The following is a 115,343-nucleotide window of genomic DNA, read 5'->3' on the forward strand; positions in this document are numbered from 1 at the left end:
CTAAATTTACTTTCGGTTTAAAATTTATAAGGAATTGCTTTATTTTTGCGCGATGCTTTCAATAGAAAAATACCAAAAGGAATTTATAGGATTCCTAGAAAATTACGCCACTGCTAAAGAGCCCAGAAACCTTTATGAACCGATTACTTATATTCTTGGGTTAGGCGGTAAGCGGCTTCGTCCTGTTTTAACTTTAATGACGGCAGATATCTTTAATGCAAGTTATAAAACAGCCATGGATGCTGCCTTAAGTGTTGAGGTTTTTCATAATTTTTCGTTAGTACACGATGATATTATGGACGATGCACCTTTAAGAAGAGGACAAGCTACGGTTCATGAAAAATGGGATGTTAATACGGGTATTCTCTCTGGCGATGCCATGTTAATTATGGCTTATCAGCTTTTTGAAAATTATGATGCACTCATCTTTCAAGAGTTGGCAAAGTTATTCAGTAAAACAGCGCTTGAAGTTTGTGAAGGCCAACAATATGACGTTGATTTTGAAACCAGGAATGATGTAACCATTTCTGAGTATTTAAAAATGATTGAATATAAAACAGCGGTTTTAGTTGGAGCAGCCATGAAAATGGGTGCTATTGTGGCTCGGGCTTCAGAACAAGACCAGAATAACATATATGAATTTGGTAAAAATTTAGGAATCGCATTTCAATTACAAGATGATTACCTAGATGCCTTTGGAGATCCCAAAACATTTGGTAAACAAGTGGGGGGAGATATAATTGAAAACAAGAAAACCTTCTTATACCTGAAAGCATTGGAGTTTTTAAACGAAACCGATAAGACCAAGTTAACTAATTTGTTTTCTACCAATCTAGATGATAATAGTGCTAAAATTGAACAGGTCAAAATATATTTTGAGCAATCAGGTTCTGCTTTGGCTACAAAAGAAGCCATTCAACAATATACCAACAAGGCGTTCTCTGTTTTGGAAACTTTGAATGTTTCTGAAGATAAAAAAGAGTTGTTAAAAGCTTTTGGCCTTAGTTTAATGAATAGAACGGTTTAATGAAATTACCTAAAACGTTTAAAGGTTTAATAGAGCAAGCCAATCAACTAGATCTTTACCAGAAACTTATTGAACAATTAAACAAGGATTTTAAGCTCGCGAATTTGGATTTAGAGTTTCATGAAGATGTGTTACCAGCGAGCTTAAAAGTACTGCTTCATGAAACCCTGTATATACTTATTCAAGAAAAATTTACAGAGTATTTGAACTTACTGTATATAATTGACGTTCCAGAAAATCAGGTAAAGTCTCTTAATGGGGACGCTATATTAAAATTATCTGAAGAGGTATCATTTCTTATTTTACTCAGAGAATGGCAAAAAGTTTGGTTTAAGAATAAATACGCTTAAACCAAACTATTTGAAATTAAGAGTTTTTGGCCACACTATTTTCTAAAGCAATAGCTTTAGGATGCAAAATGTTATTTTCTAGATGCACATGCTGGTGCAGATCTTGTTCAAACTCTTCTAATTTTGCGTATAGGGCTCTAAAGGTATTACAGGCTCCTTCTGGCGGTGTATAATTATTTGATAATTGAGCAATGGTCTTAAATATATCTCCGGCAGATTCATGCTCTGTTTCCATCATATGAATGGGGTTATTTACGGTTTCAAATGGAGGTGTTTCAAGTTTAGTTCCTGATTTTTGAAGCGCTAAAAGCTTTTTTACATAAGGAAATAAAATGAGTTCTTCTTTTTTAAGGTGGGCCGCCAGTTCATTTGCTACCTCGGTAAACAAACTATTTATTTTAACCACTTCGCTGTAATGATGACCATGAACCTTGGCAACTTTATTTGAGTATTGAAGGATTAGCGGAATAGATTCTTCTACATAGGTATGGTGAATGTTTACTATATGATCTAACAAGAAATCTAAACTCCAAGAGTTATAGTCATAGGCTTTTGGAGCATCGTCTACTTGTAGTAGTTCCGCTTTTAGTTGCTCGTAATTTTGGTTGTTCTTTTCGCATGCTTTTTCAATGGTTATACCACCACCACAACAAAAGTCGATGCCATATTTTTTAAAAACATGAGCTGTTTTAATATTGTTTGCCACGACCTGAGCAACTGTTTTATTTTCTAAAGTGTCCATAATATAATTTAAGATAATTTTGTCTTTTATTGTTGTTTAACAAAAGTATAGTCCACCTGTTTTAAAAAATATGACATTTGTTAGGATTTAGTTTTAGCTAAAAATTACGATTCTCTTAAAGAAATTTAATAGATGTATTGATGTAGAAGTTTCTACCTTGTCTAGGAATATTATTCCAATCAGCAAAAGTGGAATAATTCGTGTCTAAAATATTTTCAATCCCATATTTAAAAATAACGTTGGTCGTTTTAAAATAGACGATATTACCAAAATTTACGTTTAATATGGCATAAGCCGGTGTTTCGTTTTCTCCATAAAACGGACTGTATTTACTTTGATTGCCATTGCCCTCAAGCTGAAGCGCCGCATTAAATTTTGGTTTGTTGTAATTAACTTCTGCTAAATAAGAAAAAGGTTTTATAAGAGGTAGGTTTTTTTTATTGCTACCACTACCATGATTATAACCAATAGAACTATTAAAACCTATAGTTTTAGTAAGTGCAATATTCGAGTTTAAATATATATTAAAAATATTGGCATAGTTTAAAGCGTCGTAAACTCGAACCCCATTCGCTCCAATGGTCATAGGGCTTATGGAAGGATTGATTTCCCCAATTATATAGTCTGAAATATGGAAAAAGGAAGTTTCAAGTCCTAAACTGAAAGTGTTAAATTTATGGTTGGTTCTGGCATTAAATTCTAAAGCTTTTTCGTTTTTTAGATTGGGGTTTCCTATATAATCATATCTATCAAAACTATTAAATAAGAAAAACCCATAGCCCTCACTAACAGAAGGAGCCCGCTCTCCATAACCCAATCCAATTGAGGCGTCAATATTTTGGTTTTTAAATCCATAATCTGCAGATACACTCTTTAAAAACCGAGTTTGAGTATCTTGTAAATCTGGATAGAAAATTCTCAAACTGTTTAAACCAACCTCGTTGGCAATTCTATTTTTATGGTAGCCAAATCTTATGTTTGCTGATACGGTTTCACGCTCACTAATAGCAATACGATCTTTCACATAAATACCTGAGTAAAGTGTCCTAACATCGGGCCAGGTATACATAAACATATCAGGTTCGTTGGGGTTATTCGAAAACATGGTCATTTCAGCTAAAGAGCGGTTATAGTAACCATTTAAATTCGCCGAAATGTTATGGTTGTTTGCTTTTACTCTTGCTTTAGTATAAAAACCATAGGTGTCACTCCAACCCGGCATATCCATTCTTATAGGGACATCAGGTCGTTTACTATCGTCCATAATATGGGTTATAGTGTTCAAGTATAATTTGGTTTCTAAAGACTTTATAAATGTTGATTCGTTCTTGTAACGGTGGGACGCCGAGGCAATAAAAGCTTCTGCCAAAGACACATCCATTGGTAAAGCAGGGTAACCAACATCTGTTGCTTTATCATAAATAATATTGGTTTCTAGAGTGTGGTTGTTTGAAAGTTTATAACCGCCCTGCAAGGAGATGTTATACTTTTGAAATTGAGAGTATCTAACCTCTTCATTACCCCCAGCTATATAGTTATCTGATTTTCTAAAAATACCATCTGTTGCTATGTAGAATTTGCTGCCAGAGTATTCAAAATCTAAACCTGCTATTCTATAATTACCATTTGTTTCATAACCTAAATCGGCATTTGTTTTTAATCCAGAACCATTAAATTTTGACTGAGAAATTTGTAAATCGATACCGCCACCAATACAATGTCCGTTTTCGGTGCCTTCTTGTCCTGAGTTTATAGTTGCCTGTTCTAAGTTCGATACATCAACGTATGAAGTTATGGGATCCATTTTATCTGTGCAGGCTCCAAATATTTGCATGCCATCAATAGTTACATTTAATCTATCGCTGGTCATATTGTTCATGGCAGGCTCCCAAGCGTAGTTTCCACGTTTTATCATGGTAACCTTATTAGATTTTTCTAAAAACACATCAATACTTGACAGTGTTTTTTCTTGCCTGTAATTACTCAGTTTCCGCTCAGCCACAACTATAATCCTTTCCAGGTTAGTCGTGTCGCGTGCTACAAAAAGACTGTCTTGCTGTGCAAAAAGTACTTGCCCACCAATCAAATAGAAACTAAAAATTATGAGATGCTTCATAAGAACCTGATTCTTAGCGATGATATTTTGATAATAGGTTGACTGAAAGGTGTTTGCAAAACGTCATTACGAGAAACTTCAATTTCGAAGTAATCTCATAACTTAGTAAAACGATTTTAAAGATTCCTTCACGTTGTTCGGAATGACAACCTTTCAGTCAGCCTTTTCATAAGTTTAAGGGAATGCTAAAATTCCAATTCTAAATACAATGAGCTTTTTTCGTTTTGCTCAGTAATATCCTCTCCTTTTAAAAGTTCGTCTGCAGCGTTCATTAGTTTTAAGTTCAACACCCAATAGCCAGTCATGGTTAAGGACAAATCTGCATGATACATAGTGTCTATGGCATTAAAGCTTAAATCGGTGTTATTCGGCGAACTATGATTCCCCATGCCTGGCATTCTTGGATCTAGTGCAATTTTAAAATTCTCAACAACCGGGAATGACATCATGTTTTCCATTTTGTAAAGCCCAACCATCATATCATTTATTCCAATGCTTGGTTTTATAGGTTCAATAAGTGCAACGATATAGCGTGTTTCGTCGGACCCCATGAAGCTTGTAACATTTTGCTTTTCAGATTGCGTAACACTAATAGTGTCTTTAGCCGAGTACTCCTCACTGCCTATTGAATAATTAAAAGTCAAAGACCAACCAGAACCATCTGTATTGGTCATTTGGTAAATTACAGAAGCTGTATATAAAGTTTTCTTGTTAGAAACTTTTGAGATGGTAGAGTGGGGACAAGAGTGTTGCATAGACGGCATCTGCATCATAGGCATCCAATTAATATTGGCGTTTTCAATGTAGCTGTCATCGCTATTATTTTTAATCCGAATGGTTACATTGTTGTATCCTGTTTTAAATGCGCCAGCTTCATTGTATAATTCAATGGTATGATTATCGTTGGCAATGGTTTTAATATTTACAAGGCCTTCAACTTCATTTATTTCTTCTGGAGTTTCAACGTCTTCAGTCGAACAAGATATTGTGAATAATGTAATACACAGTAATGTGAAAATATATTTTAGTTTCATTTTAATATTTTTTGTTAAATAGTATGTAGGGATGCTTCGGGATACATTTCAAATGAGTCCGTAGCGGTATAGAAATCACATGATGATTTCGTTATTCTGACAATAAAAATTTAACTAAAAAGAGGGGGGAGGTGTTTCAACCTCAAGTAAGGTTTTTGTAATCCGATTGGATGTATGTATAAGAATTTTTTTGGAGGAAATAATGTCATCTAGATTCTTGTTAATTACATCGTTTTTAACAAGGTAAAAAGTATCTAAGTAGGTTCGTTTGTTTTCTGGAGAAGGACTTTCTGTATTCGTGTCTGTGTTATTCTTTGCTAATTGCTTTTTTAAGTGGCATTTACCGTTACAGCCTTGTTGGTCCTCTTTTTGAATACAAAGCGTTTTAGCTATAAAATCTTGATTGATAACGAAGTCGCCAACAATAGCGAGTGTATTAATATTGTTAGCTAGCAAGATGCTAACCAATAGTAAAGAAGTGATTTTATATGCAATCCCCTTAATCATGCCGCGAAGATAGTCTTTTTATGTTTTTTAAAAAATGATACATGTCATTCTATTTAGTTTTAGAAATCTTTCTTCTTGGCTTTAAATATGATACGGGTAACAGGTAAAACCACCCATATGATGAGTGTTACAAACGAAATAATTAGACCAAAATTAGTACCAAAAAACTTTTTGAATATGGCTCCAGTATACCCCAGAAGTGCAGAAATGTCTAGTTTTAAAAGTATTAATGTTCTTGACAAATCAATGGGATTAAGCAAAGTACCCACCAACGATAGCTTATCTAACGGATATTCTTCAAATAGAATTAAGGACATTAAAAACAAGCCGTCGTAAATAATGGCTAAAAATAGCCATAATAGGATGGCAAAGCCAAAACCTTTTATTTTGTTTACTTGCGAAAGAGCAATATTAAATGCCAGCGCTGTAAAAATAAAGGTTAAGAACGATTCTGTAATTAGAAGTAGTGAAAAGTCCCAAATTGCATTCGATTTAAACAAGCCATAGAAAACAAATGGAATACCTAAACCTAAAATTAAGCTTAACGATAATGATATGGCAACGCCCAAATACTGGCCTAAAAATATAGATGAGCGTTTTAAAGGTTGCGCCAATAATAATTCTGTAAATTCTTTTGAATTATAATAATACATTACTCCGAATATGGTACCTATTAGCGGAACCAAAACAATGATTACATTCATTAATGTAATTACTGCTTTTGATAAATTGTTATTTAAAAACAACAATACAATTCCCAAGAGTAAATAAAACGCGAAATACACATAGCTCCAGCGGCTGCGCATTAAATCGTAAAAACTATATTTTAATATTTTAAGCATAATTTTCTTGTAAAATGGAAGCAATGGCATGCTCAAAATCTGGTTGATTGGTTTTAGATTTTAAGTTGCTTATGCTGCCTTTAAAATATATTTGACCTTCCAACAGAAACACAATTTCATCAGATACTTCTTCAACGAAACTCATGATGTGTGATGTAATTAGTATGGTTTTGCCTTTAATTTTTTCGGCTTGAATCAAGTCTTTTAGCCTTATAAGTGAAATTGGGTCGAGGCCTGTTGTAGGTTCGTCTAAAATAATAATTGGGCTATCAAACATAAAGGTTAAAACAATATTGACTTTTTGTTTGGTTCCACCCGACAAGTTTCCGAGTTTTTTATCTAAAAAAGGTTCTAGTTTAAAAAGTGCAATTAAGGATTGGTCTAAATCTGTTTTGCCCCTTAAATCCTTAATCATTTTGATGAGTTCCTTAACTTTTAAGTTGTTTGGGAAATTGGCAATTTGCGGTAAATAATCAATTTGATATTTGTATTCTGAACTTTTATTTATGTTCTTTCCCAGAACTTCAATAGTCCCTTTGTTAGGAATTACCATTCCTAATATAGATTTTATTAAAGTGGTTTTGCCTGACCCGTTTGGACCAAGTACTGCAAAAATACCGCCGTTGACAATGCTTAGATCAACACCTTTTAAAACGTGGTTTTTTCCGAATTTTTTATGTAAATCTTGAATGTTTACCATACGATTTGTTTTGTGAGCGGATTATGGTCCAACAGGTTATCTGGAGTAAAAACAGGTGATACTTTTTCAGAAAAATCAATAATGTCAATAAACAGGCTACGAAGCAAAATGATGGTTTCTGGTGTTCTGTTAACGATGTAAGAAAACAGTTTTACTGGTCTGTAAGGTACATCGCCAATACCATCTTTGTTTAAGTCGTAGCCTGTGTAATTACTCCAATAGTTTTTGTCGAACTTATTATCGTTTACCTTGCTGTTGTATGAAATATCAAAGGAATTATAAAGGAAATTATTTTCTAAAAAATGGTTGCCATAACAAGCGCCTCTTACTTTAATGGCCCAACCATTATTTGTGAAATTGTTGTTTTTGTATTCTATTCGGTTTGAACCTTCAATGTTGATGCCAATGGTGTTTTCTTTAAAGGTATTGCCCCTAATTTCTGCGTCATTAATTTCCTTTAAAAGCATACCGTAAGAGGCCGTTCCCCAATTTTTTTGAAAGGTGTTATTTAGCATTTTTATTTTCTTGGAAAACATAACAGCAACACCAGCACCGTTGTTCTCAAAAACATTGTCTTGATACACATCATCATTTGAGAACATAAAATGCAGTCCGTAGCGGAGGTTCTCGGCGCTTACATTATTCTTAATGATACAATTATTAGAAAATTCTAAATAAATGCCATCTCGAACATGCTCAACATAATTGTGTTCAATATCTATATAGTTGCTATACCACAGCTGAATGCCGTTGCCGGAGTTGTATTCTTCGACGGCATCACCAATAACTTTGTTATGAAAAATGCGCCCGTAGTTTGATTTTTCAATATAGATTCCGAAAAACATCTTTTCTAAAACTACATTCTGAATGGTAAAATGTTTGCTTTTTCTTACGCGTATAGCTGCATAATCTTCAGTGTAACTACTTCCAACGTTGATTATAAATAAGCCATCAACCCTAACGTTGTCGGATGTAATTGTAATAATCTCGCCTTTTAATTCGCCGTCAATGACAGGGTAATCTTGACCAATTATGGCTAGGGGTTTGTCAATGTTAATATTGTACTCTTTATAGGTTCCTTTTTTTACATAAATGGTGTCAAAATCTTTGGCATGCGCTATGGCCTCCTTTAAAGACGTCCATGTACAGGTTTGGCATACCTCAGTGTTTTGAGCATAACTTACGTAGGCCAATAGAATGGCCGTTAAAAAAAGGATAGTTTGTTTCATGCGTTACTTGCTAAAATGAGCTAAAAGTGTTTTCCATGAATATATTTTTCCATCTTTTTGTTCTTGCATGTTTTGGGCTTCTTCTGGGGTTTTAAAAGCCGATAAAAATGCACCCATGGGACTAGGTATGTTCTTACTTATTAAAAAGGTTGCTTTAGTAGCGTCAATGAAGGCTTCAGGTTCTAGGAAATTGTTTGATAAATACAGCTGAATTTGTTTGGTATCAAATTCATCCATGAAATGTATCATGCATTCGGTAGCATCAAATTTATAAACTTTGCCTTTTTTTGTGACTATTTCTGCGGCGTGAACTTTATCAACAATAGTCATTTTACAAAAATGGCAGCTGTCATTACCATAATCAATGGGTTTTGGCGAAACATTGCAGCCTACACTGACTAAAAGTAATGCAAGAATAGAATAGTGTTTTAGTGTTTGCATGTTTTAGTGTTTTAAATTGAAAAGGTGTTTTTACATACTTATGCAGTTTGTTTGTTATTTTTTTTGCCAATGAGAAAGGCAACAAAAGAAGCAGCAATACCCAAACCTAAAAATATGGCCCCTAATTGCGGGTACGAATGTGCTTTAAAATTAAGAATGTCTTTGCTACCAAATAAGGGTGGTTGAAAGCCCATGACAGAACCATCTGGATTTGTAAATTTCATGATGGCTTTAGGGTCAAGATCATGGCCATAATCATGTTCCCATAAATAGAAATCATATAATCCGGCAGCGCCCATAACAATCATTAAAATGAACCAAGCCAAAAACCACTTGTAATTTCCTTTAAACCCAATTAATAGGCCTAAGATGGTTGTAATAACAATGGCTATTGGAAATATTTTGAATTCAGGAATAGACTCTGGGATGTATTTCATGCCTACGTAATGATTCATAAGATTGATGTTTTTGATGTCATGCGGATGCACATCAGAAAAGTCATTAATATGAATATACATACCCAACGGAATTGGATATTGAGGCGCTTCAAGGGTTATTTTCCAAAGCGGAAAAAGAAATAATCCTAAAGGTAATATTGATGCGATAAGCATTACGATGTTTGACCTTTTCATAATTTCAAGAAGTCTAAAGTTCAATTCCTAGCGTTTTAAAAGAAAGGCGAGAGCGAAAAATGCTCTCGCCTTATGTAAGAGAATAAACACTAAAACAAAATTCTCTTATGTTGTTTTATTCAATATCTTCTCCTAACGACCATCTTAATGGTGTGCTTGAATTTGTTGGAGACACACGAACATATCCCTGCATTTCTTGGTGCAATGCAGAACAGAAATCAGTACAGTAGAAAGGCCATACGCCAACTTCTTTAGGTTCCCAAAGGAATGTTTCGGTTTGTCCTGGCATAATTAAAAGTTCTGATGTGTTTGCGCCAATTATACTAACGCCATGAGGCACATCGTAATCTTGCTCAAGGTTGGTAATATGGAAATATACTTTATCTCCCACTTGTATACCTTCAATGTTGTCTGGAGAAAAGTGAGATCGAATAGTGGTCATGTAAATATGAACTGTTTTACCGTCTCTAACCACCTTAGTGTCTGCTTCACTCTTGGTCGCATAAGGGTGGTTGTTTTCTTCTAGTTTGAATAGTTTTTTAGAACGTGGTTTAATTAAGTCGGCAGGGCATCCAGCGGCATAATGGGGCTCGCCAACCGTTGGAAAATCCAATAAGAGTTCCATTTTATCTCCCGAAATATCATATAATTGGGCAGATTGGGTAACCTCGGGACCCGTTGGTAAATAGCGGTCTTTTGTGATTTTGTTCATCGCAACAACATATTTCCCAAAAGGTTTTTGCGAGTTACCCCCAGGAATCATTAAGTGTCCTACAGAGTAGAAACATGGTTGTCTGTCAATAACTTCCCAAGTTCCTAATTTCCATTTTACAACTTCCGAAGAAATAAAGAACGTAGTGTATGCGTTTCCTTTACCATCAAACTCTGTGTGTAAGGGTCCTAAGCCTGGTTGTTCAACAACACCGGCTAAAGATGCTTCAAAGTCAATGATTGGAATACCGTACGCATCACCTGCAAAACTTTGGTTTTCAATGGCAGCAAGCATTTTTGTAAAAGAATGAACCGTTAAGTTTGCAGAAAGTTTTCCGCTACCAACAATATATTCTCCACTAGGATCTACATCACAACCATGAGGCGATTTTGGTGTTGGCATTAAGTAAACAGCCCCAGGAACGTCAAGCGGGTTTACAGTGAGTACTTCAGTTTTCATTGTTGAAGTCGCCGAATGAGTAGACTCATCATAAACATTGTGTGCATACTTGGTAGGCATCATTTTTCCACCACCGTTATTTACATAGTCTTCAATTTTTTTCCAGTTAACAGCGGCAATAAAATCTTTATCATTTTGAGACGCGTTTACTTCCATTAATGTACTAGCTTCCTCAGTATTGTAAGTACTAAAGAAGAACCAGCCATGCGATTTTCCGCGTCCAGGGTGTGATAAATCATAATCAAATCCTGGCATGATTAATTGGAATTTAATATCCATATGTCCGTGTTCTGGATCTACAGAAATAAACGAAAGCGCCCCTTTAAAGTTGCCTTTGTAATCTTTAATTGGCATGTCTTTTTGTGGAATTGGCACTGAGAAACGCGTACCAGCCACAACATACTCCGTGTTTTCTGTAACAAATGACGAACTATGGTTACCTGCACTATTAGGCACTTCTATAATTTCGGTAGTTTCAAAAGTTGACAAATCAATTTTGGCAATACGTGGGGTATTATTACCATTTATAAATACCCAACGCCCATCAATGACACCGTTTGTTTGAGAAATATCAGGGTGGTGAGAATCATCCCAAGGCACAAAACCGTGAGAGGTGTTTAACATAGGTTTGGTTTCTTCATTATAACCATAAGCTTTTTCTGCATCTTGAGAGAATACAGGAATTACTTTAAATAAGCGTCCAGATGGAAGTCCGTAAACAGATAATTGCCCACTGAAACCACCAGAAATGAAGGCGTAAAATTCATCATGCTCTCCTGGAGCCACATATACCTTTTCAGCCACGTTTCCTGCTAGAGCTCCAGATTTATTGCCCGATTGGTCTGAATTGTTACAACTTGTAAATGCTACAAGAAGACTTAACAGTGCAACGGCAGATTTAATAAGATTTTTCATTGTATTTTGAGTTATTTAGAGTTAGTGATTATTCAGATGGGGGTAAAAGCACTTTATCAATGACATGTACGATGCCATTACCAGCTCTTACACTTGCAATGATATTAGCGCCACCAATAACAGCTTTGCCATCCACAACTTCAACCTGAACATATTGATTATTGGCCTGTCCTAGTTTTTTAAGCTTAGTTAAAATGGCTGGGCTTAAATTGCCAGGTGTTACATGGTACTTTAAAATATTAGCCAATGTTGCTTTATTTTCTGGTTTAACCAGATTTTCAACGGTACCTTCTGGCAGGGCAGCGAAGGCTGCATCGGTTGGAGCAAAAACAGTAAGTGGTCCCACATTAACTAGGGCATTCTCAACTTGAGCAGCTTGAACAGCAGCAACTAACGTTTTATGGTCTGGCGATCCTATAGCTATTTGTAGGCAGTTAGGCATACCTTCATCATCTTGAATAAAGGCCTGTCCAGTTTTGGAGTTTGGTGCTTCAGCTTCGTTAGCTGTAGAGGTCTGAGGGGCATCTTTGTTACTGTTTTTACAGGAGTAGATAAAAGCTACTAATGCAAAAACCATAAATACTTGTTTAATGGTTTTCATATTTAGTTGGGTATTATAGTGTTCTAAAGTATTCTAGTACAGCTCTGGCATCTTCCTCAGAAAGGTTTTGATTTGCCATTGGCGAACCGTTAAACTCAATTAATAGCGCTCTGGCAAGCGGGTCTTTCTGAGTCATTTCGTCTGGGTTAAGAATCATATTCATAACCCATTCGGGTGTTCTTCTTTTTAGAATGTCTTTTGGAGCAGGGCCAATAAACTTTTTATCAGCTCTATGGCAGGCCGTACACATTTTTTTGAAAACATCTTCGCCTTTGGCCGCCATTTCTTTGTTTATTTCCGCATTTAGAGCTAGCGATGTAATAGGACCAATACCTTTGTTGCTTAAATCTATGGTTTTCGAAGCGGGTACTTTTTCGGCTTTTGTTGTTGTGGTAGCCTCTGTTGTCGTTTTTTTGTCATAAGAAAAACTTTCTTTTTTCTTTTTCTCTTTTCCGCCGCAACTTAGCAGAAATACAATAAGTAATGTAGATAGGATTTTTATTGTTGTTTTCATAAAAGTGTAGTTTATATTACAAAGCTATTTGGTTACGACAAGAAATAATATGATAAAAATCATATTTAGGATATCATTATCTTTTTTATTTTTGTTGTTAAATTGCTATATAATGTTTTCAAATTCATCAAAGTATGCCATAAAGGCGGTTCTCTATTTATCTTTGCATTCTAATTCTACCCGAAAAATCATGGCGAAGGACATTGCTCAGCCAATTAATGTGCCTCCGGCTTATATTGCTAAGTTATTACAGGAACTTGTGAGAACAGACTTGGTGTCGTCGGTTAGAGGACCTAAGGGTGGTTTTTTTATGAGTAAAGAGAATAACAACCAAAAAGTAATTGATGTTTTAAACGTTATTGATGGCGAGAAGAAGTTTACGGGGTGCCTTCTTAGTTTGGAAGCCTGCAATGAGGAAAAACCATGTCCGCTGCATAACATTCTGAGTACTTCAAGACAACATATGATAAAAGTACTTAATGAACATAGTATTGCCGATTTGGCGCTGGCTGTTAAAAATGGAAAAGCCTATTTACCTTTGTAGTTTAAAAATAGAATCTCACAAAAGGGGCCCATGGATCTGCATAAATGCTTCGATCATCATCGTATAATACATCATAACGTATCCCAACGGCAACATTGTTACTTCTATATCCCAGTCCAAGATATAATGCTGGAAGCCAATAGTTTTCATTTCTGATATTCAGGCTTGTATCGTAGTTTCTATCAACATTGAGTTGCTCAAATTCTGCCGATATTTGTAGTTGAGGTATCACATTATACAGACCGATAATACTGGCTCCTAAAACAGTAGAATTATATACGTTTTTTTGACTGTTGTATGTAAAATTTAACCCCAAACCTAAGGCAAATTGTTGGTCGAACTGGTAAATGGCGCTGGGGGCTAGGGTTCCGCTAAAAAAACCACTTCCAAAGTTTAGTCCAATGCCTCCTCCATACCGCATATGACTCCAGAAATCATGTTTCGTTTCTTGAGCTGAAGAGATTTTAGCAGATAGAAAAAATACGATCAGAATTAAACATGTTTTTTTACTAATAGAAATAAATAGGCGTAACATATTGAGATTTTGTTAAAAATTTAACAGCTTTTTAGGTATATGTGTTAAAAGGTGATTAGCAACCATAAATATAGTCAAAGAAACATCTAATTTTAGTAAAAGTTGTATTTTTGGGAAATATTTTGAAATACCTATTCGGAATTAAAACTTACAATGGATAAATTTTCATTTTTAAATGCAGCGCATACAGCATATTTTGCTGATTTATACGACCAATATTTACAAAACCCAGATGCCGTAGAACCAAGTTGGAGAGCCTTTTTTCAAGGGTATGATTTTGGTAGCGAAAATTATTGTGTAAATGGGGAAATTATAGAAGGCGTATCTACTCAAATACCTGAACACGTTCAAAAAGAATTTAATGTGGTTAGGTTAATTGATGGGTACAGAATGAGAGGGCATTTGTTTACAAAAACGAATCCTGTTCGAGAGCGTCGTACCTATACTCCGACTTTAGATATAAGTAATTTTGATTTATCTGAAAGCGATTTAGATACGGTGTTTAATGCCGGGGAAGTACTGGGTGTTGGAGCAAAAACACTGCGCGAAATTATTAGCCACCTTGAGCGTATTTACTGTAGTTCAATTGGGGTTGAATATATGTATCTAAGAAACCCTGAAGTGATTTCATGGTGGCAATCTCAATTAAATCAAAACGATAACCAGCCTAGTTACTCTGCAGATACCAAAAAGTACATTTTATCAAAGCTAAACCAAGCGGTTACCTTTGAAAACTTCTTGCAAACTAAGTACGTAGGGCAAAAGCGTTTTTCCCTTGAAGGAGGAGAATCTTTAATTCCTGCAATTAGTAATGTGCTTTTTTATGCGGTTGAAAAATATGGGGTTAAAGAGTGTGTGCTTGGAATGGCTCATAGAGGTCGTTTAAGTACTTTAGTTAATATCTTTAGAAAGCCCATGAACGAGCTATTTAGCGAGTTTGATGGTAAAGATTTTGAAGATGAAAATATTGATGGCGATGTTAAGTACCATTTGGGTTTAACTTTAGATAAAACCTATCAAAATGGGAAAAACATCAAAATGAATTTGGTGCCTAATCCGTCGCATTTAGAAACGGTTGCCCCAGTAGCCGAAGGTATTACTCGTGCTAAGATTGATGATGATTACAATGGAGATGACTCTAAAATTATTCCAATTATTGTGCACGGGGACGCTGCAATTGCAGGCCAGGGAGTTGCTTATGAAGTTGGGCAAATGAGCCAGCTAAATGGGTATAAAACAGGTGGGACCATCCATATCGTTGTGAACAATCAAATAGGATTTACGACGAACTATTTAGATGCTCGTTCAAGTACTTATTGTACCGATGTTGCAAAGGTTACTTTGTCTCCAGTGCTTCATGTAAATTCAGACGATGCTGAAGCCGTAGTTCACGCCGTGGAAATGGCATTAGAATATAGAATGCGCTATAAAAAAGATGTGTATATCGATTTGCTAGGGTATAGAAAATATGGTCACAACGAAGGTGATGAGCCAAGGTTTACGCAACCAAAACTTTATAAGAATATTTCAAAGCATAAAAACCCATTTAAGATTTATTCGGATAAGTTGATTGCAGAAAATGCAATTGACAAAAACTATTCAGAGCAGATTGTAAATGAGTTTAAGGGAACTTTAGAAAGAGAATATGCTATTTCAAAAGAAGCAGAATCTTCTAAAGTAAGAGAGTTTATGCAAGAACGTTGGAATGGTTTTGAACGTAAAGGAATCGATGCCATGTTAGATGGGGAAAACACCACGTATCCAAAAGATAAGCTTGAGAATATTTCTAGAGTGGTGTCCACTGTACCAGAAGGTGTTAAGTTTTTAAGAAAGGCAGAGCGAATTCTTCAAGGCAGAGCGAAAATGGTATTTGAAACAGATACACTAGATTGGGGTATGGCAGAAACATTAGCCTATGGTAGTTTAATGGAAGAAGGTTATAATGTGCGTATTTCTGGGCAAGATGTAGAACGCGGTACTTTTAGTCATCGACATGCTATCCTTCGTGATGAAATATCAGAAGAACGTATAAACCTGCTCAATACAAACCCAGATAATAAGGGTAAAATGGATATCTATAATTCATTTTTATCAGAATATGGTGTTTTAGGTTTCGATTATGGGTATGCTATGGCTAATCCGAATACACTAACTATCTGGGAAGCGCAGTTTGGCGATTTTAGTAATGGTGCTCAAATTATTTTTGATCAGTACTTATCTGCAGCAGAGGATAAATGGAAATCGCAAAACGGCATTGTTGTACTGCTGCCGCATGGATATGAAGGGCAAGGTTCTGAGCATTCATCGGCCAGAATGGAACGTTATTTACAACTTTGTGGTAATGATAATATGATTGTTGTCGATTGTACGACTCCAGCCAACTTTTTTCATTTACTGCGCCGACAAATGAAGCGAGATTTTAGAAAGCCTCTGGTTGTTTTGACACCTAAGAGTTTATTAAGGCACCCTAAGGCAGTATCTTCAATAGAGGAATTAGCGAGTGGAACATTCCAGGAAGTCATAGACGATACCATTGCACCCAATAATGTGAAGAAATTAGTGTTCTGTACGGGTAAGTTTTACTATGAATTACTAGCAGAACGTGAAGAGTTAAAAAGAGATGATATTGCTTTAGTAAGGGTAGAACAGCTATTCCCGTTGCATGAGGAGAAACTACAAGCAGTGATTGATAGATATCCAAATGTTGAAAGATATGTTTGGGCACAAGAAGAACCAAAAAACATGGGGGCATGGAGTTATATGCTTCAACGTATGAATTTGGTTAATCTTGAAGTATGCTCAAGACCGTATAATTCTGTTCCTGCTCCAGGATCGAGTACAAGAGATAAAGCTAGACAAAGACGCGTAATAAACGATGTCTTTGAAACAAAGAATTAATTAACTAGAATTTAGATACCAGTAAAATTATAAAGAATGATTTTAGAAATGAAAGTCCCTTCACCAGGGGAATCTATTACAGAAGTTGAAATAGCAACATGGTTAGTTGAAGACGGAGATTATGTTGAAAAGGACCAAGCTATTGCTGAGGTTGATAGTGATAAGGCTACGCTTGAATTACCTGCAGAGGTTAGCGGAACCATTACCCTAAAAGCAGAGGAAGGAGATGCCGTTGAAGTAGGGGCTGTGGTTTGTCTTATCGATACCAGTGCCGAGAAGCCAGAAGGGGGAGAAGCTCCTAAAGAGGAAAAGAAAGAAGAAAGTGTAAAGCAAGAAGTTGCAACTGCTCCTGTTACAGAAACAAAAACCTATGCAACAGGTAGTGCAAGTCCTGCTGCTAAAAAGATTTTGGCAGAAAAAGGGATAGATGCTGCTTCTATTGCTGGTACTGGGAAAGATGGAAGAGTAACTAAAGAAGACGCTGTAAAGGCTGTACCTTCGATGGGGACACCAACTGGAGGTAGTAGAGGAACCTCTCGAAGTAAAATGTCTATGTTAAGACGTAAGGTAGCTGAGAGGTTGGTAGAGGCCAAAAACACCACAGCGATGCTAACCACTTTTAATGAGGTGGATATGTCTCCAATTTTTGCGTTACGTTCTGAGTATAAAGAAACCTTTAAGGCAAAACATGGGGTGAGTTTAGGGTTTATGAGTTTCTTTACTTTGGCCGTGGTGAGAGCATTAAAAATGTATCCTGCGGTAAATTCTATGATTGATGGTAAAGAGATGCTATCGTATGATTTTTGCGACATTAGTATTGCTGTATCGGGACCAAAAGGTTTAATGGTTCCTGTTATTAGAAATGCAGAGAATTTAAGTTTTAGAGGTGTAGAATCGGAAGTTAAAAGATTAGCTATTCGAGCAAGAGATGGACAAATTACTGTTGATGAAATGACAGGAGGCACTTTTACCATTACTAATGGAGGGGTTTTTGGAAGCATGCTGTCTACGCCAATTATTAATCCACCACAAAGTGGTATTTTAGGGATGCATAACATTGTTGAAAGACCAGTGGCTGTTGATGGTAAAGTGGAAATAAGACCAATTATGTATGTGGCTCTTTCATACGATCATAGAATTATTGATGGCAAGGAAAGTGTTGGCTTTTTAGTGGCTGTAAAAGAAGCGCTAGAAAATCCAGTTGAAATTTTAATGGATAACAACGTTAAGAAAGCGTTGGAGCTCTAGGCTATTTTTTATTAAATAGACGAAAAGAAAGGGTGCTGTGGTTACAGCACCCTTTTTTGTAGGTTTTTTTGAGGTTAACTAACTAAATAAAGAGCATTAAAAGGTTTATGCATATTACTGCAACAACAATGATAACTAATCCCACAAAACAACATTTGTCAAGAATTATATTTCGTTTTTTCATGATAGATGTTTTCAACATAACATTTAATAAGTTTAGTTAAAAACACCCTGCACCATTACAGTGCAGAGTGAAATAAAAAAATTCTCTCTCAAAAGAATTAATAGCACTGTAAAAGTAAATCGTAAGACCTAAAAATAAAATACGCACTTCTACGTATTTTTAAAGTGGTTATATAAGTTTTATCAAAAAGAAAGCTCTAAATCATTACAATTTAGAGCTTTCCATAAATTCTCCCTAAGAACTATTAATAGCAATGTAAAGTTAAGCTGTTAATCCGTTATAAACAATACGCAGTACTACGTATATTTTACAAAAAAATTTTATTTGTGTTGGTCCAAAGGTATAGAGCCGTTGGTTTATTGTCAAGCCCCAGTTTGTTTACCATATTACTACGGTGCTTATCGACCGTCCTCACAGAAATAGATAACTCATCAGCAATTTCTTGGCTGGTTTTATTTTCAGAGATGAGTTTTGCTATTTTTAACTCAGATTTTGTTAAAGTATCCAAAATTTCAGGCCTTTGAGATCCATCGCTTGGATTCAGATAAGAGGCTATTTCTTCACTAAAATATGGATTGCCATTTACAACATGGGCAATGCAGGTTTCAATTTCTTCAATAGCAAATTCTTTAAAAATATAACCGTAAACATCGAAAGCTTTAGCTTTGTCATATAATTCCTCTTCTTTGTCGAATGTTATTAGAATAACTTTGGTAGGGAGTTTGTTTTTTTTGCAGGCTTCGGCTATCTCTAAACCAGTCCTGTTAGGCATTCTTATATCTAGAATTGCAATTTCAGGTTTGTGCTTTACTATAAGGTTATAAGCCGAATTGCCATCATTAGCACTTCCAACAATATTGAATCCTTTTGAGGTTAAAAAATCAGTAAGTCCACGTAGCATGAGTGGGTGATCATCAGCAATGACAATAGATGTATTCATTAAATCTAAGAGAGAGCTATTTAGTTATTGTAATTTTAAATATAAATATTTCTTTTCATAATCAATAACAGCTTTTGCTTTTTTTAAGATATCTGCCCCAATAATGCCATCGACAGGTTTAGAGTTATGGTTTGCCAAAGCCGTATTTACATGGGTTAAATTAAAAAGTACAAGAGCCACTTTGTTATTCGACCACTTCCCAATTTTCACTTTGTTTTTTTTTGCCATTTTAGTTTCCATGTCAATGGCACCAGCACCTGCAGCCTTAATAATGGAGTCTTCGGCATTTAGTTTAAAGGTTTCAATGCCTTCAAAACCTACACATGAACTTGATGCCCCAGTATCCAAAATAAACAGACCCTTTTTTCCATTTATGGATGCCTTAATCTCAAAATGATTGGTCTTCGTAAGATGTAGTTTTACCTTACTATAACCTTTTTCTAACAGAAATTCTTGAAGTGACTGCATGTAATTGACTTTTAGCAAATATAATCATGCAAAAACAATTATTTTTACAAAAATGAATTAGGTTCAATTTAAGATTATAAGTATTGATAATTACAGATACGCATACACATTTGTATAGCGAAAGCTTTGATAATGATAGACAAAATATAATTGATCAAGCCATTAAAAACGGGGTTTCAAGATTTTTCATTCCTGCAATCGATTCGACTTATACAGAGGCAATGTTAACATTAGAAGCGAATTATCCAGATAATATGTTTTTAATGATGGGGTTGCACCCAACGCATGTTAAGGAAAATTACATTCAAGAATTAACCCATGTAGAGCAAATGCTGAAAAGACATAAATTTTATGCAGTAGGCGAAATAGGGATTGATTTGTATTGGGATCGCTCAACATTAGAGGTTCAAAAAAAAGCGTTTAAGCATCAGATACAATTAGCTAAAACACATGATTTGCCAATTGTTATTCATTGTAGAGAGGCATTTGATGAAATTTTTGAGGTTTTAGAAGAAGAGAAAGATGATAATTTGCATGGTATTTTTCATTGTTTCACAGGTAATTTAGAACAGGCACATCAAGCAATATCCTATAATATGAAATTGGGTATCGGAGGCGTTGTAACTTTTAAAAATGGAAAGATTGACCAATTTTTAGATCGAATCGATTTAAAGCATATTGTTTTGGAAACAGATGCGCCTTATTTAGCACCTGTGCCATATAGAGGTAAAAGGAATGAGAGTCTTTATATTTTAAAGGTTCTGGAGAAACTTGAAATATTGTATGGTTTGAATGCCGAGACCATTGCAAAAGTGACTACTCAAAATTCATTTGAAGTTTTTAAAGTGTAACCTATGTTTAAAGGAAAAGCAAATATCTTACTAATCTATACTGGAGGAACTATTGGAATGATAAAAGATTTTAAAACAGGCGCGCTAAAAGCCTTTGACTTTAAGACCTTGCTTGAAAAAATTCCAGAATTAAAGTTGATAGATTGTAATATTGCTACGGTATCGTTGGAACGGCCAATTGATTCTAGCAATATGAGTCCTGAATATTGGATCCAAATAGCCGAAATTATAGAAAGCAAATATGATGCATTTGATGGATTTGTAGTGTTACATGGAAGTGATACCATGAGTTATACAGCATCGGCTTTAAGTTTTATGCTTGAAAACTTGTCAAAACCTGTCATTTTTACTGGGTCTCAGTTGCCAATAGGAGACTTAAGAACAGACGCTAAGGAAAACTTAATAACCTCTATACAAGTGGCCTCATTGCAACAGGATGGTCTGCCAATGGTTAAGGAGGTTTGTTTATACTTTGAGTATAAATTATATCGAGCCAATAGGACCACAAAGTTAAATGCAGAGCATTTTCAGGCGTTTGCATCCTTTAATTATCCAGAACTTGCTGAATCCGGGGTTCATTTAAAAATTAATCAAAGTCACTTATTGCAGCCAGATCGAGATAAGACCTTGAGTGTTTTTAAGAACTTAGATGCTAATATTACTATCATTAAGTTATTTCCTGGGATTACAGAAACTGTAATTCGTAGTGTTCTAGGAACAAAAAATATAAAAGCTGTAATTTTAGAAACTTATGGCTCGGGAAATTGCACTACAGAAAGTTGGTTTTTAGATATTCTAAAAACATATATTAATAAAGGTGTATTTATAATAAACATAACGCAGTGCTTAGGAGGAAGAGTAATGATGGGTCAATATGAAACTAGCAGTGCATTAGAAAAATTGGGCATTATATCTGGAAAAGATATGACTACCGAGGCTGCAGTTGGTAAGCTAATGTATCTTTTAGGTAAAAATATATCAACAAATTCTTTTCTCCGTGAATACGAAAGACCATTAAGAGGAGAATTATCTTGAAATTGAAAGATTTAGATGAGGTGCTTTAATTCCAAATCCACCATTCTGCCTTAACTCCAAAATAAGTGCCCCAAGTTTTAGGACCAGTAAATTCCAAGTAAGGCGAGTATAAAGACTCTTTTGCATAGTCGTTATAGCGAGCTATACTACATACAAACCTGAGATGTGGTCGTGCCCAAACATTATTTTTACCAGTAGGGACATAAATAGGGACTATGCTAAGCTTGGTAACATTGGCGGTCGGGTTGGTTCCATCTTTTCGTTGAGAGTAGTGCAGTTCTGTTGCCAAATGAAAAAAATCAGAAAAATAAATTTCATCACGAGCACCAATGGTAATATCTAATTTCCTGTTAAACACCTCTCTCCCAAAGTAAGTCTCTGCTATATGATTAGTGTTTGCAGCTCCCTTACTTGAAGTGAGCACTAAATATGGGTTTAGTGTATTTTTACTTGATAAGTTTAAAACAGCGTGATTAACTATAGCCAAAGAATAGGCTTTTTTAAAACTAAGACTCTCTAGGTTGGGAGCGCCGTATGTTAACCATGTTCTGGAGAGTCCTCCGTCCCCACCATTTGCAATGCCACTTCCATAACGGATAGTTAAATCGTTAAAAGAGCCTTTCTTCATTTTTTTAAGACTTTTGTGCCATCTAGCACCAATTACAAAACCTTTGTCAGAAGGAAAGTTTACACGTTGCTCAATACTGTCAATTTCAACGTCAAAATCTCCATCAGGCATATTATGGTACTCACCAAGTAACGTTATTCTGTTAGAGTCATCAATATCAATGTCATGTTCTAAAATATAAACCATACGTTGTCTAAGCGCTGTGCTTGGAGTCCCTGTTTTTATGTTGAGGTAAAAATAGGGAGGTACTGTAGCAGTTGTGTCTGTTGATGATACGAAAAGCTGAGTGTATCGGGTCTTTTTATACTCAATACCAAAACCCTGTCCAGAGTGGTCGTTAAAATAAAAATGATCTATTAAATGCGCGTCGGGACCTCTATACAATCGTGCACCAATCCAAATATTCAAATCTTTTCCAGCAATATTTCTCGCTTGAACAAACATTTCTGGTATGGCTAAGGTTAAGCCTCCTAAGCTAGATGTTGAGCTATTGGCAAAAGTTGTCAAGCTATTTGAGAAAAGAGAAAAACGTACTTGAGCATTTATTTTAGTTTCGTCCCCTTCTTTAGGTGTAAAATGAAAAGACGGCGCAATTTCTAAATAATCCTGTTCTTCCATGCGGCCTCCAATGCTTCCCATGTTATTTAGATTTAATCGCCTACCAATTGTTCTGCCGTTATCAAAAGACCAGTCTACACCAACTCTACCATACGAACCAACAGACACCTTTTTATTTGAGATGTGGTCATAGGCAATTTGCCCCTGAATTTTAGAAAAGGAGCATAATATCAGGACAATGATAATTTTTTTCATAAAAGTAGATTACTTGTTTTTTGCATTCATTGAATGGCCAGTTTCAATAAAAACATCTTGAAAATACGATAACGCCAATAAAGTTAGTAAAAACATATCTAGCATCGATACATTATGGTGATACGTACAAAATTATTTCTGCGATAGGCGGATTGAAAACCAAAATCCTGTTTCTATATTAATACACAAGTAGTTACTAGATGATTTATTTGAAGTGTTGTAGTTTTAACTTAAGAGAAGTATTTGATGGCGCATGTTTCAAAAGAATATTCTAATAAAATTAACCCATAAAATTTTAGCGTTCAAACTTTTTTTTGTTATTTGACCCCAGTAAATTTAAGTTGTCAACTATAAATAGAGAGGTGGCCGAGTGGTCGAAGGCGCACGCCTGGAAAGTGTGTATACCTCAAAAGGGTATCGAGGGTTCGAATCCCTTCCTCTCTGCTGTTATTTTTTACAATTTAATTGCTTTTTTTTTTTATCTTTAACGCTTTAACTAATAAAATTAAGATCTAGAACATGAAAAGATTATTTTCTATCCTTGCCATTACAGGAATGATGGTATTTGGAACTGCTAATGCAACTACAATTGCAAACACGACTACAGCGGTAACTACTGTAGCAAGTATGACTCAAGATGATGCAGCACCAGCTGAAGAACTTGGATTTCATCAAGAATTAAAAAAGAGATTTATTGAAGGAGGCCCAGGCTTTATGGGAATTGTATTATTATGTTTAATTCTAGGGTTAGCAATTGCTATAGAAAGAATTATCTTTTTAAACCTTTCTACTACTAACACAAAGAAGTTGACTCAAGATGTTGAGGATGCTTTGGCTTCTGGAGGTGTTGAAGCGGCCAAAGAAGTTTGTAGAAATACAAAAGGACCTATTGCATCTATTTATTATCAAGGTTTAGATCGTACAGACGAAGGTCTTGATGCTGCTGAGAAAGCTGTTGTAGCTTACGGAGGTGTTCAAATGGGGCAATTGGAGAAAAATGTTTCTTGGATTTCATTATTTATCGCATTGGCACCAATGCTTGGTTTCATGGGAACGGTAATTGGTATGATTCAAGCTTTTGATAAAATTGAAGCTGCTGGTGATATGCAACCATCACTTGTTGCTGGTGGTATTAAAGTAGCACTTTTAACAACGGTTTTTGGTCTTGTGGTAGCTATTATTCTTCAAATTTTTTACAATTATATTATTGCTAAGATTGATAGTATTGTTAACAACATGGAAGACGCTTCTATAACGTTAATGGATCTATTAATCAGAAACAAAAAGTAATAATTTAAAACTAAAAAATTATGGGTTTACATAAAATATTAAAAATTGCAGCCTTTGCTCTGGCGATTATTGGTGCTATTTTCGCACTGATGATTATGACCGGAGATGAAGATACTGCACAAAGTATGAGCGGTAACATGCTTTACATTGCCTATATTGTTTTAGGTATTGTGTTATTACTCGTTGTGCTTTTCGTAATTAAAGGACTTTTTTCTGGAAACTTAAAGAAAACGTTAATGACTGTTGGGGCTTTTGTGCTTGTCATATTGATCTCATACGGAATGTCTTCTGGATCAGATTTAGATTTAAAGCCCTTTATAGATAAAGGCGTAGATATTGACGAAGGAACGTCGAAAACTGTAGGAGCTGGTTTGTATGCATTTTATATCCTTGCAATTTTAGCAATTGGATCGATGCTATATGGTGGCGCGAAAAAATTATTTAATAGATAAGTATTATGGCAAAAAGAGCAGCACCAGAAGTTAATGCGGGCTCCATGGCCGACATTGCGTTTCTACTTTTAATATTCTTCTTAGTAACTACAACTATTGAAACAGATTCGGGTATTAACCGTAAGCTTCCTCCCATGGAAGAATCTGATGAAGATGTAATTATCAAGCAAAAAAATATTTTCACTGTTTTATTAAATGGTAAAGATCAGTTGCTTGTTGAAGATGAGATTATGGAACTTAAAGATCTAAGAGCTGCCGCTAGGGAGTTTTTAGATAATGGCGGTGATGGGTCGTGCGATTACTGTAAAGGACGAAGAGATCCTGCATCATCTGATAATCCTGATAAGGCAATTATTTCTTTGAAGAACGAAAGAGAGACATCTTATAAAACGTATATAGCCGTTCAAAATGAGTTAGTGGCGGCATATAATGAATTGAGAGATGCTAGGGCACAGGCTCAATATGGCACTTCTTTTAAAGAGATGGAAGCCAATTATAAGGATGTTAACTGGCCAGGTAATAAAGAGAAGTTAAAGGAGAAAATTGATCAGATTAAGACCGATTACCCTCAAAAGCTTTCTGAAGTACAATAATTTAAAATTTAACACATTTATATATGGGTAAATTTAATAAGAAAAAAGACGGAGGCGTTCCCGCGGTAAACACGGCAGCTTTACCAGATATTGTATTCATGTTATTATTCTTTTTTATGGTGGCCACAGTAATGAGGCAAAACACTTTAATGATTGAAAATAATTTGCCATTTGCAGATCAGGTAGAAAAGTTAGATAAGAAGGATTTGGTCATGTATATTTATGCAGGAAAGCCAAGTTCAAATTATAAGCAATATGGTACAGAAGCAAAAATTCAGCTTAATGATAAGTTTGCCGATGTTAATGAGATTGCTGCTTTTATCGCTGCAGAACGGGCGTCTAAAAGAGAAGAATTAGTGCCATTTTTAACTACAGCTCTAAAGGTTGATAGTGACGCAAATATGGGGTTAATTGGAGATATTAAGCAAGAACTGCGTAAGGTTAATGCTCTTAAAATAAATTATACTACCAAAAAAGGTAGTGTGTTTGGAAGAGATTAATTTTACTTTCTTAATTTTATAAATAAGGCGTTTTGATTTTCAAAGCGCCTTTTTAGTTTCACAAAATTAGTACCCTATTCTGTTTAGGGTTTTGCAAATTGTTCTATTCAATGAAATATGTTTGTTTTGTTTGTTATTGTTTTCTATTAATTCCTTTATGTAACAGTCAAGAGCTAAGTGAGAAGGCTGGGGATTCGTTGTATCGAGAGGATCAGTTCTACATTGGGATTACCTATAATTTGCTGGGAAAAAAACCAGCAGGGGTAACACAAAGTGGTTTTTCTTTTGGTCTTCACTTGGGATTTATACGTGATATGCCAATTAATAAAAAGAGAAATAAAGCATTTGGTATTGGCTTAGGGTATTCAACCAATGGCTATAATCAAAACATATTAATGTCACGCGGGGCTGATGGCAAGTTTGATTACGAACTATTGGGAAGTTCTGGGACTTACTCCAGAAATAAATTTAACACACACGTTATTGAGTTACCTATTCAATATAGGTGGCGAACTTCAACACCTTCAGATTATGCTTTTTGGAGGGTTTATGCAGGTGTTAAATTGGGTTATATGGTTTCTAATATTTCTAGGTACAAGGGCGAATTAGGAAACTTAACTTTCTATAATAATCAGGATTTTAATGATTTTCAGTACGGGCTAACGCTCAGTGCCGGTTATAATACCTGGAATTTTCATGTCTATTACGGTCTAAACAATCTTTTAGATGGAAACGCAAAGCTAAATGGTGGTAGTATCGATATGAATGCTATTAAGTTGGGACTAATGTTTTATATACTTTAGAATCCAACACTACTACGGTATAAAACTATATCCAATAAGGGGTTAGGATTAATTGGGGAAGAGCTCCCAGAACAAGGCCTAAAATTAGCTCGGCAAAGCTGTGAGCTTTCATGTGTAATCTTGAGGTTGCAACAGCTCCTAATATAATGCTTGTTAAGGCAAGTGTTTTATTAATATTTATGCTAAAATGAATACTTAGGGCAATAAAAAACATAAATAGCCCGGAAACACCTATCATATGCATACTTGCTTTAACTTTTAGTAAGACTAGAATAAGACAACTTAAAGCAGAGAATAGAATCCCTAGAAAGAAGAAGTACAACTCAATAGCTTGTGTTGGCGTGAGTATTTTTCGAATCACTACAAATAGAACCAAACAGTTTAGAACAAGTGGAATAATACGCTCTTTAGTCGATTTTAAGTATATTGAATTAACTTTGCCTAAGATTTTTAGAAGGAAATAAAGTACAATAGGCAGAAGAACCGTTAGTATTAAAACAGAGATTAATTTAGCTTTTATAACTTCTGGTGCAATATATCGTGGTGATTTTGAAAAATAGAAAATGACACCGGCTAAAGGCATTACTATTGGATGGAAAATATAAGAAATACTTTTAAGTAGTTTTGCCATTATATTTTTTTGCGTAACCTCGCTACAGGAATGTCCAGTTGCTCCCTATATTTAGCAACTGTGCGCCTTGCAATTGGATATCCTTTTTCTTTTAAAATGGAGGCCAGGGTCTCATCAGTTAAAGGCTTTTTCTTGTCCTCTTCATCAATAACCGTTTCTAATATTTTTTTTATTTCACGCGTTGAAACATCCTCTCCTTGGTCATTTTTCATGGATTCAGAGAAGAACTCTTTAATTAGTTTTGTTCCGTAAGGGGTATCCACATATTTGCTATTGGCAACCCTGGAAACGGTTGAAACATCCATATTTATCTCGTCGGCTATATCTTTAAGAATCATGGGTTTCAAGTTGCGCTCATCTCCAGTTAAAAAATATTCTTTCTGATAATGCATTATGGCACTCATGGTAACAAATAAGGTTTGTTGCCGCTGTTTTATCGCTTCAATAAACCATTTTGCGGCATCAAGCTTCTGCTTAATAAAAACAATAGCGTCTTTTTGCGATTTAGACTTCTCTTTTGAGTCTTTGTAACCCTTTAGCATATTATTGTATTCTCTGGAAACATGAAGGGCTGGTGCATTTCTGCCGTTAAGGGTTAGTTCTAGTTCGCCGTCAACTATTTTAATGGCAAAATCAGGAACCACATGTTCAGCTATTCTATTATTTCCAGCATAAGAACCCCCAGGTTTTGGGTTTAAATGCTCAATTTCTGAAATTGCACCTTTTAGTTGGCTTTCAGAAATATCAAACTTTTGAAGTAGCTTTTTGTAGTGCTTTTTGGTAAATTGATCAAAGGCTCTGTCAATAATAGCTATGGCTAGTTCAGTATTTTCATTTTGTTGTTTTCTATGCAGCTGAATGCTTAAACATTCTTGTAAATCTCTGGCTCCTACCCCTGCCGGGTCTAATTGATGTACAATTTTTAAAACCTTTTCAATGTGTTCTTCGGTAGTATAAACATTTTGAGTAAATGCCAGATCGTCCATAATATCACATAATTCTCTTCTTATGTATCCACTTTCATCAACACTTCCAACAAGAAATTCAGCAATATCACGTTCTTCTTCAGATAGTCTGTAGGTGTTTAATTGATTGATTAAATGTTGCGTGAACGAAGTGCCTGCTGCATAGGGCATGCTTTTTTCATCATCGTCAGTACTATAATTATTCGCTTGCGTTCTATAATCAGGTATTTCATCATCACTTAAGTACTCATCAACATTTATGTCGTCTGCATCGATGGATTCATTATCATTTAAATCATCGGAAGAATTATCCAAGTCTTTATCTAAATCGTTTACATTGTCTTCTTTTCCACCTTCTAGAGCTGGATTCTCTTCCAGTTCTTGTTTTAAACGTTGTTCAAAAGCTTGTGTGGGCAACTGGATCAATTTCATTAATTGAATTTGCTGCGGAGACAGTTTTTGGGATAATTTAAATTGTAAATGTTGTTTCAGCATATTTTTGGATTGCTTAATATCAAAAATAAATAAATTACATTAAATACAACCATTACTTTTTGAGCTTTTACCCAATATAATAACGTCCTAAAATTTTAGTTAGAAATTGGCCTTAAAGTAACTGCTGTGTAGTGAAAGTCGAGATGAATTATACCTGTTTTCGGTTCGTTGGAGTTATAATTTTCTTTGTCGATCTGGGCATCCTTACCCATATATTTCAGTGGAATTCTAATACGCTCTATTTCGAATGCTACATCAATATTCTTCGGGAGTACGTCCGAATTTTTGTGGTAAAAAAGGTTTACCGTATACATACCATCTTTTTTAGTGCTTATTTCATATTGCGAAATCCTTTTTTGTACGGTATCTATAGAAACTGTGGCAATGGAAAAATCAGCCTTTTTATTAGTAGGAATAATGTTAACTACTTTATAATTGCTTTTAGGATCAGTCCCCCTATCTACTGTTATAAAAGGATTCTCAAATAATTGATTTAAGGATACATCTAACCCTTTTTTGGGTATCAATACAAAATCTTCAGAAAAGACTCTAGTATTTTGTCCAACTTGATATTCAATTCTAGCGCGTTTCTCAGGAATATTAACAAAACTGATATCCACATTTAGTTTTACTTCAGCAGAAAAAGACTGAATGGAATCAAGTCGGTTTTGAATATATAAAATATCTGTATCAATACTTTGCGCATTAAGTAAGCTAGTGGTAAGGATGTAAATGATTGATAAATAACGCATTAGGCAACGTCTTTTTTGGTGAAAATGATTGTTCCTATAAATATGGTAACAAGGGTATATAGAATAAGAATTGAGGTGTTCATATAAACTTGGTTCCAGGGAATATTATAATAGAATAGATATTGCCACGTATCGTTGAGTTTTACGTACAGCCAAGTATCTAAAAAATAATTTCCAAAATCTACTTTTAATAGCAAATTAGACAGTATTAAGAAAAAAGCACTGACAATCCATGTTGTGGTTGCTTCTTCAAAAATTATAGCAAAAGTCAAGCTAATCACTGAAAAGAATACCATGGAAATAGCTCCGGTGGCAAAAGCCCATTTTAAACGGCTAAAAGCCTCGGAAGATTCAAAAAAGTTCAAAGTATCCAAATAAACAATAAGGTCTCCTTTTCCAAAAATGCTATACGAAAGCATAAAGGTAGTAACAGCCAAAAACAAAACAATCAGTATTGTAAATACGATAGCAACCACGTATTTAGTCAGAATAAACTTTGTTTTTGAAACTGGCTGAAGCATAATGCTCAGGATGGTTCTTTCCTTATATTCTGAGGTTAGTGTACCAGATATGATAATAATTAGGATTAATGGTAAATGAAACCATAGGGTGTTTAATATAAGATAGCTAAGTAGGTTTCCATTGAGTAAATTACCTTCAAAATGAAATGATTGCTGAAGGTTGTCTAATAAAATGTCTAGCACATTTTGACCTTGAGAGAACGCACTAAACAGAATAATAATTTCAATCAAAAAAATGGCCGCTAAGGCATAGTATGTTTTTTTCTGTTTAAATAGTTTAAACGTCTCAGTAAGCATTAAATGTCTCATCCGGTTTTAATTTTCAAACAATTTGTCCATACTAATCTCTGGAGTAAATGCACTTATTTTAATATTTTCTTGCTGCAGTTTTTCAAAGACTTCCCATATGTGGTCTGGGCTAAGAGTAACGATGGCCTGATTACCATTTATTTTTGCATTAAAGGTTTTTAAAACATTTGAAGACGATATATTAGAAGCCATTATCTGGTATGCAACTGTACTCTGTCTTAAAATATCTTCTGTGGTACCTGATTTAATTACGACGCCATTCTTTAAAACCACAAGTTTATCGCAAATTTTACTAAGCTCATTAATAATATGAGATGACATAAGAACAGCAAGTTTCTTTTCTTTAGCAAGTGTTACAATTAACTTTTTAAGAGACGTTATACCCATTGGGTCCAACCCAGAAAATGGTTCATCTAATATAAGACATTCGGGGTTATTAAGTAAAGCAATTGCGATACCCAATCGTTGTTTCATACCCATAGAAAAGTTTTTAACAGGGTCTTTTCTGTCTATGGAAAGTCCAACTTCGTTAAGCTTGTTATTTATAAACGTGGAATTAGCTTTTAAACCTTGTATTTTGGCAAAAACTTTCAAGTTTTCGGAAGCATTTAAATATTCGTATAAGGCTGGTTTTTCAATAATACCTCCAATGGGTTTAACTCGGTTAGAGCTAATTGTAACTTCACCAGTGTCAGGTGTTAATACATTAAGAAGAATTTTAAATAAAGTTGACTTCCCGGATCCATTAGCTCCAAGGATTCCAAGTATTTCACCTGCATTGCAAGCAATAGATACCTTATCTAGCGCTTTTAAAGACTTAAACGATTTTGATAGGTTATGTCCAGTAAGTATCATAAACCTGTTTGCTGCTGCAGCTTTCTGAAATCGAATTTAGCTTCATAACCTTTTTCTAGAAACGTTCTTTTCCAGAAATACTTTTTAAACAAAAACAAAGGGTCTTTTATCATAAAATAAGGAATATAATGATACCATTTAATACCTTTAGAGATGTAGTAGTTACTCACTTGTTCTTCAAGGCCAAGCTCTTTGGCAGCTACTAAGGCAGCATTTCGCTGACATTTAGAGCCTATATAAAGGTTGCATATTCTTTTTGTAACTCCATAAATGTAAAATTGATCTTTAGCTCTTTTATAGTTCTGATAACGAGACCAGCCATCCATGATAACAAGGAAAATATGAACGAATGAAAATAAAAAACAAACAAGCCAAAAACCAATTACCCATTTTGACGACTCAAAAAAAGCAGCTTTTAAACGGATCCAGTAAAACCAAGATTCTAAGATAAACAGAAACAGAGAGTAGTATAGAAGTCTTCCTACTTCTAGGTAAGACCAAAAAGGCGAAGGTTGGTGGGGAAGCTCTTTTTTTCTTATGCTATTTAAGGCTATGGACTGCAACTCTAATTTTTAAGTTAAAGTAGTATAATTTTTATGCAGAAACAAACCTTGGCTATTATTAAATGTTATAAACCTTAGAATTCGGCATTTAGGGGAGTTCTTGGATAAGGAATAACATCTCTAATATTGCTCATGCCGGTTGCAAACATAACTAAGCGTTCGAAACCTAAACCAAATCCAGAATGTATGGCGGTTCCATATTTGCGCAAATCTAGATACCACCATAGCTCTTCCTCGGGAATATTAATAGCGGCCATTTTTTGTTTAAGTACCTCTAGGCGTTCTTCACGTTGCGCTCCTCCAACAATTTCCCCAATTCCAGGGAATAAAATATCCATAGCTCGAACTGTTTTACCATCGTCATTAAGGCGCATATAAAAAGCTTTAATATTGGCAGGGTAATCAAATAGAATGACAGGACACTTAAAGTGTTTTTCAACAAGGTAGCGTTCGTGTTCACTTTGTAAATCTGTACCCCATTGGTCTATTAGGTATTTAAACTTCTTTTTCTTGTTGGGCTTGCAATTTCTAAGAATATCAATTGCTTCCGTATAGCTTACGCGTTTAAAATGATTATCCGTAACAAAGTTCAATTTTTCAATTAAAGTCATGTCGTTACGCTCATTCTGGGGTTTTCTCTTATCTTCATCCTGCAGGCGCTTGTCCAGAAACTCTAAGTCTTCACGGTTATTGGTAAGTATATGTTTAATGACCGATTTCATGAAATCTTCGGCTAAGTCCATATTACCAGCTAAATCCATAAAAGCAACTTCTGGTTCAATCATCCAAAATTCTGCAAGGTGACGTGACGTATTAGAGTTTTCTGCTCGGAATGTAGGGCCAAACGTGTAAACTTTTCCTAATGACATAGCGTAGGTTTCAGCTTCTAACTGACCAGAAACCGTTAAATTAGTTTCTTTACCAAAAAAATCTTTTGAATAGTCAACTTCTCCCTCCTCTGTTAAAGGGGTGTTTTTGGGGTCTAGGTTACTTACTTTAAACATCTCGCCAGCACCTTCTGCATCACTTCCAGTTATAATAGGCGTATGCATGTAGTAAAATCCATTGTCATTAAAGTATTTGTGAATCGCAAAAGAAAGAGACGAACGTAAACGCATTACGGCGCTAAAAGTATTTGTTCGTGTTCTTAAATGTGCATGCTCCCTAAGAAACTCAAAAGAATGTTTCTTCGGTTGGATTGGATAGGTTTCAGGGTCTGAATCTCCTAATATTTCTAATTCTTTAACTTGTATTTCAACATGTTGTCCTTTTCCTTCACTTTCTGTTAGGTCACCTTTTACAGAGATAGCCGCTCCAGTTGTGATGCGTTTTAGAGTTTCCTCATCAAAACTTTCAAAATCAACAACACATTGTATATTTTTTATAGTAGAGCCATCATTTAGTGCAATAAATCTGTTTGCCCGAAATGTTCTTACCCATCCTTTAATTTCTACTTCTTGTTCAGTTAGATCTTGAGCTAATAATTCTGAAACTGTTTTATTGAGCATAAATACTAGTTTTGAAATGTAAATATAAAGGATTCAATGATTAAAATTATAAATATAAAATCAAAAAATAAGCGGAAATTTAACGAATTGAGCATAATTATCTAAAAATATGTAATTTCTATTCATTATACGTAATCTCATCGCCCTCTTCGTCAGGTATGATATCAATGGGGGGTTTTCTTAACACTTCTTTATTTGCAATATTTCTTTCTAATGATAATAATAGAGAGGGTAATAATAGTAGGTTTGATAGCATTGCAAATAGTAACGTTGCCGAAACAAGTGCTCCCAACGCTACCGTACCACCAAAACTAGAAATAGTAAATACTGAAAAACCAAAAAATAGCACTATTGAGGTATAGAACATACTTACACCGGTTTCTCTTAATGCACCATAAACAGATACTTTTATTTTCCAGTTATTGGCTTGTAACTCCTGTCGGTATTTTGCCAAAAAGTGTATCGTATCGTCTACAGAAATTCCAAAGGCAATACTAAAAACTAAGATTGTAGATGGTTTTATAGGAACTCCCAAATAGCCCATTAAACCAGCAGTAACTAAAAGTGGTAATAAATTAGGAATAAGCGAGATTATAATCATTCTGGCCGACCGAAATAAATAGGCCATAAAAAAGGCAATTAGTATAATGGCTAGGGACAGGGAAATGGCTAAATTCTTCACTAAATACTTGGTTCCTTTTTGAAATACGAAAGCCTTACCGGTCATGGTGACATTGAATTTTTCACTTGGAAAAACTTTATCAATTTCGCTTTGTAAGTTCTCTTCAATACGCTCCATTTTATCGGTGCCTATGTCTTTCATAAAGGTGGTTATCCTAGCATATTGTCCTGTACTATCAACAAAATTTTTAAGCAAATCGACGTTCGAAGACGAATTTTTGGCGTATGATAAAATAAAGCTATTCTCTTGGGAAGTAGGGAGTTGATAATACTTGGTTTTACCATTGTAATAAGCTTGCTTAGAGTATTTTACTAACCCTACAACAGAAATAGGTTTTGATAGTTCGGGAGTTTCAATAATCTTATCCTCTAAGGCATCCATGCGCTTAAGAGTAGACAGTTTCATAACACCTTTCTTACGTTTGGTATCAACCATAATCTCTAGTGGCATAATACCATTAAATTCGTCTTCAAAAAAACGAATATCTTTAACAAACTCGGAGTTTTGTGGCATGTCTTCAATTAAGCTACCAGAAATTTTTATTTGGTAAATTCCAATAATGCTAACTATTAATAAAATAACAGCTGTAGCATATATTGTAATACGCCTGTGTTTTACCATGCGTTCCATCCAATCAACAAAACCACCAATCCAACGTCTATTAAGGTGTTCTAAATGGCGATCTTTAGGATAAGGTAAAAAAGTGTATACAATAGGTATAATAAGTAGACATAAAATAAAAATAGCTAGTATGCTTAGAGAAGCTACAACACCAAATTCTTTTAAGAGCTTACTTTCAGTTAAAATAAAGGTGGCAAATCCAGAGGCTGTCGTAACATTTGTCATCAAGGTGGCATTACCTACTTTGGTAATAACACGTTGTAATGATTTAACTTTATTACCATGCAGTTTAACTTCATGCTGATATTTATTGATTAAAAATATACAGTTTGGTATACCTATAACAATAATTAAAGGAGGAATAAGTGCTGTAAGAACTGTAATTTCGTAATTTAAAGCGCCAATAATGCCCAATGTCCACATAACACCGATACAAACTACAATTAAAGAAATTAAAGTGGCTCTAAAAGACCTAAAAAAGAAAAAGAAAATTAGCGATGTCACTAATAAAGCGGCAAATACAAATAATCCAATCTCATCGACAATATTTTGAGAGTTTAATGTTCTTATATAAGGCATCCCAGATACTCTTACATTGAGATTGTTGTCGTTTTCAAAGGATTCAATTAAAGGTAAGAGTGTATTGGTTACGAAGTCTTTCCTAATCGGTGTATTTACAATATCCTTTTCCAGATAAATAGCTATTCTAATAGTTTTTGTTTCCTTATTGAACAAGAAATTATCATAAAAGGGATATTGTTGAAATAATTCTTTCTGAAGTAAACTAATTTGCTCTAGGGAACTAATAGAATCTTTTATAAAGGGTTCGAGTGCAAAGCGCTCATTTTGGGTGTCTTTAATAAGCTTCTGAAGATCTTTAATTGAAATGACTGTTTCGACAGCATCAAATTGTTTAAACGTTTCTGAAAGCTTATTCCAAGCATTTAATTTTTCAACAGAAAAAACGGTACTGTCTTTAATGCCTAAAACAATAAGGTTCCCTTCTTCTCCAAAGGTTTTTAAAAACTCATTATAGGCAATATTTACTTCATGATCGTCGGGTAGGAGGTTAGCCTCGTTATTGGTAAGACGCATGTTTTCCCATTTCAAGCTCAATAGAAATGTGGCAATGGCTATGGCAATAAGAATAATGATTTTATTCCTTAAAATTATTCTTGCTGTAACGTCCCAAAAATCTTTGGTTAAAAGTTTAATCATGCTCTAAAATAAAGATTCGCAAAGGTAGAAAAAAGAGGCATAATACCTCATTATGAGGCGTTAAATAAATGGGTGCGGACTAATTTAAAACTGGAATAACTTAAAATGCTTCAGTTTTCGCAGGCTTTAGGTAGTAAGAAATAAAAACCATAAAAAAAGGAGCGATATTTAATATCGCTCCTTTTTTTTACACGGTCATGATTTCATTTTCCTTATGTTCAAAGAGCTGATCTGCGTTTTTCACATATTTGTCTGTTAGCTCTTGAATATCGATTTCGGCATTTTTTTTCAAGTCTTCCGATATATCATCGTTTTTTTTCACGTCGTTCATAGCGTCTTTTCTTGCCGTTCTAATACTAACTTTGGCGTCTTCAGCTTCAGATTTCGCTTGCTTTGCAAGATCTTTACGACGTTCTTCGGTTAAAGGAGGGACATTAATAATAATTGTTTCTCCATTATTCATTGGGTTAAACCCCAGGTTTGCATAGGCAATACCTCGTTCTATTTCCTGAAGCATACTCTTTTCCCATGGTTGAACCGTTATGGTGCGTCCATCCGGAGTGTTTACATTAGCTACTTGGCTTAAAGGCGTTTGCGTACCATAATAATCAACCATAACACTTCCTAACATGGAAGGACTTGCTTTACCTGCTCTAATGTTTAGAAATTGTTTTTTAAGATGTGCAATAGCATTATCCATTGCTTCTTTTGTGGTATCTAATATAAATTGTATGTCTTCGTTCATTGTCTTATACGTTTTTAAGTTACAAAGGCTTGTTCAAAAACTACGCCAAGTATTATACATTTACTACCGTTCCAATATTTTCGCCAGAAACAACCTTTAGTAAGTTGCCTTTCTTGTTCATATCAAAAACAATAATGGGCAATTCATTTTCTTGACTTAAGGTAAATGCCGTAGTATCCATAACTTTTAATCCTTTTCTTAATACGTCGTCAAATGAAATACTTTTAAATTTCACAGCGTTATTGTCTTTTTCAGGATCGGCATTGTAAATACCATCAACTCTGGTTCCTTTTAAAATAACATCGGCTTCAATTTCAATAGCTCTAAGCACAGCTGCCGAATCTGTAGTAAAATAAGGATTTCCTGTTCCACCGCCAAAAATTACAACACGCCCTTTTTCAAGATGTCTCATAGCCTTTCTTCTTATAAAAGGTTCGGCTACTTCATTAATCTTTATAGCTGTTTGAAGTCTAGTTGGTATATTTGCATCTTCCAAAGCACCTTGAAGTGCCAAACCATTAATAACCGTGGCCAACATACCCATGTGATCACCTTGAACACGATCCATGCCTTTACTAGCACCAGCTAAACCTCTAAAGATATTACCACCACCAATAACGATAGCTACTTCAATGCCTTTATCTGTAATAGTTTTAATGTCTTGAGCATATTCTGCTAACCTTTCTGGATCAATACCATATTGGCGTGTTCCCATTAAGGCTTCACCTGATAGTTTGAGGAGTATTCTTTTATATTTCAAAATAAGTGTTTTGATTTGTGACGTTTTCGCAAGTGCAAAAACTAGAGTTGTGCAAAACTACACATTTTTTTTTTCTTTTGAATTTTTATAAACCTTATATTTTAAGATAAAAAAGCCACTATTCATAATTGAATAGTGGCTTTGTATAATGGTTTTCGCTTAGGCGAAATGAGATAAATTATCCTACTGAAGCACGTTTAAAACCTGAAATTTCAACCTCACCGAAAGTAGATACATATTCAGCAACGGTTTTCTTTTCGTCTTTAATAAACTTTTGATCTAATAAACATTGTTCTTGATCTAAAGTCGTGTTATCAGAGATGAAACGATCCATTTTACCTGGTAAAATTCTATCCCAGATTTTTTCTGGTTTACCTTCAGCTGCTAATTCTGCTTTAGCGTCAGCTTCAGCTTTTGCCAAAACTTCAGGAGTTAACTGTTGCATTGAAATGTATTGAGGTACATTTTTAAGTGTTTTACCTAAACGACCTAATTCAATATTGTCTTTTTCAATAACTGCAATTCTTGCTTCTGTTTCTGAAGCTACATATGCAGGATCAAAATCTTTGTAAGATAATGAAGTTGCTCCCATTGAAGCGACTTGCATAGCAACATCTTTAACTAAAACTTCGGCGTTATCTACTTTAGCGGTTAAACCAACCAAAGCAGCAATTTTGTTAATGTGAACATAAGAACCAACAAAAGGAGCTTCTAATTTTTCAAAAGCTTTGATGTCTAGTTTTTCACCTATAACTCCAGTTTGCTCAACTAGTTTTTCTGCAACGGTCATTCCTCCAAAATCGGCTGCTAAAAAGGCGTCTTTAGAATCGTACTTTAAGGCTACTTCAGCTAATTCGTTAGCTAAAGCTAAAAAGTTTTCATTCTTACCAACAAAGTCAGTTTCACATCCTAAAACAATAGCAACGCCAGCAGTTTGGTTTGCATTAATTTTAGAAACAGCAGCACCTTCAGAAGAATCTCTATCGGCTCTTTTTTCAGCTACTTTTTGACCTTTTTTACGTAATACTTCTATGGCTTTGTCAAAGTCTCCTTCAGCTTCAACTAAAGCTTTTTTGCAGTCCATCATTCCTGCACCAGTTGCTTGTCTTAATTTATTAACTTCAGCAGCTGTAACTTTTACTGTAGTACTCATTGTAATTATAATTTAAAAAAGTCGTTCAATTTATTTCTGCGAAGAAAAGAACTAAACGACTTATTTGTGTTGTATTAATGTTATTCTATTCTTCTTCTTCAGCAACAGCTTTAGGAGCTGGAGCCGCTTTTGCTTTAGGAGCTTGTTCTTTCTCTTTAGCTGCTGCACTAGCTTCTTTCTCAGCTTTACGCTCTGCTAAACCTTGAGATATTGCAGATGTTACGTGAGTTAAAATTTTATCAATTGATTTAGAAGCGTCATCATTTGCAGGGATAACATAATCAACCTGACGTGGGTCTGAGTTGGTATCAACCATAGCAAAAATTGGAATGTTTAATTTTTGAGCTTCTTTAATCGCGATGTGCTCACGCTTAATATCTACAACAAATAAAGCGCCTGGTAAACGTGTCATATCGCTAATAGACCCTAAGTTTTTCTCTAACTTAGCTCTTAAACGATCAACTTGTAAACGCTCCTTTTTAGATAATGTGTTAAACGTACCGTCTTTCTTCATTCTATCAATAGAAGCCATTTTTTTAACAGCTTTTCTAATAGTAACAAAGTTTGTTAACATACCACCTGGCCATCTTTCAGTGATGTAAGGCATGTTAATTTCTCCAGCTTTTTCAGCAACAATATCTTTTGCTTGTTTTTTTGTTGCAACAAATAAAATTTTACGACCTGAAGCAGCAATTTTTGCTAATGCTGCACCAGCTTCATCAATTTTAGCTGCTGTTTTGTAAAGGTTTATAATATGGATACCGTTACGTTCCATATAAACGTAAGGAGCCATGTTTGGGTCCCACTTACGTGTAAGGTGTCCGAAGTGTACACCTGCTTCAAGTAATTCTTTTACTTCTACTGCCATTTTGTAATAGTTTACGTTCTGTTGAATTAGCAATGTTCCATTTGGCTTTTCGCTCTTGGCTTCATTTAGATGCTAAACTAATTCCTGTCTTTTGTTAAAAGTTCAGGACAACAATAACTGTTTTAAATATTTAAGCTGAAATTTTTTCAGCTTCTTTTATTAATATGATTGAATATGTTTGGAGTAACTGATAAACAGATACTGAAACAAGTTCAGCATGTATATTAACGCTTTGAGAATTGGAATTTCTTACGAGCTTTCTTCTGACCGAATTTTTTACGCTCTACCATTCTTGGATCTCTTGTTAATAAGCCTTCTGGTTTTAAGATAGATCTGTTCTCAGCATCAACTTCGCACATTGCACGAGAAATTGCCAAACGAACAGCTTCTGCTTGTCCAGTAATACCACCTCCATATACATTTACTGTAATATCAAAGTTGGCGTCATTGTTAGTCAAAGCTAATGGTTGTTTTACTTTGTACTGTAAAGTAGCTGTAGTAAAATAATTAGCTAAGTCTTTTTTATTAATTGTAATGTTACCTTTTCCTGGGGCAACATAAGCGCGCGCAACAGCCGTTTTTCTACGGCCAATTTTGTGAATTACATCCATTATTTGAATTCGTTTAAGTTAATTGTTTTTGGCTTTTGAGCGTCGTGTTTATGCTCTGAACCAACAACAACTGTTAGGTTACGGAATAAATCTGCTCCTAATTTGTTTTTAGGTAACATTCCTTTAACTGATTTTTCTACTACTCTTGCAGGGTTTTTTCCGTACAATTCTGTAGCAGTTAAACTTCTTTGACCTCCTGGGTAACCTGTGTGACGAATGTATGATTTCTCAGTCCATTTGTTTCCAGATAACGTGATTTTTTCAGCATTGATAATAATTACATTATCTCCGCAATCAACATGAGGTGTGAAGTTTGGCTTGTGTTTACCTCTTAAAAGTTTTGCAACTTTAGAAGCTAAACGACCAAGCGCCTGACCTTCAGCATCAACCAAAACCCACTCCTTATTTACAGTAGCTTTGTTTGCTGAAATCGTTTTGTAGCTTAATGTGTCCACACTAATGATTTTTTTAATTATTAAACATTCCTCTCTCAAAAAGAGTTTGCAAATTTACGATAAACTATTGGATTACCAAACCTAGTTAAGGTTTTTTTAAGCTTGAAAATCAGACGTCTGTAACATAAAAAGACTAACTCCTGAAAGTTGCCCGTTTTAATCTGTCATTAATGGATTTTCCCAGACCATAATCAGGAAATTGTTCTGCAATAATAAGGTCCAGTTCTTGACGATCCAAATCATGCATAGCATCATAAAGTTTTGATGCTGCCTCGCTTAGGTCACCTTCCTTAGAAAGTATAATTTGAGAGGTAACCGAAGCATCATTTACTTCTGTTTTAAAAACAAGAATACCAATACGTTTACCACCATGTATTCTTATGACTTCTGAAATATTATCTGTTAAAAATGTTTGTGTAGTAGGCGCATAATGGCGATCTAGCATCCCGGGTGCATCAGGGCTTATTTCTTTTTTGTTTCTAATAGCTACTTTGCCAACCACGGCCTCTATATCCTCGATGGCTAAAGCTCCCAATCTATAAATAACAGGTTCATTCCCTTCAAAACCTATTATTGTTGACTCTATGCCATTAGCACAAGGGCCTCCATCAAGAACTTGGCCAATAGTATCCTTAAAATAGCGTTCTACATGTTCTGGTTTCGTTGGACTGATGCTTCCAAAAGGGTTCGCGCTTGGTGCGGCTAATGGGAATGATAAGGCTTTTAAAAGTTCTAAGGTTATCGGGTGTTTTGGCACTCTAACCGCGACAGTGTTTTTTCCAGCTGTGATTAAATCTGGAATACATGTTTGTTTTTTAAGGACCATTGTCATAGATCCGGGCCAAAAGGCATCTGCTAACAGACGTGCTTTTTCGGGAATATGGCTTACTATACTTTCTAAAGCATCAATTGATGGTATATGAACAATGAGTGGGTTAAAAAACGGACGTTTTTTTGTTTCAAAAATAAGCTTAACAGCCTTTTCGCTGTAGATATTTCCTGCCAAACCATACACCGTTTCCGTAGGGATGGCCACCAGTTGGTCATTACTTAAAAGCTTAGCGGCTTGCTGTATGTCTTTTGAAATTATACTCATTGATAAAAAAATAGATTGCAAAACTAGTTAAAATTGATGTAATTATAATTTCTTCCTTTTAAGGAATGAAAATTTAAGCTTTATCAATGTAGTAAGGTCCTAAATATATGGGCATAGCAAGTAAGCCGCTAATTTTGCCTATTTTTGCAACGCTATGAAGGAGTTGAAATTATCAAATTGGTTGCCCACCACTAATAAAGAGGTAAAAATTCGCGGATGGGATGCGCTTGATGTTATTCTATTTAGTGGGGATGCTTATGTAGATCATCCGTCGTTTGGACCTGCGGTTATCGGGCGTATTTTAGAAAGTTATGGGCTTCGTGTTGCTATTGTACCCCAGCCCAATGTGAATGATAATCTTCAAGACTTTGTTAAATTAGGAGCTCCTAAATTATTTTTTGGTGTTACAGGTGGTTGTATGGATCCCATGATTAGTAACTATAACGCCAACAAAAAGAGACGCGATAAGGATGCCTATACCCCAAATGGCGATATTGGATTTAGACCAGATTATGCCACAACAGTCTATTCTAAAATTTTAAAAGAAAAATGGCCCGATATTCCTGTTTTAATAGGGGGGATTGAGGCTTCTTTACGCAGGGTGACTCATTACGATTATTGGAGCGATAAGTTATTGCCAACTATTTTGGAAAGCTCTAAAGCCGATATGTTGGTGTATGGTATGGGTGAGCAACCGTTAAGGGAGGTGGTACGTTTGTTGCAGAAAGGGGTACCTTTTAGTAGTATCACTACGATAAAACAAACAGCTGTTTTATTGAATAAGGATGCTAAAATCCCAAAGAATAGTAATTGGGAGGATGTTGAGATTGTCTCACATGAAACGTGCTTGAAAGATAAAAAGGCTTATGCAGCCAATTTTAAGATTATCGAGCAAGAGAGTAATAAGTTGGCTGCACGACGTATTTTTCAAAAGGTGGGGGACAGAACCTTGATGATTAATCCTCCGTATCCAACTATGACAGAAGCTGAGATTGATGCTTCTTTTGATTTACCTTACACACGTTTACCGCATCCAAAATATAACAAGCGTGGGCCTATCCCTGCTTTTGAAATGATTAAATTCTCCATTAATATCCATCGAGGGTGTTTTGGGGGGTGTAGTTTTTGTACGATTTCTGCACATCAAGGAAAGTTTATAGCATCACGTAGTCAAGAATCTGTGCTACGAGAAGTCGATATGGTGGCCAATATGCCGGATTTTAAAGGGTATTTATCTGATATAGGCGGACCAAGTGCCAATATGTACAAAATGAAAGGTAAAGTACAAGAGATTTGCGATAAGTGCGTTGCTCCTTCTTGTATTTCACCTGTAATTTGTAGTAATTTAGACACCTCTCATAAACCACTAACCGAATTATATCAGGCAGTTGATAGGCATCCCAAAGTGAAGAAATCATTTATAGGTAGTGGAATTAGGCATGATATGTTAGTGCCAGAGTTTAATAAAAATGCCGATGCCAAGGAATTGGATGATTACACAGAGGAGGTTATGACCAAACATGTGTCTGGGAGACTAAAAGTAGCACCAGAGCATACCAGTGATCCCGTTTTAAAGTTGATGCGTAAACCATCATTCGCCTATTTTCATAAGTTTAAGGAACGTTTTGATAAAATCAACATCAAACATAAGCTAAAGCTACAGCTTATTCCCTATTTCATATCGAATCATCCTGCTTGCGAGGCCGAAGACATGGCGAATTTAGCAGCAGAAACTAAGGATATGGGTTTTCAGCTAGAACAGGTACAAGGCTTTACACCAACCCCCATGACAGTAGCTACGGTTATATACTATAGTGGTTATCATCCATATACGCTCAAAAAAGTAAAAACGCCAAAAACGAGAAAGGAAAAAGATGAACAACATCGGTTTTTCTTTTGGTATAAAGATGAAAATAAGACTTGGATAAAAAACACGTTAAATAAGCTAGGGCGCCAGGACTTATTGGATGTTTTGTTGCCTAAAAAAGAAGAAAAATGGCGAAAAAACAAGCCAGGAAAGCCTAAGCATACGTTCGACGATGCCGTGCCTTTTAATCAACGAAAGAAAAAGGTGAAATATCAGAAAAAGAGGGGGCGTCGATAGGCATTGCAAAATTAGGACTTAATAATACCATTTTCTATAAAACTAATCTTGTTGTTTACGGTGTCTTCTAAAAGCTTGTCTCCGATGACTACACTTCCCTTGGGAGCTTCGTTATGAAATAAGTGAAACTGAATAGCAGCATGTTTTACTCTTTTCGCAAACACCCCTTTATTTATAAGTCGTTGAGCGAATTCATAGTCTTCATAACCCCACCCTTTAAAACCTTCATTATAACCGTTAATAGCCATGGCATCTTTCCTCCAATAGGATAAATTACAGCCTCTCAGTTTACCTGAGTTTTTATTTTGTGGTTTGCTAAATTTGCTAAAAAAGGGAAGCCTTATAAGGCGGTTTCTTTTTTTAATATCTTTTGAAAAGTAGGAGATTTGGTATTTTCCTTTATTAAGAAAGCTCTCAGTAATACAAGCATTTAGCGTTACTCGTGTTCCAAATAAAAAAGTATTGTGCTGCGCATTTGCTCTATGATCTTTGATAAAATGTTTATGAAGTATAACATCGCCATCCACCTGAATAATATAGTCACTTTGCGCCTCTGCAATAGCTCTGTTTAGAATTATACTTTTTCTAAAACCATCATCTTCTTGCCATAAATGAGTTATTGGAAAACTTAATTTGCTACGAAACGAATTAATAAGTTGTTTTGTTTTGTCCCGAGAGCCGTCATCAGCAATAATTAATTCATTTGGAAACTCGCTTTGTCTTGCCAGACTTTTTAAAACTAAATTAAGAGCTTTGGGCCAGTTGTAAGTGGATACAATAATTGCTATGCTTGGCTTCATAATTAAAGTTTAAAGACAGTATCTACCCAATTTGAAACATGGTAATTTTGTAAAATGACTGAATCTATAGGCTTTGACTCGGATGTAAAAAAAGAGTCTGGAATTTGAATATTATTGATATCTTCCACTATGAAAATTTGATCGGGAGAATAAAAAGCATAAGTCGCAATATCCTTATTTAAGGTTATGAGCTTTTTTCCGTAAGCCAAGGCCTCAAAAACTCTAAAGGAAAGTCCTTGCTGTTTGGGGCGCTGTAAGTCTAGAACTACTTTACATTTTTTTAAAAACTCAAGCATTTCAACAATTGAATAAGGCTTATGTATGATGTCAATGCTTTTATCATTAAAAACATCTGTTGGTTTGGGACTGTAAAGAATTATCTTAAACGAGATGTTCCTTGAATTAAAGTATTCAGAAAATAATGAAACGCTCTTTTTTCTTTTATCCAGCGAGCTAATATTAAAAACATTGTAAGAGATGTTTGTATTTAAATTGGTTTCGATGGCTGTGTATATAAAGTTGTTTATTTTTTTAAAACCATATTGCTTGCAGTCTCTGTTTTCAAAAGAATAGACTTCTTCAAAAAGGTCGATATTCTTTTTCATCTTTGGGCATCTGGACAAGCTATCGTTTAAAAAAGTAATCATTTTATGAGAGTTCTTTTTTAATTCAACTAAAATATTCTTGTTAAGAAAATCGGACTTGATTACTAAAATTTGGTCTTGTTTTGGAAGCGCTTTTATTTTATTTCGCAGCTGCGTTTCCAAGTGCAACTGTTTTAGGTTGTATTTAGTTAAGGTTTTCAAGAAAAAATTATAAACTCTATGAAAAACGGTTGGGTATTGATAGGTTAAATCATCAAAATTAATGGATGTCGTTTCAACACCTTTACTTTTAAGCGTTTCAACAATATAATTATTAAACCCCCAGTTGTCTAAACTTACTACAGCAATCCTCATATTTACTTTAGTTTATTAAATTGTCTTAAGATATAATGTGTAAGGGCCAAGTCTTTCTTTTTAGTTATTAAAAATAGCTCATGCTTGTATTTAAAAAAGAGAGATAACTTCTTTATTTTGGTTTTTAGATTAATGTTTTGGTAAACCTCATTTAGTTCAAAAAGAATTGGTTTAGCTCCATTATTATCAGGGCATTTTTTGTAAAACGCGTCTATTCGTAATTGCCTTTTGGTAATTTTATTTTCTTTAGACTTTCGGTTCTTGTTTAAAGCTAACGAGTTGCTATCATGAATACGGTATTTAATTAATGCGTCGTTAAAATAAACAATACCTCCATTGAAAGATGCAACAAAGGCAATCCACCAATCATGAGGGACAAGCTTAGGAAAAGGAAATAATTGCGCGGTTAATTCTTTTTTAAACATCATAGCATGACCAGAAACAGAGTTCGCTAAGCAAAGGTTTAAGGGGTTAGTTGTACTAATCATATTTTTTGAGCTCGACATCTTTTTTTCAGTAGATTCTAAATTGGAATTCACAAACAACGAATCACAATAAATAAGCGCATGGTCTTCAATGTTATTGTAAAGCTTTTCAATTTTAGTTAGATCCCATATATCATCTTGATCTGATAAAAGAATATAATTTCCGTTGGCCAAAGAAATCCCTTTTTCAAAGTTTTTAACATAACCTAAGTTACTTTCGTTAATGTGCCACTTAATTCTTGAATCCTTATCTGCGTAGGTTTTTAGTATTTTAATTGTTGAATCAGTTGATCTGTCATCAGAAATAATCAATTCAAAATCTTTAAACGATTGGTTTAAGATACTGTCTATTTGCTCAGAAATATATTTCTCACCATTATACGAACATAAAACTATTGAAACTTTTGGCATAAAGGGGTGTTGAGACTGCTTTGCGATTACAATTTAATTATGCCAAAGGTATAGATTTTTTGAATAGTTTGTAAATTAATGCGCCTCCAACCAATTGTTACCAATACCTAACTCAACATCTAAAGGAACGTCAAGGATGTAAGCATTTTCCATTTGGGTTTTTACCAAAGTTTTAATGGTGTCTAGTTCTGGTTTGTACACATCAAACACTAATTCGTCGTGCACTTGTAATAGCATTTTAGTTTTATAATTACCTTCCTGAAGTTTGTTGAAAATATTTATCATTGCTATTTTTATAATATCTGCAGCACTACCTTGTATAGGGGCATTAACCGCATTTCGTTCTGCAGCACCACGAACTACAGCATTACGAGAATTAATATCCTTTAAATAGCGCCTTCGCCCTAAAACAGTTTGTACATAGCCATGGTCTCTCGCGAAATCTACTTGTTCACTCATATAGCTTCTCAATTTAGGGTAGGTAGCATAATAAGTATCAATTAATTCTTTAGATTCTGCTCTTGAAAGATTGGTTTGATTACTCAACCCAAAGGCTGATACGCCATAAATAATCCCGAAGTTTACTGTTTTGGCATTGCTACGTTGTTCGCGAGTTACCGCTTCAATAGGAACATTAAACACTTTTGAGGCTGTTGAGGCGTGAATATCTTCACCATTTTGAAAAGCCGAAATCATCGTTTCTTCTTTGCTAAGAGCAGCTATAATACGTAATTCTATCTGTGAGTAATCAGCAGCTAATAGTATGTAGTTTTCATTTCTAGGGATAAAGGCCTTTCGTACTTGTCGGCCACGTTCTGTTCGAATCGGGATATTTTGTAAATTAGGATTATTACTACTTAAGCGTCCAGTGGCTGCAACGGTTTGCATATAATCGGTATGTACATGGTTTGTAGTCTCATCTACTTGAGTGGGTAACGCGTCTACGTAGGTGCTCTTTAACTTGGAAAGCCCTCTAAAATCAAGAATATTTTGAATTATCTCATGGTCTTTTGCTAAATAACTCAGCACATCTTCAGCCGTAGAATATTGTCCAGATTTCGTTTTTTTAGGCTTATCCACTAACTTCATTTTTTCAAATAGAATAATACCTAATTGTTTCGGTGAAGCAATGTTGAATTCTTCGCCCGCTTCTGCATATATTTTCCTTTCTAAAGCTTCGATGTCTTTGTTCAATTGCTCAGACAAGCCATTCAAAAAGTTTTTATCTAGGTTAATACCTTCTAATTCCATGTTAGCTAAAACACGTAATAAGGGAATTTCAATATCATCAAATAGCTTTTGGGTATTGGCTTCACCTAATTCATTCTGAAAATGTTCTTTTAATTGAAGCGTAATATCGGCATCTTCAACCGCATATTCTGTTTGCTTGTCTAAAGGCACATCTCTCATGGATAATTGATTTTTGCCTTTTTTGCCAATCAATGTTTCAATAGAAATAGGGGTGTAGTTTAAATAAGTTTCTGCTAATACATCCATATTATGACGCATATCTGGATTAATCAGGTAATGCGCTAGCATGGTGTCAAAGAGTTTGCCTTTAACCTCAACATTATATTTGGCTAATACTTTAATATCATACTTTAAATTCTGACCGATTTTTTCAATGGTTTCACTTTCAAAAAACGGACGCAATTGTTCTATTAGTTCTTGGCCTTTGTCCTTGTCTTCTGGAAATGGTAGGTAAAACCCCTTACCAGTTTCCCACGAAAACGCAATGCCAACCAATTGGGCAGTTAAAGGATTTAATCCCGTAGTTTCAGTATCAAAACACACCGACTTTTGATTCATTAAGTTTTTAAGGAACAGTTTTGTGGCCATTCCAGAAGCAATACTCTGGTAAAAATGCGAAGTGGTTTCGGCAGTCTTTCTTTCTAATACCGAGCTTGTTTCGGTATCTGATTCATTAGATGGGTCTGCTCCAAACAATGAAAACTGGCCTGATCCAGCAGATTTTGTTTCTTTAGGTGTTAGTCTGTTTTCGGTTTTGTTAGCCAATGTTTCTTTGGTTTGAGGTATTTCTGAAGCTTCAGTTGCAAAGGTTTTTAAGAAATTATCAGTAAGACGTCTAAACTCTAAATTCTGAAAAATTTCTTTTACTTTTTCTATGTCCGGGTGGTCCAACTCAAAGTCTTTAGCATCAAATTTCACAGGAACATCTAGCATGATAGTTGCTAGCTTTTTAGAGAGTAATCCTAACTCGCCGTTGGCTTCTACTTTTTCTTTCATTTTACCTTTTAACTGATCGGTATTTGCCAACAAGCCTTCCATACTGCCAAATTGTGCAATGAATTTTTTTGCGGTTTTTTCACCAACACCAGGTAGCCCAGGGATATTATCACTGCTATCTCCCATCATCCCCAAAAAGTCTATCACTTGCATAGGGCTTTCTACTTCAAACTTTTTTTGTACTTCAGGAATGCCCCAAGTTTCGTAACCTCCGCCAAAAACTGGACGATACATAAAAATGTTCTCTGTAACTAATTGTGCAAAATCCTTATCTGGTGTTACCATGTATGTTTTATAGCCTTCTTTTTCAGCTTGACGAGATAGTGTTCCAATCACGTCGTCGGCTTCATAACCCTCCTTTACCATTATAGGAATGTGCATCGCCTTCAAAATCTCATAAATGTATGGAACAGCAGTTTTTATACCTTCAGGGGTTTCATCTCTGTTGGCCTTATAATCCTCAAACATTTCAACTCGGTCGGCACTACCGCCTTTATCAAAACAAACAGCTAAATGGTCTGGTCGCTCGCGCTTAATCACATCTAATAAAGAGTTCATAAACCCCATAATAGCTGAGGTGTCTTCTCCTTTTGAGTTGATTCTTGGGTTCTTTATAAAGGCATAGTACCCCCGAAAAATTAAGGCATAGGCATCTACTAAAAAAAGGCGTTTTTGGTCCGACATTTTGTTTGTTTTTGATAGAAAACCAAATGTACATGAAATTTTTCATTTAAAAATTTGCAGGAAATTAAATGAACGCTTTTTATGGGTAATCGCAGTTATTGCTCGGGTATAATAGGTTTAATGCTTTTTTGAAACAATGTTTTCTTTTATAGAAGAGAGATATAAAAAGCACCTAGTAAAAGAACAGAATAACTATTAAAGGATTTGAAAAATAAGGTTTAGTAATTCTTAACAATTAGTTAAATTAAAACGACATGCTCAGGAAAGACTAATAATACCTTTATATTTGGGTAAAAAAGTATGCTGCGCTGGGCTCTTATTATCCTTGTTTTTATAGTTGTTGATGTTTATGCTTTTCAGGCATTTAGAACCATTTCTAAAAACCTCTGGTTAACGATACTTTATTGGGTTATAACACTGTTGGTGTTGGGGAATTTCATATTTCGATTTTATGGTTTAAATAGAAGTGAGTTTGGAAACCCCCAAGCCTATGCTTTTGCATTTGTTCTTGCGTTATTGGTACCGAAAATGATTGTTTTAGCTATTTTATTTGCTGAGGATGTTTTTAGAGTGCCTCAAGCCTTGTTTAGGTATTTCACCGAAGGCTCCAACGCCGGTATCAAATACTTGCCATCAAGAAGAGCTTTTATTTCAAAAATAGCATTAGGTATTGCAGCCATTCCGTTTGGTTCGATTCTTTACGGTATTTATAAGGGCAAGTATAACTTTAAAGTTTTAAAGTATACCTTGAGTTTTGAGGATTTACCGGAAGCTTTTGATGGTTATAAACTTACTCAAATTAGCGATATTCATTCAGGGAGTTTTGATAGGCCAGATATGGTAAGCTATGCGGTAGATTTGATCAATCAACAAGAAAGTGATGTCATTCTATTTACTGGAGATATGGTAAATAATAAAGCAACAGAGATGAAACCTTATCTAGAAACTTTTGGAAAGTTAAAAGCAAAGAACGGTTTGTATTCTGTTTTAGGGAATCATGATTATGGTGATTATGTAAGGTGGGAATCTGAAGATGCCAAAAAGCAAAACCTAAGAGATCTAAAAGCTATTCAGAAACAAATAGGTTTTAATCTGTTACTCAATGAAAGCATTTATCTTGAGAGAGACCACCAAAGAATTGCGCTTTTAGGTGTTGAAAACTGGGGAGCAGGTGGTTTTAAAAAGGCAGGAGATTTAAAGAAGGCCGCTGCACAGGTTAATGAAAACGACTTTAAGATATTATTGAGTCACGATCCTTCTCATTGGGAAAAACAAGTAATTGATGATGACTATCATTACCACTTAACTTTAAGTGGGCATACGCATGGTATGCAGTTCGGTATAGAAATACCAGGGTGGTTTAAGTGGAGTCCCGTAAAATGGCGCTATAAGTACTGGGCAGGAATTTATAAAGAAGCAGGTCAGTATATTAATGTTAATCGTGGTTTTGGCTATTTAGGATTCCCAGGAAGAGTTGGTATATGGCCTGAAATAACTGTTATTGAGTTAAAAAGGAAGGGTGTAAATACATAATTGATAATGTGCTTGTTGGTGTAAATAAATTGATTATTTTTATAGGAATAAGAGAAGCGCTTGTTTTGTATCGTATCGCAATTATTAGTAATATTAAAAAAATACGTAGGTTTGTAATACTTGTACTTGACTAATAAACAATAAAGTATGTCAAAATTTGGGGAACTTATAGATGTTGAAATTCCGGTTTTGTTAGATTTTTATACAGAATGGAATGATGAGTCAGAGTCTATGCATCTTGTTTTAAGAGATGTTGCTGCCGCTTTAGGAGATAAGGCTAAAGTTATTAAAATTGATGTAGATAAAAATAAGGAGCTAGCGGAAGCGTTACGAGTTAAGAGCTTGCCAACCTTAATTATTTACAAGGATGGCGAGATGAAATGGAGGCAAAGCGGAGAACAAGACGCCAATACGCTAATCGGAATTATTCAGGATTATTTCTAGGATCTAGCTAAAATTATTTCACAATTCTTCAAGAGCTATACGATGCTTTTAAAACTATAGCCCTTGGTGCTAAAGTATTCTAACGTTTTTGGAAGCGCATACATCATTTTTTTCGAAGCTTTAACACTATCATGAAATACAATAATACTTCCAGAGTTTGCTTTTGAAATAATGTGTTTTAAACAGGTTTCAGGACTCGTTGCAGCATCCCAGTCAAAAGACAAGACATTCCACATGACTATTTTATAACCTAAATCTATTAGTTTCTTACCTTGTTTACGTTTTATCTGCCCATAAGGAGGTCTGAACAAACGACCAAATTTGTCTTTAGGGTTTGGAAGCAGGTTGTCCATAATTTCTTGAGACATGGCAATATTTTCTAAATATGGTTTGGTTTTAGTTTGCCATCCTTTAATGTGATTGTATGTATGATTACCAATTTTGTGACCACTGGCAAGGATGTTAGAGAAAATATCAGGGTGTTTTTCAATGTTTGCCCCAATGCAAAAAAAAGTAGCTTTGGCCTGATATTGCTTTAGAGTATTTAGCGTCCAATTAGTAATTTCGGGCGTCGGACCATCATCAAACGTTAGATAAATTGTTTTCTCTTTAGCAGGCATATTCCAAATATAATTTGGAAACATGGCCTTGATTAAAGGAGGTGTTTTTGCTGGAACAAAACGCATTTAACAAAAAAATTAAGGTGATGCCGAGCCGTTGTTTTCTAGCTGTAGACCACTATCTACAGGAATATCCGTATCAGTTCGTTCAACTGCTTCAGGCGGTTCATCACCATAAAAATGCCTAAATGCTCTTAAGTGGTTGTTAAATACATCTCCTTCTTTTTCTGCAAATTCAATATCATATTTAATGAGCACATCCACTAGGCCTTTATATCGTTGAATATCTGTGTAAATATCCTCAAATAAACGTTCTTGATTGTTTACTTTTAATTTACTGTAGTAAGTAAGGTTCTCTTGGTATTTCCTAGCGACATCTTTAAATAACTCTTGAGCCTTTTCTTTGTTTCCAGTTTCGTAGTAGGTACTAATAAAAGGCTCAAGTAAGGTGTAGTAACCAAAATATTCAACAGGCATATTAATCATGGCAATATCGGCTATCTCTTCTGCTTTATCTAGTTTGCCTTCATTAATCAGTTGTTCGGTTAAACGGGCTAAATTACCTCGATAGGTAATTGAATTTTTTCTAGTTTCTACATCATGATAAATGTCTGGGCTTCCACTATTACCCCAGTCCCATTTTTTTACCATGTTATACATAATATCACTGTCAACACGCCCCATATCAAAGGGGTTGGCTCTGTCAACAGGCGTTTCAATAGGCACTAATTTATAGCACATGCCATCCAGCTGTAAGTAGTCCTTCATCCAGATATAGTCGTCGTCTCCAAAACTACCTCCAGTAAAATATATAGGACGTTTCCAATCATTATTAGCAATAATGTCTAACATTAAAAGTCTGTTTTTGTAGAGTGCCCCTCCTGTAACTTCCAAATCAATATAAGGTACAATTTTATCAGCATCCTTTGCCTTTACAATACCAAACTGTAAGGCATTTTCTTTGTTTACAGGCAGTCGTAAATGTCTTGTTGGCATGTAAGTGGCATTAGCATCTTGGCTTCTTACCTTAGCCATATCGACGCCTTGTTTTTGTAAAACGTACTTGTATTTGGTTCTAGGGTTGCTACTGCCTACAAAATCAAGGAATTTTTTAACCTCTAGAGTGTCTTTAATTACGGGCTGAATAATAATATAATCGTTAGTGCCATATTTGTACAAGTCATGAGTTAACTGAGAAGGAATGGGGTCACTTTCGTAAGCCTTACGTTTCATTTGGTCGATATACCAGTCGGTTTGAAATAAACTGGTGTTTACTATCCTAACATCGGTTCTGTAGCCTTCTATCTCTTGAGCGTACCAAAGCGCGAACGTATCATTATCTCCAATGGTGAATAATATGGCGTTTTCGGCACAGGAATCTAGATATTTTTTGGCCATAGCTTGCGCTGTGTATTTGTTAGAACGGTCATGATCATCCCAATTGTTAGCTGCTAAAATTCCAGGAACTAAGGCTAAGCAAACGACAGTAATTATTGGAGCAGCCAATTTTTGAGGGACATATGTTTTAAGTGTGTCATAAATAGCATAAACCCCAAAACCTATCCATAGAGCAAATACATAAAAAGAACCCACTACAGAATAATCACGTTCTCTGGGTTCAAAAGGTCTCACATTTGTGTAAACTTGAATAGCAACTCCAGTAAACAAGAAAAATACGAGCATAACCCAAAATCTATTCTTATCTGTCTTTAATAAAAAGAAAAAACCAATAAGCCCTAATATAAGTGGAAGCATATAATAGGTGTTTCTGGCTTTGTTGTTTAAAACATCACTTGGTAAATTGTCTTGAGATAATCCCAAATGCCACTCGTCTATTGGTTTGATTCCGGTAATCCAATTGCCATGATTGTCATATCGTCCTTGAATGTCGTCTTGTCTACCTGAGAAATTCCACATAAAATAGCGCCAATACATATAGCCTAATTGATATTCAAAGAGATAAAGAATATTACTAATTAAAGAAGGCTTTTCTATGATAATATAATCTTTAAATTTTTTCAGGAAATTGTTATAGTCCTCATAGTCTACATTACCTCTCGCAACATCGGTTTGAAAATTTGAAATTGCAGAACGCAATTCATTTTCCATTTGGTATTCTGGCTTTAGCTTAAAATTTAGATACCCAGAAAACATCATGTAGTTTTCGGCATGCTCAGGACTCCACATTCTGGGTAAAATAGAAGCGTGATCTGAGTTGTAGTTTTGCTTAGCGTTCTTATAGTCGTTAACAATAACATATTTACCCTTTTCTTCGTCCTTTTCGTATTTGGGTTTGTCATCAATATACGGGTTGTTGTCATCTAAATAGGCATATTGATCTGTAAATTGCGGTCCATAAAACAGATGAGTTTCAGGATATTGTTCTAAGTTGTAATAGGCCAAAAGTTCTCTAGCACTAGAAGGGTTGTTTTCATTAATTACAACATTGGCATTAGCTCTTATAGGTAGCATGAGCCATGTGGAAAAACCAATAATTATAAACGTAATGCACAAAATACCCGTGTTTAAATGCACAAAGTTTTTATTAAGCGTATACCTAATGGCATAAAATATTATAGCAACTAAAGTGACCCCGGCAATAATAGATCCAGAATTAAAGGGAAGCCCAATGGTATTCACAAAAAATATTTCAAATACACTAAATATTTTTAGAATGTTGGGAGCTAATAATTTAAAGACAAACAGTAAAATACCAACAGAAACGACATTCGCAATGATAAAGTTTTTTATGGTAATGGTTTTGTAATTCTTAAAGTAGTATAGCAATCCAATAGCAGGAATGGTTAATAGTCCCATAAAGTGCACTCCAAATGAGAGTCCGATAATAAAGGCAATGAGTATAAGCCATCTGTTGCCTCGAGGCGTATTCATATCTTGTTCCCAACGTAATCCAAGCCAAAACAGTACCGACATAATAAGTGTTGCCATAGCATAAACCTCAGTTTCAACGGCATTAAACCAAAATGAATCTGTAAAGGCAAAGGCCAAACTACCAACAAGACCGCTACCTAAAATAGCAATGGTTTGACTTTGAGAAAGCAAGCCATTGCTTGCAACTAATTTTTTAAGTAGTAAGGTAATGGTCCAAAACATGAATAAAATGGTAAACGCACTGGCAACGGCGCTCATCATATTCATCATAAAACCTATTTGAGATGGCTCAAAAGCAAATGTTGAGAAAAAGGCACCAAGCATCTGAAATAAAGGAGCTCCTGGCGGATGCCCAACTTGCAGTTTCGCTGAGGTTAATATGTATTCACCGGCATCCCAAAAGCTTACGGTGGGCTCAACGGTTAAACTGTATGTAACTAATGCTATTAAAAAAGAGAACCAGCCCAAAATGGTGTTCCATTTTTTATAGTCAAAATGTGCCATGATTATCTGTGTTTGTTTGCTTTGGCGAATTTAGCAATAAATATGGTTCGGCAAATGTTTTTAAGTAAACGTTAAGTTTTCAAGATTATTTTTGAAAAAATATTTGTGCAAATAAAACTTTGTGCTAAATTTGCACCTCCTTAAGCGGATGGTAACTGCTTGAGATAAGTGATGGCCTATGGTGTAACTGGCAACACGTCTGGTTTTGGTCCAGAAGAGTCTAGGTTCGAGCCCTAGTAGGCCAACTTAAATTTAAAGTCTTTGTGTTTTGCAAAGACTTTTTTTATTTCCCATAATTAAGATATTTTAATACTAAGATAACACTCATAAACTTGGGATTACAATAACTTAAAATTAAAGCCTTGTAATTTATATCTTGATAAAACTACAGTAACATTTAAAAAAGAGTAGCTTGTTTTATTTGTGACATTAATTAATAGAATAAAACAAACATGAAAAAAATTACTCTTTTTGCTAGTGTGCTAGCCCTGTCTTTTACCTCGGTTAAGGCTCAGGATTTTTTACAGCATGTCGCAAGTTATCAAACTAATGTTGAAGGTTCTGCTGAAACCGTAGCTTATGATGCAGAGAATAAGCAAGCCTTTTTTACAAACTCATCCGATAATAGCTTTACAATAGTTAATATCACAAATCCTGAAGCTCCAACTTTAGTAAAAAACATTGATTTATCAAGCTATGGGGCCGGACCAAACTCCGTAGCGATACACGGAAGTGTAGTTGCGGTTGCAGTTGAAGCCGACCCTAAGCAAAATCCTGGTAAAGTGGTGTTTTTTGATTTGGATGGAAATTATCTTAACGAAATTAGGGCAGGAGCTTTACCTGATATGTTAACCTTTACACCTGATGGTATGAAGTTATTGGTTGCTAACGAAGGAGAGCCATCAAAAGATTATACCAATGACCCAGAAGGATCTATTTCAATTGTAGATTTGAGTGGAGGTGTACCATCAGCTACTGTAACGAACCTGAACTTTAATGCTTTTAATGATAAAAAAGCAAGTTTAGTAAATAAAGGTATTAGGATTTTCGGAAATAATGGCGCTTCAACAGTATCTCAAGATTTAGAGCCTGAGTTTATCACAGTAACTCCAGATGGCACAAAGGCCTATGTGAATTGCCAAGAAAACAATGCCTTAGTGGTTTTAGATGTGGTAAATAATAGCATTTTAGATATTTTGCCACTAGGTTATAAAAACCACATGTTAGGTACCCCTAGTGTTGAAAGTTATACCATTAACGAATTGGTAAACAATTGGCCTGCTTTAGGAACGCCTGTTTATGATGGTGGGCAACCAGAAGTGATGTTGGGTGGCTTTTCAGGATTATTTTACGATGCCAATAGTTCAACAGCTAGCGAGTATGTATTTTACGCTGTTCCAGACAGAGGTCCAAATGATGATGCGGTGGCTAAAGCAGAAGTAACACCAGCAGTTTCTCAAAATCTAAGGCCATTTAAATTACCGGATTACCAAGGCAGAATAGCTAAATTCACCTTAAACAAAAACACAGGTAATGTTACTTTAAATGAGCAAATATTACTAACAAGAAAGGATGGCACAACACCTATTACAGGACGAGGGAATATTCCTGGATTTGATGAAGTTCCTGTAACCTATACGGATGCAGCAACAACGTATGCTAACGCTGATTATGTTGATGGTGATTCAGAAGAATATCATGAATTGCCTTATGATGCTTACGGGGGAGACTTTGAAGGTGTTTTAATAGATAAAGATGGAAACTTTTGGATGTGTGATGAATACAGACCTGCGGTTTATAAATTTGATGAAACGGGTAAATTAATTGAGAGATATGTTCCAGAAGGAACGTCAGATTTAGGAACTACGCCGCAACCAGAAGGAACTTATGGGGCAGAAACTTTACCAGAAGTATACTCAAAAAGAAGAGCTAACAGAGGGTTTGAGGCCATTGCTTACGATGCTGTAAACCATATTATTTATGCTTTTATTCAGTCGCCTTTATACAATCCATCAAGTGCTACAAAAAATAACTCTGACGTAATCAGAATTCTTGGTATCGATGCTTCAAATGGAACTCCAATGTCGGAATATGTGTATTTATTGGAAAGAAATAGAGATGCAGGTTATAGTTCTTCGCGAGTAGATAAAATGGGAGATGCTGTTTATACTGGAAATGGAAAATTTTTAGTGATTGAGAGAGATTCAGAAGGGCCAACCGTATCTACTGGTAAAAAATATGTTTTTGAAATTGACATTAATTTTGCTACCGATATTTTAGGTAATGGATTGTATGGTGGGAAAGAATTAGAGGAATTAACAGCCGATGAAATTGCTGCAGAAGGTATTTTGGCTGTTCATAAAACCAAAGTGCTTAATTTACCATCTGTTGGTTATCAAGGTTCTGATAAAGCGGAAGGGATAGCCTTATTGCCAAACAACGAAATTGCTATTATTAACGATAATGATTTTGGTTTAGCTGGAGCTGGAATTACCGATTCAAGTGTGCTGGGCATAATTTCTTTTGAAGATGATTATGGTTTTGATGCTTCGAATAAAGATGATGAAATTAACATCACGCAACACCCAACTTTAGGTATGTTTATGCCAGATGCTATAGCTTCTTACCAGGTTAATGGTATAAATTACATTGTAACCGCTAATGAGGGAGATGCGAGAGATTATGATGGATATTCTGAAGAAGTACGTGTAAAAGATTTATCTCTTAATGCATCATATTACCCTAATGCTGCCAGTTTACAAGCAGATGGTGATTTGGGTCGTTTAAAAACGACTACCGCTACAGGAGATTATAATAACGACGGGGTGATTGAACAAGTGTATTCATACGGTGCTAGGTCTTTTTCTATATTCGATCAATATGGAAACTTAGTATTTGATAGTGCCGATAGTTTTGGTCAAAACATAGCCTTAGAAGAGGCATCTTTATTTAATGAAGATGAGGGCGAATTAGATGACAGGTCTGATGATAAAGGAGGTGAGCCTGAAGCTGTTGCTATTGGCACTATTGAAGGTGTTACCTATGCTTTTGTAGGTTTGGAAAGACAAAGTTCTATTTTGGTGTACGATATTACAAATCCTAAAGATGTTGAGTTTATTACCTACTATAAGGGAAATAGAACGTCTGGTGATGTGTCGCCTGAAATTATAAAATTCATTCCAGCTATTGATAGCCCAAATAATCAAAATTTACTGTTGGTAGGCTATGAAGTGAGCGGGTCTATGGGGATAATTCAAATTAATGAAGATCTTTTAAGCATAAGCGAAGAGGTTGTTAAAAATGATTTTAGAATATACCCTAACCCTATTACCAACGGCAATTTAAGGTTTAGTGAAACACTTTCGGGGGCTATTTATAACATAAGTGGTCAACAGGTTTATCAGTTTAAAGACAAAACATTTTTAAACGTTTCTAATCTGCCATCAGGAGTTTATATTATAAAAACAGAGGCGCATGGTGTAAAGCGTTTTATGAAGTTGTAAACTTGTTTTTATTGAAAATAAAAATCTCAATCAACTCCGATTGGGATTTTTTTGAGCGCGTATCAAGGTTTGTACCTATATCGGTTTTGTGTATGGTTCTTTGCATAAAATCAACTATGATTTTCCGCCGTAACCGAAAGATAGCAAATTGCAATGAATTCCGATTAGGAATTCAGCTCCAATGAGCTATACACATCTTAAGTTTACAATCTCTTATTTTAGATTGTCAATCAGTTTTGCTTATTGGTGAATGATGTTCATGAACAATTCTCCATCCATTATCGGTTTTAAGAAAAAGGAGTGTCATTTGTTCATTGACAATAGCAAGGTCTTCTCCAAATTTTAAATGAAAATCAGTATGCGTAGTCACATTAGCGACATCTCCATAAACTGCAATTTTAGTATCGTTTAAATCAAACTTTATTATTTCAGTTACTGACCCAAAAATGCCTCTTTCAAATTTTTCGTTTTCTTCTCCACCATTTCTCACTTCTCCATTTTTAAATTCTGTGAACTTTGGACTATATTGGTGAAAAGATATCAGTCTATCAAGATCTCCATCTCGTACACTCTGCAATATGCTGTCAAGCGTCATTTTTACTTCTTGTTTAGCTTCTGGAAATTCATCATTTAAAAGATCTATTTTAACACTTTCAATTTCGATTTGTTGTTCTTTTTCTTTGCATCCTGTGGTAATTAATCCAATACTCAAAGTAATCAGAAAGAATAATTTAGTTTTCATATTTATATATTTTGTTGATTATTAGTTGTTTAAAAGATACAAAATATAAAATGAAATAGTTTTTTTGAATGTGCTACAACTTAAAAGTAATCACAGGTCGTTTAGCATGGTTAACTAAATCTTCACTAATACTACCATTAAAAAAATGCGAAAGACCTTGTCTGCCATGGGTACTCATGCCTATTAAATGTGCACCAATCGATTCAGAAAAATTCATGATGCCCTTTTCAATATTAGCGTCATTATAGATATTGATGGCGTAATTTGAAAAATTAGAAGCGTCAACAAAACTTTGCATACGTCGCATTGAACTCTGGGTTGTTATAAACTTATTAGGCGTGTTTACCATAAGCAAGTGGATTTTAGCCTTAAAAATCACTGCAAAGTTTATGGCTTTTTTGTAGGAAGGGATGCTTTCCTTTTTAAAATCTGAAGCGAAAACAAAGTCCTTGACTTCAAAAGTTCGGTGTTCTTTTTTAATTACTAATACTGGGGTGTCCGATGTTCTTACAACTTTTTCAGTATTACTACCAATAAGCATTTCGGTTAATCCACTAGAACCGTTTGAACCCATAATAACTAAGTCTATATCATGTTTTTTACACACATGATAAATGCCTTTAAAAATCTCATGAAAATCTACCGTTTCATGAACTACTAAGCCTTTGAGATAGGGTAATTCCTTTAATTTTTCAAACTTTTTATGAGCAAGTTTCATAAAAAACACGGCCTCTGGTAAATCACTGTAAGTATTTAAAGGGTCTACCTTATGTAATGGAATTTCTAAAATATGCAGGAGGTAAATTTCACAGTCATGTTTTCGTGCCAATTGGGCAGCAACTTTTAAAGCATTTTCTGCCTGAATAGAAAAATCAGTAGGAACGAGTATTTTTCGCATGTTTAGTGAGGTTAGTGATACCTAAATTTATGAAATATTCCTTTAGAAATCAATAAAATATTATATATTTGCACCGTTGAAAGGCGAAATTAAAGATATGAGGGGACGGAAAGTCCCCTCTTTTTATACTAAAAAATGTTAAAAACCAAAGTTACAGAACTGCTTGATGCTGCGCTTAATGAGCGTTTAGATTTGTTTCTTATTGATTTTTTAATGAATAATGAAAACCATATTAAGGTGATTATTGATGGGGATCAAGGGGTGTTGGTTGAAGATTGCATATTTATTAGTCGCGCTATAGAACATAATTTAGATAGAGAAGAAGAAGATTTTTCTTTAGAAGTAATGTCGGCAGGAGCAGCGTCGCCACTAGTACACAAACGTCAATATAAAAAGAACCTAAATAGAACATTGAAAGTTAAAACAGGTTCGGAAGAAGTAGAAGGAACATTAACCGAAACTTCAGAAGACGATATTACGTTAGCATGGAAAGTTAGAGAACCTAAGCCTGTTGGTAAGGGTAAAGTAACCGTAAAAAAGGAAGTAAAGATTCCTTTTGAAAATATTGTAGAAGCAAAAGTTATGATTAAATTTTAATTTAAAGAGATATGGAAAATGTCGCGTTAATTGAATCATTTTCAGAGTTCAAAGACGATAAGCTAATTGACAGAGTAACGTTAATGGCCATTTTAGAAGATGTATTTAGAAGTGCCCTAAAGAAGAAGTTTGGGGACGATGATAATTTTGATATCATTGTTAATCCAGATAAAGGAGACTTAGAGATATGGAGAAATAGAGTTGTTGTTGCCGATGGTGAGGTAGAGGAACCTAATCAAGAGATTTCATTATCTGAAGCAAGAAAAATTGAACCAGATTTTGAAGTAGGAGAAGATGTATCTGAAGAAGTGAAGCTTATTGATTTGGGAAGACGTGCCATTTTAGCATTACGTCAAAACTTGATTTCTAAAATTCATGAACACGACAATACCATTATCTACAAACAATTTAAAGATTTAGTAGGGGAAATTTACACCGCAGAGGTACATCATATTCGTCATAGAGCAGTTATTTTGTTGGATGATGAAGGCAACGAAATTGTATTGCCTAAAGACAAACAAATACCTTCAGATTTTTTTAGAAAAGGAGATAACGTAAGAGGTGTTATTGATAGTGTAGAGCTTAAAGGAGCGAAGCCAACTATTATTATGTCTAGAAGTTCACCCGTATTTTTAGAAAAACTGTTTGAACAAGAAATTCCAGAGGTGTTTGATGGTTTAATTACCATTAAAAATGTAGTTAGAATACCAGGGGAAAAGGCTAAAGTTGCGGTTGATTCTTACGATGATAGAATTGATCCTGTTGGGGCTTGTGTGGGTATGAAAGGTTCTAGAATTCATGGTATTGTTCGTGAGTTAGGAAACGAAAATATCGATGTTATAAACTATACAAATAACCTGCAGTTATTTATAACTCGAGCATTAAGTCCTGCAAGAGTAACATCTATAAAATTAGATGAAGAGGCGAAACGTGCTGAGGTGATTTTAAAGCCAGAAGAGGTGAGTAAAGCCATTGGTAGAGGTGGACATAACATTCGTTTAGCAGGTCAATTAACAGGGTACGAAATTGACGTATTTAGAGAAGGTGCAGAAGAAGATGTTGAGTTAAGAGAATTCTCTGATGAAATTGATGGATGGATTATTGAAGAGTTTAGTAAAGCTGGTTTAGATACAGCTAAAAGTGTTCTTGAGCAGGATATTAATGATCTTGTTAAAAGAACAGATTTAGAAGAAGAAACTATTAATGACGTTATTCGAATTCTTAGAGAAGAATTTGAAGAATAGTAGATAAAAGTGCAGATTTGCATTAATGTTATGCCTTAACAGGTATAATGCATATATTTGAGTATTATTAAAGGCGATTTATGGCTGAAACAATTAGATTAAATAAAGTATTACGCGAGCTGAATATTTCTTTAGATCGTGCTGTAGAGTTTTTGGACTCCAAAGGCATTGAGATAGAGAAGCGTCCAACTACAAAAATATCTCAGGAGACCTATAATGTTCTTTCAGATGAGTTTGAGACCGACGCGAATAAGAAAATGAAGTCGCAAGAGGTAAGTGAAGCTAAGCTTAAGGAAAAGGAAGACTTGCGCATTAAGCGTGAGCAAGAATTGGAAGCGAAGCAACGAGCGCAAGATGCCATAGATAGAGCCAAGCAAGAAGAGGTTGTAAAAGCATCCAAAACTATTTCGGGACCTAAGCAAGTTGGTAAAATTGACTTAAATCCTCAAAAGAAGGTTGAGGAAAAGCCAGCCGAAGCACCTAAAAAAGTTGTTCAAGAAAAATCACCAGAGCCAGTTAAAGAAGAGGTGATAAAAGCTAAGGCTCCAAAAGTGGAGTTAAAGCCAGTAGCAGAGAAGAAAGTTGCAGTAGAACCTGTAAAAGAGGCTGTTTCAGAAACGGTTAAGCCTGTTGAGCAACCTACAACTACCAATGAAGAAGGCAATGTAATTCCCGATGAAAAGGTTAAAACACAGTACCAAAAACTTACTGGTCCAAAAATTGCTGGAGATAAAATTGATTTATCTCAATTTAACAAGCCTAAAAAGAAAAAGGAAGATAAAAAACCAGATGCTAAGCAAGGGGATGCAACTAAGAAAAAGCGTCGTAGAATAAGCAAGGCTGGAGCACCAAATACTGGTGGACAAAATAGGCCAAATGGTGGTAGGGGGAATGATCGATTTAAAGGCAAAGGTCAAGGAAGACGTAATGTTGTTAAAGAGGAGCCTTCTGAGGAAGATGTAAAAAAACAAGTTAGGGAAACGCTTGAAAAACTTCAAGGAAAATCTAGCAAGGGAAAAGGTGCCAAATATAGAAGAGATAAAAGAGATCAGCACAGAGAACAAACTGAGCTGGATCAACAAATAGAAGCAGCAGAAAGCAAAATACTAAAAGTAACAGAGTTTGTTACGGCTAGTGAAGTTGCTACGATGATGGACGTGAGTGTTACCCAAATTATATCGGCATGTATGTCGCTTGGTATGATGGTAACCATGAATCAGCGTTTAGATGCTGAAACCTTATCTATTGTTGCCGAAGAATTTGGTTATAAAGTTGAATTTGTAACGGCAGATATAGAGGAGTCTATTGAAGAGGTTGAAGATAAGGCTGAAGACTTAGAACCTCGTGCGCCTATTGTTACCGTAATGGGACATGTAGATCATGGTAAAACATCACTTTTAGATTATATTAGAGAAGAGAATGTTATTGCGGGCGAGTCAGGTGGTATTACACAGCATATCGGTGCTTATGGTGTTCAGTTAGAAAATGGTCAGAAAATCGCATTTTTAGATACACCTGGTCACGAGGCCTTTACAGCGATGCGTGCTCGTGGTGCTCAAGTTACTGATATTGCAATTATTGTAGCCGCTGCAGATGATGATATTATGCCGCAAACAAAAGAGGCCATTTCACATGCTCAAGCAGCAGGAGTGCCTATTGTATTTGCCATAAATAAAATAGATTTACCAGCTGCAAACCCAGAAAAAATTAAAGAAGGTTTAGCTAATATGAACTTATTAGTTGAAGATTGGGGTGGAAAAGTTCAGTCACATGACATTTCTGCTAAAATGGGTACTGGTGTTAAAGAACTATTAGAAAAAGTATTGCTGGAAGCTGAGTTGTTAGAATTGAAAGCAAATCCGGATAAGCCAGCCGTAGGAACGGTGGTTGAAGCCTTCTTGGACAAGGGGCGTGGTTACGTTTCTACTATTTTAGTACAAGCAGGTACCTTAAGAGTTGGAGATTATGTCTTAGCTGGTCAGCATAGCGGAAAGGTTAAAGCGATGCATGATGAGCGTGGTAACGACGTAGAAGCAGCAGGGCCTTCAACACCAGTATCTATATTAGGTTTAGATGGAGCGCCACAGGCGGGAGATAAATTTAACGTGTTTGAAGATGAGCGCGAGGCCAAGCAAATTGCAGCTAAGCGTGCACAGTTACAACGTGAGCAGTCAGTAAGAACGCAACGTCATATTACGCTCGACGAAATTGGAAGACGAATTGCGCTTGGCGATTTCCAAGAGTTGAATATCATTCTAAAAGGTGATGTGGACGGTTCGGTTGAAGCATTGACGGATTCTTTCCAAAAACTATCTACAGAAGAGATTCATGTAAATATTATTCACAAAGGAGTGGGAGCGATAACAGAGAGTGATGTGTTATTAGCTACCGCCTCTGATGCGATTATAATTGGATTTAATGTTCGTCCGGTTGGTAATGCTAGAAGCATTGCTGACAAGGAAGAAATTGATATCAGAACGTACTCGATTATTTATGATGCCATTAATGATCTTAAAGATGCTATGGAAGGTATGTTGTCTCCAGAGCTGAAGGAGGAGGTTACTGGGACTGCAGAAATTAGAGAAATATTTAAAGTTTCTAAGGTTGGAAGTATTGCAGGTTGTATGGTTACCAATGGTAAAATCATGAGAAGTTCTGGAGTTCGTTTAATTAGAGATGGTGTGGTTGTTTATACCGGCGAATTGGCATCATTGAAACGATTTAAAGACGATGCTAAAGAAGTAACAAAAGGTTATGACTGTGGTATGCAAATTAAAAATTACAACGATATTAAAGAAGGAGATATTATTGAGGCGTTCCACGAAGTGGAAGTAAAGAAAACGTTGAAATAGTAACATTCAACTATAACATAAAAAAAGCGACCTTTTGGTCGCTTTTTTTATGTTTCTAAGATTAAGATTTTTCCTTTTTTGGTTTAAAAATAAAGGCACTGGGAAATTCTTTTTTTATCTGTTTTAAAGCTCTGTCGGCTTCTAGTCTTGTTCTAAAATTGCCAGCCCAAATTTTGAAATTAGGGGTTTCATATTGAATGGTTGGTTTCCATTCTGGGAAGTGTTTTGAAAACGCTTCTTTGGCTTCCTGAGCCAGTGTTCTGCCCCCTGAATAAATCTGAATTTTATAACGGTTAGAGTCATTCTCATTCTTATACATGTCCTTTTTTAGGGTCATTAGTTTGGAGATGCTCTCGCTTTGGTTTATAGTAAGATCTCCCTCTTGAGAATAGCTGTTTGGGCTAAAAATTGCTAACATTAAAAGAGCGAATATGGCTGTTCTTAAATTAGTTGAGGTCATAGGTCATGATATTTATGCAAATGTATAAGTATTAAACTTAAAAGTGAACAATTTTATTATTTAGAATCTCTCTAAATTAAGTATTAACGTTTCTTTAATATTTCGGGAATCGACTTTAAATATTACTTTTGCCTGAGATTTTATAACGATGATTTTTTTAGTTTAATAGCTGACAAAAGTCATACCAAAGTTAAGAAGTTAATTTAACCAACAATATGAGAAAGGTGATTCACCGAAGTTTAAGTAGAAGCTTTTTGAGTTTAGGCTTAATAGTATTAGTCGCGTTTACAACCTCGCTTTCTGCTCAGGAAGGAGATCCAGCAAAAGGAAAATCTTTATTTAATGCCAATTGTGCGGCTTGTCATCAATTGGATAAAAAAATGACAGGACCTGCCTTACGTAATGTAGAAGCGCGTTTGTCTGATGAAGAAGGTTTAGATAGGGAATGGCTGTATGCTTGGATTCGTAACAGTGCTGGTTTAATCAAGTCTGGCGATGCTTACGCGAACAAAGTGTATAATGAGTTTGGTGGGGCTGCTATGACAGCATTTCCTCAATTATCTGATGACGATTTAAATAATATTTTAGCATATACGGCTGAAGAGAAGAAAGCGCCTGCAGCTCCTGCTGCGGTGGCTGGAGCGGCACAGACTGCAGACACTTCAGGAGGTATATCAAATGAGCTTATTTTAGGCGCGTTAGCTATTTTGTTTATTCTTTTAGCTGCTGGACTATATTTGGTAAATAAAACTTTACGTCGTTTTGCAGCGGCTCAAAATATTGAACTAGATGTTGAAACAGGAAGAACACCTCTTTGGAAAGCATTTGTGCAAAATCAATTTTTAATGATTGTGGTTGCAATTTTCTTTTTGTTATCGAGTGCGTACTTTGTTTATGGTTATTTCATGCAGGTTGGGGTAGATCAAGGCTATCAACCAGTACAACCAATTCATTTCTCGCATAAGATTCATGCTGGCGATAATGGTATTGATTGTAAATATTGTCACTCTTCAGCTAGAGTAAGTAAAACATCAGGGATTCCATCATTAAATATTTGTATGAACTGTCATAAATCAATTTATGAGTATAATGGAGAAACGTCTCCAGAGTATCCTAAAGAATTCTATGATGGAGAGATTAAAAAGTTATATGCTGCAGCAGGATGGGATGACGCCGATCAAAAATATACGGGTGAGTCTCAACCAGTAAAATGGGTGCGCATACATAACCTGCCTGACTTCGCGTATTTCAATCACTCGCAGCATGTTACTGTGGCAGGGGTTGAATGTCAAACTTGTCACGGACCTGTTGAAGAAATGGAGATTATGTACCAGCATGCGCCGTTAACTATGGGATGGTGTATCAACTGTCATAGAGAAACAAATGTAGATGTGAAGGATAATGCTTATTACGAAAAGATACATGAGGAATTATCTAAAAAGTATGGTGTCGATAATTTAACAGCTGCTCAAATGGGTGGTTTAGAATGTGGTAAGTGTCACTACTAACAAGTGATTCTTGGTTTAGCTAATGCGGAAAGCTTTAAAATTAATTAAGAAGTAATTCAATTATATAATATGTCATCAAACAAGAAATACTGGAAAAGTGTTGAAGAGCTAAACGAAAACAGCTCTATTGTTGAGACGCTAAAACAAAACGAGTTTGTATCTGAGATCCCTACTGATGAGTTTTTAGGAGATAAAGAAACATTAGAGTCTACGGCTACAACGCGTCGCGATTTCTTAAAATACGTAGGATTTAGTACTGCGGCGGCTTCATTAGCTGCTTGTGAAGGTCCTGTTAAAAAATCAATTCCTTATGTAGTTCAACCAACAGAGATTATTCCTGGAGTTGCTAATTACTATGCTACCACAGTTGCTGATGGTTTTGATTTTGCTAGTGTTTTAGTAAAAACGCGTGAAGGTCGTCCAATAAAAATTGAGAACAACAATTTAGCTAGTACTAATGGTAGCGCTAATGCAAGAGTTAATGCTTCTGTTTTAGGTTTGTATGATAGTTTAAGAGTTCAGGGGCCAAAAAAGAATGGGAATTCAATTTCTTGGAGTGATTTTGATGCTGAAACAACTAAGGTTCTTAATGGTTTAAAAGGTTCGGATAAGCAAATTGTATTATTAACACAAACTTATGCAAGTCCATCAACTAGAAACTTAATTGCAGATTTTAAAGAGGAATATGGGAACGTAAATCATGTGGTTTATGATGCTATTTCTGAATCTGCGGCAGTAGAAGCTTTTCAAAAGAAATACAATAAAAGAGGTTTAGCTGATTACGATTTTGCTGAGGCTATGACCATTGTTTCTGTTGGTGCTGATTTCTTAGGTGATTGGCAAGGCGGGGGCTTTGATGCTGGGTACTCGAAAAACCGAGTTCCTGATCATGGGAAAATGTCTCGCCACGTGCAGTTTGAGTCTAATATGTCGCTAACTGGTGCCAATGCTGATAAGCGTGTACCATTAACGCCATCGCAACAAAAGTTAGCCTTAGCTAAATTATATAGTTTGGTTACAGGAAATAATGTTTCTGTAAATGGTTTGCCTGAAGCTGTAGAGGCTGCTCTAAAGGGAGCTGCTTCGCAACTAAAGAAAGCTGGAAGCAAAGGGGTTGTAGTAACGGGTATTCAAGACATAAACGCCCAAACGGTTGTTTTAGAGATCAATGAGTATCTAAAAAGTAAAGCATTTAGCAGTAATAGTTCTTTAAAAACTAGAGAAGGAAATGATAAAGCAGTAGCACAGTTAGTTGCCGATATGAATGCTGGCAAGGTTGGGGCTATTATCATGAGTGGCGTAAACCCATTATATACATTACCAAATGCATCTGAATTTGCTGAAGGTTTAAAGAAAACAGAGTTGTCTGTCGCATTTTCAATGAAAGAAGATGAGACATCAACACAGGTTCAGTATTTGGCTGCTTCACCTCATTATTTAGAGTCTTGGGGAGATGTTGAAATAAAATCAGGTCACTTTGGTTTAACACAGCCCGCAATTCGCCCTCTTTTTGATACAAGACAATTCCAAGAAGCTCTATTGATTTGGACTGGAGGTAACGGGAAGTCTTACAGTGATTATATCAAGGTAATTTGGAATGAGGATATTTTAAATGGTGCGTCATTTAATCAAGCATTACATGATGGATTCTTTGTAAGCGAAACTAATGAGCTTGATGATATAGATGCCTTGGAAGGTGTAACTGATGAAACTGAAGAAGAGGTGGTTTCTTCGGGTGCTGCAGCTCAAGCATTAGCATCTTCAACGAATTCAAATGGGTTGGAGTTAACCTTGTATACAAAAACAGGGATGGGAGATGGTCAGCAGGCTAACAATCCATGGTTACAGGAGTTTCCTGATCCAATTACAAGAGCCTCTTGGGATAATTATTTAACTATATCAAAGGCCGATGCTGATGACCTAGGTTTAAGTAATATGCATGTCGCTAATGGCGCATTAAATGGTAGTTATGCCAATGTTACGGTTAATGGTGTAACTGTTAAGACACCAGTTATGATTCAACCAGGACAAGCTAAAGGATCTGTTGGTTTAGCATTTGGATATGGAAGAACGTCTGGTTTAAAAGAAGAAATGCAAACAGGAGTAAATGCATATGCATTATACCAAAATTTCAATAATGTTCAGAATGTAACCATTGAACCGGCTGCTGGAGAACACGAATTTGCTTGCGTACAACTTCATAATACGCTTATGGGGCGTGGTGATATTGTAAAAGAGACAACCTTAGAAATTTTCAATACTAAGGATAAGAAACATTGGAATGCTGTTCCTGTAGTGTCTTTAAATCACGAAGAAACGCCAGTAACATCGCCAGAGGTTGATTTATGGGATGAATTTGATCGTTCTATTGGACATCACTTCAACTTATCTATTGATTTAAATGCTTGTACGGGTTGTGGTGCATGTGTGATTGCATGTCATGCAGAAAATAATGTACCGGTAGTTGGTAAGACAGAAGTGCGTCGTAGCCGAGATATGCACTGGTTACGTATAGATAGATATTATTCATCTGAAGATTCGTTTGAAGGGGATAACGAGAAAAAAGATAATATTTCTGGTTTAGGAAGTTCGTTGAGTGAGTTTGGTGAAATGGAAAATGCAGCTGATAATCCTCAAGTGGCATTCCAACCAGTAATGTGTCAGCATTGTAACCATGCGCCTTGTGAAACTGTATGTCCTGTAGCGGCAACATCACATGGTCGTCAAGGGCAAAATCATATGGCTTATAACCGTTGTGTAGGTACGAGATACTGTGCAAACAACTGTCCTTATAAAGTACGTCGTTTTAACTGGTTCTTGTACAATGGTAATGATGAATTTGATTACCACATGAATGATGATTTAGGACGTATGGTATTAAATCCAGATGTGGTGGTACGTTCTCGTGGTGTTATGGAAAAATGTTCTATGTGTATTCAAATGACACAGAAAACAATTCTTGATGCAAAACGCGATGGTCGTCAAATTAAAGATGGCGAATTCCAAACAGCATGTTCTGCAGCTTGTAGTTCTGGTGCCATGGTATTTGGTGATATCAATGATAAAGACAGTAAAGTTGCAAAACTTAAAGAAGATAACCGTATGTATCACTTATTGGAGCATGTAGGCACAAAACCTAATGTGCAGTATCAAACAAAGGTGAGAAATACAACTGAAGCATAAATCTAAATTAAAGAATCAATTATATAATTATGGCGTCTCATTACGAAGCACCTATTAGAAGACCTTTAGTTACAGGCGAAAAATCATACCACGACGTTACAGTGGATGTAGCAAAACCTGTAGAAGGAAAAGCAAATAAGCAATGGTGGATAGTTTTTGGAATATCTCTTGTAGCTTTTCTTTGGGGAATTGGATGTATTTTATACACAATATCCACAGGTATTGGAACTTGGGGTTTAAACAAGACCGTAGGTTGGGCTTGGGATATTACTAACTTTGTTTGGTGGGTAGGTATTGGTCACGCGGGAACACTTATTTCTGCGGTACTTTTGTTATTCCGTCAAAAATGGAGAATGGCAATTAATCGTTCTGCAGAAGCGATGACTATTTTCTCAGTTGTTCAAGCAGGTTTATTTCCAATAATTCACATGGGTCGTCCATGGTTGGGGTATTGGGTGTTACCTATTCCAAACCAATTTGGTTCTTTATGGGTAAACTTTAACTCACCATTACTTTGGGACGTATTCGCAATTTCTACATATTTATCGGTGTCACTAGTGTTCTGGTGGACAGGTTTATTACCTGATTTTGCTATGCTTAGAGATAGAGCGATTAAACCTTTCCAGAAGAAAATATATTCGTTATTAAGTTTTGGATGGTCTGGTAGAGCTAAGGATTGGCAACGTTTTGAAGAAGTATCTTTGGTGCTTGCAGGTTTAGCAACACCTTTAGTACTTTCTGTACATACCATTGTATCGTTTGACTTCGCAACATCGGTTATACCTGGTTGGCATACTACTATTTTCCCGCCATACTTTGTTGCTGGTGCGGTATTCTCTGGATTTGCTATGGTGAACACGCTTCTTATTATCATGAGAAAAGTGTGCAACCTTGAGGATTATATTACTGTTCAGCATATCGAGTTAATGAACATCGTTATTATGATTACGGGTTCTATCGTTGGTGTGGCGTATATTACTGAGTTATTTATTGCTTGGTACTCTGGTGTAGAGTATGAGCAGTATGCTTTCTTAAATAGAGCAACAGGACCTTACTGGTGGGCTTATTGGGCAATGATGACTTGTAACGTATTCTCTCCACAATTTATGTGGTTTAAGAAATTAAGAACAAGTATAATGTTCTCTTTCTTTATCTCAATTGTGGTAAATATTGGTATGTGGTTTGAGCGTTTTGTAATTATTGTGACATCATTACACCGTGATTACTTACCGTCATCATGGGCTATGTTCTCGCCAACTTTTGTTGATATTGGAATTTTTATTGGTACCATAGGATTCTTCTTTGTATTATTCTTATTGTATTCGAGAACATTCCCAGTTATTGCTCAAGCCGAGGTTAAAACAATTTTAAAATCTTCTGGAGAAAAGTATAAAAACTTAAGAGAGTCTGGTGAAAGTTTGGTAGGAACTGGAGCTGACGCAAGAACATCTGGAGATACTAATAAAGAAACAAAAAACTAAAAGTAGCATATGGAAGCTTCAAAAGTAATTCACGCTATTTATACCGATGATGACATTTTAATGTCTGCCGTTAAAAAGGTTAAGGCAGAAAAGCATCATATAGAAGAAATATATACACCATTTCCTGTTCACGGGCTAGATAAAGCTATGGGACTAGAACCAACACGTATTGCAATTACTGCATTTTTGTACGGGTTAGTGGGTTTAACAGTTGCTATCCTTATGATGAATTTCATAATGATAGAAGACTGGCCACAAAATATTGGAGGTAAACCAAGTTTTAGTTATTTAGAGAATATGCCGGCATTTGTACCTATTATGTTTGAGTTAACTGTATTTTTTGCAGCGCACTTAATGGTAATTACCTTTTATTTACGTAGTAGAATGTGGCCATTTAAAAAAGGGGAAAACCCAGACCTTAGAACTACAGATGATCATTTCTTAATGGAAATAGCTGTTCATGGAAATGAGAACGAATTAGAAAGTTTGCTTAAAGAAACAGGAGCAGTAGAAGTTAATTTAGTTGATAAAGCCCACTAATAAATAATATGAAAAGCTTAATTAAAATAGTTGTAGTAGCAATAGTTTTTGTAGCAGTATCTTGTAATAAGAGTACGGCTCCTAACTACCAATTCATGCCAAATATGTATGAATCTGCTGGATATGAAACATATGGTGAAGCAGCATTTCCTAATGGAGTTGAGGCTCAGTTACCGGCTGAAGGTACTATTGCAAGAGGGTTTGTTCCTTTTGATATTGAAAATACTACAGAAGGTTATGACTTGGCAAAAGCTACCCTAGTAAGTCCTCTAGATTCAGCAGCTGTTGATTTAAATAGAGGAAAAGAATTATATGACATCTATTGTGGAATTTGTCATGGTAATAAAGGAAATGGTCAAGGTAATTTAGTGAAAAGAGAAAAAATTCTTGGTATCCCTAGTTATGATGATGCTGGACGAGCTATTACAGCTGGGAGTATTTACCACACTATTTATTATGGAAAGAATGCCATGGGTTCTTATGCTAACCAATTGAACGAGGAAGAACGTTGGCAAGTAGTATCCTATGTGTTGAAGTTAAAAGCTGATTTAGAAAAGTAAGATTGATAAGATTATTATAGATATGTATACATTTTCAAATAAATTAAAGACATTTTCTATCATACTAATGGTTCTTGGAGCTGTGGGTGTTGGAATTAGTTTTATGACATCTCATAAATCTTTTGAAGAAGTTGAGCACATACTTGCAGAGGAAGCACATCACGGTGGGGGACATGGCGCAGAGGCTTCACATGACGAAGCAAGTCATGGTGCACATGCTGCTGTAGAGTCTCATGGTGAAGCTCATGGAGATAGCGCACACGCTGAAGTTGATGAGCATACAAAACATATTGAGCATGTTCAGCACCAAATAGCTAACAGGCCTTGGTCTGCATTATATGTAGCAGCGTTTTTCTTTATGATGATTGCGCTAGGAGTATTGGCTTTTTATGCCATTCAAATTGCATCTCAAGCTGGCTGGTCACCTGTACTTTTTAGAGTTATGGAAGGTATAACAGCTTACCTGTTACCAGGTGCACTTATTGTTTTAGCCATTGCTGTGGCATCAGGTACAATTGGTCACTACAATTTGTTTGTATGGATGGATCCGGATGTGGTTGCTCATGACAAACTAATTCAAGGGAAATCTGGATGGTTAAATCTTACAGGTTTTACAATAAGAGGTTTAATTTTTATTGCTGGTTGGGTTTTATACCGTCACTTCTCAAGAAAATTTTCTATAGCACAAGATACAGCTGAAGATAAAAGTAACTTTAAAAAGTCGTTCCGTATATCTGCCGCATTCTTAGTATTCTTTATTTATACAGAATCTATGATGTCATGGGATTGGATTATGAGTGTTGATCCGCACTGGTTTTCAACACTATTTGGATGGTACGTTTTTGCTAGTATGTTTGTAAGTGGAATTACTGTAATTGCATTAATAACGCTTTATTTAAAGTCAAAAGGTCAATTAGAGTTTGTAAATGAAAACCATTTACATGATGTGGCTAAGTTTATGTTTGCCTTTAGTATTTTCTGGACATACCTTTGGTTCTCACAATTCATGCTTATTTGGTATTCAAACATTCCAGAAGAGGTAACCTATTTTGTGACGCGTTTCCAAGATTATAAATTACCATTCCTAGGTATGGTAGTGATGAATTTTGTATTCCCTATCTTAATGCTTATGAATGCAGATTACAAGCGTATTCCTTGGTTTGTGGTTATGGCTGGTTTAGTTATCTTGTTTGGTCACTACATTGATATATTTAACATGATTATGCCTGCGACCGTTGGTGATAGATGGTTTATTGGCATTCCAGAGATAAGTTCAGTTTTACTTTTTGCAGGATTGTTCATATTTGTTGTATTTACAGCACTTACAAAAGCGCCGTTGCTTGTTAAAGGATATCCTTTTAGAAAGGAAAGTGAAGATTTTCATTATTAATTAGATATATAAATAAAGACGAACGATACCAATGACTGCTTTATTAACAATTATAGTTTTAGTATTTATTTTAATTGCCATTTGGCAAATGGTTAAGATTTTTGATTTGGCTCAAGCTCGATCTGAAAACAACCAAGTAGCTACCGATAAAGATAATACCATGAATGGTTACCTTATGATGGGCTTTTTAGCGTTCATCTATGTTATAACCATAATTAGTATTGTTAATTGGGGTGATTTACCACTTATTTCAAATTCGGCATCCGCCCACGGTCCTACTATTGATAATCTTATGATTATCTCTTTAGTAATTATCTTTTTTGTACAGACTGTTACTCAGTTTTTACTGCACTATTTTGCTTTTAAATATAAAGGGGAGAAAGGAAAGAAGGCGTTGTTTTTTGCCGATAATAATAAGTTGGAGGCCATTTGGACTATTATTCCGGTAATTGTTTTGGCAGGTTTGATTATCTATGGATTAAACACTTGGATTAACATTATGGGTGTTGATGAAAGTGATGATCCTCTAGTAGTAGAATTATATGCACAACAATTTAACTGGAAAGCTAGATACGCTGGTGCAGATAATACACTTGGTAAAGCTAACGTTAGATTAATTGATATTGATCGTGCAAATATTTTAGGTTTAGATGAATCAGACCCGAATGCACAGGATGATATTATTACTACAGAGTTGCATTTGCCTGTTGGTAAACCTGTATTATTTAAAATGCGTTCGCAAGATGTATTACATTCTGCTTACATGCCACACTTTAGAGCGCAAATGAACTGTGTTCCTGGTATGATTACTCAGTTTGGATTTACACCAACGGTAACCACTGCAGATATGCGTCAGAACCCAGATATGCAGGAGAAAGTAAATAGAATTAATGATATTAGAGTTGAAAACAGCAAACCGTTAATTGCTAAAGGTGAAGATGCTCTAGAGCGCTATGAGTTTGATTACTTATTAATTTGTAATAAAATTTGTGGTAAATCTCACTACAACATGCAAATGAAAATTGTTGTTGAAACACAAGAAGAATATGATGCTTGGATTAAAGAGCAAAAAGAATTCAAGAACTCTCTAATTAACTAATTAAAAGAAAAACGAAACAAGATTATGTCAGCACACGCAGATACTCACGCTCACGACGAAGACCACGGACATCATCATAAAGAAACGTTTGTTACTAAATATATATTTAGTCAAGACCATAAAATGATTGCTAAGCAGTACTTAGTTACTGGAACTATCATGGGGGTTATTGGTGTATTAATGTCAATGATGTTCCGTATGCAAATTGCATGGCCAGAGGAACCTAATGTTTTATTTGAAGCATTACTAGGTAAATGGGCACCAGATGGTGTTATGGACGCAGACATTTATTTAGCATTGGTAACCATTCATGGTACTATAATGGTATTCTTTGTACTTACTGCAGGTTTAAGTGGTACGTTTAGTAACTTGTTAATTCCATTGCAAATCGGAGCGCGTGATATGGCTTCTGGTTTCTTAAACATGGTTTCATATTGGTTATTCTTTTTATCAAGTGTAATCATGGTTATTTCATTGTTTGTTGAGGCAGGACCTGCTGCAGCTGGTTGGACCATCTATCCGCCTTTAAGTGCTTTACCTATGGCTCAAGGAGGTTCTGGAATGGGTATGACCTTATGGTTGGTCTCTATGGCTATTTTCATTGCCTCGTCATTATTAGGGTCACTTAACTATATTGTTACTGTAATAAACTTACGTACTAAAGGAATGTCTATGACTAGACTTCCATTAACAATTTGGGCATTTTTCATTACCGCTATTATTGGTGTTATTTCTTTCCCAGTACTGTTGTCTGCTGCTTTATTATTAATAATGGATAGAAGTTTTGGAACATCATTCTTCTTATCCGATATTTTTATCCAGGGAGAAGTGTTACATTACCAAGGCGGTTCCCCTGTATTGTTTGAGCATTTGTTTTGGTTTTTAGGTCACCCTGAAGTTTATATTGTTATTTTACCAGCAATGGGTCTAGTTTCGGAGATTATGGCGTCAAACTCTCGTAAACCAATTTTTGGGTATCGAGCAATGATTGCTTCAATCTTGGCGATTGCTTTTCTATCGACAATTGTATGGGGTCACCATATGTTTGTTTCAGGTATGAATCCGTTCCTTGGATCGGTGTTTACCTTTACAACCTTACTGATTGCAATACCATCGGCTGTTAAAGCATTTAACTGGATAACTACACTATGGAAAGGTAATTTGCAAATGAATCCTGCCATGTTGTTCTCAATAGGTTTTGTGTCGACATTTATTACAGGAGGTTTAACAGGTATTATTCTTGGAGATAGTGCTTTAGATATTAATGTACACGACACTTATTTTGTTGTGGCTCATTTCCATTTAGTAATGGGTATATCGGCTCTATATGGAATGTTTGCAGGAATTTATCATTGGTTCCCTAAAATGTTTGGTCGTATGCTTAATAAGAATTTAGGGTATATTCATTTTTGGCTTACGGCTGTGTGTGCTTATGGTGTATTCTTTCCAATGCACTTTATTGGAATGGCAGGGCTACCAAGGAGGTATTATACAAATTCAAACTTCCCGTTGTTTGATGATTTAGCTAACGTAAATGTTATTATCACCATATTTGCATTAATTGGTGGAGTTGTTCAATTGGTTTACTTATACAATTTCTTTATCAGTATATTTTATGGAAAGAAGGCAACTCAAAACCCATGGAAATCAACTACTTTGGAATGGACAACACCCGTAGAGCATATTCATGGAAATTGGCCAGGAGAAATTCCTCATGTACACCGCTGGGCTTATGACTACAGTAAACCTGGGCATGACGTAGATTTTGTTCCTCAAACAGTCCCCTTAAAGGATGGAGAAGAAGAACTACAACACTAAATAGTAGGTGAAAAAAAATTAAAAAGCTCGTCTAAAAGATGAGCTTTTTTTGTTACTTAAAAAAATTACTTTCATTTTTATGTAGAAAAAACCTCAAAAATATCGGCTAAGTACAAAAAAAACAGTTAAATTGCAAACATATTAATTTGAATATTGGGTATAATCAAATTTTTAACAACCAAATTTAAACTCTTACTTATGAAAACGTGCTTATCAGCAAGTCAAGTATTTTGTAATGTTATTTTTGCTTTCTTTTTATTTGGTTTTACCCAGCTTACTTCGGCCCAATGCCCTACTATAAATAATCCTAATCCTGTAATTTGTGCCGATGGTGCTGGCTACACGTTTAGTGATTTAAATGCCTATGCAACAGATGCTGGTAATGGTTTAGTATGGTATGATGCTGCAACAGGAGGGAATTCTTTTAATCAAAATGAGTTAGTTTTTGAGGGAACCTATTATTTGGGTGATAATTCAGGGACTTGTGGTACGAGGCCGTCATTATTTGTTGATTTTACTGTGAGCCCATCTACACCGTTACCGCCACAGCGCGTTTATTGTAGGGAGAATGGTGATGAACCTACATTTCAAGAATATATTGATGAAATTATTCAACCTTTTATTCCTCCCGGGGGATCTGTTGAAATGTATTACGATTTGAACTTAACTAATTTAATAGACCCGACCGATGATATTCTAAGAGGAGGAAGGTCGTATTACGTAGTATTGGTTGATGCTGGAGCTTGTAGAAGTCAAATTGAAACCGTCGAAATATTTGTGGTTCCCGGTGTTGAGGCTAATCCGCCCTCCCCTCAATTATTTTGTTCTGGATCAAATCCGGTGGTTTCCGATTTAAACACAGATACTAATCCACCTGATACGTTCAGTTGGTACGAAAGTTTAGATAGTAATGGGAATACGATTCCTCCTGCCATGGATCCAACAGATCCTTTGATAAATGGTAGAACATATTATTTAGAGGTTCAAGGTACATTTTGTTCAAGTGATCCCATACCTGTTTCTGTAGTAATAAATAGTGAAGCTTCAGGAGTTTCTAATGTTTTAGATTTTTGTGAGACTAAAATTCCTGCTTTAGACTTTAATCTTTTTGATGTTTTAGGAAACCCAAAAGATAATACAGGCGCTTGGACAGGACCTGCTCCCACAACAAATGGACATCTAGGTACTGTCAATATTTCAACTTTTGTGGTAGGAACCTATACGTTTACCTATAGAGTGCCAACTAATGGAAGTTGTCCAGATTTGACCTCTACGGTTACTATTGAAATTGATGAGTCCCTATCTTCAGGAACTGTGTTAAATCCAAGTCCTCCAGTGTTTTGTACAGCCAATTTGCCATCTTCTTTTGACCTATTCTCAGAGCTTACAGGGTATGACCCAGGGGGGCAATGGACTAGTGGGACGCAAAGCTCAGATCCTGTCGTTACCTCTCCCATTGATTTAAGCGCATTCACCATAGGAACTTATTTTTTTACATATACTCAAAATCTAAGTCCTAATGTTTGTGCAGAAGAATCTACTACCATTCAAATTGATATTGTAGATGTTCCTCAAGCTGGTAATGCTATAAATCAAAATATATGTGAAAATAGGACATCCGACAACTCTCCATTTGATCTTTTTTCGGCATTAGATGGCACACAGAGTAATAATAATGGTGTTTGGAGAGACGCCAGTAATAATATTATTTCTAATGTAATTGATATAACCGCCTTTACGTTTGCTAATAGTCCGTATACGTTTAGTTATTCTGTTGGTACAGGAAGCTGCAGCGACACAGAGATTGTTACCTTAAACATTGACGAAAGCCCTGAATCTGGAACGGCAAACGCCCCGGCCGAATTTTGTGAAAGTATAGCGCCTTCAACTTTTGATTTGTTTAGTCTACTTACAGGGGCAGATTTAGGAGGTAATTGGTATATAGGTAGTGATAATTTAGGGGCAACAACAACTAATATTATAGATTTATCAAGTTTTACTGCAGCAACCTATAGTTTTACTTATGAAGTTACTCCTATCGGAGCTTGTATTGACGACCTTGTAACTGTCCAGATAATAATTAGAGAGTCTCCAAATCCTGGAATAGCTGAAACGGCTATTTTTTGTGAAAATGATTTAGCTGCTAATTCACCATTAGATTTATTCGCTCAGTTAATTGGTGAGGATTCAGGAGGCATATGGTCTGATGATGATACCACCGGTGCTTTATCAGGAAGCAATGTAGACTTAACACGTCTAGGAGTAGGGTTATATAATTATACATATGCTGTTACAAGTTTAAACGGATGTATTGATAGCGCAACAGTAATGGTTGAAATTCGGTTAGCACCAGATTCTGGAGTACCTAATGCGCCACAGGAATTTTGTGAAGCAGATATTACGACAGGACAAACCTATGACTTGTTTAATTCACTTACTGGTGCCAATCCTTCAGGAACTTGGAATGACGATGATAACACTGGCGGACTATCCGGCAGTATAGTATCTTTAGATGGTTTAACAGAAGGTACTTATAATTTCACCTATAGTGTTGATCCTATAGGAACATGTGACGACGACGATGTAACAGTAAGTCTAATTATTAACAATGTTTCAGAACCTTCGGCTGATGCCAATCAATTATTTTGCGATTCGGCTAGGATTTCAGATTTAACTGCTACAGGTAACGCTATTGTTTGGTACGATGTACCTTCGGGAGGAGATCCATTGGATGCAGCTACTGTTTTATCAAACGCTCAAACTTATTACGCCGCTCAAACAGATCTAGTTTCCGGTTGTCAATCTTTTGTAAGAACACCTGTGCTGGTAACGATAAATATATCTCCTAATCCAGGGCTGCCTAGTGCTATACCAATTATTGCTTGTAATAATGATAACGCCATAGATTTGTTTAATGGTTTAGATGGTTCTCAGGATAGTGGCGGAGTATGGCAAAACGATGATGGTGAAGGAACTTTAACAGGAAGTATATTTGATGCCACAGGTCTTATTCCTGGCAGTTATAATTTCACATATGAAGTTACAGGTATAGCCCCATGTGTTGATAACTCAACGACAATTAGTGTTGTTATAGAAGAACCGCTTAATGCAGGAACAGACAATACTTTGGATGTGTGTAGTGATAGCGGTGCAACAGATCTCTTTACACTGTTAGGAACGGCGGATGCAGGAGGGACTTGGTCTCCAGAGTTAGCAAGTGGTAATGGAATTTTTGATCCGCTTCTTGATAATGATGGGACATATACTTATACCGTGTCAAATTCTTGTGGAACCGATAGCAGTGAGGTTGTAATTTCTGTAACTCTAGCTCCTGATGCAGGAGCAGATAATTCAATTAACCTTTGTATGGTTGACAGTGCTACAGATTTGTTTGTTTTGTTAGGAACAACTGCCCAAATGGGAGGAGAATGGACACCAGCCCTTACAAGTGGAACTGGCGTTTTTGACCCTGCCGTTGATGCTCAGGGCGTTTATACCTATACGGTGCAGTCCGAATTACCATGCGCACTTACTGATTCAGCAGAAATTGTTGTAACGGTAAGCGATTCTCCGCCAATTGTAGTTTTAGAGCCTGCTCCAGAATATTGTACGGCCGATAATCCAACGGTGTTTAATCTTATCAATAGTATTAGGCCAACAGGCTCTGTTAAATGGTATGAAGATGCAGCCTTAACAGTGCCCTTATCAGATTCAGATCCATTGATAAACGGAGAGGATTATTATGCTACACAGACTAATCAATCAGGGTGTGAATCTTCAATAGCCGTTAAGATAGATGTCACCTTAAATGACGCGCCAACACCAACAATAAAAGATACTAGCGTTGCTTATTGTATTACTGATGGGCCAACTATACATGATTTATCGTTGAATATTTCTGAGTTTAATGCGTCATCAAATAATATTGTTTGGTATGATTCGCCAACAGGAGGAACAGCCTATGATACTTCTACTGAAATAAGAGACCTTACATATTATGCGGCTTTGATTGATGCCACGTCGGGTTGTGAAAGTAGTATAAGACTTGAGGTGACTCCAGATGTAACGGCTTGCCCTAAAGTAGCAATGCCAGATGGTTTTTCTCCTAATGGAGATGGCGTAAATGATACGCTTGACCTTGATTTCTTGGGGTTATTGTATCCAGATTTTATCATGGAGATTTATAATCGCTATGGTAATATGGTTTATAAAGGTGGGGCCAATACACCAAGATTTGATGGTACTGCAAATCAGTCAAACGTACTATTAAAAGGAGATTTACCTGTGGGCGTATATTTCTATATATTCAATTTTAATGATGGTGAGAATCAACCAGAACAAGGACGCATATATTTAAGCAGATAACTCTAATGAAGCCGTTACTAAAAGAAATGAAACAGTTAAGTGCATATTATAAAACATTAGTGTTGTTTACCATATTGCTTGGGTCTTCTTTAAGTGTAGCCCAACAAGATCCTCAAGTTACCCAATATATGTATAACATGAGTGTGATTAATCCTGCTTATGCTACGGCAGAATTAGATGTGTTGAATTTAGGAGGAATGTACAGATCTCAGTGGGTGGGTATGGAAGGAGCGCCAAGAACAGCTAGTTTCTTCGCTCATAAACCACTTAATGATAAAATAGAAATGGGCATATCGTTTACTAATGATAATATTGGAGATGTGGTTAACGAAAGTAATATTTTTGCCGATTTTGCCTATGTGATACGAGTTGGGTTTGAAAGTAAACTTTCTTTTGGAGCTAAAGCAGGGGTAAGTTTTTATAATGCAAATTTTGATGGTTTTGTACTGCAATCGGGAGATAGAACCACTGATGTTGCTTTTAATAATAACGTTGGTCAAACCTTCCCTAATTTAGGTTTTGGAGCATTCTTTTTTAGAAAGAATTTTTACTTAGGTATTTCTGCTCCAAATGTGTTGTCAAGAAAACATATTGAAACAGAAAATGGCATTGCAGCAACAGGAGTAGAAAATGTACATTATTTCTTAACTGGAGGATATGTATTTGATTTGAGTGATAATGTTAAATTCAAACCCGCTTTCATGGCTAAAGCTGTAACAGGAGCACCTTTATCATTAGATATCACAGCCAATGTATTATTTAAAGAACGGATAGAAGCAGGTTTAGCATATAGATTAGAAGACGCAGTAAGTGCATTGGTTAATTTTAGAGTTAGTCCAGAGATAAGAATAGGTTATGCGTATGATTACTCACTTACAAACCTTAGTGATTTTAACTCAGGGTCTCATGAAATAATACTTCTATGGGATATTGACTTATTTAAAACAAGCAGTGTTCCAGGATATGATAGATCACCAAGGTTCTTTTAGAAACACAATAAAAAGTATGACATGAAAAGGAATTTTTATTTGCAATTAGGCTTTTTATTATTTATTGGTGCTGTATATGCTCAAAATAAAAACCTAAAACGGGCCAATAAGTTGTTTGAGATTAAGTCTTATGTTGAAGCTGCTAAGGTATACGAAACAAAAAAACGAACCAGGGAAGTTCTTGAAAAATTAGGAGACTGTTACTATTACAATACTGATTTTGAAAATGCTCAAAAAACATATAAAGAGTTGTTTGAGAAATATTCAGATGCTCCAATTGATGAAGAATATCAATTTAAATATGCGCAATCCTTAAAAGGTGTTGAAGATTATGAAGAAGCAGATAAGTATTTAAGCAGGTATTTTAAGCGAGAGGTAAATACGGTTGTTTTTATAGATTCTTTATTAAGCTCGACACCGCAAACGTATAGGTTAACACCAATTAATAGTCAAAGTAATTATAATGATTTTGGCTTAACCTATTTAGAAAATAATGAGGTTGTTTTTTCTTCAGCAAGAAGTTCAGATACGCTTGTTTATGCATGGAATAAATTACCTTATTTAGATTTATATCAAGCCACATTGGTTGATGATAATACGTTGTTAAATGTAGTTCCATTTTCAGAAGCTATAAATACAAATAATCATGAAAGTTGTGCCGTTTTTACAAGAGACGGTAAAACCATGTACTTTAACAGGACTAAAATAATTGATAGGTCAAAAGATGAGATAGGCAGAATTGCTCAAGTTGCCATTTATAAAGCGGAACTTGTTGATGGTATTTGGTCAAATATTGAGGAGCTCCCATTTGCATCAGACGAATATAGTGTTGAACACCCAGCTTTAAGTAAAGATGAAAGCACACTTTATTTTGCTAGTGACATGCCTGGGACTTTAGGCGGTTTTGATATTTACAAGGTAAGTATTAATGGCGATGGTTCTTATGGTGAGCCTATCAATCTGGGAAGTAAAATTAATACTAAACACAGAGAGCAGTTTCCATTTATTAGCGAATATGATGTACTCTATTTTTCTTCGAATGGACATATGGGTTACGGAGGGTTGGATGTGTTTAGAAGCGCCATATTTGATGGCGAATTAAGTGAACCTATTAACTTAGCAAGTCCGATTAATAGTAATTATGATGATTTTGCGTACACTGTTATTGAGAGTGAAGATAGGGGGAATATTTCATCAAATAGAAGTGGTTTAGATAAAATATATAGCTTTACAAGAGAAGAAAACAAACGATCCATTTATCAGGTAGAAGGTTTTGCAAAGAATAAACATACAGGAGAGTATTTAAGTGGTACTTTGGTAACGTTATTTGACGAATCTAATCAGGTTATTCAAGATACTATTGTAGGAGATGATGCTTATTATATATTCAAAATTCAGTATAATAAAAGGTATAAAGTAAGAGGCACCCGTAAAGCCTATATCCCTCAGGACGTAGAGTTTTCCACCAATAGTCGAGGAAAATCTCAACATAATGTGTTGTTATCTCTTGAGGCGTATTCTGATGCCGAGGAAAATATTGAAGAAAACGCAGATGGGGAAGTACAAGTAAGATTAGATAAGATTTATTTTGATTTCGATAAATCTGATATTAAGGAGGCTGCAGCCCTAACCTTAGATGTATTGGTTGGCTTAATGAAGAAGTATCCATTTATGGAAATTGAGGTATCTGCCCATACAGATGCTATAGGATCCGATCAATATAACTTAGAACTTTCAAAGCGAAGAGCGGCATCTACCTTAGAGTATTTAGTAAGCCAGGGAATTGATAGAAGAAGGTTAAGAAGTATTGGTTATGGAGAAATGCAACCTTTAAATGATTGTGATGAAGACAGTGATTGTACAGAAGCAGAGTTTGATATTAACAGGCGTTGTGAGTTTACTATTATAAATTAAGATGTGTTAACATAAGCGAGCCAACCAACTTTTAAAAAAGCCTTTTCTTTTTAGAAAAGGCTTTTTCCTATATTTGCTTAAGGTCAGTCTAGTTTTTTTGAGTAAAATCATTGCTTCACCATAAAAAAGAATTTGAGACACTAATTAGTTAATATGAACGAAAATTTAGATCCAACAAGTAGCAATTTTTCTCCTGAGGAATTCGATGTAGAAAAAAAGTTAAGGCCTTTATCTTTTGATGATTTTACTGGACAGGATCAAGTTTTAGAAAATCTACAAATATTTGTTCAAGCGGCTAATTTAAGAACAGAAGCATTAGATCATACTTTGTTTCATGGCCCTCCTGGGCTTGGTAAAACTACACTTGCGCATATTTTAGCCAATGAGTTAAATGTGGGTATAAAGGTAACTTCAGGGCCTGTTTTAGATAAACCGGGAGACTTAGCAGGGTTATTAACTAATCTGGAAGAGCGGGATGTGTTATTTATAGATGAAATACACCGTTTAAGTCCTATTGTAGAGGAGTATTTATACTCTGCTATGGAAGATTATAAAATTGATATTATGATTGAGACCGGGCCCAACGCAAGAACGGTTCAAATCAATTTAAACCCTTTTACTTTAGTAGGTGCTACCACACGTTCGGGGTTGCTAACATCGCCAATGCGCGCGCGTTTTGGAATTCAAAGCAGACTCCAATATTATAAAACAGATTTGTTGACAACAATCATTCAGCGTAGCGCCAGTATTTTGGAAGTCCCTATTTCCATGGAAGCTGCTATTGAGATCGCAGGAAGAAGTAGAGGAACACCTCGTATAGCGAATGCATTACTTCGTCGTGTTAGAGATTTTGCTCAAATAAAAGGGAATGGTAGTATAGACATTGAAATCGCTAAATATGCCCTTGAAGCATTGAATGTAGATGCCCATGGGCTCGATGAAATGGATAATAAAATTCTATCAACAATTATTGACAAATTCAAAGGAGGCCCTGTTGGAATTACTACTATTGCCACCGCAGTAAGTGAAAGCCCAGAAACCATTGAGGAGGTTTATGAACCCTTTTTAATTCAACAAGGCTTTATTATGCGAACTCCAAGAGGTCGTGAAGTTACAGAACAAGCTTACAAGCATCTTGGCAGAACTAAGGGGCCAATTCAAGGCGGATTATTTTAACTTGTGATATTCTAAATTAGCCCGGAATTTCGTCAATGATTGATAACAAACTAAAACATACACGTTTAATAAAAACCGAAGCCAAACGCCTCGGTTTTTTGTCTTGTGGTATTAGTAAAGCAGGGTTTTTAGAACAGGAAGCCCCTAGGCTTGAAAAATGGTTAAACAGCAATATGCAAGGCCAAATGCATTATATGGAAAACCATTTTGATAAGCGATTGGATCCAACAAAGTTGGTTGAAGGTTCTAAAAGTGTGGTATCCCTGTTGTTAAATTATTTTCCAAGCCAACAGCAAATGAGTAACGGTTATAAGCTGTCTAAATACGCTTATGGGACAGATTATCATTTTGTTATAAAGGATAAACTTAAAAGTCTACTAAGTTGTATTCAAGACGAAATTGGAGAGGTGAATGGTAGAGCTTTTGTTGATTCTGCACCAGTTTTAGACAAGGCATGGGCTGCTAAATCTGGTCTAGGCTGGATAGGTAAACATAGTAACTTATTAACACAACAGGTAGGGTCGTTTTATTTTATTGCAGAACTAATCATTGATTTAGAATTAGAATACGATACCCCAGTAACAGATCATTGTGGTACCTGTACAGCATGTATTGATGCTTGCCCTACGCAAGCTATAACAGAGCCTTACGTTGTTGATGGAAGTAAATGCATTTCATATTTTACAATAGAACTTAAAGATAATATCCCAACAGAATTTAAAGGTAAATTTGATGATTGGATGTTTGGCTGTGACGTGTGCCAAGATGTATGTCCATGGAATCGATTTTCAAAATCGCATGATGAACCACTGTTTAATCCACATCCAGAATTATTGTCGATGAGCAAACAAGACTGGCAGGAGATTACAGAAGAGACTTTCAGAAAAGTGTTTAAAAAATCGGCAGTTAAAAGAACTAAGTATTCAGGTTTAAAAAGAAACATCAATTTCTTAAAAGAATAAGGCTTTCCTTATTAGGATTGTTATATTTGTTAGTTTCAAATGTAAATCCATATGAGCGAAGAAAGTAAACGTAGAGAGGCCCTTATATACCATGCAAAACCAGCTCCAGGTAAGATAAAAGTTGTTCCAACAAAAAAATATGCGAGCCAAAGAGATTTGTCTTTGGCCTATTCCCCGGGGGTGGCAGCTCCATGTTTAGAGATTGAAAAAGATACAGATTCAGTGTATCGATATACCGCTAAAGGAAATCTGGTAGCCGTTATTTCTAATGGAACGGCAGTTTTGGGTCTAGGAAATATAGGTCCTGAAGCCTCAAAACCCGTCATGGAAGGGAAAGGCTTACTGTTTAAAATTTTTGCCGATATTGATGTTTTTGATATTGAAGTAAATACTGAAAATGTTGATGAGTTCATCGAAACCGTTAAGAATATTTCACCAACCTTTGGAGGAATTAACCTTGAAGACATCAAAGCCCCAGAAGCTTTTGAGATTGAACGTCGCTTAAAGGAAGAACTTGATATTCCTGTAATGCACGACGATCAGCATGGTACAGCTATTATTTCGGCCGCAGCTTTATTAAATGCCGTTGAACTGGCTAAGAAAAATATTGAAGACGTAAAAATTGTTATCAGCGGGGCTGGTGCCGCAGCTATTTCATGTTCTCGACTGTATCAGGCATGTGGTGCCAAGCGCGAAAACATGGTAATGCTTGATAGTAAAGGGGTAATACGTGATGATCGTGAGAATTTAACCAACGAAAAAGCCGAGTTTGCAACACACCGAAAAATAGACACGTTGGATGAGGCCATGAAAGATGCCGATGTATTTATTGGGCTGTCCATGGCAAATATTGTATCTCCAGAAATGCTATTAGCAATGGCTAAGAACCCTATTGTGTTTGCTATGGCTAATCCAGACCCAGAAATTAAGTACGATTTAGCAGTGGCTACTCGTAAGGATATTATTATGGCTACTGGTAGAAGCGACCATCCTAATCAGGTGAATAATGTATTAGGGTTTCCCTTTATTTTTAGAGGGGCATTAGATGTACGTGCTACCAAGATTAATGAAGAAATGAAAATGGCAGCCGTTAGGTCGCTTGCTCGGTTGGCTAAAGAGCCTGTTCCAGAACAGGTTAATATAGCCTACGGAGAAACCCGACTCACCTTTGGAAAGGATTATATCATTCCAAAACCATTTGATCCCAGGTTAATTGCAGAGGTGCCACCAGCAGTGGCAAAAGCAGCTATGGAAAGCGGTGTTGCGAAAAAGAAAATTAAAGATTGGGAAAAGTATAAAGATGTTCTTTTAGAACGTTTAGGGTCTGATAATAAATTAGTTAGATTGTTACTAAACAGAGCAAAACTGCATCCTAAACGAATTGTGTTTGCTGAAGCAGATCAACTAGATGTTTTAAAAGCAGCTCAAATAGTATATGAAGAAGGTATTGCAACTCCCATTTTGTTGGGGAGAAAAGAGACTATTGAAGCGCTTATGTCTGAAATCGATTTTGAAGGCGATATAGAGATAAGAGACCCTAAAACTGAAGAAGAAAATGATTGTAAAAACAGATATGCGAAGGTTTATTGGCAACAAAGAAAACGTAGAGGCGTAACTTATTATTCTGCGCAGCGTTTAATGAGAGAACGTAATTATTTTGCAGCAATGATGGTTAATGAAGGTGATGCTGACGGATTGATTTCAGGATATTCACGCAATTATCCTACGGTATTGAAACCTATGTTGGAGCTTATTGGTCTTGCTGATGGGGTAAGTAGAGCTGCAACTACCAATATTATGATGACTAAGCGTGGCCCTATGTTTTTAAGTGATACGTCCATAAATGTAGACCCAGATTCCAAGGCTCTAGCAAAAATTGCTCAAATGACTTCTCAAGTTATAAAAATGTTTGGGATGAGTCCAGTCATGGCTATGATATCTTATTCAAATTTTGGATCCTCCGATAACGAGAAGGCTTCAAAAGTAAGAGAAGCGGTCTCTTATTTACATCGTCATTATCCTGACTTAACAGTTGATGGTGAATTGCAAACAGATTTTGCGCTAAACGATGAGATGCTTCGTGAAAGATTTCCATTTTCAAAACTAGTTGGGAAAAAAGTAAATGCCTTAGTCTTTCCTAATCTTGATTCAGCTAATATCACCTATAAATTATTAAAGGAATTGCATGAGGCAGATTCTATTGGGCCTATTATGTTGGGTATGAAAAAACCTGTTCATATACTTCAATTAGGAGCTAGTGTAGACGAGATTGTTAATATGACTGCCATTGCCGTTATTGATGCTCAACATAAGGAGAAAATGGAATCAGAAAATGCTAAAAAGTAAGTGAATAGATTGCAAATAATTTTATTACATTTGGTCGGTTAACGATTAGCGTTCATGATAACACATATCCAAGGGAAACTTACTGAAAAAAATCCAACACATGTTGTTATTGATTGTAATGGTGTTGGGTACATGATAAATATTTCTCTGCATACCTATTCTCAAATTTCAGATAACGAACAACTAAAATTATATACACACCTTCAAGTTAAAGAAGACTCGCATACGCTTTATGGTTTTTCATCTTTAGCAGAACGTGAGATTTTTAGATTATTGATTTCTGTAAGTGGAATTGGAGCCAGTACAGCAAGAACTATGTTGTCCTCTTTAACACCAAAACAAGTAAGAGAAGGTATTGCCTCTAGCAATGTCGCTTTAATTCAATCCATAAAAGGAATTGGTGCAAAGACAGCACAACGTGTTATTATTGATTTAAAAGATAAAATCTTAAAAATCTATGATCTTGACGAAGTTTCAGTTTCTCAAGGCAATACCAATAAAGATGAAGCGTTATCTGCTTTAGAAGTTCTTGGTTTTGTTAAAAAGCAAGCGGAACGTGTTGTCGACAAGATTTTGGTAGCACAGCCAGATGCCGATGTTGAAACCATCATCAAGCAGGCTTTAAAAAATTTATAATATATTTTGAACATAACTAACCCAAAACTATATAAATCAGCTAGATATATTGTCCTTTTTGTTTTTGTTCTAGGGAGCTCGTTAAGCAGTTGGTCGCAGCAAACACCCCAAGATTCAGTTAAAACAGGTTATAATTTGGGGACTTTAAAAATACCAGATCCTAATAGTATTGAATCAAAATATACCTATGACCCCATTACAGATAGATACATTTACACAGAGAGAATAGGTGGATTTAATATTAACTATCCAGTTATTTTAACTCCAAAAGAGTATGATGCTTTAGTTGCTCAAGAAAATCTAAGAAATTACTACAAAGAAAAAATTGATGCCTTCGATGGTAAAAAAGATGGTGCGGAGGATGCCAGAAAGAACTTGTTGCCCGAGTTTTATGTGCAATCTGGGCTGTTTGAATCTATTTTTGGAGGAAATACGATTGAAGTAATTCCTCAAGGATCGGTTGAAATGGATTTGGGCATTTTGTACTCAAGACAAGATAACCCTGCCTTTTCTCCAAGAAACAGAAGTAACTTTACGTTCGATTTTGATCAACGTATCAGTTTGAGTCTTGTTGGTAAAGTTGGAACAAGGCTTCAAATAAATGCTAATTACGATACACAATCCACTTTTGATTTTCAAAACCTCATTAAACTAGAGTATACACCAACGGAAGATGATATTGTTCAAAAGATTGAAGTGGGTAATGTTAGTATGCCTTTAAATAGCTCGTTAATAACGGGAGCGCAAAGTTTATTTGGGGTAAAAGCACAATTGCAATTTGGTAAAACAACCGTTACAGGGGTTTTTTCAGAACAAAAATCGCAGTCAAACACAGTAGTGGCTCAAGGTGGTGGTACTGTAGAAGAATTCGATTTTTTTATTAGGGAGTATGACGAAAATAGACACTTTTTCCTAGCACAATATTTTAGAGACACCTATGATGAGGCTTTAAAGAATTATCCGTTTATCAACAATAGAGGGCTTCAAATCACTAGACTTGAAGTTTGGGTTACCAATAGAAGTAATAGAACAGATAATGTTAGAAATGTTGTAGCATTTCAAGATTTAGGAGAGAATAACAAATTAGGATCATCGGTAAATATATTACCTGGAGCAACAAACTTTCCTAACAACGGAAATAATGCTTACGATCCTACCATTATTGGTGCTGCAGAATCTCAACTTACAGATGCTGTAAGAGATATTTCAACGGTACAAGCAGGTATATTGGTACCTAATGTTAATGAAGGTTTTGACTATGGAAAAATGGAGAATGCCAGAAAGCTTAGTGTAGGGCAGGAATACACGCTTAATACAGAGTTGGGTTATATTTCGTTGAATCAAAGGCTTAATAATGATGAGTTATTAGCCGTAGCGTTTCAATATACCGTAGGAGGTGATGTTTATCAAGTAGGTGAGTTTGCAAATGATGGCATTGATGCCACTGAGGTAGAAACCAATCCAGATGGCGATGTTACTTCCGTGGTTAATTCTACATTGGTTTTAAAGATGTTAAAAAGTAGCGTTACTGATGTTGATTTGCCAGTTTGGGATTTAATGATGAAAAACATCTATGATACGGGAGCCTATAATTTAAGTCAGGAAGACTTCAAACTTAATATCTTTTACAATGAAGCCTCGCCTTTAAACTTTATTAGACCTGTTCCAGAACCTAATGAAAATCCAGAAGATGCTAATTTTGAATTGGATATTAATGGAATTCCTGTGGGACCAAATACAGACGAAAAAGATTTAATTCAAAATGTACCGTTGTTAAGGGTATTCAATTTAGATAAATTGAATTACAACAATGACCCACAAACTAGAGGTGATGGTTTTTTTGATTTTGTTCCAGGGCTAACAGTTATACCTCAAAATGGAAAAATTGTCTTTACAAGTGCAGAGCCATTTGGGGAATACTTATTCAATATCCTTGGAGGTGGAGATTACGATGATAATCTTTCATATAATGATGACCAAGCTAAATATGTATATGATGTGCTTTATAAGAGTACAAAAACAAAGGCTTTAGATGAGGTTGAAAAAAACAAGTTTAAATTAAAAGGGCGCTACAAGGCTAGTGGGGGTGACGGTATTCCTATCGGATCCTTTAACGTGCCTAGAGGTTCGGTTCGGGTAACTGCTGGGGGGCGTGTGTTGGTAGAGGGTATTGATTATACGGTTAATTATCAATTAGGGCGCGTACAAATTTTAGATGAAGCACTTAAAGCATCTAACACACCTATTGAAGTGTCAACGGAAAACAATGCTGTTTTTGGACAACAGACTAGACGATTCACAGGGTTAAACGTGGAGCATAAATTTAATGACAACTTTTTATTGGGGGCCACGTTCTTAAATCTTAATGAAAGACCAGTGACTCAAAAAGCCAATTATGGAACAGAATCTATAAACAATTCCATTTTTGGAGTCAATGGTAATTATGCCACCAAAGTGCCTTTTTTAACGAGATTGGCCAATAAACTTCCAAATATTGATACCGATGTTGAGTCAAATTTATCTATTAGAGGTGAGTTTGCCTATTTAGCTCCAGGGGCACCAAAGGGAACCGATTTAAATGGGGAAGCCACATCCTACATTGATGATTTTGAAGGGTCGCAGAATGGAATCGATTTAAAATCGCAGCAATCCTGGTTTTTGTCCAGTAGGCCATTAGATTTAAATGTCCCCACAAACCCTACCGAGGACGATCCTGGTATTCAAAATGGATTTCAAAGAGGGATGCTAAACTGGTATTCAATTGACCCTATATTTTACACAAGTCAAAGACCTGATGGTATTACAGATGAGGATCTATCTGGGCTCTATACTAGTAGGGTTTTTATTAACGAGTTGTTTCCAAATAGAGATTTGGTACAAGGTCAAAACTCTGTACTGTTTACGCTAGATTTAGCTTATTATCCGGATGAACGCGGTCCATACAATTTTGATCCTAATGCAGCAAGTGGGGTAATAAGTAACCCTCAAGATAGTTGGGCTGGTGTAACCAGACAGTTAACATCAACCGATTTTGAGCAGCAGAATGTAGAATATATAGATTTTTGGCTTCAAGATCCGTTTCAAGAGAATCCAAATAATCCTGGAGGGAAACTTATATTTAATTTAGGAAACATTTCTGAGGATGTTATTAAAGATGGTAAAAAGCTTTATGAAAATGGCTTGCCAAAAGATGGAGATATTAGTTTGCTTCAACCCACTGATTGGGGTACAGTAACGCCGCAAAATCAATCTCTGATTTATGCCTTTGATACTACAGGTGAAGAGCGTACCAATCAAGATGTTGGATATGATGGGTACAACGATCAGGATGAAGCAAGAGTGTTTGGTGATGAGTTCGGACCAGATCCTGCGAATGATAACTACACCTATTTTTTAAATACCGATGGTAATATTTTTGAACGCTACAAACAATACAACGGTGTTCAGGGTAACACACCAGATTCTTTTTCAAATACCGATAGAGGTGCCAATACACAGCCAGATGTAGAGGATATCAATAGAGATAACACTATGAATACTATTGATAGTTATTTTGAATATGAACTAGCATTAAACAGGCAAAACTTACCAACTTCGGTTGCTGATTTTGAAAATATGCCAGATAGTAATCCATTAAAGAAATTTTTAAGGGATTATAAAGAGCGTCCTCGTGAAGTGCCTAATGGTGATCAGTTAAATGTAAGATGGTATCAATTTAGGGTGCCTGTTCAAGGACCTCATGTTAAACCTGTTGGTGGGATTTCAGATTTAAGATCAGTACGATTTACAAGAATGTACTTAAAGGATTTTGTACAACCTACTGTATTCCGCTTTGGGACTTTAGATTTAGTTAGAAGTGATTGGCGGCGTTTTACTGCAGAATTAGACAATCAAGCACCTCCTTACGACGAAGATGTTGATTTTTCGGTAGGTGTTATTGGAACCCTCGAGAATGAAGGAAGATACCAAAGCCCTCCGGGTATTGAGCCAGAACGCTTGTTTAATAATAATACGGTGGTGCGCCAAAACGAACAATCGTTGGTGGTGAAAACCTGTAATTTAGAACCTAAAGATTCCAGAGGGGTTTATAAAAATATCAGTATCGATATGCGTCAATACAAACGCATGCGGATGTTTATGCATGTTGAGGATCAAGATTTGGTGTCTGGAAATCTAGATGATAACGATTTGGTAGGGTTTTTAAGAATAGGTAATGACTTGGTAGATAACTTTTATCAAATTGAGTTGCCCCTGCAAGTTTCTAGATCAAGTTCTAGAGAAGGACTATGGCCTGTAGAAAACGAGATTAATTTACCTCTTGAAATCTTAGGGAAAATAAAAGCTGAAGGTATTTCAAATATGTCCTTAGGCAATGAGAATCCAACATACTATGATGTTGTTAATGGGGAAATAGGTGATCCAATTAGCGATCCATTTGCAGGCTATGTGGCCGGGCAGCACCGTGTGGCTATAAAAGGTAACCCTAACTTCGGAGATGTAAGAACACTTATGATGGGTGTTAAAAATGCTTCTGGGAAAATACTTTGTACAGAAACATGGTTTAATGAATTGCGTCTTTCAGAGTTAGATAATGAAGGCGGTTGGGCAGCTGTCGTGAGTATGGATACTAATATTGCAGATTTTGCAAACATTAGCGCTTCCGGAAGTCAGAGCACTTCTGGTTTTGGGTCATTAGAGCAAGGGCCAAGTCAACGAGCGTTAGAGGATGTTCAACAATATAATGTGGTTACCAATGTAAACGTAGGGCAGTTGTTGCCAAAAAAATGGGGTATACAATTGCCATTTAATTATGGCCATGGAGAAGAGCTTATTACGCCTAAGTACGATCAGTTTTATAAGGATTTAACGCTGGACTCAAGACTTGATGCGGCAGACTCTCCTCAGGAAAAAGAACTGATTAAAGAACAGTCGGAAGATTACACCAAACGACAGAGTATTAATTTCATAGGGATACGAAAAGTAAGAACCACAGATAAAAAACCAAGATTTTATGATGTGGAGAATTTAACTTTAAATTATTCGTACAATAAGGTTGAGCACCGAGATTTTGAGATTGAAGATTCCGAAGACAAAAGGCTGCGTATTGGAGCAAATTATGCGCATAATTTTAATCCTGTAGAGGTCGAACCATTTGCAAAAAATGATTCGATTTTTATGAATAGGTATTGGAAAATTTTAAAGGACTTCAATTTAAATCTAGTGCCAGCAAGTTTTACCATTAACACAGATTTAAATAGACAATTTAACAGACAAAAGTTTAGAGAAGTTGATTTAACTGGAGACAATATTGCCATTGAAGAATTGTTTAGACGAAACTACACCTTCGATTTTCAATACGCTATTAATTATAATTTAACCAAGTCTTTACAGTTTAATTTTACTGCTGCGAATAGTAATATTGTTAGAAACTATTTCATAGATAATGATTTAATTGCAGGAGAGCAAGATAATACGCTTGATATTTGGGATGGTATTATGGATTTTGGAGACCCCAACAGGCAAACTCAAAATTTTGGATTAACCTATAAAATTCCAATTAATAAAATTCCAACCTTTAGTTTTATTGATGCTACTTACCAATATACAGGTACGTTTTTATGGCAAAAGGGTTCCGACTTGTACGGGAATATAGAGCTTGATGGCAGGAGTTACGATTTAGGTCATACCATTCAAAATTCTAATGTACATAATTTAAATACGTCATTAGATATGAATCGATTTTATCGATATATCGGTTTAACAAAAAAGCCTATTAGTAGAGCTCGAAGTCGAACTAATGGAGCTGGAGGTTCTCCAGGAGCCAATCCTCAAAGTTCACCTAAGCCAAAATCAAGTAGTCAAACAGGTAAAAAGATTCTAAACACGGGAATCGATATTTTAACTGCTATAAAAAGAGTTCAAGCTAACTATTCTGAAAATAACGGAACATTTCTACCAGGATACCTTCAAACACCGGGCTTTATTGGGACTTTAAAGCCAAGCCTTGGTTTTACCTTTGGAAGTCAAGCTGATGTAAGATTCGAAGCGGCAAGACGTGGTTGGTTAACAACATTTCCAGAGTTTAATCAGCAGTACACATCAACCCAAACCAAACAGTTGGATATGTCGGCAAGCTTGCAGCCTACAAGAGATTTAAAAATTGATATCGTTTCAAACAGAGGCTATCTTGAAAACTATGCTGAAAACTTTAGGGTAGATGTTTCTGGCAATGCCCGGGAGTATATTCAACTTACTCCAAATACCTTTGGAAACTTTAACATCTCAACGTTATTGATAAAGACCGCCTTTCAAAAGAGTGACGAGTTTACTTCAAAAGCGTTTGATGATTTTAGGTCGAATAGGCTTACCATAGCCAATAGATTAGCTAGAGACTTTTATGGTAATGATAGTTTTGATAGAGACGAAGAAGGGTATCCTTTAGGTTTCGGCAAAAATAATCAAAAGGTATTACTGCCTTCCTTTTTAGCGGCCTATCAAGGTAAAAGTGCCGATAACATAACCACTAGAGCATTTAGAGACGTCCCTATACCGAATTGGGATTTAAAATACACTGGCTTTATGAGGTTTGCCTGGTTTAAAAAGAATTTCAGACGATTCTCTTTAACGCATGGATATCGTTCTGTGTATACCATTAACCAGTTTACTACCAATTTAAATATTGCAGAGGGAGAGAATCCTGTTCCCGGTGTACCGTATGATAGTCAGCCTGAAGGTTCTAAGGATCAATCTGGGAATTATAAAAATGAAACCTTATACAGTAACGTCAACCTAACCGAGATGTTTAGCCCCTTGATGCGACTTGATTTTGAAATGAAAAATTCGGTAAAGATTTTAGCGGAAATTAAAAAAGATAGAATGCTGTCTTTGAGTTTTGATAATAATTTAGTGACCGAGGTTAAAGGCAACGAATATATAGTAGGTTTAGGTTATAGAATAAAAGATTTAAGAATTCGTTCAAAACTAGCAGGGCCATCAAAGCGCATTGTGAGCGACTTAAATATGAAAGCAGATGTTTCTGTACGTGATAATAAAACTATCATCAGGTATTTAGATTTAGATAATAACCAAATTACTTCTGGACAAACTATATGGGGAGTTAAATACACGGCCGATTATGCATTTAGTAGAAACCTAACAGGTATCTTTTATTTCGATTATACATTCTCTGATTATGCTATTTCAACAGCTTTTCCACAAACCACAATTAGGTCCGGTTTTACAATCAGATATAATTTTGGGAATTAGTAAATTATCTATTTGAATTTAAGAATTGAATAAATACTTTTGTGTGATAATAATTTAAATTTTTTAAAATGAATATTCCTTCAGAATTGAAATATACCAAAGACCATGAGTGGGTTAAGTTGGATGGCGATGTTGCAACCGTAGGTATTACCGATTTTGCTCAAAGTGAGTTGGGCGATATCGTTTATGTAGAAGTAGAGACCCTTGATGAAACTTTAGAGGCAGATGAGGTATTTGGAACCGTAGAAGCGGTTAAAACAGTTTCAGATTTGTTTTTACCTCTGTCTGGTGAAATTATTGAATTCAATGAAGCTTTGGAAGATGAACCTGAAAGTGTTAATTCAGATCCATATGGTGCAGGTTGGATGATAAAAATTAAATGTTCCGATGCGTCTCAGTTCGAAAACTTGATGACAGATACTGACTACAAAACTTTAGTTGGTGCTTAAAAATCTAGTAGCTGTTGCTGCCTTTGGCTATACTATAGCATTATCTACCGTAAGTCTTATTAGGTTAAACAATCTACCTGATGTAGGGATCTCTTTTGCAGACAAGATTTTTCATTTACTTGCCTATGCATTACTTACTATACTTTGGTATGGAATGTTTTTACTTACCTTTAAAATTAAAAAAAGAAGAGCTATGCTTATTGCCGTTCTCTTTGCGGTAATATTTGGTATAGTTATTGAGGTTATTCAGGAAACAATGACTGTTTCAAGAGGTCTAGATATTTATGATATGGTGGCAAATACACTAGGAGCTGTACTAGCGTCACTAATATTATTATTTAAAAATAGTTTACGCGTTAAAAACTCTTGAACACTTGTTTTTTTGACAAATAAATAGTTATTTTAGCAATCTTGATAAACGATTTAAATTATGGAACCTAAAAAAAATCCGAAAGCGAATGTTGGGCGTAACAGTTCACTATTCTTTGCTATTGGTTTAGCACTTATGCTATTCTTAACAAATTATGCCATTAACTTTAAAACCTATGACAAATCAGATATTGATATAGGGATGGTTAACATGGAAGAAGAATTGGAAGAAGAGATTCCATTAACAGAACAAATACAAACTCCACCACCTCCACCACCTCCACCAGCTGCACCAGAAGTTATTGAGATTGTAGAGGATGAGGAAGAAGTTGAGGAAACGGTTATCGAATCTACCGAGGTAGATCAAGAAACAGAAATAGTTGAGGTTGAAGAAGTAGAGGTAGAGGAAGTAGAAGAAGATATCGATGTACCATTCTCTGTAATTGAAAATGTGCCAATCTTTCCAGGGTGTGAAAAAGGAAATAATCAGGCAAAAAGAGATTGTATGTCAAAAAAGATTTCTCAGTTTGTAAACAAAAAGTTTAATACAGAGTTGGCTAGTGACTTAGGTTTATCAGGAAGACAACGTATTAATGTTATCTTTAAAATTGATAAAACAGGATCTATTACAGGAATTCGTGCTAGAGCACCGCATCCTGGTTTAGAGAAAGAGGCAGCGCGTGTTATTGGACTGTTACCTAAAATGAAACCTGGAAAGCAACGTGGAAAACCTGTTAATGTTCCTTACTCTTTACCCATTATTTTCCAAGTGCAAGATTAAATCCAGTTTTGTGAAAACAGATTAAAGGTCACTCAAATATTATTGAGTTAAAAATATAAAATCCCGTTACAGCAATGTAACGGGATTTCTTTTTTTGGTATGCTTATTGTGATTTTACCATAATATTAACAATAAAACTATAATTATGAGTAATCTAAAGAAAACTCACGACCTCATTCGGCAAAATGAGCGTGTCGTGAAAAAATCACAGAAGCATGATGTAAATTTACAAAAAAACACAACCTTTTATTTCCAATTAGGGCTAATAGTGTGCTTGTTGGCTAGCCTAGGTTTACTAGAGATGACTTTTGAAACAACCATTCCCACTGCGGAACCTCCAATTATTATTGATGAACCTTTTTATGTTCACATTCCAGTAATAAAGGAACGAAAACCGGCACCCGATGAACCTAAACCTCAACGCCAAGTAAAGGAGCTTCTAGTGTTTAAAGAAGTACCAGATGACACCTTTGATAACTTGTTTGAGCTGAACAAACCTGAACCCTCACCACATAAACCTGAGCTAAGTCCAGAAAGATTACCAGATCTACCCGATAAACCAGAAGATGATAACGTACCAATGGAGCTCGTTGAAATGGTTCCTATTTATCCAGGATGTGAAAAAACCAAGGGTAATGAGGCCAGAAAAAAATGTATGTCTGAGAATATTTCGAAACTTATTCAGAGGAAGTTTGAAGGTAACGAAATTGCTGAAACCTATGGTTTGAAAGGAAAACAACGAATTGCTGTTCAGTTTAAAATAGATAAGACAGGTAGAGTTACAGAGATTAAAACGAGATCTCCGCACCCAAAACTAGATGCTGAAGCTACAAGAGTTATTAATATGATTCCCCAAATGAAACCAGGTAAGCAACGAGATAAAAATGTTGGAGTCATATATAGTCTCCCCATAGTTTTTAAAGTGCAATAATATTATATTAAAATACTAGAAGTAAATACCGCTATCACTTAGAGTGAAGCGGTTTTTTTAATGCCCATTGTTAAAAATATAGTATCTTTCAGCCCAAAATCAAATCTCTACACTAATATGAAGAAATTCATAGTATTAGTCCTACTTATTGTCCAATATTTTGGTTATTCTCAGAATACTTATTTAGCCGAAAAACCTCCTGTTTTTGAAAACTGTCAAGATGTTGCGATTGACTCGTTGCAAACTTGCTTTGATAGAAATGTATTTGATTTTGTCTTCCATAACTTTAAGGTACCCCAACGTGTTTATACGGAAGCTTACAAAGGAGAAATGGTAGTTTTATTTGAAGTAGATACATTGGGGCAGTTTAGAGTTATTTATGCAGACGCGATCTATCCAGAACTAAAGGAAGAAGCAATACGTGTTTTTTCAAATATGCCCAAAGTGATACCTGCTACTTACAATAGTAGAAAGACATTTAAGCAGTATTCCATTCCTATTAAAATCCCTTTGGTAAATCAATCTACTACAACAGAGGATTTGGCTAATGTTAACAAGAAGACTAAATTAGAGGAGGCTGCTACAAAAGAGTTTGACAGTGTTATTGCAGATAGAAGGAGGTATGAAAATAGGGAATATACCAGTCAATTAAATATCCCATTTGTACATAGTGAGTATGCTAGGTTTGGAAGGCAAATGAATTTAGTAGGAACCAATAGTCATACGGCTTCTAAACCATTTACTTATGAGGAAGTAGCTCATTATTATGATTTTGAAGCAGAAAAAGAAAAGTTAAAAAAGGATAAGAGCTCTTGGGGCGGAAGGAAATTATGGAATGAACATCTCGTGCAATTAGAAGGGAAAGATTATTGGTTTACCATTGACCCTCTTCTTGATTTACAAGTAGGTAAAGATACAGATGCCGATTTTAATTCTACCTTTAATAATACCAGAGGTATTGCTGTTCAAGGTGGTTTGGGTAAAAAATTCAGTTTTTATACGGCGTTTTTTGAAAGTCAAGGGCGTTTTGCAGATTATGTGAACAGATATGCAGAGAGTCTAAAAGCCTTTGGTCCAGACCCAGCTATAATACCAGGTAGAGGCATCGCTAAACGCTTTAAAACAGATGCTTATGATTATCCTGTTGCAGAGGCATATCTGTCTTTTACACCCTCTAAATATTTTAATTTTCAATTTGGACAGAGTAAAACCTTTCTAGGGGATGGATACCGTTCTTTAGTTTTAAGTGATATAGCTAGTCCGCATCCTTTTTTTAAGATTAATACCAAGTTCTGGAAAATAAAATACACCAATACTTGGATGTGGTTAAAGGATGTAAGGCCAGAAGTAGAGCAAGACAAAGCATTTTTAACCAAGTATATAGCAAATCATTATTTGAGCTGGAATGTATCAAAACGAGTTAATATTGGGTTATTTGAATCGGTAATATGGACTAATTCTAATAACAGAGGTTTCGATGTCAATTATTTAAACCCTATCATATTTTACAGGGCCATTGAATTTCAGACAGGTCAAGGAGCTGGAAATGCCATTTTAGGGGCTACGGCTAAATATAAGTGGAATGATAATATCAATTTATATGGTCAGTTTGTCTTAGATGAATTCGCCCTAGATGATGTAACGGCGGGTGAAAAAAGTTGGAAAAATAAATATGCCTACCAGCTGGGTATAAAGTATTACAATGCCTTTAAGGTTGATAATTTAATGTTGCAACTTGAATATAATAGAATTCGTCCGTATGCATATTCTCATAACACGATAGTGCTAAACTACGGACATACTAACGAATCGAAAGCACATCCTTGGGGTGGAAATTTTAGTGAAACCATCTTGATTGGACGATACCATTATAAACGCTGGTTTGCAAATGCCAGATTAATTTATGGAGTTAAAGGTTTCGATTTTAATGATGGAACGGATAATTTTAGTTACGGGGGCGATATTTACAGAGATTACAACGACAGGCCCTTTGATTCTGGTGTTGAAGTGGGGCAGGGCTTAAAAACCACAATTTTTAACGGAAATTTGCAGGCAGGTTACTTAATTAACCCTGCTTCCAATCTAAAGATTTTTGCAGATATTACTTACAGAGACTTTAATCCTGAGGCAAACACAGCAACTACATTTAAAAATAGTACGACATGGGTTAGTTTTGGCATTAGAAACGATTTGTTTAATTGGTATTTCGATTTTTAGAATGGCAGCTTAGTTTTAGCTTTCAAATTTTAACTTTATCACATTGCTAAAATGCTTTTATAGAGTATCTTTGCACTCGCAATATAAAAGCCGTTTAGGATATTTTACCTTGAGTAGTTCAAAATCTTCATTAGCAACACCTTCTGTGATTTCAGATTTTAAAGAGATTACAAAAATGCGTTTGTCATTAAGTGTGGTGTTTTCGTCTCTTGCCGGCTATTTGTTAGGTGTTGATACTATTGATTTTAAAGTTCTCGTGTTATTGGCATTAGGAGGGTATTTTATGGTGGGCGCTTCCAATGCTTTCAATCAAATTATTGAAAAAGATTTAGACGCATTAATGAATAGAACTAAGAATAGACCTATTCCTGCTGGAAGAATGTCTGTAAATGTTGCTTTTGTTATTGCAACAATTTTCACGTTATCAGGCATAATTATTCTTTACACTATTAACAAGCAAACAGCTATGTTTGGTGCTATTTCGATATTTCTTTACACCTGCGTTTATACTCCTTTAAAAACCAAAACGCCATTGGCAGTTTTTGTAGGAGCTATTCCTGGCGCTATTCCATTTATGTTGGGTTGGGTTGCAGCAACTAATGATTTTGGAATTGAACCAGGGACGCTTTTTGCTTTACAGTTTTTTTGGCAATTTCCCCACTTTTGGGCTATTGGTTGGTTTTTGTTTGATGATTACGAAAAAGGAGGTTTTTTTATGTTACCAACGGGAAAGCAAGATAAGGGAACTGCAGTACAAACAATAATGTACACTATTTGGACTATAATGGTCTCTATTATTCCGGTATTTGGCTTTACAGGAGAACTCAAGTTGTCTATTATAGCTGCAATTATAGTATTTGTTTTAGGTTTAGGAATGTTGCATTACGCTGTCAGACTGTTTAGAGAAATGACTGAAAAGGCCGCAAGACAATTAATGCTTATTAGTGTCTCTTATATTACACTTGTACAGATAGTATATGTTATCGATAAATTTATAAGATAATCATGGATTTAACTCAAGGAACACCTCAGGAAAAGAATAGTAGAGCAAAAAAAATGATGCTTTGGTTTGGTATTATTTCTTTGGTTATGTCTTTTGCTGGTTGGACCAGTGCTTTTGTTGTAAGTAGTTCAAGACCAGATTGGTTAAAAGATTTTCAGTTGCCTAATGCTTTTCTTATTAGCACCGTTGTGATTATACTTAGTAGTATCTCGTTTTTGTTAGCAAAAAAAGCTCTTAAAGGATCTAATAGTAAAAGCACATTAGTTTGGCTTATAGTAACGCTTGTTCTGGGCATTGTATTTATTTATAATCAATTTTCAGGATTTCAACAGATTATAGATTTAGGATATAATTTTACCGGTCCAACAAGTAATGTAACCATGTCTTACATTTATTTAATTGCAATAGTCCATATTTTACACGTGGTTGTTGGGTTGATTTGTCTTTTAGTAGTAATTTATAATCATTTTAAACAAAAGTATTCGGTTTCAAATATGTTGGGCTTCGAATTGGCAGCAACGTTTTGGCATTTTATTGATATACTTTGGGTTTACCTCTTTCTGTTTTTATATTTTGTTAGATAAGTATAACTTAACTTAATTACAAAAACACAGAAATCTCTGTAAAATGCAGTAAAACTGATATTTATCATAGGCTAAAATTTAAAGCTTATATTTCGTCAGATAAATAAATTGATTATTTTTGTGCAACTTTTAAATAACAACCATTATATATGAGTACAGCAGTAGCAGAAAGCAAAACTTGGGGAGGTGGAAATGAGCCACTTAAAGCAAGTTACGGTAAAATGATGATGTGGTTTTTCATTGTTTCAGATGCTTTAACTTTCTCAGGGTTTTTAGCGGCCTACGGATTTTCAAGATTTAAATTCATTGATGCATGGCCAATTGCCGACGAGGTGTTTACGCACTTCCCGTTTTTACATGGCGTAGATGCCCCAATGTATTATGTGGCATTTATGACTTTTGTGTTAATTATGTCTTCTGTAACGATGGTACTAGCTGTTGATGCAGGACATCATTTAGACAAAGCAAAAGTTACTTTATATATGTTCTTAACCATATTAGGTGGTTTAATATTTGTGGGGTCTCAAGCTTGGGAATGGAATACTTTTATTAATGGCGATTATGGTGCTGTACAGACAAAAGGAGGAAACATTTTACAGTTTGTAGATACAGAAGGACATAGAGTTGCTATTAGAGATTTTGCTATCGATGCGCATGGTGAACGTGTAAGGCATGAGAGAAAAACAGGTTTGTGGTTTGTAAGCGAAGGGACTTTACCAACATATACTGTAGATGAGGTGCTTAACGGTTTAGAAGCTCATGATAATATTTTAGTGAGAACGCAATTACTTACTGAAGAAGGAGAAAAAACCGTACTATCTAGAGAAGAATCCATTAGGCAAATAAAAGATAATGGTAAACTAGTGGTTGAAGGTGCTAATCTGCACGTAAATGAATATGGTTCACCCCTATTTGCTGATTTCTTTTTCTTCATAACCGGATTTCATGGATTTCACGTATTTTCTGGAGTAGTGATTAATATCATTATTTTCTTTAATGTAGTGCTTGGTACTTATGAAAAGCGCAAAAGTTACGAGATGGTAGAAAAAGTTGGTTTATACTGGCACTTTGTTGATTTGGTTTGGGTATTTGTATTTACATTCTTCTACCTTGTTTAATTTATAATAGATTATTAAAATGGCACACGAACATAAATTAGAAATATTTAGAGGGCTTTTAAAATTTAAATCTAATACACAAAAAATTTGGGGAGTTTTAATCTTCTTAACTATCGTAACAATTGTTGAAGTTGCTTTAGGTATTTTTAAGCCAGAATCGCTAATGGTTAAGGTTTTAGGGATGAAGCTTTTAAATTGGATTTTCATCATCTTAACTATTGTAAAAGCCTATTACATTACATGGGACTTTATGCACATGCGCGACGAAACTAAAGGGTTAAGACGTGCTGTGGTTTGGACAACCATCTTTTTAATATTATACCTTATTTTTATCTTGCTTCAAGAAGGAGGTTATGTATTTAGAGTGTATGACGAAGGTTATATAAAAAGAGATTTTTAATTAGAATAATTAGTTAAAATAAGTATATAAAGGCGGTTTTTAAACCGCCTTTTTTTAATTTTGAAAACTTTTATTTAGAATAGAAAACTATAATTCAATGAATTATAAAATAGTAAGTCGATATGTTATTTTGGGGATTTTATTCTTTCTTCCCGTTACATTTCTGTTGTTCTTATACCCAGCAACACATCATTATACTCCATTAGATATTGTAAAGGAAAAGGTTTTGGACTTAGAGGGTTTTGATTCGGATTCTAAGGATAAAATTGTACTTCAAGATCATATTACAGTGCTTGGCTTTTTAGGAGATACTCCATTGCAAAAAAAAACGACGGCCCTTAATTTAAAAGAATTAGTTTATGATAAATTTAAAGGGTTTAAACGTTTTCAAATCGTTATTCTAATGCCAAAGGGTACAGAAGGAGTTGTGAAACAGTTGAAATCTGAAATAAGCTCTTATGAAGATTTAAGGTTTTGGCACTTTGTATTTGGCAGCCCATCTAGCATCAAACATGTATACTTTAGTTTACAAAGCGATAGTGATTTAGATGCAAATTTATCCTCAGATTATGTGTTTGTAGTGGATAAAGACTTAAACCAAAGAGGAAGGTTAGATGACAGGACAGATAGAGAATTGGAAAAAAACGCAACAAAATATGGCCTTAGCGCCTATAATTGTATTGAGGTTGCCGAAATTAAAAACAAGATGAGTGATGATTTGCGTATTCTGTTTACAGAATACAGACAGAAAAGAAAGGGAGAGTTCAATTCAGATACAAGAAGGGCAGGTGATTTAAGTGGTGAGGATATAAATAAATAGCATGAAAAAAACAAATTATTCGTACATCGGGATTGCCTTTATAATTTTGGTTTTTGGTATCATTTTTATTCCAAGAATTGTAGATAGAATTTCTAATAAAGATATTATTAGAAACGAAAGTAGAAGTGACGCCATTAAAGATGTTGAAAAAAAAGCTTCCGATTTGGCTTTTATAGAAATCAATGGCAAAGCGAAAAGAGTTCCACCGTTCTCCTTTAAAAATCAAAATGGAGATATAATCTCTAATAAAGATTATGAAGGAAAGGTTTATATTGTAGAATTCTTTTTTACGACATGTCCAACGATTTGCCCAAGAATGAATAAAAATTTGGTTCAAATTCAGAATACATTTAATGGACTTGATGATTTTGGTGTGGCTTCTTTCACAATTAATCCAGATTATGATACAGTAAGCGTTCTAAAAGCGTATGCGCAGCAATATGGAATAACCAATCCTAACTGGAACTTAATGACTGGGGAAAAAGAGGCGATTTATGAGCTATCTAACGAAGGGTTTAATTTATATTCTGCCGAAGATAAGAATGCCGCAGGCGGTTTTGAACATTCCGGTAATTTTGCTTTGATTGATAAAAACGGATTTATCCGTTCTAGAAAAGATAGTTATGGAAACCCAATAATTTATTATCGAGGTATTGTCTCTGAAGAAGAAAAAACCGATGAGGATGGTGTGGCAGAAGAAATAAGTATATTAAAAGAGGATATTAAAAAGTTGCTTAATGAGTAATTCTAAAGAGTTATTGAACGAAAAAAAGTATAATAAGCTAATTATTGTATTATCGATTGTAATACCTATTGTGGTCGCAGCACTTTTTGGTATTAAAATACCTAATGTTGAACCTTTAACTTTTTTACCGCCTATTTATGCGTCTATAAATGCGCTCACAGCGTTTGTATTGGTTCTTGCTTTTATAGCCATTCAAAAAAAGAACGTTAAAGTGCATAGACGATTAATGACGTTTGCTATTGTTTTATCTGTACTATTTCTTGGCATGTATGTTGCTTACCACATGACAAGTGATTCTACGAAATTTGGAGGAGAAGGCGCTGTAAAGTTTTTTTATTATTTCGTATTGCTAACACATATTTTGTTATCAATTGTGGTAATTCCTTTTGTACTGATTACTTACGTAAGGGGAATAACCAATAATATAGAAAGGCATAAAAAAATAGCTCGAATAACATTTCCTCTCTGGTTTTATGTGGCTATTACAGGCGTGATTGTTTATATCATGATTTCTCCCTATTATATTTAAATAGTCATGAAACAGAAGTTTTTAATCGTTCTATTTTCTACGATGTCGTTTGTATATACCAATGCGCAATGTGCTATGTGCCGGGCTGTGTTAGAAAGCGAGGAGGGAAAAACAGCAGCAGAAGGAATAAATGATGGTATTGTTTACCTTATGGCAATCCCTTATATACTAATTGGAGGTTTGGGGTACTTTATCTTTCGGAAATACAATACGTTAAAAAAATAATAAAAAATTTTTTACAGAAAGTTTGTAACATTTCTTTGTATGGCTAGTCTTACTAAAAAGTGATTGGCATATCAAAATAAACAAAGTTATGTTGCAGATTCATCAGCTCCACAAATCCTATGCAATAGGAGATTCAAGTTTACATGTTTTAAAGGGAATTGACTTGGAGGTTGAAGAAGGAGAGATGGTGGCTATTATGGGGTCCTCGGGCTCTGGAAAATCAACGCTATTGAATATTATTGGTATGCTTGATGAAGCCGATTCAGGAGACTATGTCCTCGATGGTTTACCCATAAAGAATTTAACCGAAAAAAAAGCAGCTGTTTATAGAAATAAGTTTCTTGGGTTTATTTTTCAATCCTTCAATTTAATTAATTACAAGAATGCCCTAGAAAATGTGGCGTTACCCTTATATTATCAAGGGATGAAACGTAGAGAACGTCAAGAAAAAGCCTTATTTCATTTAGAAAAAGTTGGGCTTGCCAACTGGGCAAAACATTTGCCCAAAGAACTTTCTGGTGGACAAAAACAGCGTGTTGCCATAGCTAGAGCCCTAGCGGCAAACCCTAAACTACTGCTTGCAGATGAACCAACAGGAGCCTTAGATACCAAAACATCTTATGATATTATGGCTTTTATTCAGCAATTAAATGATGAAGGAAAAACCATTTTAATGGTTACCCATGAAGAAGATATAGCTAATATGTGTAAACGTATTGTAAGGTTACGAGATGGTGTTATTATGGAGGATACCAAGGTTCAACAAGTGAGAGCAGAGCAATATGTTTGATTTAGATCTTTGGCGTGAAATATTTCAAAGTATTAATAAAAACAGAACAAGAAGTTTGCTGTCTGGTTTTACAGTAACCTTTGCCATTTTACTTTTTACGATTCTATTTGGTATTGCAAATGGTTTAAAAAACACGTTCAAAGAAGCTTTCGGGACCGATGCCAACAATTCTATAGTTATTTTTTCGGGAAGAACTTCTGTGGCTCATAATGGTCTTCAAGCAGGTAGAAAAATTCAGTTTAAAAATGAAGACCGAGACTTTTTATTAGATAAGTTTGGAGACAAGGTACAGTATTTTACCTCCAAAGTAAATAAAAATGTTAATGCTTCTTTTCAAGGAGAAAAGAATAGTTATGAAGTAAGAGGTGTGTATCCCGAGTATATGTTTATTGAAAACAACGTGCTAAAGGAAGGTCGGTATATTAATCAAAATGATATTGACAACAAGACCAAGGTTGTTGTAATAGGGAAGGTTGTAGAAGACGATCTGTTTTTTAAAGTAAATCCTATTGGTAAATACATAAACCTTAGCGGCATTCCTTATAAAATAGTTGGCGTCTTTACCGATGATGAAGGAGATAGTGAGGAGAGTGTAATTTATATGCCTATTTCTACAACACAATCTATTTATGGTAATAACGATTATGTAGACCTCATGCACCTTACTTACAATCCTGAAATGAATTCTGACCAAGCACTTGCATTTGGGAATTCTATAAAGCGAAGCTTAAAAGAAAAGTTTGACGTAGCTCGGAAAGATCAACGCGCCATTAGGTTGTTTAATATGGCTCAAGGTACCAAGCAAGTAGATGTGATGACTTTTAGTTTAACAATTATTATTCTGGTAATTGGTTTTGGCACACTCATAGCGGGTATTGTTGGCATTAGCAACATTATGATTTTTATCGTAAAAGAGCGTACTAAGGAAATTGGTATTAGAAAAGCTTTAGGAGCCTCTCCAAGGTCAATTATCTCCATCATATTAATTGAATCCATTATTATAACGGCAATCGCAGGATATGTGGGCTTGCTTGTTGGGGTTGGCGTGTTGGAATTTGTTGGGCCAAGTTTGGAACAGTATTTTATTAAGGATCCCGGTGTTAATAATGGATTGGTTATAGGGGCCACCTTAACTCTAATCATTGCAGGGGCCATAGCCGGGTATTTACCCGCTAAAAAAGCCTCAAGAATTAAACCAATTGTTGCTCTAAGAAACGACTAATTATGCTCAGATTTTTATTAGATAGAGACACCTGGCAAGAAGTTTTTGATAGCTTAAGTAAAAATAAACTTAGGTCTATTTTAACGATGGTTGGTGTTTGGTGGGGCATATTACTTCTTATTGGTTTACTGGGGTCAGCAAGGGGATTAGAGAATTCATTTAATCGGCTGTTTGGAAGCTTTGCAACTAATAGTGTGTTTGTTTGGGGGCAGAGTACAGGTAAGCCATTCAAAGGATTTCAAGAGGGGAGACGAGTTAAATTGTCTTTGTCAGATGCTAAAAAGGTTGAAGAAAACGTTGAGGGTATTGAGTTTGTGCTCCCAAGAAGCCAACAGCGAAAAAATATTACCAGAAATTTTCTTTCAGGAAGTTTTCAAACTGCAGGAGATTATCCTTTATTAGATGAATTACAAAAGAAGAAACTCATTCACGGTAGGTTTATTAATCAGAATGATATAGATGATAGAAAAAAAGTAGCTGTTATTTCTGAAAGTACCTATGAACAATTATTTGAAAAAGATGAAGAGGCTATTGGTCAATATATAGAGATTGACAATATTAATTTCAAAGTTGTTGGTATGTTTGAAAACGGCAATGTTAATATGGGGCCTTCTACAGATGTACATATTCCGTTTACAACATTTCAGCAGGTATATAACAGAGGCGATCGTATTGGTTGGATGATGATAACGGGAAAACCAGAGTTTAATATTAAACAGATAGAGGAGGATGCTAAATTATTACTTAAGAATATTAATAACATTCACCCTCAAGACAAACGCGCTTTTGGAAGCTTTAATTTAGGTAAGGAGTTTGCTAAACTCACTGGTTTTTTAATAGGGATGCAATTTTTAACTTGGTTTGTTGGGATTGCCACCTTAATTGCTGGTGTTTTCGCAATTGGAAATATATTATTAATAACTGTAAAAGAGCGCACGAAAGAAATTGGTTTGAGGAGAGCATTAGGAGCTACACCCTTTGAAATAAAGCGACAAATAGTCGTTGAAGCCGTTTTTTTAACCCTTATAGCGGGGCTTTTTGGAATCATTACCGGTGGATGGATTTTAATAGCCTTAGATCACTTTTTTGGTCAAGGCGATGATGCGGCTATAGTGAATGCCTCAGTTTCTATTGCAGTAGTTTTAATCGCCATGGTCATTCTAGTAATTTTAGGAACTTTAATCGGATTAATTCCAGCTTTTAAAGCAACTAGCGTGAAACCCATTGAAGCATTAAGAGAAGAATAAACAATCAAAAAAATGAATAAAACAGTAAAAATTATTTTGGTCATAGTGGTAATTATACTGCTAGCATTTGTGTTAAAGTACTTTAAGGACGCGAATTCTAAAGATATCGTTGACTACAAAAATGAAGAGCCTTTTTATACCTCAATAAATACTAAAGCCGTAGCAACAGGTAAGCTAATTCCAGATGAAGAAATTGAGCTCAAGCCTCAAATAACTGGTATTGTAGATCAGATTTTGGTTGAGGAAGGCGATGTTGTAGAAAAAGGAGATCTTATTGCTGTAATTAGAGTGGTGCCTAACGAACAAAGCTTGATGAGTGCAAAGAGCCGAATTGCTACCACGAAACTGTCTTTTGAAAATGCGAAAACGCTTTATGACAGAAATAAAGCTTTGTTTGAGAAAGGCGTTATTTCAAAACAAGATTTTGAAAACAGTGAACTTTCATATTTTCAGTCAAAGGAAAATTTGGTACAAGCGCAGAATGACTACCAGATAATTAACAAAGGGTCTATATCAGGAGGAAGTTCGGCAAACACCAATATAATTGCTCAAATTTCTGGTACTGTTTTAGAGATTCCAGTTCGTGAGGGAGATCAAGTAATACAAAGTAATAATTTTAATGCAGGAACCACCATTGCTACTATTGCTAATATGAGTTTCATGATTTTTGAGGGTAAGTTAGATGAGGCAGAAGTTGGTAAAGTTGAAGAAGGTAAAGACATAAAGGTTATTCTAGGGGCTATTCAAAATAGAGAATTCCCTGCTACGCTAACGTTTGTTGCTCCCAAAGGGGTTGAAGAAAATGGCGCGGTACAGTTTACTATTAAAGCCGATGTAAAAATTGATTCGTTAAAAAATATAAGAGCAGGATACAGTGCTAATGCTGAGATTGATATTGAAGGGAAAGACAGTGTTTTGGCAATTAGAGAAGCCTTGCTTCAATATAATAGAATTACTGAAAAGCCATTTGTTGAGGTGCTTAATGATAATAATAAGTATAAGAAAAAAGATGTCGAATTAGGGCTTTCTGATGGGATTAATGTTGAAATTGTTGGAGGTATAGAGAAAGGCGATAAGATTAAAGTATGGAATAAAGCATCAAAAGATAATGAAGATGATAAGGATGAAGATTAAAATAATAGGCATACTGTGTTTCTTACTAAGTGCCTTAAGTCTTGCGGCTCAAGAAGCAAAAATATGGTCTTTAAAAGATTGTATAGATTACACGCTAGAGAACAATATTAGAGTAAAACAAACCGAACTAGATTTAAAAACGGCCGATGAGGACTTGGTTACCGCTAAAGGTAATTTTTTACCTGACCTCTCAGGGTCGGCAACTCAAAACTTTAATTTTGGATCGTTTATAGATCAAGATCAACGTCGTATTTCTACAGATGCTCGTGGTAATACTTTTGGACTAAATACCGGGATGATTTTGTTTAATGGTTTTCAAAATATTAGTGTTTACAAACAGGCCAAGTTAGGCATTGAATCAAGTAAACTTCAATTGGCTATCTTAAAAGACAACATATCCTTAAATGTAGTAAATCAATATTTGAGTGTACTTTTAAGTAAGGAAAATTTGAAGGTGGCTCATGATCAAATTGATGTGACACAAAAGCGTTTAGACCAAGTTAAAGAGTTAGTAGATTCAGGGGTTAGGCCTAAAGCAGATTTATTTGATACCCAGGCTCAGTTAGCAAGTGACCAAGAGCGTCTTACCAATGTTCAAAATAATTTAGATTTAGCGCTACTAAGCTTAGCACAGTTAATGCAAATATCCCATAGAGGATTTGATGTTCAAGACATGCTAATGCAGCTTCCCGCTGTTTTATTGGAAAATAAAAGTACAGATGATATTTTTGAATTTGCTTTGGGAAGCAGGCCCGAAATAAAACAAGCTGAATTAAGAATTCAAGACTCTGAATTAGGAATTGATATTGCAAAAAGTAATTACTTTCCAACACTGAGTTTTGGAGCAGGAATGTTTACATCGTACCAGCATCAGCAGGGAATGAGAGATGAGAGACCAATTATTGACCCTGATAACCCTCCAAATATCATTTTTATTCCTAACGGGTTTGGAAAACAACTTAATGACAACCTAGGTTATAACTTTGGATTTAATTTAAGGATTCCTATTTTTAATAGAATGCAAACCAAAGCTAATGTAAACAGAGCAAAAATTAATAATGAAAGAATTGCGTTCGCTTTGGAGCAAGAGAAACAAGATTTAAGAACTAATATTGAGCAAGCCTATGCAGATGCCAAGGCAGCATTCAATCAATTTGAATCATCAAAGCTATCTTTAGAAGCTCAGAAAGAATCGTTTAAAAATGCTCAAGAAAGCTATGACCTTGGAGTTATGAACGCCTTTGAGTTTGAGCAAGTACGCAATAGATTGATAAATGCAGAAGCCAATCTTATCAATGCTAAATATAATTTTGTGTTTAAGACAAAAGTTTTAGACTTTTACCTAGGAAAACCTCTAACCAATTAATTTGAGTACGTATATTTTAAACATAGAAACAGCCACTACAAACTGTTCTGTTTCGCTGGCCAAAGATGGTAAAACCATTGTTTTAAAAGAAGATAATGACCAAGGTTATTCGCATGCCGAAAGGCTACATGTTTATATAGATGCTGTTCTTAAAGAAGCCAATATCAGCTCTACTAAATTAAGTGCCATTGCCGTTAGTAAAGGCCCTGGATCTTATACGGGGTTGCGCATTGGTGTTTCAGCAGCAAAAGGTCTTTGCTTTGCATTAAATAAGCCCTTGTTGTCAGTGTCTACCTTAGAAGCTCTGGCTTGCCAAGTAGATATTAGCGATGGGGTTATTGTGCCTATGCTAGATGCTCGGCGAATGGAAGTGTATTCTGCAGTTTTTGATTCAAACATTAATCAAATAAGAGCGACTCAAGCACAAATTTTGGAAGGGGCATCGTTTACCGATTATCTTGAAAAAGGAAAAGTTTATTTTGTGGGGAATGGGGTAGAAAAAACGAAAGGCATAATTATACACGAAAACGCTGTTTTTATGGACGACAGGCTCCCTTCCGCAAATGAAATGGGTGCGTTGTCATATCGTAAATATAAAATAAGCGACACCGAAGATGTCGCTTATTTTGAGCCATATTATTTAAAAGATTTTGTGGCTTTAAAGCCTAAAAAATCTTAAGCTTCTTTATGAATTTCAACTTGATGTGGGTAAGGAATTTCAATTCCAGCTTTATCAAGTGCTTCTTTTACGTTTTCTGTAATACCAAAATACACATCCCAGTAATCATCGGCTGTACTCCATGGTCTTACAGCAAAGTTTACAGAACTATCTGCTAATTCTAACACATTTATAGATGGTGCTGGATCTTTTAGTACTTTGGGGTGCGAAGTTAATACATCCATTAAAACATCTTTTGTTTGCTTAATATCTGCATCATAGCTAACACCAATAACAAGATCTACCCTTCTAGTGCCTTCAACCGTATAGTTGATAATGTTTCCATTAGATAAGGATCCGTTCGGAATAATAATTTCTCTGTTTGAAAGCCCTGTTAATTTCGTTGTAAAGATTTCAATTTCTTTTACCACGCCTATTTCGCCTTGAGCTTCAATTAAATCACCTATTTTAAAAGGCTTGAATATCATGATTAAAACACCTCCGGCAAAATTACCTAAAGAGCCTTGTAAAGCTAAACCAATCGCCAAACCTGCTGCAGCGATAACAGCTGCAAAAGATGTGGTTTCAACACCAATAGTGCCTAAAACTACTATAATAAGGACTATTTTAAGTGACCAACCTAAAAGGTTCAATAAAAACTTTTGAAGACTCTCTTCATAGTTTCCTTTTGCCATTACAACTTTTGCGCCTTTTAAAAGTTTTTTAATAATCCATCCACCAATTATCCATATCAGGATGGCTCCAATGAGCTTAAGCCCATAGGTAGTGGCTAAATCAAGCCATTTTTCTGTGTCAATACTTTCTAAATTCATATTTTTTGAGATTAATTAATCCTACAAAATTAAAACTATTTATACAGTTCTGTTCCAACCAAACGAAAAAAAGATTAATTTTTAAAAAAGTAAACTAATTAAAGCCAAAACGGCAGGAATAGATTGTATATAAAATAGCTTTATTTGTCTTGTGGAGTAGGACCCATAAATCCCAGCTACGGTCACACAAACTAAAAAAAAAGTGATGGTTTTTATATCATTGAAGACAAGAGCAAATAGGAGTCCAGCACTTAAAAAACCATTATATAACCCTTGATTTGCAGCTAATGTTTTGGTGTCGTTGGCAAATTCTTTCGATTTTAAATTAAATGTTTTTATACCCTTGGGTGTTGTCCATAAAAACATTTCTAACACCATAAAGTAAAGATGTTCGACTGCAACAACAACAATTAAAATAGTTGATAATAAGTTCATTTTTTTAACAATTTAACGGCTTCGTCTACTTCATTAATAGGGAGTTTACAGGCTTTGTTAACACAAACATAAATAAGGGTAGCATCTGGATTATATCTGTTTTTAAGTAGGGGCATATTGTTTTCAGAAATGCTTCCTGCGATAAGTTTGTTCGGGAAATAGGTTTTGTTTAACTTGGCAATCTTGGACCTTGCTTCTTGGCCAACTATTGCTACTTCAAAGTAAGGCCGGGTATAGTTAAGCATCAAATTAAACCAGTTAGAATAACTCGACGGGTATTCCAGCATTTCAGGTTTAACATTATTAAGCATCGTAGTTGCCGTAGTTGCATAGTGTTCATTATCAAAATAATGAGCTAATTTGAAAAGACAATTAGCTATGATAGAATTACTAGCAGGAATAACATTATCTTGATATTCTATGCCTCTTGATACCAGCGATTTATCTTCGTTAGAAGTAAAGTAAAACATACTGCTAGTCGCATCAAAAAAATGATCAAAAGTGTAATGCATTAAGCTATTTGCATGGTTTAACCATTTATCGTTTAATGTGTTTTCATATAGGGCTATAAAAGCATCCATGGTGGTGGCATAATCCTCTAAATAGCCGTTAATTTTACTTGAGCCATTTTTGTAAGTGTGATTTAGGCCACCATCTTCTCTGAGTTGCGAGTTAATAAGAAATTCTGCATTTTTTTTGGCTGCAACCAAATAGTCAGGGTTTTGTATAACTCGATAAGCGTCAATGTAACCCTTAAGCATTATAGCATTCCATGACGTTATGGTTTTATCATCTAATCTTGGTTTCGACCTGTTATTTCTGTTTTCATTTAAAATGGTTTTCCAAGCATTAACTTTAGCATGT

96 protein-coding genes, 2 tRNA genes and 1 pseudogene (1 of these 99 running past the window's edge) are annotated in these 115,343 nt (G+C 35.4%); 56 read left to right on the forward strand and 43 right to left on the reverse strand.

Annotation, left to right across the window (positions count from 1 at the left end):
• Positions 1-52: 52 nt before the first annotated feature.
• The gene (locus E5D58_RS08630) at positions 53-1,027 is read left to right on the forward strand and encodes a polyprenyl synthetase family protein (RefSeq protein WP_136481463.1); all 975 of its coding nucleotides are present in this window, start codon (positions 53-55) and stop codon (positions 1,025-1,027) included.
• Complete coding sequence (locus E5D58_RS08635) at positions 1,027-1,377, forward strand: hypothetical protein (protein WP_136481464.1); 351 nt, start codon at positions 1,027-1,029, stop codon at positions 1,375-1,377. The genes E5D58_RS08630 and E5D58_RS08635 overlap by 1 nt, the downstream gene beginning before the upstream one ends.
• A 16-nt stretch (positions 1,378-1,393) precedes the next feature.
• Here the strand turns inward: E5D58_RS08635 and ric are convergent, their stop codons facing one another.
• From ric to E5D58_RS08695, 12 genes are all read right to left on the reverse strand, one after another.
• Positions 1,394-2,119, reverse strand: a complete 726-nt coding sequence (gene ric, locus E5D58_RS08640) for an iron-sulfur cluster repair di-iron protein (RefSeq protein WP_136481465.1) — start codon at positions 2,117-2,119, stop codon at positions 1,394-1,396.
• Between the two features lie 115 nt (positions 2,120-2,234).
• Positions 2,235-4,235: a TonB-dependent receptor plug domain-containing protein gene (locus E5D58_RS08645; RefSeq protein ID WP_136481466.1), complete on the reverse strand. Its 2,001-nt coding sequence runs from the start codon at positions 4,233-4,235 to the stop codon at positions 2,235-2,237.
• Between the two features lie 185 nt (positions 4,236-4,420).
• Positions 4,421-5,269: a hypothetical protein gene (locus E5D58_RS08650; protein WP_136481467.1), complete on the reverse strand. Its 849-nt coding sequence runs from the start codon at positions 5,267-5,269 to the stop codon at positions 4,421-4,423.
• A 114-nt stretch (positions 5,270-5,383) separates the two neighbouring features.
• On the reverse strand, positions 5,384-5,776 hold the full coding sequence (locus tag E5D58_RS08655; protein WP_136481468.1) for a hypothetical protein: 393 nt from the start codon (positions 5,774-5,776) through the stop codon (positions 5,384-5,386).
• Positions 5,777-5,835: 59 nt separating this feature from the next.
• Entirely contained in the window at positions 5,836-6,618 is a 783-nt protein-coding gene (locus tag E5D58_RS08660) for an ABC transporter permease (protein WP_136481469.1), read from the reverse strand.
• Positions 6,611-7,318: an ABC transporter ATP-binding protein gene (locus E5D58_RS08665; protein ID WP_136481470.1), complete on the reverse strand. Its 708-nt coding sequence runs from the start codon at positions 7,316-7,318 to the stop codon at positions 6,611-6,613. Before E5D58_RS08665 ends, E5D58_RS08660 begins: the two co-directional genes overlap by 8 nt.
• Positions 7,312-8,547 carry a nitrous oxide reductase family maturation protein NosD gene (locus tag E5D58_RS08670; protein ID WP_136481471.1) on the reverse strand — a complete coding sequence of 412 codons (1,236 nt, stop codon included), beginning with the start codon at positions 8,545-8,547 and terminating at the stop codon, positions 7,312-7,314. Before E5D58_RS08670 ends, E5D58_RS08665 begins: the two co-directional genes overlap by 7 nt.
• A gap of 3 nt (positions 8,548-8,550) precedes the next feature.
• Complete coding sequence (locus tag E5D58_RS08675) at positions 8,551-8,988, reverse strand: nitrous oxide reductase accessory protein NosL (protein WP_136481472.1); 438 nt, start codon at positions 8,986-8,988, stop codon at positions 8,551-8,553.
• 38 nt (positions 8,989-9,026) lie between these two features.
• Positions 9,027-9,620, reverse strand: coding sequence for a hypothetical protein (locus tag E5D58_RS08680; protein WP_136481473.1), 594 nt, complete (start codon positions 9,618-9,620; stop codon positions 9,027-9,029).
• Between the two features lie 115 nt (positions 9,621-9,735).
• Entirely contained in the window at positions 9,736-11,706 is a 1,971-nt protein-coding gene (nosZ, locus tag E5D58_RS08685) for a Sec-dependent nitrous-oxide reductase (RefSeq protein ID WP_136481474.1), read from the reverse strand.
• Positions 11,707-11,734: 28 nt separating this feature from the next.
• Entirely contained in the window at positions 11,735-12,307 is a 573-nt protein-coding gene (locus E5D58_RS08690) for a fasciclin domain-containing protein (RefSeq protein WP_136481475.1), read from the reverse strand.
• A 13-nt stretch (positions 12,308-12,320) separates the two neighbouring features.
• Positions 12,321-12,821 carry a c-type cytochrome gene (locus E5D58_RS08695; protein ID WP_136481476.1) on the reverse strand — a complete coding sequence of 167 codons (501 nt, stop codon included), beginning with the start codon at positions 12,819-12,821 and terminating at the stop codon, positions 12,321-12,323.
• 112 nt (positions 12,822-12,933) lie between these two features.
• Here E5D58_RS08695 and E5D58_RS08700 point away from each other — a divergent pair, with 112 nt between their 5' ends.
• Positions 12,934-13,365 carry an RrF2 family transcriptional regulator gene (locus E5D58_RS08700; protein ID WP_136481477.1) on the forward strand — a complete coding sequence of 144 codons (432 nt, stop codon included), beginning with the start codon at positions 12,934-12,936 and terminating at the stop codon, positions 13,363-13,365.
• A 1-nt stretch (position 13,366) separates the two neighbouring features.
• Here E5D58_RS08700 and E5D58_RS08705 read toward each other — a convergent pair whose 3' ends face one another.
• A complete protein-coding gene (locus E5D58_RS08705; RefSeq protein ID WP_136481478.1) occupies positions 13,367-13,900 on the reverse strand; it encodes an alpha-ketoglutarate decarboxylase in 534 nt (177 codons plus the stop codon).
• Between the two features lie 153 nt (positions 13,901-14,053).
• Between E5D58_RS08705 and E5D58_RS08710 the strand changes: the two genes are divergently transcribed.
• Both E5D58_RS08710 and odhB read left to right on the forward strand, forming a co-directional pair.
• Complete coding sequence (locus E5D58_RS08710) at positions 14,054-16,798, forward strand: 2-oxoglutarate dehydrogenase E1 component (protein WP_136481479.1); 2,745 nt, start codon at positions 14,054-14,056, stop codon at positions 16,796-16,798.
• 36 nt (positions 16,799-16,834) lie between these two features.
• Positions 16,835-18,046: a 2-oxoglutarate dehydrogenase complex dihydrolipoyllysine-residue succinyltransferase gene (gene odhB, locus E5D58_RS08715; protein WP_136481480.1), complete on the forward strand. Its 1,212-nt coding sequence runs from the start codon at positions 16,835-16,837 to the stop codon at positions 18,044-18,046.
• A gap of 491 nt (positions 18,047-18,537) precedes the next feature.
• Here odhB and E5D58_RS08720 read toward each other — a convergent pair whose 3' ends face one another.
• Both E5D58_RS08720 and E5D58_RS08725 read right to left on the reverse strand, forming a co-directional pair.
• The gene (locus E5D58_RS08720; protein WP_136481481.1) at positions 18,538-19,170 is read right to left on the reverse strand and encodes a response regulator; all 633 of its coding nucleotides are present in this window, start codon (positions 19,168-19,170) and stop codon (positions 18,538-18,540) included.
• A 24-nt stretch (positions 19,171-19,194) separates the two neighbouring features.
• Positions 19,195-19,638 (reverse strand): retropepsin-like aspartic protease, encoded by a 444-nt coding sequence (locus E5D58_RS08725; protein WP_136481482.1) that lies wholly within the window; start codon positions 19,636-19,638, stop codon positions 19,195-19,197.
• Positions 19,639-19,721: 83 nt separating this feature from the next.
• Between E5D58_RS08725 and E5D58_RS08730 the strand changes: the two genes are divergently transcribed.
• The gene (locus tag E5D58_RS08730) at positions 19,722-20,489 is read left to right on the forward strand and encodes a TatD family hydrolase (RefSeq protein WP_136481483.1); all 768 of its coding nucleotides are present in this window, start codon (positions 19,722-19,724) and stop codon (positions 20,487-20,489) included.
• Positions 20,490-20,492: 3 nt separating this feature from the next.
• Positions 20,493-21,524 carry an asparaginase gene (locus E5D58_RS08735; protein WP_136481484.1) on the forward strand — a complete coding sequence of 344 codons (1,032 nt, stop codon included), beginning with the start codon at positions 20,493-20,495 and terminating at the stop codon, positions 21,522-21,524.
• A 25-nt stretch (positions 21,525-21,549) separates the two neighbouring features.
• Here the strand turns inward: E5D58_RS08735 and E5D58_RS08740 are convergent, their stop codons facing one another.
• Positions 21,550-22,965, reverse strand: a complete 1,416-nt coding sequence (locus E5D58_RS08740) for a carbohydrate porin (RefSeq protein ID WP_136481485.1) — start codon at positions 22,963-22,965, stop codon at positions 21,550-21,552.
• Between the two features lie 356 nt (positions 22,966-23,321).
• On the opposite strand from E5D58_RS08740, the gene E5D58_RS08745 reads away from it, so the two are divergent.
• From E5D58_RS08745 to E5D58_RS08770, 6 genes are all read left to right on the forward strand, one after another.
• Positions 23,322-23,409 (forward strand) — tRNA-Ser (locus E5D58_RS08745).
• Between the two features lie 75 nt (positions 23,410-23,484).
• Positions 23,485-24,255 carry a MotA/TolQ/ExbB proton channel family protein gene (locus E5D58_RS08750; RefSeq protein WP_136481486.1) on the forward strand — a complete coding sequence of 257 codons (771 nt, stop codon included), beginning with the start codon at positions 23,485-23,487 and terminating at the stop codon, positions 24,253-24,255.
• Positions 24,256-24,275: 20 nt separating this feature from the next.
• Positions 24,276-24,707, forward strand: coding sequence for a hypothetical protein (locus E5D58_RS08755; RefSeq protein ID WP_136481487.1), 432 nt, complete (start codon positions 24,276-24,278; stop codon positions 24,705-24,707).
• Positions 24,708-24,712: 5 nt separating this feature from the next.
• On the forward strand, positions 24,713-25,300 hold the full coding sequence (locus tag E5D58_RS08760; RefSeq protein ID WP_136481488.1) for an ExbD/TolR family protein: 588 nt from the start codon (positions 24,713-24,715) through the stop codon (positions 25,298-25,300).
• 23 nt (positions 25,301-25,323) lie between these two features.
• Positions 25,324-25,800 carry an ExbD/TolR family protein gene (locus E5D58_RS08765; protein ID WP_136481489.1) on the forward strand — a complete coding sequence of 159 codons (477 nt, stop codon included), beginning with the start codon at positions 25,324-25,326 and terminating at the stop codon, positions 25,798-25,800.
• Positions 25,801-25,910: 110 nt separating this feature from the next.
• Positions 25,911-26,603 carry a porin family protein gene (locus tag E5D58_RS08770; protein WP_136481490.1) on the forward strand — a complete coding sequence of 231 codons (693 nt, stop codon included), beginning with the start codon at positions 25,911-25,913 and terminating at the stop codon, positions 26,601-26,603.
• A 25-nt stretch (positions 26,604-26,628) separates the two neighbouring features.
• Here E5D58_RS08770 and E5D58_RS08775 read toward each other — a convergent pair whose 3' ends face one another.
• The 15 genes from E5D58_RS08775 to E5D58_RS08845 all read right to left on the reverse strand — a co-directional run bounded on the left by E5D58_RS08775 (position 26,629) and on the right by E5D58_RS08845 (position 41,411).
• A complete protein-coding gene (locus tag E5D58_RS08775; RefSeq protein ID WP_168796665.1) occupies positions 26,629-27,234 on the reverse strand; it encodes a hypothetical protein in 606 nt (201 codons plus the stop codon).
• A complete protein-coding gene (rpoN, locus tag E5D58_RS08780; protein ID WP_136481491.1) occupies positions 27,234-28,694 on the reverse strand; it encodes an RNA polymerase factor sigma-54 in 1,461 nt (486 codons plus the stop codon). Before rpoN ends, E5D58_RS08775 begins: the two co-directional genes overlap by 1 nt.
• A gap of 95 nt (positions 28,695-28,789) precedes the next feature.
• On the reverse strand, positions 28,790-29,446 hold the full coding sequence (locus E5D58_RS08785; RefSeq protein WP_136481492.1) for a hypothetical protein: 657 nt from the start codon (positions 29,444-29,446) through the stop codon (positions 28,790-28,792).
• Complete coding sequence (locus E5D58_RS08790; RefSeq protein ID WP_136481493.1) at positions 29,446-30,276, reverse strand: ABC transporter permease; 831 nt, start codon at positions 30,274-30,276, stop codon at positions 29,446-29,448. Before E5D58_RS08790 ends, E5D58_RS08785 begins: the two co-directional genes overlap by 1 nt.
• Positions 30,277-30,282: 6 nt before the next feature.
• Positions 30,283-31,131 (reverse strand): ABC transporter ATP-binding protein, encoded by an 849-nt coding sequence (locus E5D58_RS08795; protein WP_136481494.1) that lies wholly within the window; start codon positions 31,129-31,131, stop codon positions 30,283-30,285.
• Positions 31,128-31,694, reverse strand: a complete 567-nt coding sequence (locus tag E5D58_RS08800; protein ID WP_235835880.1) for a hypothetical protein — start codon at positions 31,692-31,694, stop codon at positions 31,128-31,130. Before E5D58_RS08800 ends, E5D58_RS08795 begins: the two co-directional genes overlap by 4 nt.
• A gap of 74 nt (positions 31,695-31,768) precedes the next feature.
• The gene (gene asnS, locus E5D58_RS08805) at positions 31,769-33,202 is read right to left on the reverse strand and encodes an asparagine--tRNA ligase (RefSeq protein ID WP_136481495.1); all 1,434 of its coding nucleotides are present in this window, start codon (positions 33,200-33,202) and stop codon (positions 31,769-31,771) included.
• 118 nt (positions 33,203-33,320) lie between these two features.
• Positions 33,321-35,723, reverse strand: coding sequence for an efflux RND transporter permease subunit (locus E5D58_RS08810; protein ID WP_136481496.1), 2,403 nt, complete (start codon positions 35,721-35,723; stop codon positions 33,321-33,323).
• A gap of 187 nt (positions 35,724-35,910) precedes the next feature.
• Positions 35,911-36,468 (reverse strand): ribosome recycling factor, encoded by a 558-nt coding sequence (gene frr, locus E5D58_RS08815; protein ID WP_136481497.1) that lies wholly within the window; start codon positions 36,466-36,468, stop codon positions 35,911-35,913.
• A gap of 52 nt (positions 36,469-36,520) precedes the next feature.
• Positions 36,521-37,228, reverse strand: coding sequence for a UMP kinase (gene pyrH, locus E5D58_RS08820; protein ID WP_136481498.1), 708 nt, complete (start codon positions 37,226-37,228; stop codon positions 36,521-36,523).
• A gap of 178 nt (positions 37,229-37,406) precedes the next feature.
• On the reverse strand, positions 37,407-38,381 hold the full coding sequence (gene tsf, locus E5D58_RS08825) for a translation elongation factor Ts (RefSeq protein ID WP_136481499.1): 975 nt from the start codon (positions 38,379-38,381) through the stop codon (positions 37,407-37,409).
• A gap of 85 nt (positions 38,382-38,466) precedes the next feature.
• A complete protein-coding gene (gene rpsB, locus E5D58_RS08830) occupies positions 38,467-39,249 on the reverse strand; it encodes a 30S ribosomal protein S2 (RefSeq protein ID WP_136481500.1) in 783 nt (260 codons plus the stop codon).
• A 224-nt stretch (positions 39,250-39,473) separates the two neighbouring features.
• On the reverse strand, positions 39,474-39,860 hold the full coding sequence (rpsI, locus tag E5D58_RS08835; protein WP_136481501.1) for a 30S ribosomal protein S9: 387 nt from the start codon (positions 39,858-39,860) through the stop codon (positions 39,474-39,476).
• Positions 39,860-40,315, reverse strand: coding sequence for a 50S ribosomal protein L13 (rplM, locus tag E5D58_RS08840; RefSeq protein WP_136481502.1), 456 nt, complete (start codon positions 40,313-40,315; stop codon positions 39,860-39,862). The genes rpsI and rplM overlap by 1 nt, the downstream gene beginning before the upstream one ends.
• Positions 40,316-40,448: 133 nt before the next feature.
• Positions 40,449-41,411, reverse strand: a complete 963-nt coding sequence (locus E5D58_RS08845; RefSeq protein ID WP_136481503.1) for an L-threonylcarbamoyladenylate synthase — start codon at positions 41,409-41,411, stop codon at positions 40,449-40,451.
• A gap of 154 nt (positions 41,412-41,565) precedes the next feature.
• Between E5D58_RS08845 and E5D58_RS08850 the strand changes: the two genes are divergently transcribed.
• The gene (locus tag E5D58_RS08850) at positions 41,566-43,515 is read left to right on the forward strand and encodes a YgiQ family radical SAM protein (protein WP_136481504.1); all 1,950 of its coding nucleotides are present in this window, start codon (positions 41,566-41,568) and stop codon (positions 43,513-43,515) included.
• Between the two features lie 11 nt (positions 43,516-43,526).
• Here E5D58_RS08850 and E5D58_RS08855 read toward each other — a convergent pair whose 3' ends face one another.
• The 4 genes from E5D58_RS08855 to polA form a co-directional block, all read right to left on the reverse strand.
• The gene (locus E5D58_RS08855) at positions 43,527-44,315 is read right to left on the reverse strand and encodes a glycosyltransferase family 2 protein (RefSeq protein ID WP_136481505.1); all 789 of its coding nucleotides are present in this window, start codon (positions 44,313-44,315) and stop codon (positions 43,527-43,529) included.
• Positions 44,316-44,317: 2 nt separating this feature from the next.
• The gene (locus E5D58_RS08860) at positions 44,318-45,274 is read right to left on the reverse strand and encodes a hypothetical protein (RefSeq protein ID WP_136481506.1); all 957 of its coding nucleotides are present in this window, start codon (positions 45,272-45,274) and stop codon (positions 44,318-44,320) included.
• Between the two features lie 2 nt (positions 45,275-45,276).
• Positions 45,277-46,170, reverse strand: a complete 894-nt coding sequence (locus tag E5D58_RS08865) for a glycosyltransferase family 2 protein (RefSeq protein ID WP_136481507.1) — start codon at positions 46,168-46,170, stop codon at positions 45,277-45,279.
• Between the two features lie 75 nt (positions 46,171-46,245).
• Positions 46,246-49,101 (reverse strand): DNA polymerase I, encoded by a 2,856-nt coding sequence (gene polA, locus E5D58_RS08870; protein ID WP_136481508.1) that lies wholly within the window; start codon positions 49,099-49,101, stop codon positions 46,246-46,248.
• A 300-nt stretch (positions 49,102-49,401) separates the two neighbouring features.
• Between polA and E5D58_RS08875 the strand changes: the two genes are divergently transcribed.
• Both E5D58_RS08875 and E5D58_RS08880 read left to right on the forward strand, forming a co-directional pair.
• Positions 49,402-50,634, forward strand: a complete 1,233-nt coding sequence (locus tag E5D58_RS08875; RefSeq protein WP_136481509.1) for a metallophosphoesterase — start codon at positions 49,402-49,404, stop codon at positions 50,632-50,634.
• A 147-nt stretch (positions 50,635-50,781) separates the two neighbouring features.
• Complete coding sequence (locus tag E5D58_RS08880) at positions 50,782-51,078, forward strand: thioredoxin family protein (RefSeq protein WP_136481510.1); 297 nt, start codon at positions 50,782-50,784, stop codon at positions 51,076-51,078.
• A 35-nt stretch (positions 51,079-51,113) separates the two neighbouring features.
• Here E5D58_RS08880 and E5D58_RS08885 read toward each other — a convergent pair whose 3' ends face one another.
• The gene (locus tag E5D58_RS08885) at positions 51,114-51,764 is read right to left on the reverse strand and encodes a polysaccharide deacetylase family protein (protein ID WP_136481511.1); all 651 of its coding nucleotides are present in this window, start codon (positions 51,762-51,764) and stop codon (positions 51,114-51,116) included.
• Positions 51,765-51,776: 12 nt separating this feature from the next.
• Positions 51,777-55,094 carry a glycosyltransferase family 117 protein gene (locus E5D58_RS08890; RefSeq protein WP_136481512.1) on the reverse strand — a complete coding sequence of 1,106 codons (3,318 nt, stop codon included), beginning with the start codon at positions 55,092-55,094 and terminating at the stop codon, positions 51,777-51,779.
• 172 nt (positions 55,095-55,266) lie between these two features.
• Between E5D58_RS08890 and E5D58_RS08895 the strand changes: the two genes are divergently transcribed.
• Positions 55,267-55,339, forward strand: a tRNA-Gln gene (locus E5D58_RS08895).
• A gap of 207 nt (positions 55,340-55,546) precedes the next feature.
• On the forward strand, positions 55,547-58,597 hold the full coding sequence (locus tag E5D58_RS08900; RefSeq protein ID WP_136481513.1) for a choice-of-anchor I domain-containing protein: 3,051 nt from the start codon (positions 55,547-55,549) through the stop codon (positions 58,595-58,597).
• A gap of 226 nt (positions 58,598-58,823) precedes the next feature.
• On the opposite strand, the gene E5D58_RS08905 is transcribed toward E5D58_RS08900, so the two are convergent.
• Both E5D58_RS08905 and E5D58_RS08910 read right to left on the reverse strand, forming a co-directional pair.
• Positions 58,824-59,339: a nuclear transport factor 2 family protein gene (locus E5D58_RS08905; RefSeq protein ID WP_136481514.1), complete on the reverse strand. Its 516-nt coding sequence runs from the start codon at positions 59,337-59,339 to the stop codon at positions 58,824-58,826.
• A gap of 73 nt (positions 59,340-59,412) precedes the next feature.
• The gene (locus E5D58_RS08910) at positions 59,413-60,237 is read right to left on the reverse strand and encodes a universal stress protein (protein WP_136481515.1); all 825 of its coding nucleotides are present in this window, start codon (positions 60,235-60,237) and stop codon (positions 59,413-59,415) included.
• Positions 60,238-60,372: 135 nt separating this feature from the next.
• On the opposite strand from E5D58_RS08910, the gene rimP reads away from it, so the two are divergent.
• From rimP to infB, 3 genes are all read left to right on the forward strand, one after another.
• The gene (gene rimP / locus E5D58_RS08915) at positions 60,373-60,834 is read left to right on the forward strand and encodes a ribosome assembly cofactor RimP (protein WP_136481516.1); all 462 of its coding nucleotides are present in this window, start codon (positions 60,373-60,375) and stop codon (positions 60,832-60,834) included.
• Between the two features lie 11 nt (positions 60,835-60,845).
• Positions 60,846-62,078 carry a transcription termination factor NusA gene (nusA, locus tag E5D58_RS08920; RefSeq protein WP_136481517.1) on the forward strand — a complete coding sequence of 411 codons (1,233 nt, stop codon included), beginning with the start codon at positions 60,846-60,848 and terminating at the stop codon, positions 62,076-62,078.
• Between the two features lie 80 nt (positions 62,079-62,158).
• A complete protein-coding gene (infB, locus tag E5D58_RS08925) occupies positions 62,159-64,930 on the forward strand; it encodes a translation initiation factor IF-2 (protein ID WP_136481518.1) in 2,772 nt (923 codons plus the stop codon).
• A 61-nt stretch (positions 64,931-64,991) separates the two neighbouring features.
• Here the strand turns inward: infB and E5D58_RS08930 are convergent, their stop codons facing one another.
• The gene (locus tag E5D58_RS08930) at positions 64,992-65,390 is read right to left on the reverse strand and encodes an SPOR domain-containing protein (protein WP_136481519.1); all 399 of its coding nucleotides are present in this window, start codon (positions 65,388-65,390) and stop codon (positions 64,992-64,994) included.
• Between the two features lie 215 nt (positions 65,391-65,605).
• Between E5D58_RS08930 and E5D58_RS08935 the strand changes: the two genes are divergently transcribed.
• The 35 genes and pseudogenes from E5D58_RS08935 (at position 65,606) to tsaB (ending at position 113,232) form a co-directional block, all read left to right on the forward strand.
• The gene (locus tag E5D58_RS08935; protein ID WP_136481520.1) at positions 65,606-66,898 is read left to right on the forward strand and encodes a c-type cytochrome; all 1,293 of its coding nucleotides are present in this window, start codon (positions 65,606-65,608) and stop codon (positions 66,896-66,898) included.
• Positions 66,899-66,967: 69 nt separating this feature from the next.
• Positions 66,968-70,081, forward strand: a complete 3,114-nt coding sequence (locus E5D58_RS08940; RefSeq protein ID WP_136481521.1) for a TAT-variant-translocated molybdopterin oxidoreductase — start codon at positions 66,968-66,970, stop codon at positions 70,079-70,081.
• A 29-nt stretch (positions 70,082-70,110) separates the two neighbouring features.
• Positions 70,111-71,535: pseudogene (gene nrfD / locus E5D58_RS08945) on the forward strand (NrfD/PsrC family molybdoenzyme membrane anchor subunit); the annotation flags it as partial.
• A gap of 36 nt (positions 71,536-71,571) precedes the next feature.
• Positions 71,572-72,102 (forward strand): DUF3341 domain-containing protein, encoded by a 531-nt coding sequence (locus E5D58_RS08950; protein WP_136481523.1) that lies wholly within the window; start codon positions 71,572-71,574, stop codon positions 72,100-72,102.
• A gap of 8 nt (positions 72,103-72,110) precedes the next feature.
• Positions 72,111-72,662 (forward strand): c-type cytochrome, encoded by a 552-nt coding sequence (locus tag E5D58_RS08955; protein ID WP_168796666.1) that lies wholly within the window; start codon positions 72,111-72,113, stop codon positions 72,660-72,662.
• Between the two features lie 22 nt (positions 72,663-72,684).
• Positions 72,685-74,052, forward strand: a complete 1,368-nt coding sequence (locus E5D58_RS08960) for a quinol:cytochrome C oxidoreductase (protein WP_136481524.1) — start codon at positions 72,685-72,687, stop codon at positions 74,050-74,052.
• Positions 74,053-74,083: 31 nt separating this feature from the next.
• Positions 74,084-75,151: a cytochrome c oxidase subunit II gene (locus E5D58_RS08965; protein ID WP_136481525.1), complete on the forward strand. Its 1,068-nt coding sequence runs from the start codon at positions 74,084-74,086 to the stop codon at positions 75,149-75,151.
• 24 nt (positions 75,152-75,175) lie between these two features.
• A complete protein-coding gene (locus tag E5D58_RS08970) occupies positions 75,176-76,969 on the forward strand; it encodes a cytochrome c oxidase subunit I (RefSeq protein ID WP_136481526.1) in 1,794 nt (597 codons plus the stop codon).
• Positions 76,970-77,167: 198 nt separating this feature from the next.
• The gene (locus tag E5D58_RS08975; RefSeq protein WP_136481527.1) at positions 77,168-81,334 is read left to right on the forward strand and encodes a gliding motility-associated C-terminal domain-containing protein; all 4,167 of its coding nucleotides are present in this window, start codon (positions 77,168-77,170) and stop codon (positions 81,332-81,334) included.
• A gap of 5 nt (positions 81,335-81,339) precedes the next feature.
• A complete protein-coding gene (locus E5D58_RS08980; RefSeq protein WP_235835881.1) occupies positions 81,340-82,323 on the forward strand; it encodes a PorP/SprF family type IX secretion system membrane protein in 984 nt (327 codons plus the stop codon).
• Between the two features lie 21 nt (positions 82,324-82,344).
• Positions 82,345-84,237 carry an OmpA family protein gene (locus E5D58_RS08985; protein WP_136481528.1) on the forward strand — a complete coding sequence of 631 codons (1,893 nt, stop codon included), beginning with the start codon at positions 82,345-82,347 and terminating at the stop codon, positions 84,235-84,237.
• 153 nt (positions 84,238-84,390) lie between these two features.
• Positions 84,391-85,413: a Holliday junction branch migration DNA helicase RuvB gene (ruvB, locus tag E5D58_RS08990; RefSeq protein ID WP_136481529.1), complete on the forward strand. Its 1,023-nt coding sequence runs from the start codon at positions 84,391-84,393 to the stop codon at positions 85,411-85,413.
• A gap of 35 nt (positions 85,414-85,448) precedes the next feature.
• Complete coding sequence (queG, locus tag E5D58_RS08995) at positions 85,449-86,375, forward strand: tRNA epoxyqueuosine(34) reductase QueG (RefSeq protein WP_136481530.1); 927 nt, start codon at positions 85,449-85,451, stop codon at positions 86,373-86,375.
• Between the two features lie 51 nt (positions 86,376-86,426).
• The gene (locus tag E5D58_RS09000) at positions 86,427-88,721 is read left to right on the forward strand and encodes an NADP-dependent malic enzyme (protein ID WP_136481531.1); all 2,295 of its coding nucleotides are present in this window, start codon (positions 86,427-86,429) and stop codon (positions 88,719-88,721) included.
• Positions 88,722-88,775: 54 nt separating this feature from the next.
• A complete protein-coding gene (gene ruvA, locus E5D58_RS09005; RefSeq protein WP_136481532.1) occupies positions 88,776-89,357 on the forward strand; it encodes a Holliday junction branch migration protein RuvA in 582 nt (193 codons plus the stop codon).
• Between the two features lie 6 nt (positions 89,358-89,363).
• The gene (gene sov, locus E5D58_RS09010; RefSeq protein ID WP_136481533.1) at positions 89,364-96,623 is read left to right on the forward strand and encodes a T9SS outer membrane translocon Sov/SprA; all 7,260 of its coding nucleotides are present in this window, start codon (positions 89,364-89,366) and stop codon (positions 96,621-96,623) included.
• A gap of 68 nt (positions 96,624-96,691) precedes the next feature.
• The gene (gene gcvH, locus E5D58_RS09015) at positions 96,692-97,072 is read left to right on the forward strand and encodes a glycine cleavage system protein GcvH (protein WP_136481534.1); all 381 of its coding nucleotides are present in this window, start codon (positions 96,692-96,694) and stop codon (positions 97,070-97,072) included.
• On the forward strand, positions 97,065-97,442 hold the full coding sequence (locus E5D58_RS09020; RefSeq protein ID WP_168796667.1) for a VanZ family protein: 378 nt from the start codon (positions 97,065-97,067) through the stop codon (positions 97,440-97,442). The genes gcvH and E5D58_RS09020 overlap by 8 nt, the downstream gene beginning before the upstream one ends.
• Positions 97,443-97,502: 60 nt before the next feature.
• Entirely contained in the window at positions 97,503-98,222 is a 720-nt protein-coding gene (locus E5D58_RS09025; protein WP_136481536.1) for an energy transducer TonB, read from the forward strand.
• Between the two features lie 145 nt (positions 98,223-98,367).
• Positions 98,368-99,153: an energy transducer TonB gene (locus tag E5D58_RS09030; RefSeq protein ID WP_136481537.1), complete on the forward strand. Its 786-nt coding sequence runs from the start codon at positions 98,368-98,370 to the stop codon at positions 99,151-99,153.
• A 117-nt stretch (positions 99,154-99,270) separates the two neighbouring features.
• On the forward strand, positions 99,271-101,370 hold the full coding sequence (locus tag E5D58_RS09035) for a gliding motility protein RemB (RefSeq protein ID WP_136481538.1): 2,100 nt from the start codon (positions 99,271-99,273) through the stop codon (positions 101,368-101,370).
• A 109-nt stretch (positions 101,371-101,479) separates the two neighbouring features.
• Positions 101,480-102,373, forward strand: a complete 894-nt coding sequence (gene cyoE, locus E5D58_RS09040; protein WP_136481539.1) for a heme o synthase — start codon at positions 101,480-101,482, stop codon at positions 102,371-102,373.
• Between the two features lie 2 nt (positions 102,374-102,375).
• The gene (locus E5D58_RS09045; protein ID WP_136481540.1) at positions 102,376-102,957 is read left to right on the forward strand and encodes a cytochrome c oxidase subunit 3; all 582 of its coding nucleotides are present in this window, start codon (positions 102,376-102,378) and stop codon (positions 102,955-102,957) included.
• A gap of 149 nt (positions 102,958-103,106) precedes the next feature.
• Entirely contained in the window at positions 103,107-104,075 is a 969-nt protein-coding gene (locus E5D58_RS09050; RefSeq protein ID WP_136481541.1) for a cytochrome c oxidase subunit 3, read from the forward strand.
• A 19-nt stretch (positions 104,076-104,094) separates the two neighbouring features.
• A complete protein-coding gene (locus tag E5D58_RS09055; protein WP_136481542.1) occupies positions 104,095-104,475 on the forward strand; it encodes a cytochrome C oxidase subunit IV family protein in 381 nt (126 codons plus the stop codon).
• Positions 104,476-104,572: 97 nt separating this feature from the next.
• A complete protein-coding gene (locus E5D58_RS09060) occupies positions 104,573-105,295 on the forward strand; it encodes a hypothetical protein (RefSeq protein WP_136481543.1) in 723 nt (240 codons plus the stop codon).
• A gap of 1 nt (position 105,296) precedes the next feature.
• Entirely contained in the window at positions 105,297-106,040 is a 744-nt protein-coding gene (locus E5D58_RS09065) for an SCO family protein (protein WP_136481544.1), read from the forward strand.
• Positions 106,033-106,569 carry a DUF420 domain-containing protein gene (locus tag E5D58_RS09070; RefSeq protein ID WP_136481545.1) on the forward strand — a complete coding sequence of 179 codons (537 nt, stop codon included), beginning with the start codon at positions 106,033-106,035 and terminating at the stop codon, positions 106,567-106,569. The genes E5D58_RS09065 and E5D58_RS09070 overlap by 8 nt, the downstream gene beginning before the upstream one ends.
• Before the next feature lie 6 nt (positions 106,570-106,575).
• The gene (locus E5D58_RS09075) at positions 106,576-106,794 is read left to right on the forward strand and encodes a hypothetical protein (protein ID WP_136481546.1); all 219 of its coding nucleotides are present in this window, start codon (positions 106,576-106,578) and stop codon (positions 106,792-106,794) included.
• Positions 106,795-106,882: 88 nt separating this feature from the next.
• Positions 106,883-107,584 carry an ABC transporter ATP-binding protein gene (locus E5D58_RS09080; RefSeq protein WP_136481547.1) on the forward strand — a complete coding sequence of 234 codons (702 nt, stop codon included), beginning with the start codon at positions 106,883-106,885 and terminating at the stop codon, positions 107,582-107,584.
• Complete coding sequence (locus tag E5D58_RS09085; protein ID WP_136481548.1) at positions 107,577-108,806, forward strand: ABC transporter permease; 1,230 nt, start codon at positions 107,577-107,579, stop codon at positions 108,804-108,806. The genes E5D58_RS09080 and E5D58_RS09085 overlap by 8 nt, the downstream gene beginning before the upstream one ends.
• A 2-nt stretch (positions 108,807-108,808) precedes the next feature.
• Positions 108,809-110,053 (forward strand): ABC transporter permease, encoded by a 1,245-nt coding sequence (locus E5D58_RS09090; protein ID WP_136481549.1) that lies wholly within the window; start codon positions 108,809-108,811, stop codon positions 110,051-110,053.
• Between the two features lie 12 nt (positions 110,054-110,065).
• Complete coding sequence (locus E5D58_RS09095; RefSeq protein WP_136481550.1) at positions 110,066-111,187, forward strand: efflux RND transporter periplasmic adaptor subunit; 1,122 nt, start codon at positions 110,066-110,068, stop codon at positions 111,185-111,187.
• A complete protein-coding gene (locus E5D58_RS09100; RefSeq protein ID WP_136481551.1) occupies positions 111,177-112,553 on the forward strand; it encodes a TolC family protein in 1,377 nt (458 codons plus the stop codon). The genes E5D58_RS09095 and E5D58_RS09100 overlap by 11 nt, the downstream gene beginning before the upstream one ends.
• Position 112,554: 1 nt before the next feature.
• Positions 112,555-113,232: a tRNA (adenosine(37)-N6)-threonylcarbamoyltransferase complex dimerization subunit type 1 TsaB gene (gene tsaB, locus E5D58_RS09105; protein ID WP_235835882.1), complete on the forward strand. Its 678-nt coding sequence runs from the start codon at positions 112,555-112,557 to the stop codon at positions 113,230-113,232.
• Here the strand turns inward: tsaB and E5D58_RS09110 are convergent.
• The 3 genes from E5D58_RS09110 to E5D58_RS09120 all read right to left on the reverse strand — a co-directional run.
• The gene (locus E5D58_RS09110) at positions 113,229-114,044 is read right to left on the reverse strand and encodes a mechanosensitive ion channel family protein (protein ID WP_136481552.1); all 816 of its coding nucleotides are present in this window, start codon (positions 114,042-114,044) and stop codon (positions 113,229-113,231) included. The two genes, tsaB and E5D58_RS09110, sit on opposite strands and share 4 nt — an antisense overlap.
• Positions 114,045-114,125: 81 nt before the next feature.
• Positions 114,126-114,479: a DUF1304 domain-containing protein gene (locus E5D58_RS09115; RefSeq protein WP_136481553.1), complete on the reverse strand. Its 354-nt coding sequence runs from the start codon at positions 114,477-114,479 to the stop codon at positions 114,126-114,128.
• Positions 114,476-115,343: the final stretch of a thioredoxin domain-containing protein gene (locus tag E5D58_RS09120; RefSeq protein ID WP_235835883.1), read on the reverse strand. 1,238 nt of this gene lie beyond the right edge of the window; 868 of the gene's 2,106 nt are visible here — the last part of the coding sequence; its start codon lies beyond the right edge, outside the window; it ends in the stop codon at positions 114,476-114,478. Before E5D58_RS09120 ends, E5D58_RS09115 begins: the two co-directional genes overlap by 4 nt.

The organism is Cognatitamlana onchidii (assembly GCF_004804355.1).
Lineage (GTDB): Bacteria > Bacteroidota > Bacteroidia > Flavobacteriales > Flavobacteriaceae > Cognatitamlana > Cognatitamlana onchidii.

Bases quoted from the DNA above. Each gene is read 5' to 3' on its own strand.
- E5D58_RS08735 (WP_136481484.1), top strand. From the start codon at position 20,493: ATGTTTAAAGGAAAAGCAAATATCTTACTAATCTATACTGGAGGAACT.
- E5D58_RS09035 (WP_136481538.1), top strand. From the start codon at position 99,271: ATGAAGAAATTCATAGTATTAGTCCTACTTATTGTCCAATATTTTGGT.
- E5D58_RS08850 (WP_136481504.1), top strand. From the start codon at position 41,566: ATGAAGGAGTTGAAATTATCAAATTGGTTGCCCACCACTAATAAAGAG.
- rpoN (WP_136481491.1), bottom strand. From the start codon at position 28,694: ATGCTGAAACAACATTTACAATTTAAATTATCCCAAAAACTGTCTCCG.
- E5D58_RS08710 (WP_136481479.1), top strand. From the start codon at position 14,054: ATGGATAAATTTTCATTTTTAAATGCAGCGCATACAGCATATTTTGCT.
- E5D58_RS08670 (WP_136481471.1), bottom strand. From the start codon at position 8,547: ATGAAACAAACTATCCTTTTTTTAACGGCCATTCTATTGGCCTACGTA.
- E5D58_RS08985 (WP_136481528.1), top strand. From the start codon at position 82,345: ATGAAAAGGAATTTTTATTTGCAATTAGGCTTTTTATTATTTATTGGT.
- E5D58_RS08775 (WP_168796665.1), bottom strand. From the start codon at position 27,234: ATGGCAAAACTACTTAAAAGTATTTCTTATATTTTCCATCCAATAGTA.
- E5D58_RS08845 (WP_136481503.1), bottom strand. From the start codon at position 41,411: ATGAGTATAATTTCAAAAGACATACAGCAAGCCGCTAAGCTTTTAAGT.
- E5D58_RS08700 (WP_136481477.1), top strand. From the start codon at position 12,934: ATGTTTTCAAATTCATCAAAGTATGCCATAAAGGCGGTTCTCTATTTA.
- E5D58_RS08875 (WP_136481509.1), top strand. From the start codon at position 49,402: ATGCTGCGCTGGGCTCTTATTATCCTTGTTTTTATAGTTGTTGATGTT.
- E5D58_RS08935 (WP_136481520.1), top strand. From the start codon at position 65,606: ATGAGAAAGGTGATTCACCGAAGTTTAAGTAGAAGCTTTTTGAGTTTA.
- E5D58_RS08765 (WP_136481489.1), top strand. From the start codon at position 25,324: ATGGGTAAATTTAATAAGAAAAAAGACGGAGGCGTTCCCGCGGTAAAC.
- E5D58_RS08960 (WP_136481524.1), top strand. From the start codon at position 72,685: ATGTATACATTTTCAAATAAATTAAAGACATTTTCTATCATACTAATG.
- E5D58_RS08720 (WP_136481481.1), bottom strand. From the start codon at position 19,170: ATGAATACATCTATTGTCATTGCTGATGATCACCCACTCATGCTACGT.
- nosZ (WP_136481474.1), bottom strand. From the start codon at position 11,706: ATGAAAAATCTTATTAAATCTGCCGTTGCACTGTTAAGTCTTCTTGTA.
- E5D58_RS09085 (WP_136481548.1), top strand. From the start codon at position 107,577: ATGTTTGATTTAGATCTTTGGCGTGAAATATTTCAAAGTATTAATAAA.
- E5D58_RS09110 (WP_136481552.1), bottom strand. From the start codon at position 114,044: ATGAATTTAGAAAGTATTGACACAGAAAAATGGCTTGATTTAGCCACT.
- rpsB (WP_136481500.1), bottom strand. From the start codon at position 39,249: ATGGCAGTAGAAGTAAAAGAATTACTTGAAGCAGGTGTACACTTCGGA.
- ruvA (WP_136481532.1), top strand. From the start codon at position 88,776: ATGATAACACATATCCAAGGGAAACTTACTGAAAAAAATCCAACACAT.
- E5D58_RS08790 (WP_136481493.1), bottom strand. From the start codon at position 30,276: ATGAGACATTTAATGCTTACTGAGACGTTTAAACTATTTAAACAGAAA.
- E5D58_RS08650 (WP_136481467.1), bottom strand. From the start codon at position 5,269: ATGAAACTAAAATATATTTTCACATTACTGTGTATTACATTATTCACA.
- E5D58_RS08940 (WP_136481521.1), top strand. From the start codon at position 66,968: ATGTCATCAAACAAGAAATACTGGAAAAGTGTTGAAGAGCTAAACGAA.
- E5D58_RS09025 (WP_136481536.1), top strand. From the start codon at position 97,503: ATGGAACCTAAAAAAAATCCGAAAGCGAATGTTGGGCGTAACAGTTCA.
- E5D58_RS08675 (WP_136481472.1), bottom strand. From the start codon at position 8,988: ATGCAAACACTAAAACACTATTCTATTCTTGCATTACTTTTAGTCAGT.
- E5D58_RS08885 (WP_136481511.1), bottom strand. From the start codon at position 51,764: ATGCGTTTTGTTCCAGCAAAAACACCTCCTTTAATCAAGGCCATGTTT.
- E5D58_RS08900 (WP_136481513.1), top strand. From the start codon at position 55,547: ATGAAAAAAATTACTCTTTTTGCTAGTGTGCTAGCCCTGTCTTTTACC.
- E5D58_RS08655 (WP_136481468.1), bottom strand. From the start codon at position 5,776: ATGATTAAGGGGATTGCATATAAAATCACTTCTTTACTATTGGTTAGC.
- E5D58_RS09055 (WP_136481542.1), top strand. From the start codon at position 104,095: ATGGCACACGAACATAAATTAGAAATATTTAGAGGGCTTTTAAAATTT.
- E5D58_RS08905 (WP_136481514.1), bottom strand. From the start codon at position 59,339: ATGAAAACTAAATTATTCTTTCTGATTACTTTGAGTATTGGATTAATT.
- E5D58_RS09030 (WP_136481537.1), top strand. From the start codon at position 98,368: ATGAGTAATCTAAAGAAAACTCACGACCTCATTCGGCAAAATGAGCGT.
- E5D58_RS08880 (WP_136481510.1), top strand. From the start codon at position 50,782: ATGTCAAAATTTGGGGAACTTATAGATGTTGAAATTCCGGTTTTGTTA.
- E5D58_RS09070 (WP_136481545.1), top strand. From the start codon at position 106,033: ATGAGTAATTCTAAAGAGTTATTGAACGAAAAAAAGTATAATAAGCTA.
- E5D58_RS08810 (WP_136481496.1), bottom strand. From the start codon at position 35,723: ATGATTAAACTTTTAACCAAAGATTTTTGGGACGTTACAGCAAGAATA.
- E5D58_RS09065 (WP_136481544.1), top strand. From the start codon at position 105,297: ATGAAAAAAACAAATTATTCGTACATCGGGATTGCCTTTATAATTTTG.
- asnS (WP_136481495.1), bottom strand. From the start codon at position 33,202: ATGCTCAATAAAACAGTTTCAGAATTATTAGCTCAAGATCTAACTGAA.
- gcvH (WP_136481534.1), top strand. From the start codon at position 96,692: ATGAATATTCCTTCAGAATTGAAATATACCAAAGACCATGAGTGGGTT.
- E5D58_RS09115 (WP_136481553.1), bottom strand. From the start codon at position 114,479: ATGAACTTATTATCAACTATTTTAATTGTTGTTGTTGCAGTCGAACAT.
- E5D58_RS09045 (WP_136481540.1), top strand. From the start codon at position 102,376: ATGGATTTAACTCAAGGAACACCTCAGGAAAAGAATAGTAGAGCAAAA.
- ruvB (WP_136481529.1), top strand. From the start codon at position 84,391: ATGAACGAAAATTTAGATCCAACAAGTAGCAATTTTTCTCCTGAGGAA.
- ric (WP_136481465.1), bottom strand. From the start codon at position 2,119: ATGGACACTTTAGAAAATAAAACAGTTGCTCAGGTCGTGGCAAACAAT.
- E5D58_RS09080 (WP_136481547.1), top strand. From the start codon at position 106,883: ATGTTGCAGATTCATCAGCTCCACAAATCCTATGCAATAGGAGATTCA.
- E5D58_RS08950 (WP_136481523.1), top strand. From the start codon at position 71,572: ATGGAAGCTTCAAAAGTAATTCACGCTATTTATACCGATGATGACATT.
- E5D58_RS08770 (WP_136481490.1), top strand. From the start codon at position 25,911: ATGAAATATGTTTGTTTTGTTTGTTATTGTTTTCTATTAATTCCTTTA.
- E5D58_RS08795 (WP_136481494.1), bottom strand. From the start codon at position 31,131: ATGATACTTACTGGACATAACCTATCAAAATCGTTTAAGTCTTTAAAA.
- queG (WP_136481530.1), top strand. From the start codon at position 85,449: ATGATTGATAACAAACTAAAACATACACGTTTAATAAAAACCGAAGCC.
- E5D58_RS08910 (WP_136481515.1), bottom strand. From the start codon at position 60,237: ATGCGAAAAATACTCGTTCCTACTGATTTTTCTATTCAGGCAGAAAAT.
- E5D58_RS08980 (WP_235835881.1), top strand. From the start codon at position 81,340: ATGAAGCCGTTACTAAAAGAAATGAAACAGTTAAGTGCATATTATAAA.
- E5D58_RS09100 (WP_136481551.1), top strand. From the start codon at position 111,177: ATGAAGATTAAAATAATAGGCATACTGTGTTTCTTACTAAGTGCCTTA.
- E5D58_RS08680 (WP_136481473.1), bottom strand. From the start codon at position 9,620: ATGAAAAGGTCAAACATCGTAATGCTTATCGCATCAATATTACCTTTA.
- E5D58_RS08750 (WP_136481486.1), top strand. From the start codon at position 23,485: ATGAAAAGATTATTTTCTATCCTTGCCATTACAGGAATGATGGTATTT.
- E5D58_RS08970 (WP_136481526.1), top strand. From the start codon at position 75,176: ATGTCAGCACACGCAGATACTCACGCTCACGACGAAGACCACGGACAT.
- E5D58_RS09000 (WP_136481531.1), top strand. From the start codon at position 86,427: ATGAGCGAAGAAAGTAAACGTAGAGAGGCCCTTATATACCATGCAAAA.
- E5D58_RS08705 (WP_136481478.1), bottom strand. From the start codon at position 13,900: ATGTTACGCCTATTTATTTCTATTAGTAAAAAAACATGTTTAATTCTG.
- tsf (WP_136481499.1), bottom strand. From the start codon at position 38,381: ATGAGTACTACAGTAAAAGTTACAGCTGCTGAAGTTAATAAATTAAGA.
- E5D58_RS08955 (WP_168796666.1), top strand. From the start codon at position 72,111: ATGAAAAGCTTAATTAAAATAGTTGTAGTAGCAATAGTTTTTGTAGCA.
- E5D58_RS08725 (WP_136481482.1), bottom strand. From the start codon at position 19,638: ATGCAGTCACTTCAAGAATTTCTGTTAGAAAAAGGTTATAGTAAGGTA.
- E5D58_RS08690 (WP_136481475.1), bottom strand. From the start codon at position 12,307: ATGAAAACCATTAAACAAGTATTTATGGTTTTTGCATTAGTAGCTTTT.
- E5D58_RS08660 (WP_136481469.1), bottom strand. From the start codon at position 6,618: ATGCTTAAAATATTAAAATATAGTTTTTACGATTTAATGCGCAGCCGC.
- E5D58_RS08665 (WP_136481470.1), bottom strand. From the start codon at position 7,318: ATGGTAAACATTCAAGATTTACATAAAAAATTCGGAAAAAACCACGTT.
- E5D58_RS08635 (WP_136481464.1), top strand. From the start codon at position 1,027: ATGAAATTACCTAAAACGTTTAAAGGTTTAATAGAGCAAGCCAATCAA.
- E5D58_RS08890 (WP_136481512.1), bottom strand. From the start codon at position 55,094: ATGGCACATTTTGACTATAAAAAATGGAACACCATTTTGGGCTGGTTC.
- rpsI (WP_136481501.1), bottom strand. From the start codon at position 39,860: ATGGATGTAATTCACAAAATTGGCCGTAGAAAAACGGCTGTTGCGCGC.
- E5D58_RS08740 (WP_136481485.1), bottom strand. From the start codon at position 22,965: ATGAAAAAAATTATCATTGTCCTGATATTATGCTCCTTTTCTAAAATT.
- E5D58_RS08760 (WP_136481488.1), top strand. From the start codon at position 24,713: ATGGCAAAAAGAGCAGCACCAGAAGTTAATGCGGGCTCCATGGCCGAC.
- E5D58_RS08930 (WP_136481519.1), bottom strand. From the start codon at position 65,390: ATGACCTCAACTAATTTAAGAACAGCCATATTCGCTCTTTTAATGTTA.
- nusA (WP_136481517.1), top strand. From the start codon at position 60,846: ATGGAAAATGTCGCGTTAATTGAATCATTTTCAGAGTTCAAAGACGAT.
- E5D58_RS08860 (WP_136481506.1), bottom strand. From the start codon at position 45,274: ATGAGGATTGCTGTAGTAAGTTTAGACAACTGGGGGTTTAATAATTAT.
- E5D58_RS08785 (WP_136481492.1), bottom strand. From the start codon at position 29,446: ATGCGTTATTTATCAATCATTTACATCCTTACCACTAGCTTACTTAAT.
- E5D58_RS08965 (WP_136481525.1), top strand. From the start codon at position 74,084: ATGACTGCTTTATTAACAATTATAGTTTTAGTATTTATTTTAATTGCC.
- rimP (WP_136481516.1), top strand. From the start codon at position 60,373: ATGTTAAAAACCAAAGTTACAGAACTGCTTGATGCTGCGCTTAATGAG.
- E5D58_RS09075 (WP_136481546.1), top strand. From the start codon at position 106,576: ATGAAACAGAAGTTTTTAATCGTTCTATTTTCTACGATGTCGTTTGTA.
- E5D58_RS08975 (WP_136481527.1), top strand. From the start codon at position 77,168: ATGAAAACGTGCTTATCAGCAAGTCAAGTATTTTGTAATGTTATTTTT.
- frr (WP_136481497.1), bottom strand. From the start codon at position 36,468: ATGAACGAAGACATACAATTTATATTAGATACCACAAAAGAAGCAATG.
- E5D58_RS08865 (WP_136481507.1), bottom strand. From the start codon at position 46,170: ATGCCAAAAGTTTCAATAGTTTTATGTTCGTATAATGGTGAGAAATAT.
- E5D58_RS08645 (WP_136481466.1), bottom strand. From the start codon at position 4,235: ATGAAGCATCTCATAATTTTTAGTTTCTATTTGATTGGTGGGCAAGTA.
- E5D58_RS08855 (WP_136481505.1), bottom strand. From the start codon at position 44,315: ATGAAGCCAAGCATAGCAATTATTGTATCCACTTACAACTGGCCCAAA.
- E5D58_RS09090 (WP_136481549.1), top strand. From the start codon at position 108,809: ATGCTCAGATTTTTATTAGATAGAGACACCTGGCAAGAAGTTTTTGAT.
- odhB (WP_136481480.1), top strand. From the start codon at position 16,835: ATGATTTTAGAAATGAAAGTCCCTTCACCAGGGGAATCTATTACAGAA.
- E5D58_RS08695 (WP_136481476.1), bottom strand. From the start codon at position 12,821: ATGAAAACAACAATAAAAATCCTATCTACATTACTTATTGTATTTCTG.
- infB (WP_136481518.1), top strand. From the start codon at position 62,159: ATGGCTGAAACAATTAGATTAAATAAAGTATTACGCGAGCTGAATATT.
- E5D58_RS08630 (WP_136481463.1), top strand. From the start codon at position 53: ATGCTTTCAATAGAAAAATACCAAAAGGAATTTATAGGATTCCTAGAA.
- E5D58_RS08755 (WP_136481487.1), top strand. From the start codon at position 24,276: ATGGGTTTACATAAAATATTAAAAATTGCAGCCTTTGCTCTGGCGATT.
- E5D58_RS09060 (WP_136481543.1), top strand. From the start codon at position 104,573: ATGAATTATAAAATAGTAAGTCGATATGTTATTTTGGGGATTTTATTC.
- E5D58_RS09050 (WP_136481541.1), top strand. From the start codon at position 103,107: ATGAGTACAGCAGTAGCAGAAAGCAAAACTTGGGGAGGTGGAAATGAG.
- polA (WP_136481508.1), bottom strand. From the start codon at position 49,101: ATGTCGGACCAAAAACGCCTTTTTTTAGTAGATGCCTATGCCTTAATT.
- E5D58_RS09095 (WP_136481550.1), top strand. From the start codon at position 110,066: ATGAATAAAACAGTAAAAATTATTTTGGTCATAGTGGTAATTATACTG.